Source organism: Streptococcus sp. FDAARGOS_520, assembly GCF_003812685.1.
GTDB classification, from domain to species: domain Bacteria; phylum Bacillota; class Bacilli; order Lactobacillales; family Streptococcaceae; genus Streptococcus; species Streptococcus agalactiae.
In genome coordinates this window covers 1,981,716-2,097,058 of record NZ_CP033810.1, presented here as the reverse complement: position 1 = coordinate 2,097,058, position 115,343 = coordinate 1,981,716, and the positions used below count along the sequence as shown (strand labels likewise).

At 34.7% G+C, this 115,343-nt stretch carries 110 protein-coding genes, 7 pseudogenes and 1 riboswitch (2 of these 118 cut by a window edge); of the genes and pseudogenes, 97 read left to right on the top strand and 20 right to left on the bottom strand.

Translation table 11 applies throughout. From position 1 onward, the window contains the following. From EGX96_RS11045 to EGX96_RS11035, 3 genes and pseudogenes are all read right to left on the bottom strand, one after another. Window positions 1–118, bottom strand: a pseudogene (locus EGX96_RS11045) (DUF3278 domain-containing protein); it reaches 416 nt to the left of the window's first position. A gap of 99 nt (window positions 119–217) precedes the next feature. Next, the gene (locus EGX96_RS11040) at window positions 218–457 is read right to left on the bottom strand and encodes a helix-turn-helix transcriptional regulator (protein ID WP_001869992.1); all 240 of its coding nucleotides are present in this window, start codon (window positions 455–457) and stop codon (window positions 218–220) included. 154 nt (window positions 458–611) lie between these two features. Next, entirely contained in the window at window positions 612–1,895 is a 1,284-nt protein-coding gene (locus EGX96_RS11035) for a hypothetical protein (RefSeq protein ID WP_000061219.1), read from the bottom strand. 478 nt (window positions 1,896–2,373) lie between these two features. Here EGX96_RS11035 and EGX96_RS11030 point away from each other — a divergent pair, with 478 nt between their 5' ends. The 4 genes and pseudogenes from EGX96_RS11030 to EGX96_RS11010 all read left to right on the top strand — a co-directional run bounded on the left by EGX96_RS11030 (window position 2,374) and on the right by EGX96_RS11010 (window position 7,315). After that, window positions 2,374–3,060 (top strand): hypothetical protein, encoded by a 687-nt coding sequence (locus EGX96_RS11030; RefSeq protein ID WP_000714062.1) that lies wholly within the window; start codon window positions 2,374–2,376, stop codon window positions 3,058–3,060. A 107-nt stretch (window positions 3,061–3,167) separates the two neighbouring features. Further along, complete coding sequence (locus tag EGX96_RS11025) at window positions 3,168–4,175, top strand: YeiH family protein (protein ID WP_000897651.1); 1,008 nt, start codon at window positions 3,168–3,170, stop codon at window positions 4,173–4,175. Between the two features lie 73 nt (window positions 4,176–4,248). Then, window positions 4,249–5,625, top strand: a complete 1,377-nt coding sequence (locus EGX96_RS11020) for an NAD-dependent succinate-semialdehyde dehydrogenase (RefSeq protein ID WP_000323645.1) — start codon at window positions 4,249–4,251, stop codon at window positions 5,623–5,625. Between the two features lie 142 nt (window positions 5,626–5,767). Then, a pseudogene (locus EGX96_RS11010) lies at window positions 5,768–7,315 on the top strand (BCCT family transporter). A gap of 22 nt (window positions 7,316–7,337) precedes the next feature. On the opposite strand, the gene EGX96_RS11005 reads toward EGX96_RS11010, so the two are convergent. After that, on the bottom strand, window positions 7,338–8,225 hold the full coding sequence (locus EGX96_RS11005; protein WP_000951503.1) for a polysaccharide deacetylase family protein: 888 nt from the start codon (window positions 8,223–8,225) through the stop codon (window positions 7,338–7,340). Window positions 8,226–8,401: 176 nt separating this feature from the next. Between EGX96_RS11005 and EGX96_RS11000 the strand changes: the two genes are divergently transcribed. From EGX96_RS11000 to EGX96_RS10935, 14 genes are all read left to right on the top strand, one after another. Beyond that, window positions 8,402–9,685, top strand: coding sequence for a homoserine dehydrogenase (locus EGX96_RS11000; protein WP_000152823.1), 1,284 nt, complete (start codon window positions 8,402–8,404; stop codon window positions 9,683–9,685). A 1-nt stretch (window position 9,686) separates the two neighbouring features. Beyond that, window positions 9,687–10,553, top strand: coding sequence for a homoserine kinase (thrB, locus tag EGX96_RS10995; RefSeq protein ID WP_001220331.1), 867 nt, complete (start codon window positions 9,687–9,689; stop codon window positions 10,551–10,553). Beyond that, the gene (rarD, locus tag EGX96_RS10990; RefSeq protein WP_001224293.1) at window positions 10,540–11,427 is read left to right on the top strand and encodes an EamA family transporter RarD; all 888 of its coding nucleotides are present in this window, start codon (window positions 10,540–10,542) and stop codon (window positions 11,425–11,427) included. Before thrB ends, rarD begins: the two co-directional genes overlap by 14 nt. 1 nt (window position 11,428) lies before the next feature. Further along, window positions 11,429–12,691 carry a bifunctional folylpolyglutamate synthase/dihydrofolate synthase gene (locus EGX96_RS10985; RefSeq protein WP_000222112.1) on the top strand — a complete coding sequence of 421 codons (1,263 nt, stop codon included), beginning with the start codon at window positions 11,429–11,431 and terminating at the stop codon, window positions 12,689–12,691. Window positions 12,692–12,709: 18 nt separating this feature from the next. Beyond that, on the top strand, window positions 12,710–13,273 hold the full coding sequence (folE, locus tag EGX96_RS10980) for a GTP cyclohydrolase I FolE (RefSeq protein ID WP_000184390.1): 564 nt from the start codon (window positions 12,710–12,712) through the stop codon (window positions 13,271–13,273). 3 nt (window positions 13,274–13,276) lie between these two features. Next, a complete protein-coding gene (gene folP, locus EGX96_RS10975; RefSeq protein ID WP_000690157.1) occupies window positions 13,277–14,080 on the top strand; it encodes a dihydropteroate synthase in 804 nt (267 codons plus the stop codon). 1 nt (window position 14,081) lies between these two features. Beyond that, entirely contained in the window at window positions 14,082–14,444 is a 363-nt protein-coding gene (folB, locus tag EGX96_RS10970) for a dihydroneopterin aldolase (RefSeq protein WP_000358072.1), read from the top strand. Further along, a complete protein-coding gene (folK, locus tag EGX96_RS10965; RefSeq protein ID WP_000214500.1) occupies window positions 14,441–14,929 on the top strand; it encodes a 2-amino-4-hydroxy-6-hydroxymethyldihydropteridine diphosphokinase in 489 nt (162 codons plus the stop codon). Before folB ends, folK begins: the two co-directional genes overlap by 4 nt. A 143-nt stretch (window positions 14,930–15,072) precedes the next feature. Next, on the top strand, window positions 15,073–15,975 hold the full coding sequence (gene murB, locus EGX96_RS10960; protein ID WP_000598027.1) for a UDP-N-acetylmuramate dehydrogenase: 903 nt from the start codon (window positions 15,073–15,075) through the stop codon (window positions 15,973–15,975). A 48-nt stretch (window positions 15,976–16,023) separates the two neighbouring features. Next, window positions 16,024–17,178 (top strand): ABC transporter ATP-binding protein, encoded by a 1,155-nt coding sequence (locus EGX96_RS10955; protein ID WP_000184098.1) that lies wholly within the window; start codon window positions 16,024–16,026, stop codon window positions 17,176–17,178. Continuing rightward, window positions 17,162–17,956: an ABC transporter permease gene (locus tag EGX96_RS10950; RefSeq protein ID WP_000753812.1), complete on the top strand. Its 795-nt coding sequence runs from the start codon at window positions 17,162–17,164 to the stop codon at window positions 17,954–17,956. The genes EGX96_RS10955 and EGX96_RS10950 overlap by 17 nt, the downstream gene beginning before the upstream one ends. Further along, a complete protein-coding gene (locus EGX96_RS10945) occupies window positions 17,953–18,729 on the top strand; it encodes an ABC transporter permease (RefSeq protein ID WP_000712712.1) in 777 nt (258 codons plus the stop codon). Before EGX96_RS10950 ends, EGX96_RS10945 begins: the two co-directional genes overlap by 4 nt. After that, window positions 18,722–19,795, top strand: coding sequence for an ABC transporter substrate-binding protein (locus EGX96_RS10940; RefSeq protein ID WP_001255365.1), 1,074 nt, complete (start codon window positions 18,722–18,724; stop codon window positions 19,793–19,795). The genes EGX96_RS10945 and EGX96_RS10940 overlap by 8 nt, the downstream gene beginning before the upstream one ends. A gap of 108 nt (window positions 19,796–19,903) precedes the next feature. Then, a complete protein-coding gene (locus tag EGX96_RS10935) occupies window positions 19,904–21,436 on the top strand; it encodes a ClC family H(+)/Cl(-) exchange transporter (protein ID WP_000427431.1) in 1,533 nt (510 codons plus the stop codon). 56 nt (window positions 21,437–21,492) lie between these two features. Here the strand turns inward: EGX96_RS10935 and EGX96_RS10930 are convergent, their stop codons facing one another. After that, window positions 21,493–22,422, bottom strand: a complete 930-nt coding sequence (locus EGX96_RS10930; protein ID WP_001086430.1) for a helix-turn-helix transcriptional regulator — start codon at window positions 22,420–22,422, stop codon at window positions 21,493–21,495. Window positions 22,423–22,683: 261 nt separating this feature from the next. Between EGX96_RS10930 and EGX96_RS11350 the strand changes: the two are divergent. From EGX96_RS11350 to radC, 6 genes and pseudogenes are all read left to right on the top strand, one after another. Next, window positions 22,684–22,864, top strand: a pseudogene (locus EGX96_RS11350) (hypothetical protein); the annotation flags it as partial. Between the two features lie 182 nt (window positions 22,865–23,046). Further along, on the top strand, window positions 23,047–23,868 hold the full coding sequence (locus EGX96_RS10920) for a Cof-type HAD-IIB family hydrolase (protein WP_000598505.1): 822 nt from the start codon (window positions 23,047–23,049) through the stop codon (window positions 23,866–23,868). 100 nt (window positions 23,869–23,968) lie between these two features. Then, complete coding sequence (locus EGX96_RS10915) at window positions 23,969–24,583, top strand: SGNH/GDSL hydrolase family protein (RefSeq protein ID WP_000895131.1); 615 nt, start codon at window positions 23,969–23,971, stop codon at window positions 24,581–24,583. Window positions 24,584–24,742: 159 nt separating this feature from the next. After that, window positions 24,743–26,182 (top strand): 6-phospho-beta-glucosidase, encoded by a 1,440-nt coding sequence (locus tag EGX96_RS10910; RefSeq protein ID WP_000989485.1) that lies wholly within the window; start codon window positions 24,743–24,745, stop codon window positions 26,180–26,182. A gap of 90 nt (window positions 26,183–26,272) precedes the next feature. Then, window positions 26,273–27,406 carry an AI-2E family transporter gene (locus EGX96_RS10905; RefSeq protein ID WP_000667241.1) on the top strand — a complete coding sequence of 378 codons (1,134 nt, stop codon included), beginning with the start codon at window positions 26,273–26,275 and terminating at the stop codon, window positions 27,404–27,406. Window positions 27,407–27,501: 95 nt separating this feature from the next. Continuing rightward, entirely contained in the window at window positions 27,502–28,182 is a 681-nt protein-coding gene (gene radC / locus EGX96_RS10900) for a RadC family protein (protein WP_000274752.1), read from the top strand. A gap of 12 nt (window positions 28,183–28,194) precedes the next feature. On the opposite strand, the gene EGX96_RS10895 is transcribed toward radC, so the two are convergent. The 5 genes from EGX96_RS10895 to EGX96_RS10875 form a co-directional block, all read right to left on the bottom strand. After that, the gene (locus EGX96_RS10895; protein WP_000605176.1) at window positions 28,195–28,833 is read right to left on the bottom strand and encodes a redox-sensing transcriptional repressor Rex; all 639 of its coding nucleotides are present in this window, start codon (window positions 28,831–28,833) and stop codon (window positions 28,195–28,197) included. 154 nt (window positions 28,834–28,987) lie between these two features. Continuing rightward, window positions 28,988–29,335, bottom strand: coding sequence for a DUF1831 domain-containing protein (locus EGX96_RS10890; protein WP_000863502.1), 348 nt, complete (start codon window positions 29,333–29,335; stop codon window positions 28,988–28,990). 1 nt (window position 29,336) lies between these two features. Next, window positions 29,337–30,452: a cysteine desulfurase family protein gene (locus EGX96_RS10885; RefSeq protein WP_000639603.1), complete on the bottom strand. Its 1,116-nt coding sequence runs from the start codon at window positions 30,450–30,452 to the stop codon at window positions 29,337–29,339. 3 nt (window positions 30,453–30,455) lie between these two features. Then, entirely contained in the window at window positions 30,456–31,430 is a 975-nt protein-coding gene (locus EGX96_RS10880; RefSeq protein ID WP_000840698.1) for a ribose-phosphate diphosphokinase, read from the bottom strand. 176 nt (window positions 31,431–31,606) lie between these two features. After that, window positions 31,607–32,179 carry a CYTH domain-containing protein gene (locus EGX96_RS10875; RefSeq protein WP_000149079.1) on the bottom strand — a complete coding sequence of 191 codons (573 nt, stop codon included), beginning with the start codon at window positions 32,177–32,179 and terminating at the stop codon, window positions 31,607–31,609. A gap of 109 nt (window positions 32,180–32,288) precedes the next feature. On the opposite strand from EGX96_RS10875, the gene EGX96_RS10870 reads away from it, so the two are divergent. From EGX96_RS10870 to EGX96_RS10845, 6 genes are all read left to right on the top strand, one after another. Continuing rightward, window positions 32,289–32,960: a GTP pyrophosphokinase gene (locus EGX96_RS10870; RefSeq protein WP_000061341.1), complete on the top strand. Its 672-nt coding sequence runs from the start codon at window positions 32,289–32,291 to the stop codon at window positions 32,958–32,960. Continuing rightward, window positions 32,935–33,771, top strand: a complete 837-nt coding sequence (locus tag EGX96_RS10865; protein WP_000192906.1) for an NAD kinase — start codon at window positions 32,935–32,937, stop codon at window positions 33,769–33,771. Before EGX96_RS10870 ends, EGX96_RS10865 begins: the two co-directional genes overlap by 26 nt. Continuing rightward, on the top strand, window positions 33,768–34,652 hold the full coding sequence (locus EGX96_RS10860; RefSeq protein ID WP_000667471.1) for an RluA family pseudouridine synthase: 885 nt from the start codon (window positions 33,768–33,770) through the stop codon (window positions 34,650–34,652). The genes EGX96_RS10865 and EGX96_RS10860 overlap by 4 nt, the downstream gene beginning before the upstream one ends. Before the next feature lie 25 nt (window positions 34,653–34,677). Continuing rightward, complete coding sequence (gene pta, locus EGX96_RS10855) at window positions 34,678–35,670, top strand: phosphate acetyltransferase (protein WP_001257100.1); 993 nt, start codon at window positions 34,678–34,680, stop codon at window positions 35,668–35,670. 61 nt (window positions 35,671–35,731) lie between these two features. Then, window positions 35,732–36,493 carry an SDR family oxidoreductase gene (locus EGX96_RS10850; protein ID WP_000625601.1) on the top strand — a complete coding sequence of 254 codons (762 nt, stop codon included), beginning with the start codon at window positions 35,732–35,734 and terminating at the stop codon, window positions 36,491–36,493. 134 nt (window positions 36,494–36,627) lie between these two features. Beyond that, complete coding sequence (locus EGX96_RS10845; protein WP_001164947.1) at window positions 36,628–38,628, top strand: KUP/HAK/KT family potassium transporter; 2,001 nt, start codon at window positions 36,628–36,630, stop codon at window positions 38,626–38,628. A gap of 70 nt (window positions 38,629–38,698) precedes the next feature. On the opposite strand, the gene EGX96_RS10840 is transcribed toward EGX96_RS10845, so the two are convergent. Further along, on the bottom strand, window positions 38,699–39,370 hold the full coding sequence (locus tag EGX96_RS10840) for a hypothetical protein (protein WP_000853102.1): 672 nt from the start codon (window positions 39,368–39,370) through the stop codon (window positions 38,699–38,701). A 291-nt stretch (window positions 39,371–39,661) separates the two neighbouring features. Here EGX96_RS10840 and EGX96_RS10835 point away from each other — a divergent pair, with 291 nt between their 5' ends. The 4 genes from EGX96_RS10835 to EGX96_RS10820 all read left to right on the top strand — a co-directional run bounded on the left by EGX96_RS10835 (window position 39,662) and on the right by EGX96_RS10820 (window position 44,298). After that, a complete protein-coding gene (locus tag EGX96_RS10835; protein WP_000162146.1) occupies window positions 39,662–41,002 on the top strand; it encodes an MFS transporter in 1,341 nt (446 codons plus the stop codon). Window positions 41,003–41,204: 202 nt separating this feature from the next. Next, a complete protein-coding gene (guaC, locus tag EGX96_RS10830; protein ID WP_000481327.1) occupies window positions 41,205–42,188 on the top strand; it encodes a GMP reductase in 984 nt (327 codons plus the stop codon). Window positions 42,189–42,243: 55 nt separating this feature from the next. After that, window positions 42,244–42,339: riboswitch (purine riboswitch) on the top strand. A 103-nt stretch (window positions 42,340–42,442) separates the two neighbouring features. Then, window positions 42,443–43,024: a xanthine phosphoribosyltransferase gene (locus EGX96_RS10825; RefSeq protein WP_000770389.1), complete on the top strand. Its 582-nt coding sequence runs from the start codon at window positions 42,443–42,445 to the stop codon at window positions 43,022–43,024. Further along, window positions 43,024–44,298 (top strand): nucleobase:cation symporter-2 family protein, encoded by a 1,275-nt coding sequence (locus tag EGX96_RS10820; protein WP_000671140.1) that lies wholly within the window; start codon window positions 43,024–43,026, stop codon window positions 44,296–44,298. The genes EGX96_RS10825 and EGX96_RS10820 overlap by 1 nt, the downstream gene beginning before the upstream one ends. Before the next feature lie 98 nt (window positions 44,299–44,396). Here the strand turns inward: EGX96_RS10820 and EGX96_RS10815 are convergent, their stop codons facing one another. The 5 genes from EGX96_RS10815 to EGX96_RS10790 all read right to left on the bottom strand — a co-directional run bounded on the left by EGX96_RS10815 (window position 44,397) and on the right by EGX96_RS10790 (window position 48,432). Then, window positions 44,397–45,185: a formate/nitrite transporter family protein gene (locus EGX96_RS10815; RefSeq protein ID WP_000051847.1), complete on the bottom strand. Its 789-nt coding sequence runs from the start codon at window positions 45,183–45,185 to the stop codon at window positions 44,397–44,399. Window positions 45,186–45,283: 98 nt separating this feature from the next. Next, a complete protein-coding gene (locus EGX96_RS10810; protein ID WP_000673645.1) occupies window positions 45,284–46,519 on the bottom strand; it encodes an NAD(P)H-dependent oxidoreductase in 1,236 nt (411 codons plus the stop codon). A 23-nt stretch (window positions 46,520–46,542) separates the two neighbouring features. Continuing rightward, window positions 46,543–47,145 (bottom strand): NADPH-dependent FMN reductase, encoded by a 603-nt coding sequence (locus EGX96_RS10805; protein WP_000766628.1) that lies wholly within the window; start codon window positions 47,143–47,145, stop codon window positions 46,543–46,545. A 17-nt stretch (window positions 47,146–47,162) separates the two neighbouring features. Continuing rightward, complete coding sequence (locus EGX96_RS10800) at window positions 47,163–48,101, bottom strand: FAD:protein FMN transferase (protein WP_001177176.1); 939 nt, start codon at window positions 48,099–48,101, stop codon at window positions 47,163–47,165. Window positions 48,102–48,249: 148 nt separating this feature from the next. Beyond that, window positions 48,250–48,432 (bottom strand): 4-oxalocrotonate tautomerase, encoded by a 183-nt coding sequence (locus tag EGX96_RS10790; RefSeq protein WP_001117229.1) that lies wholly within the window; start codon window positions 48,430–48,432, stop codon window positions 48,250–48,252. A 137-nt stretch (window positions 48,433–48,569) separates the two neighbouring features. Here EGX96_RS10790 and EGX96_RS10785 point away from each other — a divergent pair, with 137 nt between their 5' ends. From EGX96_RS10785 to EGX96_RS10740, 10 genes are all read left to right on the top strand, one after another. Continuing rightward, entirely contained in the window at window positions 48,570–49,139 is a 570-nt protein-coding gene (locus EGX96_RS10785) for a thymidine kinase (protein WP_000068112.1), read from the top strand. A gap of 34 nt (window positions 49,140–49,173) precedes the next feature. Continuing rightward, window positions 49,174–50,253: a peptide chain release factor 1 gene (gene prfA, locus EGX96_RS10780; RefSeq protein ID WP_001028826.1), complete on the top strand. Its 1,080-nt coding sequence runs from the start codon at window positions 49,174–49,176 to the stop codon at window positions 50,251–50,253. After that, on the top strand, window positions 50,253–51,083 hold the full coding sequence (gene prmC / locus EGX96_RS10775) for a peptide chain release factor N(5)-glutamine methyltransferase (protein WP_001104948.1): 831 nt from the start codon (window positions 50,253–50,255) through the stop codon (window positions 51,081–51,083). Before prfA ends, prmC begins: the two co-directional genes overlap by 1 nt. Then, complete coding sequence (locus tag EGX96_RS10770) at window positions 51,076–51,672, top strand: L-threonylcarbamoyladenylate synthase (protein WP_000998735.1); 597 nt, start codon at window positions 51,076–51,078, stop codon at window positions 51,670–51,672. Before prmC ends, EGX96_RS10770 begins: the two co-directional genes overlap by 8 nt. 91 nt (window positions 51,673–51,763) lie before the next feature. Then, entirely contained in the window at window positions 51,764–53,020 is a 1,257-nt protein-coding gene (gene glyA, locus EGX96_RS10765; protein WP_000575545.1) for a serine hydroxymethyltransferase, read from the top strand. A gap of 4 nt (window positions 53,021–53,024) precedes the next feature. Continuing rightward, window positions 53,025–54,002, top strand: coding sequence for a nucleoid-associated protein (locus tag EGX96_RS10760; protein WP_000968655.1), 978 nt, complete (start codon window positions 53,025–53,027; stop codon window positions 54,000–54,002). A gap of 1 nt (window position 54,003) precedes the next feature. Next, complete coding sequence (locus tag EGX96_RS10755) at window positions 54,004–54,606, top strand: lysozyme family protein (protein WP_000472259.1); 603 nt, start codon at window positions 54,004–54,006, stop codon at window positions 54,604–54,606. 11 nt (window positions 54,607–54,617) lie between these two features. After that, window positions 54,618–56,339, top strand: a complete 1,722-nt coding sequence (locus EGX96_RS10750; RefSeq protein ID WP_000826946.1) for an ABC transporter ATP-binding protein — start codon at window positions 54,618–54,620, stop codon at window positions 56,337–56,339. Next, the gene (locus tag EGX96_RS10745; RefSeq protein ID WP_000647638.1) at window positions 56,340–58,073 is read left to right on the top strand and encodes an ABC transporter ATP-binding protein; all 1,734 of its coding nucleotides are present in this window, start codon (window positions 56,340–56,342) and stop codon (window positions 58,071–58,073) included. Between the two features lie 13 nt (window positions 58,074–58,086). Next, window positions 58,087–58,326 carry a hypothetical protein gene (locus EGX96_RS10740; RefSeq protein WP_000746858.1) on the top strand — a complete coding sequence of 80 codons (240 nt, stop codon included), beginning with the start codon at window positions 58,087–58,089 and terminating at the stop codon, window positions 58,324–58,326. A gap of 23 nt (window positions 58,327–58,349) precedes the next feature. Here EGX96_RS10740 and EGX96_RS10735 read toward each other — a convergent pair whose 3' ends face one another. The 4 genes from EGX96_RS10735 to coaB form a co-directional block, all read right to left on the bottom strand. After that, window positions 58,350–60,068, bottom strand: coding sequence for a phospho-sugar mutase (locus tag EGX96_RS10735; protein WP_000222543.1), 1,719 nt, complete (start codon window positions 60,066–60,068; stop codon window positions 58,350–58,352). 109 nt (window positions 60,069–60,177) lie between these two features. Beyond that, entirely contained in the window at window positions 60,178–60,750 is a 573-nt protein-coding gene (locus EGX96_RS10730) for an ECF transporter S component (protein ID WP_000728786.1), read from the bottom strand. 45 nt (window positions 60,751–60,795) lie between these two features. After that, window positions 60,796–61,338, bottom strand: a complete 543-nt coding sequence (coaC, locus tag EGX96_RS10725; protein ID WP_000595814.1) for a phosphopantothenoylcysteine decarboxylase — start codon at window positions 61,336–61,338, stop codon at window positions 60,796–60,798. Next, complete coding sequence (gene coaB / locus EGX96_RS10720; protein WP_032456578.1) at window positions 61,331–62,017, bottom strand: phosphopantothenate--cysteine ligase; 687 nt, start codon at window positions 62,015–62,017, stop codon at window positions 61,331–61,333. Before coaB ends, coaC begins: the two co-directional genes overlap by 8 nt. A gap of 153 nt (window positions 62,018–62,170) precedes the next feature. Here coaB and EGX96_RS10715 point away from each other — a divergent pair, with 153 nt between their 5' ends. From EGX96_RS10715 to EGX96_RS10440, 53 genes and pseudogenes are all read left to right on the top strand, one after another. Next, entirely contained in the window at window positions 62,171–63,007 is an 837-nt protein-coding gene (locus EGX96_RS10715; RefSeq protein WP_000455156.1) for a lipoate--protein ligase family protein, read from the top strand. Then, window positions 63,000–64,199 carry an NADH-dependent flavin oxidoreductase gene (locus tag EGX96_RS10710; protein WP_001067079.1) on the top strand — a complete coding sequence of 400 codons (1,200 nt, stop codon included), beginning with the start codon at window positions 63,000–63,002 and terminating at the stop codon, window positions 64,197–64,199. The genes EGX96_RS10715 and EGX96_RS10710 overlap by 8 nt, the downstream gene beginning before the upstream one ends. Next, window positions 64,196–65,182 (top strand): MsnO8 family LLM class oxidoreductase, encoded by a 987-nt coding sequence (locus tag EGX96_RS10705; RefSeq protein WP_000778223.1) that lies wholly within the window; start codon window positions 64,196–64,198, stop codon window positions 65,180–65,182. The genes EGX96_RS10710 and EGX96_RS10705 overlap by 4 nt, the downstream gene beginning before the upstream one ends. A gap of 28 nt (window positions 65,183–65,210) precedes the next feature. After that, complete coding sequence (locus tag EGX96_RS10700; RefSeq protein WP_000717327.1) at window positions 65,211–65,543, top strand: glycine cleavage system protein H; 333 nt, start codon at window positions 65,211–65,213, stop codon at window positions 65,541–65,543. Next, on the top strand, window positions 65,536–66,354 hold the full coding sequence (locus EGX96_RS10695) for a protein-ADP-ribose hydrolase (RefSeq protein ID WP_001133610.1): 819 nt from the start codon (window positions 65,536–65,538) through the stop codon (window positions 66,352–66,354). The genes EGX96_RS10700 and EGX96_RS10695 overlap by 8 nt, the downstream gene beginning before the upstream one ends. Then, window positions 66,323–67,201 (top strand): SIR2 family NAD-dependent protein deacylase, encoded by an 879-nt coding sequence (locus EGX96_RS10690; RefSeq protein ID WP_000219401.1) that lies wholly within the window; start codon window positions 66,323–66,325, stop codon window positions 67,199–67,201. Before EGX96_RS10695 ends, EGX96_RS10690 begins: the two co-directional genes overlap by 32 nt. Before the next feature lie 26 nt (window positions 67,202–67,227). Then, window positions 67,228–68,247, top strand: coding sequence for a lipoate--protein ligase (locus tag EGX96_RS10685; RefSeq protein WP_000280832.1), 1,020 nt, complete (start codon window positions 67,228–67,230; stop codon window positions 68,245–68,247). 88 nt (window positions 68,248–68,335) lie between these two features. Beyond that, on the top strand, window positions 68,336–70,006 hold the full coding sequence (locus EGX96_RS10680; protein ID WP_000845314.1) for a formate--tetrahydrofolate ligase: 1,671 nt from the start codon (window positions 68,336–68,338) through the stop codon (window positions 70,004–70,006). A 118-nt stretch (window positions 70,007–70,124) separates the two neighbouring features. After that, entirely contained in the window at window positions 70,125–71,720 is a 1,596-nt protein-coding gene (gene cls / locus EGX96_RS10675; RefSeq protein ID WP_001882869.1) for a cardiolipin synthase, read from the top strand. Window positions 71,721–72,435: 715 nt separating this feature from the next. Next, a pseudogene (gene fbsA / locus EGX96_RS10665) lies at window positions 72,436–72,780 on the top strand (fibrinogen-binding adhesin FbsA); the annotation flags it as partial. A gap of 208 nt (window positions 72,781–72,988) precedes the next feature. Continuing rightward, on the top strand, window positions 72,989–74,065 hold the full coding sequence (locus tag EGX96_RS10660) for an aspartate-semialdehyde dehydrogenase (RefSeq protein ID WP_000542446.1): 1,077 nt from the start codon (window positions 72,989–72,991) through the stop codon (window positions 74,063–74,065). Between the two features lie 169 nt (window positions 74,066–74,234). Then, complete coding sequence (locus EGX96_RS10655) at window positions 74,235–74,573, top strand: ATP cone domain-containing protein (RefSeq protein WP_001165747.1); 339 nt, start codon at window positions 74,235–74,237, stop codon at window positions 74,571–74,573. A gap of 130 nt (window positions 74,574–74,703) precedes the next feature. Further along, window positions 74,704–76,245, top strand: a complete 1,542-nt coding sequence (locus EGX96_RS10650; protein ID WP_000025414.1) for an ABC-F family ATP-binding cassette domain-containing protein — start codon at window positions 74,704–74,706, stop codon at window positions 76,243–76,245. Between the two features lie 39 nt (window positions 76,246–76,284). After that, window positions 76,285–77,517 (top strand): threonine/serine ThrE exporter family protein, encoded by a 1,233-nt coding sequence (locus tag EGX96_RS10645; protein ID WP_001178657.1) that lies wholly within the window; start codon window positions 76,285–76,287, stop codon window positions 77,515–77,517. 212 nt (window positions 77,518–77,729) lie between these two features. Then, a complete protein-coding gene (pyrF, locus tag EGX96_RS10640) occupies window positions 77,730–78,437 on the top strand; it encodes an orotidine-5'-phosphate decarboxylase (RefSeq protein ID WP_000890185.1) in 708 nt (235 codons plus the stop codon). Window positions 78,438–78,449: 12 nt separating this feature from the next. After that, window positions 78,450–79,079, top strand: coding sequence for an orotate phosphoribosyltransferase (pyrE, locus tag EGX96_RS10635; protein WP_000362328.1), 630 nt, complete (start codon window positions 78,450–78,452; stop codon window positions 79,077–79,079). A gap of 11 nt (window positions 79,080–79,090) precedes the next feature. Next, on the top strand, window positions 79,091–80,383 hold the full coding sequence (locus EGX96_RS10630; RefSeq protein WP_000275479.1) for a dihydroorotase: 1,293 nt from the start codon (window positions 79,091–79,093) through the stop codon (window positions 80,381–80,383). Window positions 80,384–80,547: 164 nt separating this feature from the next. Further along, entirely contained in the window at window positions 80,548–81,471 is a 924-nt protein-coding gene (locus tag EGX96_RS10625; protein ID WP_001016478.1) for an aspartate carbamoyltransferase catalytic subunit, read from the top strand. 13 nt (window positions 81,472–81,484) lie between these two features. After that, the gene (locus EGX96_RS10620) at window positions 81,485–82,561 is read left to right on the top strand and encodes a carbamoyl phosphate synthase small subunit (protein WP_000826109.1); all 1,077 of its coding nucleotides are present in this window, start codon (window positions 81,485–81,487) and stop codon (window positions 82,559–82,561) included. Between the two features lie 30 nt (window positions 82,562–82,591). Then, on the top strand, window positions 82,592–85,774 hold the full coding sequence (carB, locus tag EGX96_RS10615; RefSeq protein ID WP_001126466.1) for a carbamoyl-phosphate synthase large subunit: 3,183 nt from the start codon (window positions 82,592–82,594) through the stop codon (window positions 85,772–85,774). A 126-nt stretch (window positions 85,775–85,900) separates the two neighbouring features. After that, window positions 85,901–86,224, top strand: a complete 324-nt coding sequence (locus tag EGX96_RS10610) for a hypothetical protein (protein ID WP_000921241.1) — start codon at window positions 85,901–85,903, stop codon at window positions 86,222–86,224. Continuing rightward, window positions 86,221–87,003, top strand: coding sequence for a lipase family protein (locus EGX96_RS10605; protein WP_000611754.1), 783 nt, complete (start codon window positions 86,221–86,223; stop codon window positions 87,001–87,003). The genes EGX96_RS10610 and EGX96_RS10605 overlap by 4 nt, the downstream gene beginning before the upstream one ends. 116 nt (window positions 87,004–87,119) lie before the next feature. After that, on the top strand, window positions 87,120–87,410 hold the full coding sequence (locus tag EGX96_RS10600; RefSeq protein ID WP_000057251.1) for a WXG100 family type VII secretion target: 291 nt from the start codon (window positions 87,120–87,122) through the stop codon (window positions 87,408–87,410). An 81-nt stretch (window positions 87,411–87,491) separates the two neighbouring features. Continuing rightward, a complete protein-coding gene (gene esaA / locus EGX96_RS10595) occupies window positions 87,492–90,503 on the top strand; it encodes a type VII secretion protein EsaA (protein WP_000828094.1) in 3,012 nt (1,003 codons plus the stop codon). A gap of 8 nt (window positions 90,504–90,511) precedes the next feature. Beyond that, window positions 90,512–90,985: a type VII secretion protein EssA gene (gene essA, locus EGX96_RS10590; RefSeq protein ID WP_000769477.1), complete on the top strand. Its 474-nt coding sequence runs from the start codon at window positions 90,512–90,514 to the stop codon at window positions 90,983–90,985. After that, a complete protein-coding gene (locus EGX96_RS10585) occupies window positions 90,969–91,211 on the top strand; it encodes an EsaB/YukD family protein (protein WP_001091721.1) in 243 nt (80 codons plus the stop codon). The genes essA and EGX96_RS10585 overlap by 17 nt, the downstream gene beginning before the upstream one ends. Then, on the top strand, window positions 91,211–92,485 hold the full coding sequence (gene essB / locus EGX96_RS10580; protein WP_000447054.1) for a type VII secretion protein EssB: 1,275 nt from the start codon (window positions 91,211–91,213) through the stop codon (window positions 92,483–92,485). The genes EGX96_RS10585 and essB overlap by 1 nt, the downstream gene beginning before the upstream one ends. A 6-nt stretch (window positions 92,486–92,491) precedes the next feature. Continuing rightward, window positions 92,492–92,995: pseudogene (locus EGX96_RS11300) on the top strand (cell division protein FtsK). Next, window positions 92,970–96,899: a type VII secretion protein EssC gene (gene essC, locus EGX96_RS10570; RefSeq protein ID WP_001902381.1), complete on the top strand. Its 3,930-nt coding sequence runs from the start codon at window positions 92,970–92,972 to the stop codon at window positions 96,897–96,899. The pseudogene EGX96_RS11300 and the gene essC overlap by 26 nt, the downstream one beginning before the upstream one ends. A 13-nt stretch (window positions 96,900–96,912) precedes the next feature. Continuing rightward, on the top strand, window positions 96,913–97,263 hold the full coding sequence (locus EGX96_RS10565) for a TIGR04197 family type VII secretion effector (protein ID WP_001063013.1): 351 nt from the start codon (window positions 96,913–96,915) through the stop codon (window positions 97,261–97,263). Between the two features lie 11 nt (window positions 97,264–97,274). Beyond that, a complete protein-coding gene (locus tag EGX96_RS10560) occupies window positions 97,275–97,637 on the top strand; it encodes a hypothetical protein (protein ID WP_000140207.1) in 363 nt (120 codons plus the stop codon). A 2-nt stretch (window positions 97,638–97,639) separates the two neighbouring features. After that, window positions 97,640–98,554 carry a hypothetical protein gene (locus tag EGX96_RS10555; protein WP_000241584.1) on the top strand — a complete coding sequence of 305 codons (915 nt, stop codon included), beginning with the start codon at window positions 97,640–97,642 and terminating at the stop codon, window positions 98,552–98,554. Between the two features lie 128 nt (window positions 98,555–98,682). Next, complete coding sequence (locus EGX96_RS11145) at window positions 98,683–98,988, top strand: hypothetical protein (protein WP_000847738.1); 306 nt, start codon at window positions 98,683–98,685, stop codon at window positions 98,986–98,988. 13 nt (window positions 98,989–99,001) lie between these two features. Further along, window positions 99,002–99,592 (top strand): hypothetical protein, encoded by a 591-nt coding sequence (locus EGX96_RS10550; RefSeq protein WP_000581833.1) that lies wholly within the window; start codon window positions 99,002–99,004, stop codon window positions 99,590–99,592. A 20-nt stretch (window positions 99,593–99,612) separates the two neighbouring features. Continuing rightward, window positions 99,613–99,867 (top strand): DUF4176 domain-containing protein, encoded by a 255-nt coding sequence (locus EGX96_RS10545; RefSeq protein ID WP_000357796.1) that lies wholly within the window; start codon window positions 99,613–99,615, stop codon window positions 99,865–99,867. Between the two features lie 126 nt (window positions 99,868–99,993). After that, on the top strand, window positions 99,994–100,422 hold the full coding sequence (locus tag EGX96_RS10540; protein ID WP_000710899.1) for a hypothetical protein: 429 nt from the start codon (window positions 99,994–99,996) through the stop codon (window positions 100,420–100,422). Window positions 100,423–100,655: 233 nt separating this feature from the next. After that, window positions 100,656–101,490, top strand: a pseudogene (locus EGX96_RS11345) (CHAP domain-containing protein); the annotation flags it as partial. Between the two features lie 394 nt (window positions 101,491–101,884). After that, the gene (locus EGX96_RS10525) at window positions 101,885–102,334 is read left to right on the top strand and encodes a hypothetical protein (RefSeq protein WP_001866151.1); all 450 of its coding nucleotides are present in this window, start codon (window positions 101,885–101,887) and stop codon (window positions 102,332–102,334) included. A gap of 4 nt (window positions 102,335–102,338) precedes the next feature. Continuing rightward, window positions 102,339–102,899 (top strand): hypothetical protein, encoded by a 561-nt coding sequence (locus EGX96_RS10520; protein ID WP_001866154.1) that lies wholly within the window; start codon window positions 102,339–102,341, stop codon window positions 102,897–102,899. A 154-nt stretch (window positions 102,900–103,053) separates the two neighbouring features. Then, window positions 103,054–103,587 (top strand): hypothetical protein, encoded by a 534-nt coding sequence (locus EGX96_RS10510; RefSeq protein WP_000526054.1) that lies wholly within the window; start codon window positions 103,054–103,056, stop codon window positions 103,585–103,587. A gap of 347 nt (window positions 103,588–103,934) precedes the next feature. After that, a complete protein-coding gene (locus EGX96_RS10500; RefSeq protein WP_001057649.1) occupies window positions 103,935–104,258 on the top strand; it encodes a hypothetical protein in 324 nt (107 codons plus the stop codon). Between the two features lie 389 nt (window positions 104,259–104,647). Next, a complete protein-coding gene (locus EGX96_RS10495) occupies window positions 104,648–105,025 on the top strand; it encodes a hypothetical protein (protein ID WP_000479582.1) in 378 nt (125 codons plus the stop codon). Between the two features lie 239 nt (window positions 105,026–105,264). Continuing rightward, a pseudogene (locus EGX96_RS10490) lies at window positions 105,265–105,423 on the top strand (DUF4176 domain-containing protein); the annotation flags it as partial. Between the two features lie 401 nt (window positions 105,424–105,824). After that, window positions 105,825–105,947, top strand: coding sequence for a lipoprotein (locus EGX96_RS10485; RefSeq protein WP_000472358.1), 123 nt, complete (start codon window positions 105,825–105,827; stop codon window positions 105,945–105,947). Window positions 105,948–106,482: 535 nt separating this feature from the next. Further along, window positions 106,483–108,222, top strand: a complete 1,740-nt coding sequence (locus tag EGX96_RS10480) for a sensor histidine kinase (protein ID WP_000171904.1) — start codon at window positions 106,483–106,485, stop codon at window positions 108,220–108,222. Between the two features lie 11 nt (window positions 108,223–108,233). Continuing rightward, window positions 108,234–108,968, top strand: coding sequence for a response regulator transcription factor LtdR (ltdR, locus tag EGX96_RS10475; protein WP_000866959.1), 735 nt, complete (start codon window positions 108,234–108,236; stop codon window positions 108,966–108,968). Window positions 108,969–109,123: 155 nt separating this feature from the next. Then, window positions 109,124–110,608, top strand: coding sequence for a carbon starvation CstA family protein (locus EGX96_RS10470; RefSeq protein WP_000256021.1), 1,485 nt, complete (start codon window positions 109,124–109,126; stop codon window positions 110,606–110,608). 200 nt (window positions 110,609–110,808) lie between these two features. Then, entirely contained in the window at window positions 110,809–111,381 is a 573-nt protein-coding gene (locus EGX96_RS10465) for a L,D-transpeptidase (RefSeq protein WP_001231800.1), read from the top strand. 275 nt (window positions 111,382–111,656) lie between these two features. Then, the gene (ylqF, locus tag EGX96_RS10460; RefSeq protein ID WP_000201281.1) at window positions 111,657–112,508 is read left to right on the top strand and encodes a ribosome biogenesis GTPase YlqF; all 852 of its coding nucleotides are present in this window, start codon (window positions 111,657–111,659) and stop codon (window positions 112,506–112,508) included. Then, on the top strand, window positions 112,495–113,256 hold the full coding sequence (locus EGX96_RS10455; RefSeq protein ID WP_000201088.1) for a ribonuclease HII: 762 nt from the start codon (window positions 112,495–112,497) through the stop codon (window positions 113,254–113,256). Before ylqF ends, EGX96_RS10455 begins: the two co-directional genes overlap by 14 nt. 20 nt (window positions 113,257–113,276) lie before the next feature. Then, the gene (locus EGX96_RS10450; RefSeq protein ID WP_000136508.1) at window positions 113,277–113,867 is read left to right on the top strand and encodes a sugar O-acetyltransferase; all 591 of its coding nucleotides are present in this window, start codon (window positions 113,277–113,279) and stop codon (window positions 113,865–113,867) included. A gap of 197 nt (window positions 113,868–114,064) precedes the next feature. Continuing rightward, entirely contained in the window at window positions 114,065–115,027 is a 963-nt protein-coding gene (locus tag EGX96_RS10445) for an ABC transporter permease (RefSeq protein WP_000735588.1), read from the top strand. Further along, window positions 115,024–115,343, top strand: the 5' end (the start) of a protein-coding gene (locus EGX96_RS10440) for an iron chelate uptake ABC transporter family permease subunit (protein ID WP_000588576.1). The gene runs 655 nt beyond the window's last position; only the first 320 of its 975 coding nucleotides appear in the window; the start codon lies at window positions 115,024–115,026; the stop codon falls past the right edge of the window. The genes EGX96_RS10445 and EGX96_RS10440 overlap by 4 nt, the downstream gene beginning before the upstream one ends.

Genomic DNA, 115,343 nt, shown 5'->3' with positions numbered 1-115,343 from the left:
TTGCAAATAATAGATTTCCAAGGTAATTGATTTTTTGTTCTCTGTATTCATCGAATGGGCCATTAATACCATATAGGGATTTTATTAATTTTATCCCCAAATTTTTCTTTTCTTTCATAATATTCTCCTATCCTTGAACTATTTAATAAAGTTTGAGATTGAAATAATAACACGACCTAACCTCCCGAGTTTTCATAGATTTAGAGAGTCTAATCTGTTATAGATGTCTACTATCCCAAAAAAGAGTATTGAGGTCTGTTTGTAGGCATTCCGCTAGTCTTATACAAAGATCTAGCGAAGGATTGTATTTATTATTTTCAATAAGGTTTATTGTTTGTCTGGCGACACCAACTGATTTTGCTAAAGCTAATTGAGATATGCTAGCTTTAATTCTGTATTCTCTAAGACGATTCACGATTATTAGCTCCTTTAGTAAAGAATTTAAGAAGAGTGTCATATATAGATGACATTTTAAGTATATATCATTTTTCGAAGAGTGTCAATTATATGTGACAAATAAATATAAAAAACTTGTTTCCAGTCAAAATGGAAACAAGTTTAATGATTTTAATCAGTATAAGATAATGAGAGATTAACCCTATCGGTTATAACTATTTTTCTAAATAGCTATAGTTGTATTTAGAGTCAGTATTTTCGCAAGCAAATTGTTTGTTTGGATAACAAGCTGCTTGTGGTTTATTACCCAAAAATTCAGTTGAATCTTCTTCAGTATAGATGTTAGGCTGATTTTCAAGTGATCCTGAAGCGCCTGAGTGATAATCCCAATCAACAGGTCTTGCATCATAAGAAATTACGGGAGCGTTCTCTTTAGAATAAGGTGTTTCTGAAAGGTAAACAGTATATTCTTGTTCAGCTGTTTTTTTCATATTTTGAATAAAATATCTTTCTCCTGATTTTGTAGTTGGGATAAGATTTTCTTCAAAGAGTCTGTTATAGACATGGGAGACAGTTGCCAATTGATAACCAGTTAATGTGTGGTTAAATAGCGGTTGTTCAGTTTTGGCATCAACCATTTTAATCGAAATGGTTGATTCTGTACGTGCTAAACTTTTAGCATTTTTAGAAACATAGTAGCGTTCTGTAATGATGTCAGATTCTACTTCAGCTGATGAGCGACTTAATAGTGGACGGATATTCCCGATTTGGTAGTAAATATTTTCCTCATTAAAGTCATAATTGAAAATCAATTTATCAATTTGAAGGTTTTGTCGTACATTCGTGCTAATACGATGTTGAAGTTTGTAACCTTCTTTATCTAAACGAGAGTTTAAAAAAGCTTCGTAAGCAGACTTAGAAAGTGCATAGTCTGTGATATAATCTCCAACACGATAACCGTTAAGTTCCGAATCAGCAGTGTGTAGATTTGTGTATTCATCTAAAACTTTTCCAGAAGATTCTTCAACAAAGTAAATACGGTGTGATATAGCGACTGGAGTCCCCCATCGAACTTCATGTGTTTCTGTTACGATAGGAGTAACAGTACAAGTTACTGGAACGTCAATCCAAAATTTGTTTGGACCGTCTTTAGGTACAGTAACACCGTCGTTATCAATTGCTATTTCTTCTGTCTTGCCATCATCTAATTGACGCTTCAGATAAGCACTTTCCTTAAACTCGATGTTGCTGTATTGAACGTTTTTACTTTCTCCTCCAACACTAGAGTTTAAATTTCGAGCAATATAATCTAGAATTTCTTCTTTACTTAAAGTTTGTCCCATCTTTACATTGACTTCGATGTAATGCGGTAAAATGCTATTTCCGTTTTGATCAGTACCTGTAACATTTACAATAATGTGAGGATTTGGGTTTTCTACGTATTGGCGGTCACTAGGACCAGCAATAGCGTGGGCTTTTTCAGTGTAATAAAGACTCATCGATAGTACGAGCGTGCAAACTCCAATCGATAGTATATGTTTAAATGTTTTCCTAGACATTCATAAATCCTTTCATTTTAAACAATAAATTGTTTAGTTATCCTAAAATAAAGCAGTGAATGATAGGAATTAATCTCTACGACACTAAGTTATACTGATATAAAAATCAATAAATATAGAAATGTATATATTAATTTAAAATCTATATTTATTTTATATTACCATAAAAAAGCGACAAATAATATAATAATTCGGAAAAATATTTAAATATACAAATGAAAACCTTTACAGAGATTAATTGTCTTATAATTATTATATAGTAAAATTAAATGTTTTAGATTATGTCATTTTTACAAATAATAGGTTTCATTAAAATGTATAAAATTACAAACTTTTATATAATTATTTTACTATTTTAATTGAAGGAGTTGTGATATTATGTTATGATTAATGTAGTTTATCATAAGGAGTTTTTATCATGAAAAAGTTTTTAAAAGTTTTTTTAACTGTACTAGTACTTATTCTAATTGTAGGTGCAGGCGGTCTCTATTTCTGGAATAATCGTCAGTCACTAGAGGGGAAATGGCGTACAGTTTCTTTAGAGAAGCAAGTTGAGAAAGAAATAGAACAACAACTTGGAAGTCAGGTAGCGGATATGGGGATTAGTGCAGCTGATTTGGTTAAGGGCGCTAATATGCATATGAACGTCAAAAACGATGAGGCAAAGATAACAGTCACTGCTCAAATTGATGAGGTAAAATTCCATCAAGCTATAAAAACTTTTATTGATAAAGCTCTTGAAAAACAATTAAAAGATCAAGGTTTGACTTACAATGATTTAAGTGAAGCAGGTAAAAAGATTTTTGATGAAACAAAAATCACTGACAAACAAATTGACCAACAAATTGATAGAAGTTTCCAAAGTGCTGCACAAGCTGTCGGAGGAAAATATAATACTAATACTGGTGAAATGACATTGCCAGTTATGGATGGTAAAGTACATCGCTTAACAAGTGTTATTAAAGTATCGCATATCAATAAAAAGGCAAATGCGTTCTATGGTAATATTGTGAAAAATGGTGAAAAAACAGCCTATAAAAAAGAGGGCTCAAAATTGATTTTAGGTAACGAAAAATCATATCCATTTATGAAAGTAACTAAATAATTGTGAATTAGTAATGAAAGAGGATCAGAGCATATTCTGGTCCTCTTTCGGTTTTCCTGCCACGTTTTAAAGCTTGTGATATAATAGTCAATGTGAGGAGGACTATCATGTTATTTAAGGAAAAAATTCCTGGACTAATATTATGCTTTATTATTGCTATACCATCTTGGTTGCTTGGGCTTTATCTCCCTTTAATAGGAGCACCAGTCTTTGCTATCTTGATTGGAATAATTGTTGGATCCTTTTATCAAAATCGACAATTGTTTAATAAGGGTATTGCTTTTACGTCTAAATATATTTTACAAACAGCAGTTGTCTTATTGGGTTTTGGACTAAACCTCATGCAAGTGATGAAAGTTGGTATATCATCGTTACCCATCATTATTATGACGATTTCCATTTCATTGATTATTGCTTATGTTTTGCAAAAGTTATTTAAGTTAGATAAAACGATTGCTACTTTAATAGGTGTTGGTTCATCTATTTGTGGTGGATCCGCAATTGCAGCGACTGCACCAGTTATTAATGCTAAAGATGATGAAGTAGCACAAGCTATTTCGGTTATTTTTTTATTCAATATCTTAGCGGCTTTAATTTTTCCAACGCTGGGGAATTTTATTGGTCTCTCTGATCACGGTTTTGCATTATTTGCAGGGACTGCTGTCAATGATACCTCGTCAGTTACAGCAACTGCTACTGCATGGGATGCTATCAATCACAGCAATACTTTGGGCGGAGCTACTATTGTTAAATTGACACGAACATTAGCCATCATTCCAATTACGATTGTATTATCTATTTATCATATGAAACAAACGCAGAAAGAACAATCTGTAAGTGTTACTAAGATATTTCCGAAGTTTGTGCTTTATTTTATCTTAGCTTCTTTGCTAACAACGATAGTTGCTTCATTAGGTTTTTCGTTACGTATCTTTGAGCCACTTAAGGTTTTATCTAAATTTTTTATTGTTATGGCAATGGGGGCAATTGGTATAAATACTAATGTCAGCAAACTAATTAAAACTGGAGGAAAATCAATTCTTTTAGGTGCAGCGTGTTGGTTAGGCATTATTATAGTTAGTTTAACAATGCAAGCTATCCTTGGAACTTGGTGATCTTGTCTAAAGCTAAATATTTGTAATCGATTTCATAAATGTTATAATGAGGATATCAAAAGGAGGGAACATTATGGCATATAAAACAATTTATCCGTACACTAACGAAGTATTGCATGAATTCGATAATATCAGTGACAGTGATCTCGAACAGTCATTAGACATAGCGCATGCCCTCTACAAGACATGGCGCAAAGAAGATAATGTTGAAGAACGCCAAAATCAATTGCATAAAGTAGCAGATTTATTACGTAAGGACCGTGATAAGTACGCTGAAGTTATGACTAAAGATATGGGAAAACTTTTCACTGAAGCACAAGGAGAAGTGGACTTGTGTGCAGACATAGCTGACTATTATGCTGATAATGGGCAAAAGTTTTTAAAACCTGTTCCGTTAGAAAGTCCAAATGGAGAGGCTTACTATTTGAAACAAGCTGTCGGTGTTTTACTTGCTGTCGAGCCATGGAATTTCCCATTTTATCAGATTATGCGTGTATTTGCCCCTAACTTTATAGTGGGTAATACTATGCTTTTAAAACATGCTTCTATTTGTCCTGCATCAGCTCAAGCATTTGAGGATTTAGTCCGAGAAGCAGGAGCTCCAGAAGGAGCGTTTAAAAATATTTTTGCTTCGCATGATCAAGTTTCAAACCTTATATCAGATCCTCGTGTTGCAGGTGTGTGTTTAACTGGTTCTGAGCGTGGTGGGGCATCAATAGCAGCTGAGGCTGGTAAAAATTTGAAAAAATCGTCTATGGAATTAGGTGGGAACGATGCTTTTCTTATTTTAGATGATGCTGATTTTGATTTACTTAGTAAAACAATATTCTTTGCGCGTTTATATAATGCAGGTCAAGTATGTACATCTTCAAAACGTTTCATTGTTATGGCTGATAAGTATGACGAATTTGTAAATATGGTAGTTGAGACCTTTAAGTCTGCTAAATGGGGTGACCCAATGGATTCGGAAACAACCTTGGCTCCACTGTCATCTGCAGGTGCAAAGGATGATGTTTTAAAACAAATTAAATTGGCGGTAGACCACGGTGCTGAGGTAGTTTTTGGAAATGACACTATAGATCATCCAGGAAACTTCGTCATGCCAACTGTTTTAACGAATATCACTAAAGCAAATCCAATCTATAATCAAGAAATTTTCGGCCCCGTAGCCTCTATCTATAAAGTGGATACTGAAGAAGAAGCTATTGCTTTAGCTAATGATTCTAGTTATGGTTTAGGAAGTACTGTTTTCTCTTCTGATCCAGAACATGCTAAAAAAGTGGCGGCTCAGATTGAAACAGGGATGACATTTATTAATTCAGGGTGGACATCATTACCGGAATTACCGTTTGGAGGTATTAAAAATTCAGGATATGGTCGTGAATTGAGCCAACTTGGATTTGATGCCTTTGTCAACGAACATTTGGTATTTACACCAAATAGTGATTAATCACTAAGTCAAACACAAGAACCAGATAATGTTATCTGGTTCTTTTTTGTTGAGGAGACAAGGAGAGGTCTTGATACAGGTGATTAAAATGAGAGGAGTATTTATTAAAGTATGCTATACTATTTTAGTATAGGAGGAAATTTTGAGTAAAAAACATATTACGCCTGTGTTTACAGGTTCACTAATTGTATCGCTTATTTTAGTCTTATTAGGAATTATTGTTCCTCGTGGTTTTCAATCTTGGACACAAATCTTGCGTGAACAGGTATCTACCAATTTCGGTTGGTTGTACTTGTTGTTAGTTACTTCAATTCTTGCTTTGTGTGTCTTTTTTATTATGAGTCCTCTTGGACAAATACGTTTAGGGCGACCTCATTCACGTCCTGAATATTCAACTGTATCATGGATAGCAATGATGTTTTCAGCAGGTATGGGGATTGGTTTGGTCTTCTACGGAGCAGCTGAACCCTCATCGCATTTTGCTATTTCGACACCTGGCGCACCTAAGGAATCGCAAACAGCATTAGCTGATGCATTTCGTTTTACATTTTTTCACTGGGGGATACATGCTTGGGCAGTATATGCATTGGTTGCTTTGGCTCTAGCTTATTTTGGATTTCGAAAGCAAGAGAAATACCTCTTGTCTGTCACTTTAAAGCCTCTTTTCGGTGATAAGACAGATGGTTGACTAGGAAAAATTGTTGATATCACCACAGTTGTTGCTACAGTTATTGGAGTTGCTACGACACTTGGATTTGGAGCTGCTCAAATCAACGGAGGGTTAAGTTTTTTATTGGGTGTTCCCAATAATGCATTTGTTCAAATTGTTATTATCCTTATTACAACAGCTTTATTTGTTATGTCAGCTTTATCAGGTTTAGGAAAAGGTGTTAAAATTTTATCGAACTTAAATTTGATTTTAGCGGTAGCCCTCTTAGCTTTAGTTATTGTATTGGGACCAACGGTTCGTATTTTTGATACCCTAACAGAGTCTTTAGGCTCTTATTTACAAAATTTCTTTGGAATGAGCTTTCGTGCAGCTGCTTTTGACAATACTAAACGTTCTTGGATTGATAATTGGACGATTTTTTATTGGGCGTGGTGGATTTCCTGGTCTCCTTTTGTTGGAGTTTTCATCGCTCGTATTTCTAAAGGGCGTAGCATTCGGGAGTTTTTAACGGTAGTTCTTTTAATACCGACATTATTGAGTTTTGTATGGTTTGCAGCATTTGGCACATTATCAACTCAGGTACAACAACTGGGTATTAATTTGACAAAGTTTGCAACAGAGGAAGTATTGTTTGCTACTTTTAATCACTACACTTTAGGTTGGCTTTTATCCACTATTGCTATCATTTTAATTTTTTCATTTTTTATTACATCAGCAGATTCTGCAACGTACGTTTTGGCTATGTTGACAGAAGATGGTAATTTAAATCCAAAAAATCGAACTAAAGTAATTTGGGGGCTAGTGTTGGCAGTGATTGCTATTGTCTTACTCTTGTCTGGTGGTCTGTTAGCGCTGCAGAACGTTTTAATTATTGTCGCTCTGCCATTTTCATTCGTAATGATTTTGATGATGCTAGCGCTATTAGTGGAGCTTTTCCATGAGAAAAAAGAAATGGGCTTATCGATTTCTCCAGATCGTTATCCACGTAAAAATGAACCATTTAAATCTTATGAAGAATAAAAAGAAGCCAGAAGGCTTCTTTTTATTGGTTAATCGTTTTGATCAAATCATCATCGCTAGTAGTTGGTAAGATACGAACTCGATTAAGAGAAAGCAAACCGTTATCTTTTGTTGCAACTCCTTCGTTTGTTGTAAGCCCTAGTTTATAATATTGACTAGCAATATCCAAAGTTGTAGGATTGTAGCGTCCTGATGGATAAGCAATCGCAAGAGTATCTTGAGAGAGTTTTTGATCTAAAAACAGTTTTGATAGTGTCATTTCTTGGGTTTGTAGTTCTGGAGTTAAGAGAGAAAGATTGGGGTGAGTAACCGTATGTCCTTGGAATGACATGCCGTTTTGCTTCATTTCTAGCATTTGTTGAACGTTGAGGTTAGATTCTCGTCCTTCTTGAACAAAGCCAGTGATGATATTATTAGTGGCTTTAACCTTGTACTTTTTGAGTATAGGGTATGCCTTAGTGTAGAAATCGGCATTTCCATCATCAAAAGTAATCCAAATGACTTTTTTTTCAGGTAAAGCATTTTCGTTTAGTGCACGATATGCCTCGTTAGGGGCTAAGAAGTAATATCCTTCCTTTTTGAGACGTTTTATATGACTTTCAAAAATGTCAGGTGCCACAATTAAGTTAGCACTGGCGGCTTCAGAAGGGTCCATAACATGAACAGCATGGTACATTAAAATGGGTATTTTAACAGGAGTCTTTTGCTTAACCCATTTCTTTTTTTTGATAGATGTGACAATTTTTCGATGACTAGAGGCGTTCGTTTTTGTTTTTATTTCTTGCTTTGAACGATTGTTGAAGAATAGAAATATGCCGATTAAAGCTATTAACAAAAAAAAGACAGAAGCAATAGCTAACCATGGGGAACGTTTTCGTGGTTTACGATGACTAGTAGGTGTGTGTGCCATTTATTTCTCCTTAACTTTTAAAGTACTTTTATTGTATCATCTTTTCTGAAATAATATTCTCTTTTTAAGAACTTTCATAGGACAAGACGCGTTTACCCTATAAAAAATATTGGTAATTTGTTATAATATAGCCAATGTTTGTCTTGAAGTTAGAGACAATTTCTAAGGAGAAATTCATGACTATTAAAATAGCTTTATTAGGTTTTGGAACGGTTGCTAAGGGTATTCCATATTTGCTAAAAGAAAATCAACATAAGCTACTTTCTTTAGAAGGCGAAGATATTGTGATTGATAAAGTATTAGTAAGAGATAATGAAAGCCGCCAGCGTTTCATCAATCAGGGATTTACTTATAACTTTGTGACAGAGATAAATACTATTCTTCAAGATCCACAAATTGATATTGTAGTGGAATTAATGGGGGGAATTGAGCCAGCTAAAACTTATTTGAGTCAAGCATTAGGATTTGGTAAACATATTGTGACAGCCAATAAAGATCTCATTGCTTTACACGGAAAAGAGTTGATGGATTTAGCAGACGCTAGAGGTCTAGCTTTATTCTATGAGGGAGCAGTTGCTGGAGGCATTCCTATTTTAAGGACCCTATCGCATTCGTTTGCCTCAGATAAAATGACACGTTTATTAGGAATTCTCAACGGTACCTCCAACTTCATGTTAACAAAAATGTTTGAAGAGGGATGGTCTTATGAACAAGCTCTAAAAAAGGCACAAGAGTTAGGTTATGCCGAAAGTGATCCTACAAATGATGTTGAAGGTATTGATACTGCCTACAAAGCCACTATCTTAAGTCAATTTGGATTTGGTATGCCTATTGATTTTGATGATGTTAATTATAAGGGGATTTCTAGTATTCGCTCAGAGGACGTTGAAGTAGCTCAGGAGATGGGCTTTGCCATTAAGTTGGTAGCTGATCTTCGTGAAACTCCAACTGGTATAAGTGTAGACGTTTCTCCGACACTAATTTCTCAAGAGCATCCCTTAGCTGCAGTTAATCATGTGATGAATGCAGTATTCATTGAATCAATAGGGATTGGTCAGTCTCTTTTTTATGGACCAGGTGCGGGACAAAATCCAACAGCAACCTCTGTTTTAGCCGATATCATCGATATTAGTCGTAGTATTCGATCACAGATAAAAATTAAGCCTATGAATACTTATCATTGTCCGTGTAGGTTGTCAATGCAGTCTGATATCTTCAATGAGTACTATCTAGCTATTTCTTTGAGAAATGCTGAAGATAGTGATACACTTGGAAGGTACTTTGAGCAAGAAAATATAGGTTTGAAAAATGTTATTGAAAAAGCATTGGATGATAAACAACAAGAAATCTATGTATTAACAGATGAAGTTAGCCAAGAGAAAATAACTCAATTTATTGAGGAGTTTCCTGAGAGTGGTGTCATTCAGTTAATCAATGTTTTCAAAGTAATAGGAGGGTGAAATGAGGATAATTGTACCTGCAACTAGTGCGAATATTGGTCCAGGCTTTGATTCAATAGGAGTTGCGTTATCAAAGTATTTAAGCATTGAAGTATTAGAAGAAAGTACAGAGTGGTTAGTTGAACACAATTTAGTAAATATTCCAAAAGATCATACTAACCTCCTTATTCAAACAGCTTTGCATGTTAAGTCGGATTTGGCACCACACCGCTTAAAAATGTTTTCAGATATTCCTTTGGCCAGAGGTTTAGGTTCTTCTTCCTCTGTAATTGTTGCAGGAATAGAATTAGCCAATCAATTAGGAAATTTGGCTCTTTCTCAAAAGGAAAAATTAGAGATAGCTACCCGATTAGAAGGACATCCTGATAATGTAGCACCGGCCATTTTTGGTGATTTAGTTATTTCATCAATAGTGAAAAATGATATTAAAAGTTTGGAAGTGATGTTTCCAGATAGTTCCTTTATCGCTTTTATTCCAAATTATGAATTAAAAACAAGTGATAGTCGAAATGTACTACCTCAAAAATTGAGTTATGAGGATGCAGTTGCTTCAAGCAGCGTCGCTAATGTGATGGTTGCGTCGTTGTTGAAAGGTGATTTGGTAACTGCTGGATGGGCTATAGAAAGGGACCTCTTTCATGAAAGATATCGTCAACCTTTGGTGAAGGAATTTGGAGTTATAAAACAAATCAGCACTCAAAACGGTGCGTATGCTACTTATTTGTCTGGAGCAGGACCGACGGTAATGGTTCTGTGTTCGAAAGAAAAAGAACAACCAATTGTCACAGAGTTAAGTAAATTATGTTTAGATGGACAGATTCAAGTACTTAATATTGAGCGAAAAGGAGTGAGAGTTGAGAAAAGATAATTTAGGAATTATCCTTGGCTTGTCAGCCTATGTTTTATGGGGGCTTTTATCTCTTTATTGGAAATTATTATCTGGAATTGAAGCATATAGTACGTTTGCTTATAGGATTATATTCACTGTTTTAACTATGCTTATTTATATGCTCGTTTCGGGTAGAAAAACAGTCTATTTAAAAGACTTAAAAGGCTTAGTTAATAATAAAAAGTCATTTTGGACAATGTTTGTAGCCAGTATTTTAATTTCAATTAATTGGTTGGTCTATATTTTTGCAGTCACGCATGGTCACGCTACTGAGGCAAGTCTTGGTTATTATATGATGCCGATTATTTCAATTTTGTTGTCGGTCCTTGTTTTACGTGAACACCTGGCAAGAGTAGTTAGCCTTGCAATTTTGATTGCAATCATGGGAGTTGGAATTTTAGTTTATCAAACTGGTCATTTTCCTTTAATTTCACTAACTCTAGCGCTTTCTTTTGGTTTTTATGGGTTATTAAAAAAATCAATTTCTTTATCTAGCGATTTTTCGATGCTGGTAGAAAGTAGTTTTATTGCTCCGTTTGCACTCATTTATATAGTGTTTTTCGCCAAAGATTTTTTAACTGATTATAATATATTACAATTAGTTTTACTCTCACTTTCAGGAATCATTACAGCAGTTCCTCTTTTATTATTTGCAGAAGCCATTAAGAGGGCTCCTCTAAATATTATCGGTTTTATCCAATACATCAATCCAACCATCCAATTATTGCTAGCATTGTTTATTTTTAAAGAAACTATCGTTAGTGGGGAGGTAATAGGTTTTATTTTTATCTGGCTTGCTATTTTAGTTTTTAGTATTGGACAAGTACATACGATGTTAAAGAAAGGTAAATAAGATGACTTATCAAGAAGCGCTAGAATGGATTCATAGCAAATTAGCTTTTGGTATTAAACCAGGTTTGGAACGTATGAGATGGATGCTAGAGCAGTTAGGAAACCCTCAAAACAACCTATCTGCCATTCATGTTGTTGGAACGAATGGTAAAGGATCAACAACTAGTTATTTACAACATATTTTTACAAATTCTGGTTATCAAGTTGGAACATTTACATCACCATATATTGTTGACTTTAGAGAGCGTATTAGCATTGATGGTCAAATGATTCCAGAGTCTGATTTTATCAAACTTGTTGAAACTGTTCGTCCAGTTGTTGAACGGTTGCACCTTGAGACCAACCTAGAACCAGCTACAGAATTTGAAGTTATAACAGTTTTGATGTTCTATTATTTTGGCAATAGCTGTCCAGTTGATATCGTCATTATTGAGGCTGGAATGGGCGGTTATTATGATTCTACCAACATGTTCAAGGCTTTAGCGGTTACTTGTCCGTCAATTGGATTAGATCATCAGGAGGTTTTAGGACGAACTTATGTAGATATAGCTGAACAAAAAGTAGGTGTTTTAAAAAAAGGAGTTCCATTCGTATATGCTAATGATCGTCAGGATGTTGAAGAAGTCTTTCAAATAAAAGCCAAGGAAACCCACAGCCAGACTTATCGTTTACACAATGACTTTTATATAAAAGAAGAGGAAAATTATTTTAACTATATAGGTCCTCAAGCAAATATTGATCATATTCAGTTGCAAATGCCGGGACATCACCAAGTTTCCAATGCTAGCATAGCTATAACTACCAGTTTATTATTAAGAGACAAATATCCAAAGTTAACCCTACAGACCATTAAAGATGGGCTTGAAATGACAAAATGGGTAGGCCGTACAGAATTAATCTTTCCAAATGTAATGATTGATGGCGCTCATAATAATGAAAGTGTCGATGCTCTCGTTCAAGTTATAAAAAAATATCAGCAGAAAAACGTGCATATTCTATTTGCTGCAATTAATACTAAACCGATAGAGAGTATGTTAGAATCATTGTCTAGTATCGCTCCGGTTTCGGTTACTAGCTTTGATTACCCTAAATCAATAAACTTAGACAAATATCCTAAAGCGTACACTAGAGTTAGTGATTGGAAGAAATGGCTACATGATATAAATCTGACATCAGATAAAGATTTCTATGTGATTACTGGCTCCCTTTATTTTATTTCTCAAGTTCGTCAGGAACTACTATTAATCAAAACTACAACAACTTAAAAAGGATAGGATAAATTAATGACCAATCAAGAAAAAATGGAAAAAGCTATTTATCAATTTTTAGAGGCTTTAGGAGAAAATCCTGATCGAGAAGGATTGAAAGATACACCGAAGCGTGTGGCAAAAATGTATATAGAAATGTTCTCAGGACTTAATCAAGATCCAAAGGAGCAATTCACTGCAGTCTTTTCTGAAAATCATGAAGAGGTTGTGATTGTCAAGGATATTCCATTCTATTCCATGTGTGAACATCATTTGGTTCCTTTTTATGGTAAAGCTCATATTGCTTATTTACCAAACGATGGACGTGTTACTGGACTTAGTAAGCTTGCACGTGCATTTGAAGTGGCGAGTAAGCGTCCTCAACTTCAGGAACGTTTAACAGCACAAGTTGCACAAGCTTTAGAGGATGCTTTAGCGCCTAAAGGTATTTTTGTTATGATAGAAGCAGAGCATATGTGCATGACAATGCGTGGCATTAAAAAACCAGGAAGTAAGACGATTACAACGGTAGCTCGTGGTTTATACAAGGACGATCGATATGAAAGACAAGAAATTCTATCGCTAATACAAAAAGGATAAAAGATGAAAATAGGACAATATGATATTACAGGTAAAGCTTGTATCATGGGGATTTTAAATGTAACGCCTGATTCCTTCTCAGATGGTGGTTCTTATACCACAATTGATTCAGCTTTAAATCAAGTTGGTGAGATGCTTGAACAAGGGGTGGCAATTGTAGATATTGGGGGAGAATCAACGCGGCCAGGTGCAGTATTTGTGACTGCTGAAGAAGAAATTAAACGTGTAGTTCCAATGATTAAAGCTATTAGAGAGGTCTACCCTGATCTTTTGTTATCAATAGATACTTATAAAACAGAGGTAGCTCAAGCAGCCCTTGATGCAGGTGTACATATTTTAAATGACGTTTGGTCAGGTTTATATGATGGTAAAATGCTATCTTTAGCAGCAGAACGAAATGTTCCAATTATTTTGATGCATAACCAGGAAGAAGCTGTTTATCAAGATATCAAAAAAGAAGTTTGTGAATTCTTACTTGAAAGAGCAGAGCGTGCTTTAGAAGCAGGTGTTTCAAAGGATAATATTTGGATAGATCCTGGCTTTGGTTTTGCTAAAACAGAGGAGCAAAATTTAGAGCTATTAAAAGGTTTGGAACAAGTGTGTGATTTAGGTTATCCTGTGTTATTTGGGATCTCTCGAAAACGTACTGTTAATTATCTTCTAGGTGGTAATAGGGAAGTAACTGAACGTGATATGGGGACTGCTGCTTTATCGGCATGGGCAATAGCAAAGGGGTGTCAGATTGTACGTGTTCACAATGTTGAAGTAAATAAGGACATTGTGACAGTAATTAGTCAGTTGGTGTAATATGGATAAGATTTATTTAAATAAATGTCGGTTTTATGGTTATCATGGTGCTTTTTCGGAAGAACAAACATTGGGGCAAGTTTTTCAAGTTGATGCTGTTCTATCACTTGATTTAGCAAAAGCATCACAAACTGATGATTTAATTGATACGGTTCATTATGGTGAAGTTTTTGACTGTATTAAAAATCATGTTGAAAACGAACAGTATCAATTAATAGAGAAATTAGCAGGTGTTATTGTTGAAGATATTTTCTTACAGTTTCATCCAGTACAAGCTATTACATTAAAGATTACAAAAGACAATCCACCAATTAATGGGCACTATGAATCAGTTGGAATTGAATTGGAGCGCAAGCGAGTATGACAACCGTTTACTTGAGTTTAGGTAGTAATATTGGTGATAGAGAAACTTTTCTGAAGCAGGCTCTCTTTTCAATTGATCATTTGCAAAAGACAAAAGTCGCGCAAATTTCCGCTATTTATGAAACAGCTGCTTGGGGGAATACTAACCAAGAAGATTTTTTTAATATATGTTGTCAGGTAGAGACAGACTTAGCACCTTTTGAATTATTGGATTATTGTCAAGAAATTGAAAAACGCTTAAAGCGCGTGAGACATGAGCACTGGGGTCCAAGGACAATAGATATTGATATCTTACTTTTTGGTAATCAAGTGATTAACCAAGAAGATTTAGTAGTACCCCATCCGTATATGACGAAGCGAGCATTTGTTCTAGTTCCGTTACTCGAAATAGCACCTCAACTAAGTTTACCTAATGGTTCTAAGCTAGAAGACTATCTCGAAAAATTGAATTTAGGAGAAGTTCATTATTTAAAACCAGTCGAATAGTCAGTTAGGATTTTAAAATTAAAATACACAGAAATTGTGATAATGTATCGTCAACAACCTATATTTTTGGTATAATAGAAATCGGTTTTATGCCGATTTTTTGTGTCTATAAAACACAATAAAACAGAATTGAGATAAAGGTTATGATTAAAACAATACAAAAAGAATTAGAAGGTCTCGATATTCGCTTTGATGAGCCTTTAAAGAAATATACTTATACTAAAGTAGGAGGACCTGCTGATTATCTTGCATTCCCAAGGAATCGCCTTGAACTATCGCGTATTGTTAAGTTTGCTAACAGTCAAAATATTCCTTGGATGGTTTTAGGAAATGCGAGTAATATTATCGTTAGAGATGGTGGTATCCGTGGTTTTGTTATCATGTTTGATAAACTGTCAACTGTTACAGTCAACGGTTATGTTATTGAAGCAGAAGCAGGAGCTAATCTCATTGAAACAACTCGTATTGCACGTTATCATAGTTTAACTGGCTTTGAGTTTGCTTGCGGAATTCCTGGAAGTGTAGGTGGAGCAGTCTTTATGAATGCTGGCGCTTACGGTGGTGAAATTGCTCATATTTTATTGTCTGCACAAGTTTTGACACCACAGGGTGAACTCAAAACGATTGAAGCTAGGAATATGCAATTTGGTTATCGTCATTCTGTCATTCAAGAGAGTGGAGATATTGTTATATCAGCTAAGTTTGCCTTAAAACCAGGAGATCATCTCATGATTACTCAGGAAATGGATCGTTTAACCTATCTCCGTGAGCTGAAACAACCTTTAGAATACCCTTCTTGTGGTTCTGTGTTCAAACGTCCTCCAGGACATTTTGCAGGGCAACTCATTAGCGAAGCACATCTTAAAGGTCAACGTATTGGTGGAGTAGAGGTTAGTCAAAAACATGCTGGTTTTATGGTTAACATTGCAGAAGGTTCAGCTCAAGATTATGAAAATCTTATTGAACATGTTATTAACACCGTTGAATCAACTTCAGGTGTCCATTTGGAACCAGAAGTTCGTATTATCGGTGAGTCGCTATTATAAAGTAGTTTAGTACTTACTTTAGTCAGAAAAATGGAGGATTTATGAGAATTGACTAACCCAATCATTGCATTTAAAAATGTATCAAAGGTATTCGAAGACAGCAACACGGTTGTCTTAAAAGATATTAATTTTGAACTTGAAGAAGGTAAATTTTACACCTTATTAGGGGCCTCAGGAAGTGGTAAATCAACTATCTTAAATATTATTGCAGGTTTGCTAGAGGCGAGTACAGGCGATATTTACTTAGATGGGAAACGCATCAATGATGTTCCCACTAATAAACGGGATGTTCATACCGTTTTCCAAAACTATGCTTTGTTTCCACATATGACGGTTTTTGAAAACGTTGCTTTTCCATTAAAGTTGAAAAAAATGGATAAGAAAGAAATTCAAAAACGTGTTCAAGAAACTCTAAAAATGGTTCGTTTAGAAGGGTTTGAAAAGCGAGCTATTCAAAAATTATCAGGAGGACAACGCCAGCGTGTTGCGATAGCGCGTGCTATCATCAATCAACCTAAAGTAGTCTTACTAGATGAACCCTTATCAGCATTGGATTTGAAATTGCGTACAGAGATGCAATATGAATTGCGCGAACTGCAACAACGTTTAGGAATTACCTTTGTTTTTGTCACACATGATCAAGAAGAAGCGTTGGCAATGAGTGATTGGATTTTCGTCATGAATGAAGGTGAAATTGTTCAATCAGGAACACCAGTAGATATCTACGATGAACCTATCAATCATTTTGTAGCAACTTTTATAGGTGAATCAAATATCTTATCTGGCAAGATGATTGAGGATTATTTGGTTGAATTTAACGGTAAGCGCTTTGAGGCTGTTGATGGCGGTATGCGCCCTAATGAATCAGTCCAAGTAGTTATTCGTCCAGAAGATCTTCAAATTACCCTACCCGATGAAGGAAAACTTCAAGTTAAAGTGGACACACAACTTTTTCGAGGTGTCCACTATGAAATTATTGCTTATGATGATTTAGGTAATGAATGGATGATTCATTCAACTCGTAAAGCTATTGAGGGTGAAGTTATTGGGTTAGATTTCACTCCAGAAGATATACATATTATGCGTCTTAATGAAACAGAAGAAGAATTTGATGCGCGCATTGAAGAATATGTAGACACTGACGATCATGAAGATGGTTTAATCAATGCTATCGAGGAGGAGAGAAATGAAGAAAACCTCTAGTCTATTTTCAATTCCTTATATGGCTTGGTTATTCTTATTTGTATTAGCACCTGTTGCTTTGATTGCTTGGAACTCGTTCTTTGATATTAATGGGCACTTTACTTTAGCTAATTACCAGACGTTTTTTAGCTCAGGAACCTATCTTAAAATGAGCTTTAACTCGGTCCTATATGCAGGCATCGTTAGTTTCATAACGCTTTTGATTAGCTATCCAGCTGCTTATTTGCTTACAAAATTAAAACACAAGCAATTATGGCTAATGCTAGTTATTTTGCCAACATGGATTAATCTTTTGTTAAAAGCCTATGCTTTTATGGGGATATTTGGTCAACAAGGGGGAATTAACGCCTTCTTAACCTTTATAGGTATCGGCCCAAAACAGATTCTATTTACAGATTTTTCATTTCTTTTTGTAGCAGCTTACATTGAATTACCGTTTATGTTATTACCCATTTTTAATGCCTTGGATGATATTGATCAAAATCTCATTTATGCAAGTGATGACTTGGGTGCAAATGCATGGCAAACTTTTCAGAAGGTTATATTTCCTCTATCTCTGAATGGTGTAAGAGCAGGTGTACAATCTGTCTTTATTCCTAGTTTAAGTCTCTTTATGCTTACGCGTCTTATTGGTGGTAATCGAGTTATTACTTTAGGGACAGCCATAGAACAACATTTTTTAATCACACAAAATAAAGGTATGGGCTCAACCATAGGGGTTATTTTAATTTTAGTGATGGTTGCTATTATGTGGTTAACAAAGGAGAGGAAAGCATGAAAAAATTCGCAAATATCTATTTAGCACTTGTTTTTATTATCCTTTATATTCCTATTATTTATTTGATTTTTTATTCTTTCAATAAAGGTGGGGATATGAATTCTTTTACTGGATTCACCTTTAGTCACTATGGAGAACTGTTTCAGGATAGCCGCTTAATGCTAATTTTAGTGCAAACATTCTTTTTGGCTTTTCTTAGCGCCTTATTAGCTACAATTATTGGTACCTTTGGAGCTATTTGGATTTATCAGGTAAGACGTAGACATCAAACCTCTATTTTATCGCTTAATAATATCCTTTTAGTAGCACCAGATGTTATGATTGGTGCAAGTTTTCTCTTAGTATTTACTGTTATTGGTTTACAGTTAGGTTTCACTTCTGTATTATTGAGCCATGTTGCATTCTCTATTCCTATTGTTGTTTTAATGGTCTTACCTCGTTTAAAAGAAATGAATGATGATATGATTAATGCTTCCTATGATTTAGGAGCTTCAACTTGGCAAATGCTTAAAGAAGTTATGTTACCCTATTTGTCGTCGGGTATTATTTCAGGTTTCTTTATGGCTTTCACTTACTCGCTAGATGATTTTGCGGTTACTTTCTTTGTTACAGGTAATGGCTTTTCAACGCTTTCAGTAGAAATCTATTCACGCGCACGTCGCGGTATATCATTGGAAATTAATGCCTTGTCAACTATTGTCTTTTTATTTAGTATTTTATTGGTAATTGGTTATTACTATATTTCGAAAGAGAAGGGAGAAAAGAATGCGTAGAGTTTATTCCTTTTTAGGCGGTATTATTCTTGTTATCCTGATCCTCTTTGGTTTAACCACTTACTTAGAAAAGAAGAGTAGTTCAACACCTAACTCAGATAAGTTAGTTATTTATAACTGGGGAGACTATATTGATCCAGCCTTATTAAAAAAATTTACAAAAGAAACTGGAATTGAAGTACAATACGAAACGTTTGACTCTAATGAGGCTATGCACACCAAAATTAAGCAGGGTGGGACGACATATGATATTGCTGTACCTAGTGATTATATGATTGACAAAATGATAAAAGAAAACCTTCTGGTTAAACTTGATCATTCAAAGATAGCTAATTGGGATGCTATTGGAGCTAGGTTTAAAAATTTGAGTTTCGATCCTAAAAATAAATATTCGATTCCTTATTTTTGGGGAACTGTTGGGATTGTTTATAATGATCAATTAGTTAAAACTCCTCCTAAACATTGGGATGATTTATGGCGTCCAGAGTTTCGAAATAAAATCATGCTAGTTGATAGTGCACGTGAGGTTATTGGAGTTGGTTTAAATTCCTTGGGATATGGATTGAATACAAAGAACATATCAGAATTAAAAGCCGCTTCTAAAAAGTTAGATGCTCTAACACCAAACGTTAAGGCTATTGTTGCTGATGAGATGAAAGGCTATATGATTCAGGGAGATGCAGCGATTGGTGTTACATTCTCTGGAGAAGCACGAGAAATGCTTGATGGGAACAAGCATTTGCATTACGTTGTTCCTAGTGAAGGATCGAACCTTTGGTTTGATAATATTGTAATCCCCAAAACAGTAAAGCATCGCAAAGAAGCTTATGCCTTTATTAATTTCATGATGGAACCTAAAAATGCGGCACAAAATGCAGAATATATTGGTTATGCGACCCCTAATCTCAAAGCAAAAGCGCTGTTACCAGCAGATATCAAAAATGATAAAGCATTTTATCCTCCTGATAAAACAATTGATCATTTAGAAGTTTATAATAACTTGGGTCAAAAATGGCTTGGTATTTATAATGATTTGTACTTACAATTTAAAATGTATCGTAAGTAATCTATTAACTAAAAGTACTTCTCTGATGAGAGGTATTTTTAGTTACCAAGAGTTCCTAGAAAGTTTGTGATATTTTTGTTAAAATAATTGTAAGAAAAGGAGGAAAATATGGAAAATCATAAAAATGAATTTCAGTTTTCACTTGAATCAATTCTGGGATTTGTTTGGAGAGGAATAGTAGTAGGCTTAATATCAGGATTTGTTGTCAGCATATTTCGATTAGCGATTGAAAAAATTTTTTTAGTTGTTATGGAACTTTATAAAAGTGCCCATTATCAACCAATTATTTTATTGAGCATTACGGTTACTAGTATTATCGCTGCAGTGATAATAGGTTTTTTTATCAAATCTGATCCTGATATTAAAGGTTCAGGTATCCCGCATGTTGAAGGTGAACTTAAAGGAATGCTATCGCCAGACTGGTTTAGTATTGTATGGAAGAAATTCATTGCGGGTATTTTAGCTATTTCTTCGGGACTTATGCTTGGTCGCGAAGGTCCCAGTATTCAGTTAGGAGCTATGACAGGTAAGGGAATTGCACAGTATCTCAATGCTAGTCGAATGGAAAAACGTGTTTTAATTGCTAGTGGTGCAGCAGCAGGTCTTTCAGCAGCCTTCAATGCTCCTATTGCAGGCCTTTTATTTGTAGTTGAAGAAATTTACCATCATTTTTCTCGCTTAGTTTGGATAACAGCTTTGGTAGCAAGTTTAGTGGCAAACTTTGTCTCACTTAATATCTTTGGTTTAACCCCAGTTTTAGCTTTACCATCAGAATTACCATCTTTAAATCTCAACTTTTATTGGATTTTTTTACTCATGGGTCTCTTTTTGGGTATCTTAGGCTTTATCTATGAGTGGGTAATTTTGAGATTTCATGTGATCTATGATTATTTAGGTAAACTATTTCATCTACCATCTCACCTATATGGTATATTAGCGGTAATTTTTATTCTTCCTATTGGTTACTATTTCCCACAATTATTGGGGGGTGGAAATGGCTTAATTGTATCACTGCCTAGGAGTAATCTTAGTCTGATGATGTTAGGATTATTTTTCCTCATTCGTTTTTTATGGAGTATGTTGAGTTACAGTAGTGGCTTGCCAGGAGGAATTTTTTTACCAATTCTAGCTTTAGGATCTTTAGCAGGTGCTTTTTTTGCAGTAGGTATGCAGTACTTTGGTATAATATCTCATCAGCAGATATCTTTATTTGTTGTTTTAGGAATGGCGGGCTATTTTGGTGCAATCTCAAAAGCACCACTAACAGCTATGATTTTGGTTACAGAAATGGTTGGCGATTTAAAACAATTAATGGCTATTGGAATTGTAACAATGGTATCTTATATTGTCATGGATTTATTAAAGGGAGAACCTATTTATGAAGCGATGTTGGCTAAAATGACCTTCAATCCAAAAGATAAAGTAATGACACCTACATTGATTGAATTAACTGTTTCAGATAAAATATCAGGAAAGTATGTCCGAGATTTAGAATTACCAGAAAATGTGCTAATAACGACTCAAATTCATCATAAGACATCGGCTGTAGTATCAGGAAATACTATCTTGAATGCTGGTGACACCATTTTTTTAGTTGTGAATGAATCGGAAATTAAAGAAGTACGTGAGCAGCTGATGTAAACTAATTAACGCTTAAATAATAAAAAATAGAAACTAGTCATGGATTTAACTAGTTTCTATTTTTTTGTATTTATATTTCTATAGACAAGCGTACTACCGTCTTTTTTGTTGGTAAATTGTTTGCGGTACTGGCGAGGAGTTGTATGATAATAGCGTTTAAATTGGCGATTAAAATTTGATAGATTATTAAAACCAACGCTGTTGGCAATATCAATAATGGCCGTAGTGGAGTTAATAAGATGCTCACTAGCTTTATTAAGACGAACTTGTATGATAAATTCTGTACAGGATGTTCCAGTATGCTGTTTAAATACGGTCATAAAATGTGTCTTACTATACCCCATATAATCAGCTAAAAATTCAATGGTAAGATTTTGCTGGTAATTATTATTAATATAATCAATCAGATCACGAATTCTCTCGTTTTTTCTGTAGGTATCATCAGTATGTTTTTTAATGACATATTGATGATAATAGAGTAAATACAAGAGTTCGTTTAATTTAGCTTTTAGGAGTAGCTCAAAATGTCGATTTTCTTCTTTTGAAATATTAAAAATATCAAACAAACAATTTTTGATATCATTATATCCTGTCATACTAGGTTTGATACATTGAATAAACTTAAAAGAGCTAGTCTGCAACGGTTGTAAATAACGAAGGCTAACTTGGTCTACAATAGAATATCCTATTAAATCTAAGTGAAATTTAATGCTATCTGTGATATGCTCTTTATTTTCAATCGGATGAATAGAATGCATACCATTTGGACGGATCAAGATAATATCACCAGATTGGCTATTAAAAAAATCATAATCGATGTGATAACGTGCGGTCCCCTCGTGGACATATGAAATTTCAAGTTCCGGATGCCAGTGAAATAAAATGTCAGGGTAACCATTTCTAACCTCAGTATGCATGTGTTCATAGGGTAATAAATGCCGGTTATCTTCTAAATTATGTGATAGTAAATTATCAAGTGAGTTCATCATTTTTCTTTCTAAAATCGTAGGATAGTATTATTATAACAGAAAACTATCAAAAAATGGGTTTCGTAGGATAGTATTATTTTTTGAAAGGATAGTGTAAGTTTTGTATAGGAACATGACATATAATATAAGTCATAGAGAAAACGCTTTAAAATTTTTGCTTAGAGTGTTTCTAATAACTTCAAAATCCTTACAGGGTCGTTTAATCTCCTTATCTCATGTAAGGATTTTTTGTTGTATTAATATGACCAAATTTATTAATATACTCAATTATTTATTTTTTCAAAACAGAATAACTATGTGAAAAAAAATAATGTTAGGTCTCTCAAAAACACGTATAGCAATTTCGAATCTCAAATATTTTATTATGACTATTGTAATAGTTACGAATCTATTATTCAACTCAACAATAAGAAAACTCTTCAGTAAATCATTATGTTAAACAAGCTCTGATAGTATGGAGATAAGTATAGGTAAAAGTCGATTTAATCTCTGAAACAAAATTTAACTTAATTAATAGAACCGTTGACGTATCAGGTATCAAATCTTTTTGGTTTATATGTGATATAATGAAAGAACATATTGAGATATTTGGCACCCTCTTGAAAGGCAAAGGTTACTTGTATGATTAAAGTAATAGCAACAGATATGGATGGAACTTTTCTACGCTCAGATAAAACTTATGATAAAGCACGGTTTTCTTCTTTATTAACGTTGATGGAGAAGTATGATATTAAATTTGTAGCTGCTAGTGGTAATTTATACGATCAATTGTTGTTAAACTTTTTGGAATACCCTAATCGTATCGCCTACGTCGCTGAAAATGGTGGTCGTGTCATTGACCAAGATGGCACATTACTAAAAGAAACTTATTTATCTAATGATACAGTTGCAGCTGTTTTATCCTATTTATATCAGAACTATCCTGAGACACTCATCAGCTTATCTGGTGAAAAACGTTCATACCTTGAGCGAAGAACTCCTATTAATAGGCGGACTGAATTAGAATACTATATGCCTAATTTTATCTATAAAGACCATTTGCTGCCCTTAGATGATGACCGATATTTTCAAATGACACTTTGGGTAAATGAAAATCTTGTTTCTGAGATGTTGTTAGATATTAGTGAACACTTTAAAAATCATCATATCAGATTGACCTCTAGTGGTTTTGGTTGTATCGATGTCTTACCAGCTGATGTCAATAAAGCGGACGGTATCGCTATTCTCCTTGAAAAGTGGGGATTGAAACAGGATCAAGTGATGGTTTTTGGTGATGGGGGCAATGATGTGGAAATGTTGAGAGCAGCAAATATTTCTTACGCTATGTCAAATGCGCCAGAAGAAATTAAAGCTATTGCTAAATATCAAACAGTTAGTAACGATCAAGATGGTGTGTTAGAAACGATAGAGAACTTTCTTCACAAGATGAGTGATAATGAATAGAACCACGTAGCTTTTCACGAAGCATACTATTCAATTCTCAGGTGAAATTTTGTTATAATACAAGAAAGCCTAGAGAAATATTTAAGAATGAAGGAGAACGATGTTAGAAGTTATTGACAAAGCTTTAAGAGATTATCAAATGAAACGAGAACAGTTTTTTGAGATTAACAATCAGACAGTACAAGAAGGTGCCATTGTTTTCACAGGAGATTCTATCGTTGAGTTTTTTCCTTTAAAAAAACATTTAGGACGTGACTATCCTTTAGTTAATAGAGGAGTAGCAGGATCAGATACTTATTGGCTTTTAGAAAACTTGAGAACCCAAGTATGGGAACTATTACCATCCAAAGTATTTATTTTAATTGGAACAAATGATATTGGTTTAGGGCATTCACAGTCAGAAATCATAGCTAATATCACGGATATAATTGCAGAAATTCGTGCGGAATCTTATATGACAGAGATTAATATACTGAGTGTTTTACCTGTTAGTGAAGAAGATGACTATATAGAGCGTGTCAAGGTAAGAAATAATCAAGCAATAAAAGCTTTAAACAAAACCTTATCAGTAATTTCTGGCATTAATTATATTGAATTGTATGATTTATTAGTTGACGAAAAAGGTCAGCTTGCTAGCAGTTTTACAAAAGATGGTTTGCACCTAACAGATCAAGCCTATGCTAAAATTTCTGAAACGATAAAACCCCACCTTTAAAAGTGTTTAGATACTATTTTTAAGTATTTAAATACACAGAATTAGTGAAAAGACCTTCTAAGTAGAAAGTTCATGTCACGGATAGTACCAGTATTTGGCGAATCAATGTCAGTAACTGGTCTTTTTTAATATTATGATAAGAAAAAACAAGAGGGGTAAATGATGGTAAAACAAGTATTTCCAAAAGGTTTTTTATGGGGCGGGGCAACTGCTGCCAATCAATGTGAAGGAGCTTACAATGTTGATGGACGTGGCCTAGCAAATGTAGATGTTGTTCCTACTGGAGAAGATCGATTTGCAATTATTTCAGGACAAAAGAAAATGTTTGATTTTGAGGAAGGATACTTTTATCCAGCAAAAGAATCAATAGATTTTTATCATCATTATAAAGAAGACCTTGCATTACTTGCAGAAATGGGTTTCAAAACCTATCGTATGTCAATAGCATGGACGCGTATTTTTCCAAAGGGTGATGAGCTATATCCAAATGAAGCTGGTCTTCGGTTTTATGAAAATATTTTTAAAGAGTGTCGTAAGTATGGTATTGAACCTTTGGTAACCATCACACATTTTGACTGTCCTATCTACCTTATTAAACATTACGGTGGGTGGCGGAGCCGTAAAATGATTGGTTTTTATGAGCGCCTTGTACGAGCTTTATTTACTCGTTTTAAGGGGTTAGTTAAATATTGGTTGACCTTTAACGAAATCAATATGATTTTACACGCTCCTTTTATGGGCGCTGGCTTATATTTTGAAGATGGTGAAAATCAAGAGCAAATTAAATATCAAGCAGCTCACCATGAGTTAGTGGCTTCGGCTATTGCAGTAAAAATTGCTCATGAAGTTGATCCAAATAATCAAATCGGATGTATGTTAGCTGCAGGTCAATACTATCCAAATACGTGTCATCCACAAGATTATTGGGCTTCGATGCAAAAAAATAGAGAAAATTATTTTTTTATTGATGTGCAAACGCGTGGCAAATACCCTAATTATGCTAAAAAATATTTTGAGCATTTAGGTATTTCAATTCAAATGACAGCAGAAGATCTTGCTTTGTTAAGAGACTATACGGTTGATTTTATTTCATTTTCTTACTATTCAAGCCGAGTAGCTTCAGGTAATCCAACTGTCAGTGAACAGGTTCAAGAAAATATTTTCGCATCTCTTAAGAATCCTTACTTGAAATCTTCTGAATGGGGATGGCAAATTGATCCGCTTGGATTACGCATTACCTTAAATGCTATCTGGGATCGTTATCAAAAACCGATGTTTATTGTTGAAAATGGACTTGGAGCAGTAGATATTCCTGATGAGAATGGTTACGTAGAAGATGATTATCGTATTGATTACCTCCGTCAGCACATTGCTGCAATGAGAGATGCTATATATGTAGATGGTGTTAATCTAATTGGCTATACTACATGGGGATGTATTGATTTAGTATCTGCAGGAACTGGTGAAATGGAAAAACGCTATGGTTTCATTTATGTTGATCGCAATAATAAAGGAGAGGGAACACTCAAGCGTTACAAGAAAAAATCGTTTTATTGGTACAAGAAGGTTATTGCAAGTAATGGCAGTCAAATAGAATAAAGAGCAGACTAATAACTGTTAACTCTCTTTTTCTCATTCATAAAATAGTGTATAATAATTGAAAGAAATTAAGATTAATAAGGAGATTTCATGAAATTTGAAAAACGGCAGGTCTATTATGTTGTCATAACATTTGCTATTTGCTATGCTATACAGGCTTATTGGGGAGCTGTTTCTAATATTTTAACTACGCTTCATAAGGCAATATTTCCTTTTTTGATGGGAGCTGGAATTGCCTATATTATTAATATTGTAATGTCAGTCTATGAGCGATTATATATAAAGCTTTTTAAAGGATCTAGACTATTAATGGCAATCAAGCGTAGTGTTTCTATGATTTTATCCTATGCAACTTTTATTGGTTTAATTGTCTGGCTATTTTCAATTGTCATTCCAGATTTGATTTCTAGTTTGAGTTCTTTATTGGTTATTGATACCGGAGCACTTGCTAAATTGGTTAATAATCTCAATGAAAATAAACAAATTTCTGAGGCTTTAAATTATATGGGAACAGATAAAGACTTAGTTTCTACTTTAAGTGGTTATAGCCAGCAGATTTTGAAGCAAGTTTTATCTGTTTTAACAAATTTACTAACCTCAGTTTCCTCTATTGCGGCAACACTTCTGAATGTTTTTGTTAGTTTTATTTTTTCAATTTACGTTTTGGCAAACAAGGAGCAGTTGGGACGTCAATTTAATTTGTTAATTGATACCTATTTAGGTTCAACAGGCAAAACATTCCATTACGTTCGTCATATCCTTCATCAACGTTTCCATGGTTTTTTTGTAAGCCAAACTTTAGAAGCTATGATTTTAGGAAGTTTGACGGTTATTGGTATGTTGATTTTCCAATTTCCTTATGCTTTAACAGTTGGGGTTTTAGTTGCTTTTACAGCTCTAATACCGGTTGTGGGAGCCTACATTGGTGTTACAATCGGTTTCATCTTAATTGCTACTGAATCGCTTACTGAAGCATTCTTGTTTGTTCTTTTCTTGATCCTTTTACAACAATTTGAGGGAAATGTCATTTATCCGAAAGTTGTCGGTGGATCGATTGGACTGCCTTCTATGTGGGTTTTAACGGCTATTACTATCGGAGGTGCTTTATGGGGGATCTTAGGCATGTTACTTGCTGTTCCTGTTGCAGCTACTATCTATCAGATTGTAAAAGATCATATTATCAAGCGACAAACGCTTAGAAATCGTGCACGAACCTATCGTTAAATAAAAAATACTTAGATTTTTCATCTAAGTATTTTTTATTGATTTAAAACATGAGTTTTTGATTGGTTTACGAATATTATGACTGGAGGTGTTTTATGTACCATATTGAATTAAAAAAGGAAGCTTTACTACCAAGAGAACGCCTAGTTGATTTAGGCGCAGATAGATTGAGTAATCAGGAGTTATTAGCCATTCTCTTACGTACAGGTATTAAAGAAAAACCTGTTCTTGAAATTTCAACGCAAATTTTAGAAAACATAAGCAGTTTAGCAGATTTTGGTCAATTATCCTTACAGGAGTTGCAATCCATTAAAGGAATCGGTCAGGTTAAATCCGTCGAAATAAAAGCTATGCTAGAACTAGCAAAACGGATTCACAAAGCTGAATATGATCGTAAAGAGCAAATTTTAAGTAGTGAACAATTAGCGAGGAAAATGATGCTCGAATTAGGGGATAAAAAACAAGAACATTTAGTAGCTATTTATATGGATACACAAAATCGTATTATCGAACAGAGAACTATTTTTATTGGTACTGTACGTCGTTCAGTAGCAGAGCCAAGAGAAATTCTACATTATGCTTGTAAAAACATGGCAACTTCTTTGATTATTATACATAATCATCCCTCAGGTTCTCCAAATCCCAGTGAAAGTGATTTAAGTTTCACTAAAAAAATAAAACGATCATGTGATCATCTGGGAATTGTCTGCCTAGATCACATCATCGTTGGAAAAAATAAATATTATAGTTTTCGAGAAGAAGCAGATATTTTATAAATAATGAACTATTTATCGCTGCTGGTTCATGAAATAAAGTAAAGTTTGTAATTCGCTTGTTAAATCTACATACTGAACAATGATATCTTTTGGTAATGTTAAATGAACTGGAGAAAAACTCAAGATGCCTTTTATACCTGCTTTGACTAAGATGTCAGCAACTTCTTGGGCTTCTGTACTAGGTACTGTTAGGATAGCAGTTTCAATATCACTATCTATTAAATGGTCATTGATAGTCGAAATACCGTAGACAGGAATGCCATCCTCGGTTGTTTTACCAACTAAATCATTGCTATCTAAATCAAAAGCCATTGAAATTTGCATTTTATTGCGATCGTGGAAACGATAATGCAAGAGAGCTCTACCGATATTTCCACACCCCACCAGCATAACATTTGTTGTAGAATGATCGTTCAATATTTCTGCAAAGAAGTTCATAAGTTTTTTGACATCATAACCAAAACCACGGCGTCCTAGTTCACCAAAATAAGAAAAATCACGTCGAACAGTAGCAGAATCGATACCTAGGGCATCTGCAATTTGTTTGGAACTAGCTTTTTCGATGCCATCAGTATTAAAACGTTTAAAAATACGGTAGTACAGTGATAAACGTTTAGCAGTTGCTTTAGGAATAGACTTATCCATAATCACAAAATTATCTCCTTGTTAAAAATTTTATTATTCGATTTAGAATCAGTTATATAACTTAATTCTTCACATCTCTATTGTACAAAAAGATTGTGAAAGTGACAACAAAATGGTTCGCAAAAAGACCACTAAAATGTTAAAAATAGTGGTCGGTAAATTATTTTGCAGTTTTCGTAAAGATATTACGCTCAACGAGGCTGTCCATTAAGAAATAAAATTTGTCTTGAAGAATTTTATGATCGGTAGATTTAAAGATATTTACTATTCTAAGGCCAGATTTATCAGTAATTAAGAGCTTAAAACCAGAAAGTTCTTTATTGATTGTAATCTTTAGAGGAAAGCCATCGCCAGAATTAGGTACTGTTTCTAGGAGACGCTCTAATTCATAATTACCTAAGCGATTTTGAGTGAATGTAGTATCGCGTAAGGTATATTTTTTAATGTTCGGGCTGATAGTGTAAATGTAATTGCAGTCTGGAAGATTTATTTCTTTTTCAAATGCCATATTAATCTCCTATAATTTTTCTTAAGGTTTTAGCTAATTCAAGAATTTCTTCTTGGGTATTTAGTTCTGAAAAACTAATACGTATTGATTCATTTAGACGTGGTGAGTTGGCTCCATACAAGCTTGTTAAGACATGACTAGGTTCGACTGTTCCTGCAGTACATGCAGAACCTGTTGAAACTGCGAATCCAGCTAAATCTAACTGTGTCAATAACAAGCCATTATTCTGTCTAGGAAAACCTATATTAAGTACATGAGGTAAGCAGTCTTGACCGTTATTAAGATAGAAGTCAAGGTCTGAAATAGCATCTAAAAAGGTCGTTCTCAGCTGACTAATGTGAGTCCAATTTTTAAGGGTGTTAGTCGTAGCATCAGTAAGAGCTTGAGACATTCCAGCAATACCAATTATATTTTCAGTTGAAGCACGCCTTTTTTCCTCTTGGTCTCCACCATGAAGTAGACTATCAAAGTGATGGGGAGCACAGTAAAGTATCCCAACACCTTTTGGACCGTGAAATTTATGGGCAGAAGCAGCTAAAAAGTCAATTCCTAAAGAATGAGGATCAAGTTCCATTTTGCTAAAGACTTGAACGGCATCAACGTGAAAAACAGCTTGGTGGTTCCTGAGAAGCTGACCAATCTCTTGAATTGGTAAAAAGTCCCCGGTTTCATTATTAGCAAACATGAGAGATACCATAATAGTATCATCTCGTAAAGCTTCTTGAACGTCTTTTGCAGTAATTTGTCCATGGTTTGGTTTTAAGTAAGTAATATCAAAACCAAATCGCTCTGATAAGTAAGTCATAGTATGTAGGACTGAATGATGTTCAATTTCAGAGGTAATAATATGTTTACCTTTTAGCTGATTTGCAAGAGCATACCCTTTGATAGCTGTATTGTTGCTCTCAGTTCCCCCAGAAGTGAAAATAATTTCACGTGAATTAACATTTAGATATTCAGCAATAATTTGTCGACATTCACGTAAAAGTTGATTTGCTTGACGCCCAAAGGTATGTATACTAGATGGATTACCATAGTTACTTGTCATGACATTGGTCATTTTCTCAATAACAGATGGGGTTAGAGCGGTAGTAGCAGCATTGTCTAAATAAATCATCAATTAATCCTTCTTATCTGAACGATATGAAAATAATGGACTTAAAGGTTTTCTTTCATGGATACGGATAATAGCGTCTGCAATGAGATGGCTAGCGGTCAGATATTTAATATTGCTAGGAATACGCTCTTTAGATAAAACAGAGTCTGTTACGATAATTTCTCTAATTGGTGCAGACTCTAAAATATCAGCTGCGCCGCCAGCAAAAAGCCCATGACTAGCAACAGCATAAATCTCAGTTGCTCCACCACGTTCTAAAATTTTTGCAGCTTCGGCAAAGGTTTTTCCTGTATTTAAAATATCATCAATAATAATAGCTTTCTTACCTTCTACCTCACCAATAATATAGCCTTCTTCACGTTCAGAATCATCTTGTGCATAATCAATGATAGCAATTGGAGAGTCAAGGTATTCTGCCAAACTACGAGCACGCTTGATTCCAGAATTTTTAGGACTAACAACGACGACATCTTCACCAGAGAGACCGAGTTGATTATAGTGTTCAGCAAATAGTGGGACAGTAAAAAGATTGTCAACTGGGATATCGAAGAACCCTTGTACTTGCACTGCATGTAAGTCGAGGGTAAGAACTCGATCAACTCCAGCTTTAACTAACATATTAGCGACCAATTTTGCAGTAATAGGTTCACGAGATGCAGCGATGCGGTCCTGACGAGAGTATCCAAAATAAGGGACTACGATGTTAACAGTATTAGCACTTGCACGTTTGCAAGCGTCAATCATAATGAGTAATTCCCAGAGATTATCATTGACTGGGAAGCTTGTAGATTGGATGATATAGATATCGTCACCGCGCACCGTTTCCTCAATATTAATCATAATTTCGCCATCAGAGAATTGACGTGATGACATCTTACCCAAAGGAATTCCTGAAGCTTGGGAAATTTTTTCAGCAATTTCTCTATTAGCGGTTAATGAGAAAAGTTTGATTTGTTTATCGGCGTATTGTTCTGCCATGAGATAGATGACTCCTTTAGATTGATACTAATAGTTTACCAAAAAAATAGAAAAAATTCACGATAAGAAACATGAAAATGCTTGCAATAACAATGTTGAGGAGAGATAGTATGAGATTTTAAGTTCTTGCTTAAATGAGAATTATAAAAGAGATTGGAAAATCCAATCTCTCAACGTTAGTTATTTTTTAAAGTAGCAGAGAATCTAGCCACCTTACTTTTGGCGTATTTAAAATTAATATTATTTTCTTTTAAAAACTGGTCGAAATCTCTTTTCCCTTGTTTAGGTTGTTTGACTTCTAACTCAAGTTCATAATCTTTAATATCAGCATATATATTGCTGTCTAGAGCCATTAAGCCGATTGAAGTTTCCATCTCTCGTCTTGTTGTTGTAAGTTGTCCAAAGACAGCTAATTTGGTTGGATCAACTCCCTTTTCAAGGATTAAAGAAGCAATCTCAGTATCTTCAGGGAACTGGCCATTTTTAACGATATATTTAGCTTCTTCTAAAGTAAGGTCATGATTGTGCTCTAAATTTCCTACTTCTCTAGGGATTTTTAGTGTTAGTTCGGCACGGTTAGGTAACGTTCTAATGCGAAGTGACATTCGGTGTGCTTTCATTTCAAATGTTTCTGTGTCAAAATAGTAATTGGTTTGAGTAATAGGTTGAACATGAGAAAATAAGCTTGTTAGACGATTAAATTCGTCTTTATTCAATAGAGTTTTGTATTCAATTTCTAGGTGTGTCATCTTATCACTTCCTTTTCCTAAATATGGTATAATATTAATTGTTGTGTTAATTTTATAGAAAAAAAGTTTATTTTACAAGAGAGTACATTAAATATTTTGGAGGATTAGAATGTCAATGGATTGGGAAACATTTCTAGACCCTTATATTCAAACGGTTGGTGAATTAAAAATAAAGCTTCGTGGTATTCGTAAACAATTTAGAAAGCAAAATCGTCACTCTCCAATAGAATTTGTTACTGGACGCGTAAAGTCGGTTGAAAGTATTCAAGAAAAGATGGTTTTACGTGGTATTTCAGAAGAAAATATTGCTCAGGACTTGCAAGATATTGCAGGTCTTCGTATCATGGTACAATTTGTAGATGACGTTGATGAAGTCCTTGCCTTATTGAGAAAACGTCATGACATGACAGTGGTTCAGGAGCGAGACTATATTACCCATATGAAATCTAGTGGATATCGTTCATATCATGTCGTTGTAGAGTATCCTGTAGACACAATAGATGGACAAAAGAAAGTTTTAGCAGAAATACAAATTAGAACTCTGGCTATGAATTTTTGGGCAACCATCGAACATTCATTAAATTACAAGTATCAGGGGGACTTCCCTGAAGAAATTAAACAAAGACTGGAGAAAACAGCAAAAATCGCTTTAGAATTGGATGAAGAAATGCGTAAGATTCGCGAAGATATTCGTGAAGCACAGCTTTTATTTGATCCTTTAAATCGAAAATTGAGCGATGGTGTAGGAAATAGTGATGACACAGATGAATTTTACAGATAGAGCAACACGTGTTGCTATAATTGCTAACGGAAAATATCAAAGCAAGCGTGTAGCCTCAAAGCTCTTTGCTGCTTTTAAACATGATCCTGATTTTTATTTATCAAAAAAGGATCCTGATATTGTCATTTCTATTGGTGGAGATGGTATGCTTTTGTCAGCCTTCCATATGTACGAAAAACAACTGGATAAAGTAAGGTTTGTCGGTGTTCATACAGGACATTTAGGGTTTTATACAGACTATCGAGATTTTGAAGTTGACACATTAATTAATAATTTGAAAAATGATGAAGGTGAACAAATCTCCTATCCCATTTTGAAAGTAACTATTACCCTTGAAGATGGTCGAGTTATTCGTGCGCGTGCTTTAAATGAGTCTACTATTAAGCGTATTGAAAAAACAATGGTAGCGGATGTTGTTATTAATCAAGTGGTATTTGAAAGGTTTAGGGGAGATGGCATTTTAGTTTCTACACCAACCGGTAGTACTGCTTACAATAAATCACTAGGGGGGGCAGTACTCCACCCAACGATAGAAGCCTTGCAACTAACAGAAATTTCTAGTCTTAATAATCGCGTCTATCGTACCTTGGGGTCATCGGTTATCATCCCCAAAAAAGATGCTATAGAGATAGTTCCTAAACGAGTTGGTGTCTATACAATTTCTATAGATAACAAAACGGTCCATTACAAAAATGTTACCAAAATAGAATATAGTATTGACGAAAAAAGTATTAACTTTGTTTCAACTCCAAGTCACACTAGCTTTTGGGAACGTGTTAACGATGCTTTTATCGGAGAACCTGAACATTGAAATTTGAATACATAGCAGAAGAAAGGTGCAAAGTTAAAACACTTTTGAAAAGTCATGATGTTTCAAGGGGGTTATTAGCAAAGATTAAGTACAGAGGTGGTAAGATTTTTGTCAATGGTGAAGAGCAGAACGCTATTTTCTTATTAGAGATTGGCGATGTTGTTACGATAGATATTCCTGACGAGCCTTCTCACGAAACTTTGGAACCAGTACCTCACGATTTAGATATTGTTTATGAGGATGATCATTTTTTGATTTTAAATAAACCTTTTGGTTTCGCTAGTATTCCTAGCTCTATTCATTCAAATACAATTGCTAATTTTATAAAACACTATTATGTGTCTAATAACTATGCCAATCAGCAGGTCCATATTGTGACCCGGTTGGATCGAGATACAAGTGGATTAATGTTATTCGCCAAGCATGGTTATGCCCATGCTCGTCTAGATAAACAACTTCAGGCTAAAGCAATTGAAAAAAGGTATTATGCATTAGTATCAGGGAGTGGTGATTTAGCAGATAGTGGTGATATTATAGCTCCTATTGCACGAGATGTTGATAGTATTATTACGAGGCGAGTCCATGAATCAGGCAAATATGCACATACTAGTTATCAAGTAGTTGCTCGTTATGGTGATGTTAGATTAGTGGATATCAAATTACATACAGGGCGTACTCATCAAATTAGAGTTCACTTTGCTCATATCGGCTTTCCTCTTTTGGGAGATGATTTGTACGGAGGACGTATGGATCTAGGAATAAACAGGCAAGCATTGCATTGTCATTCTTTGTCTTTTTACGACCCTTTTATGGGAAAAATAAATAAACAGACGCTAGACTTGACAGATGACTTTGACAGCGTTATCATGGAATTACATTAATTTAGAAATAGAAGGTTTTATATATATGCGTTCCTTATTTGGTGGTTTAAGAGAAAAAGTTGCAAGTGATTATGTTAAGATTGTTTTCCCTGAGGGAAGCGATGAACGTGTATTACGTGCAGCAGCTCGTTTGAAATTTGAAGGTCTTGTGGATCCTGTTATTTTAGGTAAGGCTGACGAAGTTCACGATTCTTTGGCAAGACTTGGTTTTGTTGATCAAGATTATAGCGTTATTGACCCTGAACAATACGAAAAATTTGAAGAGATGAAAGAAGCTTTTGTTGAGATTCGTAAAGGCAAAGCTACTATGGAAGATGCAGATCGTCTTTTGAAGGATGTTAACTATTTTGGGGTTATGTTAGTAAAACTTGGTTTGGCAGATGGTATGGTATCAGGGGCCATTCATTCAACAGCTGATACTGTACGTCCTGCTCTTCAAATTATTAAAACAAAACCAGGAATTTCACGCACTTCAGGTGTATTCTTGATGAACCGTGAAAGTACACAAGAACGTTATATTTTTGCTGACTGTGCTATTAACATTGATCCTAATGCACAAGAGCTAGCAGAAATTGCAGTAAATACTGCGGATACAGCCAAAATATTTGATATTAATCCCAAGATTGCTATGCTTAGTTTTTCAACAAAAGGAAGTGCAAAAGCGCCTCAAGCTGAAAAAGTTCAAGAAGCAGCTAAAATTGCCAAAGATTTATCTCCCGAATTAGCTGTTGATGGAGAATTACAATTTGATGCAGCTTTTGTTCCGGAAACTGCAGAAATTAAAGCTCCTAATAGTGATGTTGCTGGAAAAGCAAATGTTTTTATTTTCCCAGACCTTCAATCAGGAAATATTGGCTATAAAATTGCACAACGTTTGGGTATGTTTGAAGCAATCGGACCGATCTTACAAGGATTGAATGCTCCAGTAAATGATTTATCACGTGGATCAAGTGCTGAAGATATTTACAAACTTGCTATCATTACAGCTGCTCAAGCTATTGATGAGAAATCAAAATAAGTTATAAAACGAGAAGGATTTTTCCTAGCTCGTTTTTCTATATACTAGAGGAGGAGTATTTATGATATCACGTAAAGTTGCGCTTGTGACGGGGGCATCTGCTGGTTTTGGTGCAGCTATTGTTACTAAATTAGTTTCAGATGGTTATAGCGTTATTGGTTGTGCTCGTCGAATGGATAAATTAAAATGCCTTGGAGAAAAGTTTTCAGAGGGTTACTTTTATCCACTTCAAATGGATATTACAAGTAGAGAATCGGTTGACAAAGCTTTAGAAAGTCTGCCTAAAAATTTGCAATCAATTGATTTGTTGGTTAATAATGCAGGTTTAGCACTTGGATTGGATAAATCATATGAAGCTGATTTTGAAGATTGGATGACTATGATTAATACTAACGTTGTAGGATTAATTTACTTGACACGATGCATTTTACCGAAAATGGTAGAAGTTAATAGAGGGTTAATTATCAATTTGGGATCAACCGCAGGAACAATTCCTTATCCAGGAGCTAATGTCTATGGCGCATCAAAAGCTTTTGTAAAACAATTTTCTCTCAACTTGCGTGCCGATTTAGCTGGAACTAAAATCAGAGTTACTAACCTAGAACCCGGTTTATGTGAAGGGACAGAATTTTCAACTGTACGTTTCAAAGGAGATCATAAAAGAGTTGAAAAACTTTATGAAGGTGCGCATGCAATTCAAGCAGAGGATATTGCTAATACCGTGTCATGGGTTGCTAGCCAACCAGAACACATTAATATTAATCGCATAGAAATAATGCCAGTCAGTCAAACTTATGGACCTCAACCTGTTTATCGTTATTAAAATAGTAAAGACCAGGAAACGCTTTAATAATTTCTGGTCTTTTTATAGATAAGTGTTGTTTTTTTAACTTAATCTGCTATAATGAGTTCAGCCATTTTTTTGACTAATATTATTTAATCGGAGGGTTGGCAGAAATGCAACATGTCAATCATTCTTCTTTTGATAAAGCATCAAAAGCAGGATTTATTATTGCTTTAGGCATTGTTTATGGAGATATTGGTACAAGCCCACTCTATACGATGCAATCATTGGTTGAAAACCAAGGTGGTATTTCTAGTGTCACAGAATCGTTTATCTTAGGTTCTATATCTTTAATCATATGGACCTTGACACTTATTACAACTATCAAGTATGTGCTTGTAGCTTTAAAGGCGGATAATCACCACGAAGGTGGTATTTTTTCTTTATATACCCTTGTTAGAAAAATGACACCTTGGTTAATTGTTCCGGCTGTTATTGGAGGTGCAACCTTGTTGTCAGATGGAGCTTTGACGCCAGCTGTAACCGTAACTTCAGCCGTTGAAGGATTAAAAGTAGTTCCTAGTTTGCAGCATATTTTCCAGAATCAGAGTAATGTTATTTTTGCGACCTTGTTTATTTTACTGTTACTTTTTGCCATCCAAAGGTTTGGAACGGGTGTTATTGGGAAATTATTTGGGCCAATTATGTTTATATGGTTTGCCTTTTTAGGTATTAGCGGTCTCCTTAATAGTTTTGCCCATCCAGAAGTTTTCAAAGCAATTAATCCATACTACGGTTTGAAATTGTTATTTAGTCCAGAGAATCATAAAGGTATTTTTATTTTAGGATCTATTTTCCTGGCGACAACGGGGGCAGAAGCACTATACTCTGACTTAGGTCATGTTGGGCGTGGAAATATACATGTTTCATGGCCGTTCGTTAAGGTTGCCATTATACTTTCTTATTGTGGGCAAGGGGCATGGATTTTAGCTAATAAGAACGCAGGAAATGAATTGAATCCCTTTTTTGCTAGTATTCCTTCGCAATTTACAATGCATGTCGTTATTTTAGCTACTTTGGCAGCTATCATCGCTTCACAGGCACTGATTTCTGGATCATTTACCTTAGTTTCTGAAGCTATGCGACTAAAAATATTCCCACAATTTCGTTCAACTTATCCTGGTGACAATATTGGTCAAACCTACATACCTGTTATTAATTGGTTCTTATTTGCCATTACAACCTCTATTGTTTTGCTTTTTAAGACTTCAGCGCACATGGAAGCAGCATATGGATTAGCGATAACAATTACGATGCTAATGACAACTATTTTACTGTCTTTCTTTTTAATTCAAAAAGGAGTAAAAAGAGGTTTAGTCTTATTGATGATGATTTTCTTTGGTATTTTAGAGGGAATCTTCTTCCTTGCTTCAGCTGTTAAATTTATGCATGGAGGCTATGTTGTTGTTATTATAGCAGTAGCAATTATATTCATCATGACTATCTGGTATAAAGGTAGTAAAATTGTTTCGCGTTATGTTAAGTTGTTGGATTTAAAAGATTACATCGGACAATTAGATAAACTTAGACATGATCATCGTTATCCGATTTATCATACTAACGTTGTTTATTTGACAAATCGTATGGAGGGAGACATGATTGATAAGTCTATCATGTATTCTATCCTTGATAAGCGCCCTAAAAAAGCACAAGTTTATTGGTTTGTAAACATTAAGGTCACTGATGAACCTTATACAGCTGACTATAAAGTTGACATGATGGGAACCGACTTCATTGTGAAGGTAGAACTTTACCTTGGATTTAAGATGCGTCAGACTGTGTCACGCTATCTTCGTACGATTGTAGAAGAATTACTTGAAAGTGGACGTCTGCCTAAACAAGGAAAGACATACAGCGTTAGACCTGATAGTAAAGTAGGAGATTTTAGGTTTATTGTCCTTGATGAACGTTTTTCAAGCAGTCAAAACCTAAAACCTGGTGAACGATTTGTTATGCTAATGAAATCATCTGTAAAGCATTGGACAGCAACACCAATACGATGGTTTGGTCTACAATTTTCCGAAGTTACAACAGAAGTAGTTCCTTTGATTTTTACAGCTAATCGAGGTCTACCAATTAAAGAAAAAATTGAACTTACAACAACTGGAGATTGATTAATAAAAGGCGCTGGAATTAAACCAGTGCCTTTTAGTTATTAGTTTTCTTTTTAGAGTGACGAGTGGATTATAGTTCAAAATCATCGTTAGAGATAGAAGCACCAGACGTGACATCAGACCATCCAACGATAGCTTGACCGGATTCTTTTAAATACCCCTCTAATAGTGGTTTAATATTATGGACATGTTCAATATAACCAACTAGTTGCCCACTATCATTTTCTAAGCGTTTATAAGATTGTACTAGAATATAATCTTGTGATGCGCCAGGTAAGAGTAAATGTAGCTCTTTCGCTTTTTTCTCTATTAGACTGTTTTGAACCCATTTGTCTATAGGATATTCTTCTTCAGGATAAATATCAAAAGGATCTTCAGGTTTATGGTTCGAATAAATTGTTTGACCGTCCTTATTATGCAATCTAAAACGATATGGGAGATGGTTAAATAAGTCAAAATTTAGCATATAGTGAAACTCGGTCATTGTTTTGGAGAGTTCCGAGAACGTTTTAATATCGTTAGCCTCTGTTTTTGAGTTAGTCTGACTAATCGCTAAGTAGTTGGAGTCAATTACCAGATGAGGTATGCTAGTTTCTATATCATGGAATGCAAAGCTACCGTCAAAATCTGCATGATTGAGAGTTGAAATATCTGTAATGATTTGAATAGAAAACAAATAATTAAAGTAAGTCTTTAACGTAATAAAGAAATTATTTTCAGATTCATTTGAGGCAAAAGCCACTATTTTCTTGGGTATTAGCATATGAACATGATAACGGTATTAAGAGTAAATTGCAATTGTTATGTTCTCTGAAGTGGTGATTGATGGGTAGAGAATAGATAAGAAAGTGAAGGCATTAATATTCAAAAAACTCTTTGTTTTTCTTAGCTTTATTTGATATAATAAGAACTGTTGATTGTCCTTTGACAACTAATATAAACAATTTAATTTTAATTCTAATGAATTAAATGGAGCACCTTGATTTAGCGGGGTGCTCTATTTTATGATAATAATCAAAGTAAGGAGATTTTAATGACTAAAAAGGGATGGCGTATTATGCCTGCCATAATTACAACGGCTATATTAGGTTTTTCAGGGATTCTTATTGAAACATCTATGAATGTCACTTTTCCGCTTTTGATGAAAGAATTTGGGGTTAACCCCGCTGTTATTCAATGGGTGACAACAGGAAATTTGTTAGCTGTTGCTGTGACTGTGCCTTTGTCAGCATTTATGATTAAAAATTTATCAGAGAGACAAATTTTTACATTGGCAAATGTGCTTTTTTTATCTGGTGTTTTAATTGATAGCTTTGCCCCTAATTTAGCTATATTGTTAGTAGGGAGAGTCTTGCAAGGTGTTGGGACAGGATTAGCCCTCCCTTTATTGTTTCATATCATTCTTACACAAATCCCGATGGAGCGTAGAGGACTAATGATGGGAGTAGCTGCTATGGTCACACTTTTAGCACCGGCAGTTGGACCTACTTATGGTGGTGTCATTTCAGGAATGTTAGGATGGAAGATGATTTTTATGCTTCTGGCACCAATACTTATCATATCTACCTTTATAGGTTTGGCTTCTATTCCCAAACGTCAAGTAAGAATTAATGATAAACTCAATTTTCCTGCCTTTGTCAGTTTAGGTATTGGCTTGGCAACCCTTCTTTTAGCTATTGAAAAGATGTCTATTTTTTACTTATTAGTAGCTATTGTTAGTTTTGTTATTTTTTACTATTTAAATAAACAGCTAGAATTTTTGAATTTGAATGTTTTTAAAGATAAAGATTTCTCAATCTTATTGTATGGCGTCCTGGCTTTTCAAATGATTCCTCTAGCACTTTCGTTCTTATTACCTAACCTCTTGCAACTTGTTTTACATCAAACTTCAACCAAAGCTGGTTTGTTTATGTTTCCAGGTGCAATAGCAGTAGTTTTTTTATCCCCTTTTGCAGGTTATCTCCTGGATAAAATTGGTGCATTTAAGCCAATTATGATAGGTATCTCCCTTTCTTTGATAGGTTTAATTGGTACAGCTATATTCATTCCTGCGAAGTTTGTTGTAGTACTTTTAGCCTTTGATATTCTTACTAAAATTGGTATGGGGATTGGAGCAAGTAATATGGTTACGACAGCTTTAACAAAACTAAAGCCAGCACAGTCAGCGGATGGTAATAGTATCTTAAATACACTACAACAATTTGCGGGAGCTTTTGCAACCGCAGTAGCCTCACAAATTTTTACCATCGGACAAGTAGCTATTCCGAAAAATGGAGCTATAATCGGTAGTCAATTTGCAGTTCTATTCGTTATCATTGTTGTTATCTTAGCTATTGTAGGATTAACTTATCTTCGAAAAAGAAAAGCAATATAATAAATGTAAAATCCTATAGAGTACTGCTCTATAGGATTTTACATTTATTTTGAAAAAACGAACATTATTCAAATAAATTGATCAAAAATTGACTAAAAATAAATAAAGTCTATAATTTAAAAAGGAAAGGTATGTTTTTACCTAGCGATGCTTTGTTATACAAAGTTATAGGAAGGTCATTTTACTCATTAGGAGAACCATTATGTTTAACGATATTCCTGTTTTTGATTATGAAGATATTCAATTAATACCAAACAAGTGTATTATATCTAGCCGCTCACAAGCTGACACAAGTGTCAAACTTGGAAACTATACCTTTAAACTTCCAGTAATCCCTGCTAATATGCAGACTATTATTGATGAAGAGGTAGCTGAAACATTAGCGTGTGAAGGTTATTTTTATATTATGCACCGTTTTAATGAAGAAGAAAGAAAACCTTTTATCAAGCGTATGCATGATAAAGGTTTAATTGCATCGATTTCGGTTGGGGTCAAAGACTATGAATATGACTTCGTGACAAGTCTGAAAGAAGATGCTCCTGAGTTTATCACTATTGATATTGCACATGGCCATTCTAACAGTGTTATAGAGATGATCCAACACATTAAACAAGAGCTTCCAGAAACTTTCGTTATTGCTGGAAATGTAGGAACGCCTGAAGCTGTTAGAGAATTGGAAAATGCAGGTGCAGATGCAACTAAAGTTGGTATTGGACCTGGTAAAGTTTGTATTACTAAAGTCAAGACAGGTTTTGGTACTGGAGGTTGGCAATTAGCTGCCTTACGTTGGTGTTCTAAAGCTGCTCGCAAGCCAATTATTGCTGATGGTGGTATTCGAACACATGGGGATATTGCAAAATCTATCCGCTTTGGTGCTAGTATGGTAATGATTGGTTCGCTGTTTGCTGGTCACCTTGAAAGTCCTGGAAAACTTGTGGAAGTAGATGGACAGCAATTTAAAGAATACTATGGCTCAGCTTCTGAATATCAAAAGGGAGAACATAAAAATGTTGAAGGTAAGAAAATTCTATTACCTGTTAAAGGGCGACTAGAGGATACTTTGACAGAAATGCAACAAGATTTGCAAAGTTCTATTTCTTACGCAGGAGGAAAAGAATTGGATAGCTTGAGACACGTTGATTACGTTATTGTTAAAAATTCTATTTGGAATGGTGATTCCATTTAAATTAAATCTTGAAATCTTAATTAAAAATGTTACAATAGTTATCTATCATACATAACAATTAAATATATGATTTACTTATTTATGCTGAGGATTGGCTTAGCGTCTCTACAAGACACCGTAATGTCTAACAATAAGTAAGCTAATAAATAGCTTGCCTGTTGGTTCATGTTAATGAAGCGATAAATTAGAGGAGATTTGTGTCCTCTGATTGAGGTAAGTTATTTTTTTATTTTCTAAAGAGTGAAGGGGTTATTATGAAGTTATTGGAAGAACGTATTCTTAAAGATGGTGATGTTTTAGGTGAGAACATTTTAAAGGTTGATTCTTTTTTGACTCATCAGGTAGATTTTGAGTTAATGCAGGAAATAGGTAAAGTTTTTGCTGATAAATATAAAGAAGCCGGCATTACGAAGGTTGTTACGATTGAAGCATCTGGAATTGCACCAGCAGTGTACGCAGCTCAAGCATTGGGCGTACCAATGATATTTGCTAAAAAAGCTAAGAACATTACTATGACTGAAGGTATCTTAACTGCTGAAGTGTATTCTTTTACAAAGCAAGTTACGAGTCAAGTTTCTATTGTGAGTCGCTTTTTATCTAACGATGATACTGTACTCATCATTGATGACTTTTTAGCAAACGGTCAAGCGGCTAAAGGATTACTTGAAATTATTGGTCAAGCTGGAGCTAAGGTTGCTGGTATCGGAATCGTTATTGAAAAATCTTTCCAAGATGGGCGTGATTTGTTAGAAAAAACAGGTGTTCCAGTTACTTCTCTTGCTCGTATTAAAGCGTTTGAAAATGGTCGAGTTGTTTTTGCGGAGGCTGATGCTTAATGAAATTTAATGAGCAAAGTAACTCGCAAGCAGCACTTCTAGGCTTGCAACACCTGTTAGCTATGTATGCAGGATCCATTCTTGTACCTATCATGATTGCTAGTGCTCTTGGTTATAATGCTGAGCAACTAACTTATCTTATTGCGACAGATATTTTTATGTGTGGGATTGCCACCTTATTACAATTACAATTAAGTAAGCACTTTGGAGTGGGTCTTCCAGTTGTATTAGGGTGTGCCTTTCAGTCTGTAGCTCCTTTATCAATTATTGGTGCACAACAAGGTTCCGGCTATATGTTTGGAGCTTTAATTGCTTCAGGAATATATGTCGTTTTAGTTGCTGGCATTTTTTCTAAAGTTGCAAATTTCTTTCCTCCAATTGTAACAGGATCAGTTATTACTACAATTGGTTTGACATTAATACCAGTTGCGATGGGAAATATGGGTGATAATGCAAAAGAACCGAGCTTACAATCTTTAACTTTATCACTGGTAACGATTGGTGTTGTTTTATTAATTAATATTTTCGCAAAAGGCTTTTTGAAGTCAATTTCAATCCTTATTGGACTCATATCAGGTACAATTCTTGCAGCATTTATGGGCTTAGTTGATGCTTCTGTGGTAGCAGAAGCACCACTTGTACATATTCCGAAGCCATTTTATTTTGGAGCTCCTAGATTTGAATTTACTTCTATTTTAATGATGTGTATTATTGCAACAGTTTCTATGGTAGAATCAACAGGTGTTTACCTTGCGCTTTCAGATATTACAAACGATAAATTAGACAGTAAGAGACTTCGTAATGGTTACCGTTCAGAAGGATTGGCAGTATTACTTGGCGGCTTATTTAATACCTTTCCATATACCGGTTTTTCTCAAAATGTGGGACTGGTACAGATATCTGGGATACGTACGCGTAAGCCGATATATTTTACAGCTCTCTTCTTAGTTATACTTGGCTTGTTACCTAAATTTGGCGCAATGGCTCAAATGATTCCAAGTCCAGTTCTTGGTGGTGCTATGTTAGTTTTATTTGGTATGGTAGCACTTCAAGGGATGAAAATGCTTAATCAGGTTGATTTTGAGCATAATGAGCATAACTTTATCATTGCAGCCGTATCAATTGCAGCAGGAGTAGGTTTTAATGGGACAAATCTCTTCATTAGTCTTCCTAATACTTTACAAATGTTTTTGACAAATGGTATTGTTATCTCAACCCTGACAGCTGTTGTTTTAAATATCATTTTGAATGGATTGCCTAAAAAATTAATATGATACTTTTCTTTATTTATCAAAAAAGTTAATTTTTAGTTATTGATTTCATGATGAGAATATAAAAGAAAAACTGAGTAATAAATTACTCAGTTTTTCTTTTATTCATGGTGAGAAGTTTTTGTTTTATTTAACCAAGCATAGGCTAGGCCGATGAAAACGCCCCCTCCTATCCAGTTACCAAAAAATACAAGTGTCCATTGGCGGATAACGTTTAGAAGAGTAAAATCTTTAATATGTTCGATATGGCTAAAAGCAGCTAACATAAAGGATGCAAAATTAGCAATTAAGTGTTCGTTTGATAGAAAAACAAACATAAAAATAGCAGATAAAATAACCGTCATTTTTGCCGATTCTTCTTTTAATAACATGTAAGCAAGGATAGCTAAATTCACAAACATATTAGCAATAATACCTTCTAGGAAAGCTCCTGAACTAGGTTTTCCTAACTTTTTAGCAACGACATGCCCTAAAAAGCTATCATTTGTTAAATGCTGGAATGAGTACGATTGATTAAACAACCAAGCTAATATACAAGCACCAACGAGGTTGAAAAAAGTACAATAAATTAAAATTGTTATGGCTTTTTTCCAAGAGATATTTTTATTATAGGCTCCTGCAGTGAGATAAAGCATATTAGATGTCGCCAATTCACCATTAAATATTAAAACATAAATAAGTCCAAAACTAAAGATGAAAGCAAATACAAAACCTGATAGAGCAGGAGAAATTTTACCAATAGTATCAGCTGCGACGATACCGGCAGCAGTACTCATTGTCAAATAAGCCCCTGCTAGCATTGATCTCAAGGCGTAGCGTCCTAAACTCTCTTTATAAAGCGCTTCCTTTTTAGCGCAATTGTAAGCAATTTTTTCTTGAAAAAGTGACATAGTATATTCCTTTTATGTGATTTTATTAACTTGATTAAATCTTAAAAAGGAGGATCTTGATATCTTTTTAAGGTATCAGATCCTCAAAAGCGAGGAGATTAATGTTCAGAGGCACCAGAAGTGGCATCTGTGGCTTGATCAACGGGAGCATCCTCTGTGCTAGTTGAAGCGCTAGAAGTAGCGTCAACTGCTGAAGCTCCAGGAGCAGCAGTAGTTCCACCGACCAAACGTTGTCCAGTAGTTTGGAGGTACCAATCTAACCACGGTTTAAAGTTAAAGATAATTTCATTAATACCAGCATAAGATCCGTCTGGGTAGTACATAGCTTGATAGTTGTGAGTATTGATAACTTCTGGAGGTGTACCAGGAACGACTGTACGTACATATTCTTGATTTCCATTACGAAGAGTACCGATAACCCATTCAACATTTTTCATTCGTGCCGGTGGTAAACTACCATGAACTGTGGCCATACGGTTTCCTACTTGTTCACGAACACGTTTTCCTAACATTGTATCTGGATCTGGATGATTATTATTGTAATATAGAAATTGATTATTATCATCTGCATATGTTAGCTCAAATGGCATAGCATTTAAAAACATATTAAGTTGGTTAACAGTAAGTAAACCATTGTCTAGTTTAACGTAAGCATCCCCTTCAACGGCGTTAACTTTCTCGGCTGCCTTGTCTAACCAATCAGGATCATCTGGATCGATACCAGTAATGGTTGTATCGATTTGTCCCTGACAGTAGAGGTCTTCAGATTCAATAGCTTTAGGTTTTCTCAATGATGATACAACTCCTACATATTTGATAAAATTATCAAGACAAGTTTCTAAAAATTGAACAGTCCCAGGATTGATAATGTTTCCATTATCATCAAAGGCTTCTTTAGCTTTTCCTAATAAGAATTCATTTCCTGGAAGTGTGTAAGCATTAACGCCAGGAGCATCAAGGATTTTACGAAGGTGTATTTGAGCACGTGATGTGCCTTGATCATAATATGAAGCACCGACAATCATAACAGGTTTATTTTCGAGTGGATGCACAGCAAATGAGAGCCACTCAAGCACACTTTTAAGAGCGGCCGTAATAGTATGATTATGTTCAGGAGTGGCAATAATAACGCCATCAGCTCGTGTGATCTTATTATTAAGAAGACGAAGTTGGAAACTTTCTTCCCAATTTTGGACTTGATTAAACATTGGAATATCATCGATTTCAAGGACTTCCAATTCAAATTTGGTTTTAAAATTCTTGCGAATAAATTCAAGCAACATACGATTATATGATTGCTCTGCATTTGAGCCAACAATACCTACAAATTTCATCTTAGTTATTCCCTTCTATACTCTTATAAACTTTCCCAGTCAAAATTTTCTGCTTCTTTTTGAAGTAAATCACGAGCATTTGATAATTTACCAGTAATCTTAACAAAAAGACGAAAATCATCAAAGATAGCATCTAGCTTCTGACTTGTTTCGATATCGTGTAGGTTGCCATCTTTATCAAAGGCTTGGAGAGAGTGTGATAACAAGAATTCGTCAGGTAAAACACTTGCTTTTAGTTCAGGAGCGTTAAGTATTTGACGTAATTGTAATTGTGCACGTGATGATCCAAGTGTTCCATATGAAGCACCAGTAATCATAACGGGTTTGTTGAGAAGTGGGTAAATACCATATGATAGCCAAGCTAAAACACTCATTAAGGCCGAAGGTATAGAATGATCATATTCTGGCGTACCAATAATAACACCATCAGCTTCTTCAATTTTAGCAGCAATATCTAAAATTACTTGGGGAACATTTTTATCAGCAGGTTTATTAAATAACGGAAGGTCTTTAACTTCGATGAGTTCAATTTCTGCTTTGTCAGCAAAGTGTTGTTGCATGTATTGTAATAATTGACGATTTGTTGATTTATTTGAGTTAGTTCCAACGATGCCAATAAGTTTCATATTAGAAATCCTCTTTCTTAATGATAAAATAGTTGAAAATGATGTTTTAAGCCATCAGATAAATAGATACGATCATCTTTAGTGATGATAATGCCTTCAATGTAGGAAACAGCGTTTAAAATATCAAGAGCCTCTTTAATGGATAAGCCAAACAACCTTGTGGTCCAGATTTCACAGTCGACGGATTGTTTAGAAACAATAGAAATGCTAGCCATCTCTGTTTGTATCGGATAACCAGTCTGTCGATCAAAAATATGATGGTATTCCTTATCGTCAATAATTAGACGGCGTTCATAAGTACCTGAGGTTACAACAGATTGGTTTTTAATTTTGACAGCTCCAATATTTTGTCCCCGTTTCTTTTTCGGATGTTGAATACCGATAACCCAATACCCTTCTGAACGATTAGGATTATCTCCGTGAACTAAAACGTTTCCGCCTAAGTTAATGATAGCAGAATCAATCATCTCATTTTTGAGATAGATTATAATTTTGTCAGCGATATATCCTTTTGCAAGTGCACCCAAATCAATTTTCATTCCTATCTGATTTAAAAAAACAGATTGATTTTTTGAATCTAGAAGTATATGAGTTGGGTCAGATAAAATCATAGCTTCTGATATTTCACTAGGGCTAGGTAGTTTAGCATCTGAAAATCCAATTCTCCAAGTTTGCACTAAAGGACCAATAGCAATATTTAGGTTACCAGGCCTAGCTAAGCTGTGCTCTTTCCCAATTGTGATTAATTCAAAGAGGTCTGGATGTACTTGAATAGGCTTGATACCAGCGTTATTATTTATAGCCATTAACTCTGAATTAAAGTCATTTGCACTAAAGCGATTTTTGTAGAGCTCCAAGAGTTCTATGACCTCTTGGATTTGTTTTTGAGCATTTTTAGAATTAATTTGAATATCGATAGTCGTTCCCATGAGTCTTAAACTATGAGAAAGTTGCAAATTTTCCACCCCCAAAGCAATATATTCTAATGATACCGTTTTCTAACTTGAAAATCAATACTTATTTTCAAATATTTTCAATTTGTCAAGAAATATGCTTGCAAAGACTATCAAAAGAGGTTACCTGGGTAACCTCTTTTACTATTTCTTATTTTTTCTTAAGTTCACCTTGAGGATAGTAGGTTCCTTCAGGCATATCGTTGATAAAAACATGGATATTTTCTTTAGGTGCTTTTGCAATGCGTGATACTACTTCAGTAACCTCGCGAGCTAATTCATTTTTTTGTTCTTGTGAGCGTCCCTCAAACAAGTCAATTTTTACAAATGGCATAATGTTACTCCTTTATGTTATTGGGCATCATTGTAACATAATGTTGTGAAAAAGTACACACTGTTTTCAATGGCTGGGAAAACTTCAGCCTTTGTGGTAAAATAGGTAGAATACTATAGAAAGTAGGATTTTCCGCTTTGGCTCAACTCTATTATAAATATGGGACAATGAATTCTGGTAAAACCATTGAAATTTTAAAAGTTGCTCATAACTATGAAGAACAAGGAAAACCTGTGGTTATTATGACAAGCTCCTTGGATACTCGAGATGAATTTGGAGTCGTTTCAAGTCGTATTGGAATGCGTCGTGAAGCAGTTCCAATTTCAGATGATATGGACATTTTCTCCTATATTCAGAATTTACCACAAAAGCCTTATTGTATTTTAATTGATGAATGTCAATTTTTGAGTAAGAAAAACGTCTACGATTTAGCTAGAGTAGTAGATGACTTAGATGTACCAGTCATGGCTTTTGGTTTGAAAAATGATTTCCAAAACAATCTTTTTGAAGGTTCAAAACATTTGCTATTATTGGCCGATAAGATTGATGAAATCAAAACAATTTGCCAATACTGTAGTAAGAAAGCAACCATGGTTTTAAGGACAGAAAACGGAAAACCTGTCTATGAAGGTGATCAGATACAAATTGGTGGTAATGAAACATATATCCCAGTTTGTCGAAAACATTATTTTAATCCAGATATTTAAAAGATAATCGGTTTTAAAGGAGATACAAAGAAAAATGAATATTTATGATCAATTGCAGGCAGTTGAAGATCGTTATGAAGAGTTAGGTGAGTTACTTAGTGATCCAGATGTTGTTTCAGATACAAAGCGATTTATGGAATTATCACGTGAAGAAGCTAATACTCGAGAAACTGTCACAGCTTATAGAGAATATAAGCAAGTCATTCAAAATATTTCAGATGCTGAAGAAATGATCAAGGATGCTTCTGGTGATGCTGAATTGGAAGAAATGGCTAAAGAAGAACTTAAAGAATCAAAAGCAGCTAAAGAAGAGTATGAAGAAAGATTAAAAATCCTTCTATTACCTAAAGATCCTAACGATGATAAAAACATTATTTTAGAAATTCGTGGTGCTGCTGGTGGCGATGAAGCAGCGCTTTTTGCTGGTGATCTTTTAACAATGTATCAAAAATATGCTGAAACTCAAGGATGGCGTTTTGAAGTTATGGAATCATCCGTTAATGGTGTTGGTGGTATTAAAGAAGTGGTTGCTATGGTTTCTGGTCAGTCAGTTTATTCTAAGCTTAAATATGAATCAGGAGCTCATCGTGTTCAACGTGTCCCGGTGACAGAGAGTCAGGGTCGTGTTCATACTTCAACTGCAACTGTTTTGGTAATGCCAGAAGTTGAAGAAGTAGAATACGAAATTGATCAAAAAGACCTTCGCGTCGATATTTACCACGCGTCTGGTGCTGGTGGTCAGAACGTCAATAAAGTTGCTACTGCAGTTCGTATGGTACACATTCCTACAGGAATCAAAGTTGAAATGCAAGAAGAACGTACTCAGCAAAAAAACCGTGATAAAGCGATGAAAATCATTCGTGCTCGTGTTGCTGACCATTTTGCGCAAATTGCTCAAGATGAACAAGATGCTGAACGTAAATCAACAGTTGGTACTGGTGATCGTTCAGAACGTATTCGCACTTATAATTTCCCACAAAATCGTGTAACAGATCATCGTATTGGTTTGACACTTCAAAAATTAGATACTATTTTATCTGGAAAAATGGATGAAGTTATTGATGCACTTGTTATGTATGATCAGACTCAAAAGTTAGAAGCCTTAAATAAATAATGAATTATGCGCAGTTAATCAAGCATTACGGACAGTTATTAGAAGCTTGTGGTGAAGAAGTCGAAAATTTTATTTATGTATTAAAAGACCTAAAACAATGGTCAACAACTGATTACCTTTTAAATCAAAATAGTAGTGTGAGTGATACTGATCAGCAATTAATGGAAAATATTTTTCAACAGCTTAAAAAACATAGATCACCGCAGTATATTACAGGTAAAGCTTACTTTAGAGACCTTATTTTCTTTGTTGATGAACGAGTTTTAATTCCGAGGCCTGAAACAGAGGAGTTGGTTGATCTAATCTTATCAGAGAATAAAGTAGAAGATTGTTCTGTTTTAGATATTGGTACAGGTAGTGGAGCAATTGCCATTTCTCTAAAAAAAGAACGCCCCTCTTGGGATGTTCTAGCTAGTGACATTTCTGTATCTGCATTAGACTTGGCAAAGGAAAATGCTAATAATTGTGATGCGGAAGTGACTTTTATAGAATCAGATGTCTTTAGTAACATTTCAGGTAAATTTGATATTATTGTGTCTAATCCTCCCTATATTTCTTACAATGACAAAGACGAGGTGGGGAAGAATGTGCTAGCTTCAGAGCCTCATAGTGCCCTTTTTGCAGACGAAGAAGGATTAGCTATTTATCGTAAAATCATTGAAAACTCAAGAGAATATTTGCAACCTAGAGGTAAATTATATTTTGAAATAGGTTACAAACAAGGTGATGATTTACGAAGTTTATTGAAAAGATATTTTCCAAACAATCGTTGCAGAGTTTTGAAAGATATATTTGGTAAAGATAGAATGGTGGTATTAGATAATGAATGATTTGGGACAGATTTTAGAGGATCATGGCGCAGTTATTATGCCAACAGAAACAGTCTACGGAATTTTTGCCAAAGCTTTGAGTGAAGAAGCTGTGAACCACGTCTATGAGCTTAAAAAAAGGCCTCGTGATAAGGCTATGAACTTAAATATATGTGATTTTGAGACTATTTTAAAATATTCTAAAAATCAACCGACCTATTTAAAGCAATTGTACGATGCTTTTTTACCAGGACCGCTAACCATTATTTTGGAAGCTTCACAAGAAGTTCCGCATTGGATCAATTCTGGGTTATTAAGCGTAGGATTTCGGATGCCTAAGCACCCTGTAACCCTTGATATGATTGCTAACCATGGTCCACTGATTGGTCCTTCTGCTAATATTTCTGGATGTGATAGTGGTCGTGTGTTCTCAGAAATTCAAAAACAGTTTAATCATCAAGTTTTAGGTATTGAAGATGATAAAGCATTGACAGGTGTGGATTCTACTATTATTGATTTGTCTGGTGATAGAGTTAAGATTTTAAGGCAAGGTGCAATCACGCAAGAGGTACTAACGGCTACGATACCTGAATTAATTTTTGAAAATTAATTTAATCATCTTGCAACTAATAGTAAAAATGTGATAAATATAATGATTGAAACCATTATTTAAAAGTTATAACGAGCTTAAGGAGTAAAAAATGATTTTTGATAAAGACAATTTTAAAGAATTTGACCAAGAACTTTGGCAGGCTATTCATGATGAGGAAATTCGCCAACAAAATAATATTGAATTAATTGCATCAGAAAACGTTGTTTCAAAAGCTGTTATGGCAGCACAAGGTTCTGTTTTGACAAATAAATATGCCGAAGGGTATCCTAGTCATCGTTATTATGGAGGAACAGATTGTGTTGATGTAGTTGAAAGTTTAGCTATAGAACGAGCTAAGACGTTATTTAATGCTGAGTTTGCTAATGTTCAACCACATTCTGGTAGTCAGGCTAATGCAGCAGCTTACATGGCTTTAATCGAGCCGGGAGATACTGTCTTAGGGATGGACTTAGCAGCAGGTGGGCACTTAACACATGGCGCTTCAGTTAGCTTCTCAGGAAAAACTTATCATTTTGTTTCTTATTCTGTTGATCCTAAGACGGAGATGCTAGACTATGATAACATTTTGAAAATAGCACAGGAAACGCAGCCTAAATTAATTGTTGCAGGGGCATCGGCTTATTCTCGCATTATTGATTTTGAAAAATTTCGTCAAATAGCAGACGCAGTAGATGCTTACTTAATGGTTGATATGGCTCACATTGCAGGTTTAGTTGCTTCTGGTCATCACCCTAGTCCTATTCCTTATGCTCATGTAACGACAACGACAACACATAAGACTCTACGTGGACCTAGAGGTGGTTTGATTTTAACCAATGATGAAGCAATTGCTAAAAAAATTAATTCTGCAGTCTTTCCAGGACTCCAAGGTGGACCATTAGAACATGTAATTGCTGCAAAAGCTGTAGCTTTGAAAGAAGCCCTAGATCCTTCCTTTAAAATATACGGTGAGGATATTATTAAAAATGCTCAAGCCATGGCTAAAGTTTTTAAGGAAGATGATGACTTTCATTTGATTTCTGATGGTACTGATAATCATTTGTTCTTAGTAGACGTCACAAAAGTTATTGAGAATGGCAAAAAGGCACAAAATGTTCTTGAAGAAGTCAATATCACTCTTAACAAGAACTCTATACCGTTTGAGCGACTATCACCATTTAAAACATCAGGTATTCGAATTGGTACTCCAGCAATTACTAGTCGAGGAATGGGAGTTGAAGAATCTCGAAGAATCGCTGAATTAATGATTAAGGCACTCAAAAATCATGAAAATCAAGATATCCTCACAGAAGTTCGTCAAGAAATTAAATCATTAACGGACGCTTTCCCCTTGTATGAGAATTAATGTTATGATGGATTTTTATATCAAACAGATTATTATACATCAGTTTTCTCCTAACGACACAGAGTTAGTGCTATCAGATACTCCGTTAACCCTAACTCCAAGGATTGATGACTACTTTCGTAAAAAATTAAGTAAAGTTTTTTCTGATGAAGCTAAGCGTGGCTATTTTGGAGAGGATAATGTATTTATGAGTCATTTACAAGATGATTTATATGTTTCTTCCTGTCAAATTGCGCAACTTTGGAAAGAAGAGTTTGTCATATCGGAAGATCAAAAAACGAATGACTTAGTTTTTATTCAATTTGACAAGGATGGAATGGAACATTTTGCTTTTCTTCGAATCTCATTAAAGGAACAATTTGCTCATGTTTCTGAAAATCAAGAGCAGCCAATTACAATAACACAGAATAACCTTCCAAGTGCTGCTCAAACTCCAGATGAAGCTTTGGTTGTTAACAAGTCATCAAAGCAATACTATTTAATTGAAAAGCGTATCAAACACAATGGTTCATTTGCTAATTATTTTTCTGAAAATTTATTACAAGTACAACCAGAACAGTCGGTTAAAAAATCTATCAAAATGGTTGAACAGACTGCTCAAAAAATTGCTGAAAATTTCAACAAAGATGATTTTTCTTTCCAATCAAAAATGAAATCGGCTATTTATAAGAATTTAGAAGAAGAGCAAGAATTGTCTCCAGAAAAATTAGCAGATCAATTATTTGATGATAATTTAACAGCCAGGCTGACTTTTGTTGATGAATTGAAAGATGCAATACCTGGACCTGTTCAAGTAAGTGATATTGATCATTCCCGTCAAATTAAGAAGTTAGAGAATCAGAAGCTATCTCTTTCAAATGGTATTGAATTGATTGTACCCAACAATGTCTACCAAGATGCCGAATCAGTTGAATTTATCCAAAACCCTGATGGTACATACTCAATACTAATCAAAAACATACAGGATATTCAAAATAAATAATATGTTTAAATTTTTAAAACGTTTGATAGCATTAATTATTATTATTTTCATTGGGTACCGTCTGGTTATCATCCATGAAAATGTTAAAAAAGTGCTTCAATATCATGATTTAGTGCAGAATACTCTTGCAGAGAATGGTTCAGAGGCTAATGTGCACTTAGTATTATCTATGATTTATACTGAAACTAAGGGAGATGCTATAGATGTGATGCAATCAAGTGAAAGTATCAGTGGAACTACGAACAGTATTACGGATAGCCACACCAGTATTAAACATGGCGTCACTCTGTTGTCACAAAATATAAGTCAAGCTAAAAAAGCTAAGGTTGATGTATGGACTGCTGTCCAAGCATACAATTTTGGTTCTTCTTATATTGATTATGTAGCGGATCATGGGGGTGAAAATTCCATTGAGTTGGCCAAAAATTACTCTAAAAATGTTGTAGCTCCCAGCCTAGGAAATTATAACGGGGACACTTACTTTTACTATCATCCTCTCGCCTTAATTTCAGGAGGGAAGCTCTATAAAAATGGTGGTAATATTTACTACTCACGTGAAGTTCAATTCAACCTTTATTTGATAAAAATAATGGAGTTGTTTTAAGAAGGGTAAGTATGAAAAGACTAACTTATTATTTTAAGGGGTATATCAAAGAAACTATCTTTGGACCCCTTTTCAAATTATTAGAAGCCTCTTTTGAACTTTTGGTACCAATCGTTATTGCAAAAATGATTGACGAGACCATTCCACGAGGGGATAGAAGTAGTTTACTGTTGCAAATTGGATTGATTTTCTTTTTGGCTGCGGTGGGTGTTGTAGTAGCGATAACTGCTCAATATTATTCTTCAAAAGCCGCAGTTGGTTATACGAGACAATTGACAGAGGATCTCTACCAAAAAGTCATGTCACTGGGGAAAAAAGACAGAGATGAATTGGGAACTGCTAGTTTGATTACTCGTTTGACTGCTGATACATTTCAAATCCAAACTGGTTTAAATCAATTTTTACGTTTATTTTTGAGGGCTCCGATTATTGTTTTTGGTGCCATAATTATGGCTTTTTCCATTAGCCCCTCATTGACTATTTGGTTCTTGGTAATGGTTGTCACGTTATTTATCATTGTTTTTGTAATGTCTCGACTATTAAATCCTATTTACCTTAAAATCAGAACTTCAACCGATTATTTGGTAAAGTTGACTAGGCAACAACTTCAAGGTGTACGAGTTATCCGTGCCTTTAATCAAGTAGATAGAGAGAGTGAAGCATTTAATGATATCAATTATCATTATACGAATTTACAATTAAAAGCAGGTAGGCTTTCTAGTTTAGTAACGCCTCTAACATTTCTAGTTGTTAATATCACTTTGGTTGTGATTATTTGGCGTGGTAATTTAAATATAGCTAATCATCTTTTATCACAAGGAATGTTGGTTGCTTTAATTAATTACTTATTGCAAATTCTTGTTGAATTGTTAAAAATGACAATGTTGGTGACATCACTGAACCAAAGTTATATCAGTGCTAAGCGAATTATAGCCGTTTTTGAAAGACCGTCTGAAATAATTGATGACAAACTTGAGCCAAAATATTCGAATAAGGCTTTAGAAGTACAAGAAATGGCATTTTCTTATCCAAATTCTTCTGAAAAAGCTTTATCTGATATTACTTTTTCTATGAATGTAGGAGAAACTTTAGGGATAATTGGTGGAACTGGCTCTGGGAAATCAACCTTGGTTAATTTACTGCTTCATATTTATAAAGTGCAAGAAGGGGATATTGATATATATCATCAGGGAAAAAGTCCAGATACAATTTCAAATTGGCGTACCCTGGTAAGAGTTGTTCCTCAAAATGCTCAGTTGTTTAAAGGAACTATTCGTTCTAACCTTTCTTTGGGACTTGGTAAAGTTAGTGAGGAAAAACTTTGGACTGCTTTAGAAATAGCACAAGCTAGTGATTTTGTAAAAGAAAAAGATGGTCAACTTGATGCCCCTGTAGAGAGTTTTGGTAGAAATTTCTCTGGTGGTCAAAGGCAAAGGTTGACGATTGCAAGAGCTTTAGTTCAAGATAAGATACCATTTTTGATTTTAGACGATGCAACATCTGCATTGGATTATTTAACAGAAGCTCGTTTATTTAAAGCCATAACTAAACATTTCAACCAAACTAATCTTATTATTGTATCACAGAGAATTAATAGTATACAAAATGCAGATAGAATCTTACTCCTTGATAAGGGGAAACAAGTTGGTTTTGATAATCATCAATCTTTATTAGCTCATAACAAAGTTTATAAGTCCATTTACCATTCACAAAATTTTAAGGAGGAGGAGTAAATGAAAGCAAGTCATCCTAAAAAGATACAAAAAAAGCTTGTTCAAGATCTTCTTTCTAAAAAAAGCTTAGTAGGAATGGCATTATTAGGGACGGTTGTACAAGTTTGCCTCACTGTTTATTTGCCTGTTCTAATTGGACAAGCGGTAGACGTTGTATTATCGCCTCATTCTATGATATTATTGTTACCTATAATGTGGAAGATGATTGCAGTCATTTTAGCAAATGCTATTATTCAATGGATTAATCCTCTGCTCTATAACCGCTTAATTTTTCATTATGTTGCTTCTTTAAGAAAGGCTGTAATGGAAAAGTTGAATCTATTGCCTATAGCTTACCTTGATAAACGTGGCATAGGTGACTTGATTAGTCGTGTGACTACCGATACGGAGCAATTATCAAATGGTTTATTAATGGTTTTTAACCAGTTCTTTGTTGGTTTATTAACTATTCTAGTTACTATTTTTAGTATGGCAAAGATTGATTTATTAATGCTTTTTTTGGTATTATTTCTGACGCCTTTATCACTCTTTCTAGCCCGCTTTATTGCTAAAAAGAGTTATCACTTATATCAAAATCAAACGGCATCACGAGGACGACAAACTCAATTCATTGAAGAGATGGTGAGTCAAGAAAGCCTTATTCAAGCATTCAGTGCGCAAGAAGAAAGTAGTAATCATTTTAGGACTATTAATCAAGAGTATGCTAACTTTTCTCAATCAGCAATTTTTTATTCTTCAACTGTCAATCCATCAACCCGATTTATCAATAGTTTGATTTATGGCTTCTTAGCTGGGATTGGTGCCCTTCGTATTATGTCAGGGGCTTTTAGTGTTGGTCAATTAATCACTTTCTTAAATTATGTCAATCAATATACTAAGCCATTTAATGACATCTCTTCCGTCCTGTCTGAGATGCAAAGTGCTCTGGCTTGTGCAGAACGCCTTTACTCTATTTTAGAAGAATCGTCACCAAATATAACAGGGACAGAAAAACTTGATTCATCAACGGTCAAGGGTCAAATCGATTTTAAAAATGTTGTTTTTGGTTATAATAAATCAAAACCACTATTGAATGGTATTAATTTACACATTCCAGCAGGAGCTAAGGTCGCTATTGTAGGACCAACAGGTGCTGGGAAGTCTACTTTAATCAATTTATTAATGCGTTTCTATGAAGTTGACGGGGGAAATATCCTTTTAGATGGTAAGCCTATTACTGATTATGAGCCATCACAATTAAGGCAAGAAATTGGAATGGTATTACAAGAAACGTGGTTAAAAAGTGCTACGATTCACGATAACATTGCATATGCCAATCCTAAAGCTAGCCGTGACGAAGTGATAGAGGCTGCAAAAGCAGCTAATGCAGATTTCTTTATCAAACAATTACCGAATGGATATGATACGTATTTAGAAGATGCTGGAGACTCGTTATCACAGGGGCAATGTCAGCTATTGACAATTGCTCGTATTTTTCTTAAATTACCTAGAATATTGATATTAGATGAGGCAACATCGTCTATAGATACTCGTACTGAAGTTCTTGTTCAAGAAGCATTCCAAATGTTGATGAAGGGGAGAACAAGCTTTATTATTGCACATCGCTTATCTACCATTCAAACAGCAGATATTATTTTAGTTATGGTATCTGGTGAAATTGTAGAAGTGGGTAACCACTCTGAATTAATAGCTCAAAAAGGTATTTATTATCAAATGCAAAATGCACAAAAGTAGTAAGAGGAATTATATGAAAAAAAGGCTTCAACTATTATTACTGATATTTATTTCTGCAGTTTCATGGTTTATCAGTAACCAACTAGCAACTAAGAATACGGTATTATCTGTTTTAATAGGTTTAGTTGCAGTTATTGGGATAACGTGGTTAATTGTAAGTCTGCTCTATTATTTGATCGTGAAGTTAATTGCAGTTATATTTCATATAATTGAAAATAATAGAACATCGTTAGATAGATATAAAAAAAGCTAGGAGTAAGTTCCTAGCTTTTTTTATTAATTTACAAATGTTGTAATCTCTTTTTCAATATTGGCGATTTTTGTTTCTGCATCTGCTAAATCATTACCGACCGTAGCAATATAGAACTTGATTTTTGGTTCAGTTCCTGAAGGGCGAACTGCAATCCATGAATCATCAGCTAACGTGTACTTCAAAACATTACTTGGAGGAGTTGTTAAGTTAGATATTATTCCATCATTTTTAGTAGCGGTTTGTTTTTGGAAATCTTCTAATAATACAATATCAGTATTGTTAAATTGTTTTGGACCATTTTCACGGAATTTGTCCATAATCTTCTTAATTTCAGCAGCTCCATCCACTCCTGAAAGTGTTACTGAAATCGTTTTTTCAGCAAAATAACCATATTCTTTGTAAATTTCATCAATACCATCTGCAAGTGTTAAACCACGCGAACGGTAATAAGCTGCAATCTCAGCAACCAAAAGAACTGCTTGAATAGCGTCTTTATCACGGACAAATGGTTTAATAAGATATCCGAAGCTTTCTTCAAAACCAAACATATAGGTGTGGTTATGTTTTTCTTCAAACTCTTGAATTTTCTCAGCGATGAATTTAAATCCAGTTAAAACGTTAAACATTGTAGCGCCATAACTTTCGGCAATTTTTGTTACTAATTCTGTTGATACGATTGATTTAGCGAGAGCAGCATTTTCTGGAAGTGTTCCTGCTGTTTTATGAGCTTCCAGGATGTATTTCGCAATAATCGCTCCAATTTGATTTCCAGAAAGGTTTTTATAAGAACCATCTGGTTGGCGAATTTCAACGCCTAGGCGGTCTGCATCAGGATCAGTAGCTACTAAGACATCTGCATCAACTTCTCGTCCGAGTTCTTCAGCAAGAGCAAAGGCAGCTTGGCTTTCAGGGTTAGGAGATTTGACAGTAGAAAAGTCTGGATCTGCCTTAGCTTGTGATTCTACTACAACAACAGATTCAAAACCGGCTTGAGCAAGGGCACGGCGTGTCAACATCTCACCAGTTCCGTGGAGAGGAGTATAGACAATTTTCATGTCTTTTCCAAAGTTATTGATTAAATCTTGATTGATATTAACATCTTTAACCTCTCTAAGATATTCAATATCAACATCTTCACCGATAACTTGAATAAGACCCGCTGATTTGCTTTCATCTAAATCAGCAAGTTCAACTGCAAATGGATTTTCAATAGCACGGATAAAGTCTGTTAGTGCATCAGCATCAGCTGGTGGTAGTTGACCTCCGTCTTGTCCGTAGACTTTATAACCATTGAAAGGTGCTGGATTGTGGCTTGCAGTAACCATAATACCAGCATAGGCATTTAAATGGCGAACAGCAAAAGAGAGTTCTGGTGTTGGACGAAGAGCTTCAAATACGTAAGATTTAATTCCATGCTGTGCCAAGACCTGTGCAGACTCAAAAGCAAATTCTGGAGAGAAGTGGCGCGAATCATAAGCGATAGCTACACCACGTTTTTTAGCTTCCTCTCCCTTAGTTTCGATTAATTTTGCCAATCCTTCGGTTGCTTGACGGACAACATAAATATTAATACGATTTGTACCAGCACCAATATAACCACGCATACCAGCAGTACCAAATTCTAAGTTTGTGTAAAAAGCATCTTCTTTTGTTTTTTCATCCATTGATAGTAATTCTTGACGAAGATAGTCAGGAAGCTGCTCAAAATCTAACCATTTTTGAAAATTTTCTGTGTAAGTCATTGAAATACTCCTTCAATATTTATAAACGCTTTCATTATAACATGTTTTTTTCAATATGACTATAAAATATAAGTAAGAAAAGCCAGGAAGATTTCTTCCTGGCCAGTTTTTAATGTTTAATATTGAGAATACGAGGAACAGTTAGATATACAATGATAGCTGCAATGACCATCTCAGCTAATGAATTAGATGAAATAATCCCAGCGAGCATTAGCTTGATATTCCCATTATAAGTACTTGAAAAAAAGATAAAAATTCCAGATAAAACAAATACTGTGTTTGTTAGAGAGCCTATAGCACCTGAGATAGCCAAACCAAAGCGGTTGTGTAGTAATTTGTAAACGAAATAAGGAATAATCCCGATTAGAATACGTGGTACAAGTGCAATAATTAGCGAATAAAAATTACCATTTTCAACAAAAGGTGAGAAGAGGTAACTCGTTGGTAATAGAACAATGCTGCTGTTAGCTACGCTGATCCCACCCATTAAGGCGCCTAGAGTTGCACCAATACGAGGTCCATAGGCTATAGATGCAATAATAACTGGGATATGCATCAAAGTAGGTTTAATGGGGACTAACCAAAAACTAAAAATAAATGATGACAAAAAATGAATGACAAGCATAATAGCAAAAAAGATTGCAATTATAGCAATGTTAGAGGATTTGTTTTTCTTTTTCATTATAACTCCTTAAATTAAACTAGAAATAGTATACAAATTTACAGCCTAATTTGCAACTTCTTGTATACATTTAAGTATAGTAGAGATATCAGCTAGGGCTCCTTGACCGGTATCACCACAGGCAAGCAAACTAATACGAGGTTCAATTTCCTGATAACCTATTTTTTTCAAAATATCAATGTTACGTTGGGTGATTGTATTATGATACATCTTTGTATTCATTGCTGGTGCGATAAGTTTTGGAGTTTCATCAGGCATAGCAAGAGCAACGCTTGTTACGATGTTATCAGCGAAGCCATATGCTAGATGAGCAATAGTATTAGCAGAGGCAGGTGCAACGATAAATAAATCTGTGCGTTTTGCTAATTCGATATGGTTGATGATTTTTGGGTTATGCTCATCCATAACATCTAAATGAATAGGATTTTTTGATAATACTTGCAGAGTTAACGGTGTAATAAATTCTGTGGCAGCTTGTGTCATTATGATATGAACATCATAGCCAATTTTAGTTAATTGACTTGTAAGGTCTGCTGCTTTATAGGCCGAAATTGAACCGGTGACGGCTAGTGTAATACGTTTAATCATATTTTTTTACCTTTTCGTAAATTAATTGAGCAATGTCTTCTTTGGTGGTAGCTTTATACACATTATCATGATCAAGTAGGTAGGCTATGTGATGTTTTGAGGTAATATCAATGAGGTCATTAGCTAAAATAAACGTAGCTTTATTTTTGATTAAGCTATGACGAGCAACTTTAAAAAGATTTTCTTTAGTAACGTTCACAAGTAGTTTAAAACCTACTAGAATAATTTGAGGATTCCATTTTTTTACAAGGCTGATAACTTTTGGTGTTTTTTTGAGAAAAAGGACTTGATATTCTGATTCAGATGATATTTTCCCTTCGTGGTTATCTTTGCGCAAAAAAGTATCTAAATCATCGCTTGATTTAACCTTTTCGAAATCAGCCATGTAGACGGGGGTATAGTCAGACACTGCCATGCTATGAATTAAAATATCATGCTCTTTCACTAATGGCTTCAAGGTTTTTATTAATGAGTCAACGTCCTCAATCTCAAATATGGATAAGTTGGTAGCAGATTCTGGTTTGATTGCATTTTTAGTAGTCACGAGTGTCACCTGATGTCCTTCTCGTAAATATTTTTCTGCAATTATTTTTCCTAAAGCTCCTGTTGCGTGATTCGTGATACTCCTAACGGTATCAATTTTCTCGGTAGTTCCACCTGATGTAATCAAAATTTTCATAGCCATATTGTACATAAAAAAATGCTTTTCGTAAATAAAAGATATATTTCTTCTTGATAGTAATGGAATTTGAGGGAAACTTACTGGAAAATTTCAAGCGATTGCGATAAAATAAATCTTGCAGAGTTTTCTAGAGAAAGGAGGTCAGATTTATTGGAATGGCAAGATCTAGCGCAGTTACCTGTATCTATTTTTAAAGACTATGTTACAGATGCTCAAGACGCGGAAAAACCTTTTATATGGACAGAAGTATTTTTAAGGGAGATTAATCGCTCAAATCAAGAAATTATTTTGCATATTTGGCCGATGACTAAGACAGTCATTCTGGGGATGTTAGATCGAGAATTACCACATTTAGAATTAGCTAAAAAAGAAATCATCAGTCGTGGCTATGAACCAGTTGTTCGGAATTTTGGTGGTCTCGCAGTTGTAGCTGATGAAGGAATTTTAAATTTTTCATTGATTATTCCAGATGTTTTTGAGAGAAAATTGTCTATCTCAGATGGGTATCTTATAATGGTCGATTTTATTAGAAGTATATTTTCAGATTTTTATCAACCTATTGAGCACTTTGAAGTAGAGACCTCCTATTGTCCTGGTAAGTTTGATCTTAGTATAAATGGCAAAAAATTTGCTGGCTTGGCTCAGCGCCGTATAAAGAATGGTATTGCGGTATCGATTTACCTTAGCGTTTGTGGCGATCAAAAAGAGCGGAGTCGAATGATTTCAGATTTTTATAAGATTGGTCTAGGTGATACGGGTAGTCCAATTGCTTATCCAAATGTAGATCCTGAAATTATGGCTAATCTATCTGATCTATTAGATTGTCCTATGACAGTAGAAGATGTTATTGATCGTATGTTGATTAGCCTTAAACAAGTAGGTTTTAATGATCGTTTACTGATGATTAGGCCCGATTTAGTTGCAGAGTTTGATAGATTTCAGGCTAAGTCTATGGCTAATAAGGGGACGGTGAGCAGAGATGAATAATGTCCAAGGTAATTTATTTCGTCCATTAATACTTCCCAATGGATTGAGCTTAGAAAATCGTTTTGTTCTATCACCTATGGTAACTAATTCTTCTACATCAGAAGGTTTTGTAACTGATGACGACATAGCATATGCTGTTCGTCGTGCTAAATCCGCTCCATTACAAATTACTGGAGCAGCATATGTTACAGAATATGGTCAGTTATTTGAATATGGTTTTAGCGTTTCAAAGGATGAGGACATTCCTGGTTTGACTAAATTGGCTAAAGCAATGAAGTCTAAGGGAGCGAAAGCTGTTTTGCAGCTGACGCATGCTGGACGTTTCTCAAGTCACACTTTGGCAAGACACGGATATGTATATGGTCCCAGCCCTATGCAATTGCAATCGCCATACCCACATCAGGTTAAAGAACTAACACACAAAGATATACTAATGATTATCGATGAATATGTCCAGGCTACAAGACGAGCTATACAAGCTGGATTTGATGGTGTTGAAATATCTTCTGCACAACGATTACTAATTCAAACTTTTTTCTCAACCTTCTCAAATCAAAGAAAAGATGAGTATGGTCCTCAAACTTTGACTAATCGCTGTCGTTTAGGCTTAGAAGTTTTTAAAGCGGTACAAAAAGTTATCAGAGAAGAAGCAGAGTCAGATTTTATCCTTGGTTTTAGAGCGACGCCTGAAGAAACTCGCGGTTCACAAATTGGATATAGCATTGAAGAGTTTATGGAATTTCTTGAAAAAATTTTAGCGATTGCTCAGGTAGATTATCTTGCTATTGCAAGCTGGGGGCATGATGTCTTTAGAAATACTATACGTTCTGAGGGAGTTTACAAAGGGCAGCTGGTTAATCAAGTTATATTTGAACATTTTGGTGATAGAGTTCCAATTATGGCAACTGGAGGTATTAATAGTGCTTCAAAGGTGTTTGAAGCCTTACAACATGCTCATATGGTAGGAGCTTCCACGCCCTTAGTAGTTGATCCGGAATTTTTACAAAAAATAAAAGCTAAGCGTTCTGATCAGATTAATTTAAGGATTAAAGTGAGTGATTTAGAAGGTTTGGCGATTCCAAAAGCCTCCTTTAAAGATATTGTTCCTTTGATGGATTATGGAGAATCTTTACCAAAGGAAGCTCGAGAAGTTTTTAGAGAACTTCGAAGCAATTATAGGGAGGAAAGATGAAATTAAGTGTCCTTGATTATGGGCTTATTGATTATGGAAAAACTGCAAGTGATGCAATACAAGAAACGATTCTTTTATCACAAGAGGCGGAGCGACTAGGATATCATCAATTTTGGGTGGCTGAACATCACGGTGTTAAGGCATTCAGTATTAGCAATCCAGAATTAATGATAATGCATTTGGCTAACCAGACTAAATCTATCAAAATTGGCTCTGGAGGTATAATGCCTCTGCACTATAGTAGTTTTAAACTCGCGGAGACTCTCAAGACATTAGAGACATGTCATCCGAATCGAGTAAGTATTGGTTTAGGAAATTCACTAGGGACAGTTAAAGTTTCAAATGCACTTCGTAGCTTACATAAAGCACATGATTACGAAGAGGTACTGGAGGAATTGAAGTCATGGCTTATTGATGAATCATCCAGTAAGGAACCATTAGTTCAACCGACTCTTTCTAGCTTCCCAGACTTATATGTGTTGGGGAGTGGTCAAAAATCAGCTTATTTAGCGGCTAAACTTGGCTTAGGCTTTACCTTCGGTGTTTTTCCTTTTATGGACAAAGACCCATTGACAGAAGCTAAAAAGCTTTCATCTCTTTATTATCATCAGTTTGAAGAATATTATCCTAATAAGTCTCCTAATTTGATGGTAGCTGCATTTGTAGTTATAGCTGATACTTCAGAAGAAGCTGAAAACATAGCAAAGACTTTAGATATCTGGATGCTAGGAAATAAAGACTTCAATGAATTTGCAACATTTCCTACTATTGAAGAAGCTAATCATTACCAATTGACTCCTGAACAAAAAGCAAAAATTAAATCAAATCGCCACCGTATGATTGTAGGTGATCCAAAACAAGTTAAAGACAGCCTTGACGCTTTAGTTAATGCTAGTCAAGCAGAAGAACTACTTTTGATTCCTCTTGTTCCAGGACTTGATCAACGAATCAAATCCTTAAAATTATTATCACAGTTATATTAATCACGTTTTCTCAGAAAGGAAAATACTCATGAAAAAAATTGCGAACTACTTATTAATTGAAAAAAATGAAGAACGTTATACTATCAGCTTAACTCCCGAACTTCAAGATGACTTGGGAACTGTTGGATATGTAGAATTCACAGATGATACAAATTTAGAAGTTGATGATGTTATTTTAAATATTGAAGCTTCAAAGACGGTTATGGCAATTTTATCTCCTCTTACAGGTAAAGTTGTTAAAGTTAATACAGCTGCAAGTCAAGAACCAACTTTGTTAAATTCTGAAAAAGCTGACGAAAATTGGTTGGTTGTGTTAACAGACGTTGATTATGCTGCTTTTGAAGCTTTAGAAAATGCCTAATCAAAAACAACTATTGCTAGCCATGATTGAGTATCTTCGGTCAGAAAAATTAACAGACGTTGATGACTTGAGGACCACCGATTTGCAAACGGTTTGGCGTGCTCTAGTTAATCAACAAGATCCTCAAAACATTAGTCAAGAGTACCTGTCTTTAGAAGATAGGTATTTGTCACATTGGTGGAATACTCAAAAAGTAAAAACGATAGACGTCTGTCATCAAACGGTATATTCAAATGTATTTACCTACCATGGGGATATTTGCTTATTACAAGTGGATGCTATTGTTAATGCAGCAAATGGTAAGTTGTTAGGTTGTTTTATTCCTAATCACCATTGTATTGACAATCATATTCATACGTTTGCAGGTTCACGATTACGTTTAGCATGTCATCAATTGATGACACAACAAGGACGAATGGAAGCCGTAGGACAAGCTAAACTTACCGAATCCTATCATCTTCCTTGTAAGTATGTTATTCATACAGTCGGACCTTACGTAAAAGTTGATCAAAAGCCATCTCGTATAAGAGAGGATTTATTAAAGTCTTCTTATAAATCCTGCTTACAGTTGGCAGTTCGAGCTAATCTTAAAACAATTGTCTTCCCTTGTATATCAACGGGAGAATTTGGTTTTCCTAATCAAAGAGCTGCTGAATTGGCTGTTCAAGCGATATTAGAGTGGCAACGCGAAAATCAGCACAAACTCTATATTATTTTCAATACATTCACACCTAAAGACCAAGAGATTTATCAAAAATTATTATTAAAAGAGGAAATAGATGACAGTGTGGAAGACTCTAGAAAAAACTAATCATTCTCAATCAGAAATACTAAGTCAGTTAATAGAAGAATCAGATGCTATTGTAGTTGGTATTGGTGCAGGCATGTCTGCAGCGGATGGATTCACCTATATTGGCCCCAGATTTGAAGAAGCTTTTCCGGATTTTATTGCTAAATATCAACTATTAGATATGTTGCAAGCAAGTCTTTATGACTTTGAAGATTGGGAAGAATATTGGGCCTTCCAAAGTCGTTTTGTGGCACTTAATTATTTAGATCAACCGGTAGGACAAGCTTATCTTGATTTAAAGGATATTTTAGCGAAAAAAGAATATCATATTATTACAACTAATGCTGATAATGCCTTCGCTGTGGCTGATTATAATTTAGAAAAAGTTTTTCATATTCAAGGTGAATATGGCTTATGGCAGTGTAGTCAACATTGTCATCAACAAACTTATCGAAATGATCAGGCAATTCGTCAAATGATTGCACAACAAAAGGATATGAAGATTCCTAGTAACTTAATCCCCAAATGCCCAAAGTGTGATCAACCGTTTGAAATTAATAAACGTAACGAAGAAAAAGGTATGGTGGAAGATGCTGACTTTCATGCTCAACGACAACGTTATGAAAATTTCTTATCACAACATCAAAATGACAAAGTTCTTTATCTAGAGATTGGAGTTGGACATACCACGCCACAATTTATTAAGCATCCGTTTTGGCGATTCGTCTCTTTAAATGAAAACTCTTTATTTGTTACTCTTAATCACAAGCATTATCGCATTCCTCAAAAGATTCGCTCAAGGAGTGTGCAACTGACACAGCATATCGCTGAATTAATTGCTGAAGCGAAAAAAGAAATTATTGGATAACTAAATTGCTATAAAAGGAGACCTAAATGTATCTTATTGAACCAATTAGAAATGGTAAGCGTATCACAGACGGTGCGATTGCACTTGCCATGCAAGTTTATATTTTACAAAATGTTTTTTTAGATGATGATATTTTATTTCCATACTATTGTGATCCTAAAGTTGAAATCGGAAAATTTCAGAATGCAGTTATAGAGACTAATCAAGAATATTTGAAAGAACATGATATTCCTGTTGTTCGTCGAGATACTGGTGGAGGGGCTGTTTACGTTGACTCAGGTGCTGTAAATATTTGCTATCTAATGAAAGATCATGGACAATTTGGTGATTTCAAACGAGCTTATGAGCCAGCTATTAAGGCCCTAAAAACTTTAGGTGCTTCTAGTGTTGAAATGAGGGGACGAAATGACTTAGTTATTGATGGTAAAAAAGTATCAGGTGCAGCAATGACGATAGTAAACGGTCGTATTTACGGTGGTTACTCTCTTTTATTAGATGTTGATTTTGATGCTATGGAAAAAGTGTTAAATCCTAATCGGAAAAAAATTGAATCTAAAGGGATAAAATCTGTCCGAAGTCGAGTAGGAGATATTCGTAGCCACTTGTCAGAAGATTATCGTCATATCACAACCGATCAATTTAAAGATTTAATGGTTTGTCAATTATTACATATTGATCATATTGATCAGGCAAAACGCTATCATCTAACCGAAAAAGATTGGGCTGCGATTGACGCTCTAGCTGATGAAAAATATAAGAATTGGGATTGGAATTATGGTAACTCACCACAGTATTCGTATCACAGAGATGCTCGTTTTCCGTCAGGAACTTACGATTTTCACTTAGAAATTGAGAAAGGTATTATTACGAATTGCCGTATTTATGGTGACTTTTTCAGTTCTAAAGATATTTCAGATATTGAAAACCTTCTCATTGGTTGCCCTATGAAAGAAGAATTAGTCTTGGAAAAATTAAGTACTGTATCACTAGAAGATTATTTTGGTCAGACTAGCCCAGAAGAAATAAAAGCAGTTTTATTTCCATAAGACGAACATTTTAAATTTTTTTTGCAAAAAAATATGTTTTTATAGGGAATATTGCTATACTATTTTTATTATTTAGAAGGAGAATATCATGAAAACAGATATTGAAATAGCGCAAAGCGTCGCCCTAAAGCCTATTGCTGAGATTGTTGAGCAAGTAGGAATTGGTTTTGATGATATAGAATTGTATGGTAAATACAAAGCAAAATTATCTTTTGATAAGATTGAAGCTGTAAGATCTCAAAAAGTAGGAAAGTTAATTTTAGTAACTGCTATTAATCCGACACCAGCAGGTGAGGGAAAATCCACTATGAGCATTGGATTAGCTGATGCTTTAAATAAAATTGGTAAAAAAACGATGATTGCGCTTCGCGAACCTTCTTTAGGTCCTGTAATGGGTATTAAAGGAGGAGCTGCTGGAGGTGGATACGCACAAGTACTACCAATGGAAGATATTAATTTGCATTTTACTGGTGATATGCACGCAATCACAACTGCTAATAATGCTTTATCAGCTCTACTTGATAATCATATTCATCAAGGCAATGAATTAGATATTGACCAACGTCGAGTGATTTGGAAGCGTGTAGTTGATCTTAACGATCGTGCTCTTCGTCAGGTGATCGTTGGCTTAGGAAGCCCTGTCAATGGGATACCACGTGAAGATGGCTTTGATATTACTGTTGCTTCTGAAATAATGGCTATTCTATGTTTAGCTACTGACCTATCAGATTTAAAGAAACGCCTGTCAAATATTGTTGTGGCTTACTCAAGGGACCGTAAACCAATCTATGTTAAAGATTTGAAGATTGAAGGAGCTCTCACACTTATCCTAAAAGATGCTATCAAACCTAATTTGGTTCAAACCATTTATGGGACACCGGCTCTTGTCCATGGGGGACCATTTGCTAATATTGCACATGGATGTAATTCTGTCTTAGCGACTTCAACAGCTCTACGCTTAGCAGATTACGTTGTTACTGAAGCTGGTTTTGGAGCAGACTTGGGCGCTGAAAAGTTTCTTGATATAAAAACGCCAAACCTTCCGACTTCTCCCGATGCGATTGTTATTGTTGCTACATTGCGTGCATTGAAAATGCATGGAGGTGTTTCAAAAGAAGATCTTTCACAAGAGAACGTCAAAGCAGTTAAAAGAGGTTTTACAAATCTCGAGCGTCACGTTAACAATATGCGTCAATATGGTGTTCCGGTAGTTGTAGCTATCAATCAGTTTACTGCAGATACAGAAAGTGAAATTGCAACTCTTAAAACCTTATGTAGTAATATTGATGTGGCAGTTGAATTAGCAAGTGTGTGGGAAGATGGAGCAGACGGTGGCCTTGAACTTGCACAGACTGTTGCTAATGTGATTGAAACACAATCATCCAATTACAAACGCTTATATAATGATGAAGACACTATTGAAGAAAAAATTAAAAAAATTGTTACTAAAATATATGGTGGTAATAAAGTTCATTTTGGACCTAAGGCACAAATACAATTAAAAGAGTTTAGTGACAATGGCTGGGACAAGATGCCTATTTGTATGGCAAAGACACAATATAGCTTTTCTGATAATCCAAATTTACTTGGTGCTCCAACTGACTTTGATATAACTGTTCGTGAATTTGTTCCAAAAACAGGAGCTGGTTTTATAGTTGCTCTTACTGGAGACGTATTGACAATGCCTGGTTTACCTAAAAAACCTGCAGCTCTCAATATGGATGTTTTAGAAGACGGTACAGCCATTGGATTATTTTAAATAATAAAGAGGTAGGGCTTGTGATGCTAGCCTCTTTTTATTGGGGATTAGATTTTAACTAGAGATAATTTAGAATAATAGAATGCTATTCAAGTGACAGTATGCTATAATAAAATGATTGATTTGGAGGGGGGAAAAACTTATCAGTAATAAAGTCAAAATTGTTCGTTTACTTAATAAGAGTAAGAAAAGTTTACTAAGGGGTATATTTAGTCGAACAACCGTTATCGCTATTTTATTGATTTTACAATTATTGTTTTTACTAGCCTCTTACTCATGGCTAGAGCAGTATCGTGTTTGGTTAGCAACCGTTGAGCATATCTTAACAATTGGAGCGGTCTTATATTTAGTTAATAGTGAAATGGATGCTTTGTCCCGAGTAACTTGGTTAATATTGGTAATGATTGCCCCTTTACTAGGGGCGATGTTCCTAATGTACACCAAATTTGACTGGGGTTATCGTGGTTTGAAACAAAGATTGGAGACATTGATTGATGAGAGTCAGATTTATCTAGAGGATGATCCTGAAACTTTGAATCAGCTTAAGTCAAGTACATCCACAACATATCATTTGGTTCAATATTTTGAAAAAGCACATGGAAATTTCCCAGTTTATCGAAATACTGATGTGACATTTCTACCAACGGGAGAAGCATTCTTTGAAAAAATGAAAGAAGAACTACTAAAAGCTAAAAAGTATATCTTTTTAGAATTCTTTATCATTGACGAAGGAATAATGTGGGGAGAAATACTTAGTATTTTAGAACAAAAGGTGGAAGAAGGTGTTGAAGTCCGTATCTTATATGATGGTATGATAGAAATTACAAAATTATCCTTTGATTATACGAAACGACTTGAGAAAATAGGAATAAAAGCAAAAGCATTTTCTCCGATTTCTCCTTTTATTTCAACTTATTATAACTATCGTGACCATCGAAAAATTGTTGTTATTGATGGAGTAGTAGGCATGACTGGTGGTGTAAACTTAGCCGATGAGTATATTAATCACATTGAGTTATTTGGGCATTGGAAAGATTCAGGTATTATGTTAAAGGGGAAAGCAGTGGATAGTTTCCTCCTACTTTTCTTACAGATGTGGTCCATTACTGAGAAAAAAATGTTAGTAGCGCCTTACCTCGGTGTACACGATGATTTAGTTGAAAATGAAGGCTATGTTATTCCTTATGGAGATTCTCCTTTAGACACTGATAAAGTAGGGGAAAATGTTTATATAGATATTCTTAATCATGCTAGAGAATATGTTTACATCATGACACCTTATTTAATATTAGACAGTGAATTGGAACATGCCATTCAGTTTGCTGCGGAACGTGGTGTAGATGTACGTATTATTATGCCGGGTATCCCAGATAAGCCAATCCCTTATGCTCTTGCTAAAACTTACTATCAAGCTTTAACAAAATCAGGTGTTAAAATATATGAATACACCCTTGGATTTGTTCATTCAAAAATATTCCTTAGTGATAATACAAAGGCTGTTGTAGGTACGATAAATCTTGATTACCGTAGCCTGTATCACCATTTTGAATGTGCTGTTTATCTTTATAAGGTAGATGCAATCCAAGACATTTATCGAGATTATATGGATACATTAAATAAATCAAGGTTAGTTAGCTTGAAAGATATAAATAATATTCCAAAATTCCAAAAAGTAATTGGCATAGTGACAAAAACTATTGCTCCCCTGCTTTAGAAATAATTTATTTTTAATTTAATATTAAAAGTAAACTGAAGAATCTAGTTATATTTAAAAAGTAAAGGTTGCATTTTAACTAAATTATGTTAAACTACTGTTATGCGATGAGTCGATATGTGGTTTTACCACTATTGCGCAGGGAGATTATAAACGCAGGAGCGGATCTTGATAAGTTGTGTGAACCTTCTTGTCACACTTGAAAAGGTGCCCTTAGCTTACTACTACTTGTAATTTCTTACAAATTGTGGTAAGTAGCTGAAAAGCAAAAAAGAAAGAACCAGTTTGGTTCTTTCTTTTTTGCATAAATAAGTCACAATTTCCTTCTTAAAATTATGTCTTTACTTAACTTTAATTGAATATGCTACCATCACATTCTTTGTAAAATTTTTAAATAATCTAGTTTCTGATGGTTTAGATGAAGTATTAAAAATATACTATTACCTCATTGTAAATCTTAATGTTAGTATGACTATCTATCATGCTTTATAATATTAAAGGAAAATTTAAAAATATCATGTTTTAGATATCAACTATTTAATTTTAAACATACAAATTAATAATAAATTGCAACTAAATAATAAATTATCTTGACATAACTTATAAAATGTTTTAATATATAATCTAAATAAAAGTAATAATAAAATGACTTTTAAAATTTAAAAAAAGTAAGGAGAAAATTAATTGTTCAATAAAATAGGTTTTAGAACTTGGAAATCAAAGTCAGGGCAATGTTTTAGAGCGTCGTCAACGCGATGTTGAGAACAAGAGCCAAGTAGGTCAACTTATAGGGAAAAATCCACTTCTTTCAAAGTCAATTATATCTAGAGAAAATAATCACTCTAGTCAAGGTGACTCTAACAAACAGTCATTCTCTAAAAAAGTATCTCAGGTTACTAATGTAGCTAATAGACCGATGTTAACTAATAATTCTAGAACAATTTCAGTGATAAATAAATTACCTAAAACAGGTGATGATCAAAATGTCATTTTTAAACTTGTAGGTTTTGGTTTAATTTTGTTAACAAGTCGCTGCGGTTTGAGACGCAATGAAAATTAAGTATAATCAATCATTTAGTAACTATATATAATGATATATGCAATCAATAAAAAGGAATCGGATACGAGATTCCTTTTTATAATTAGGTTGGTTAGGGTGACTTTTTTCATTTGGCTATTCTTGAAAGTTTATAAAAATGTAGTATAATAGTCACATTAAAATGTTTGGAAAATATTGATGAACAACATCAACAAATAGAGGTCATTATATGGGATATACCGTTGCTATCGTAGGTGCTACAGGTGCCGTAGGAACACAAATGATTCGTCAATTAGAACAATCGAATTTACCAATAGAACAAGTGAAACTTTTATCATCAAGTCGCTCAGCAGGTAAAATTTTACATTTTAAAGATGAGGCTATACGTGTTGAAGAGACAACAAAAGAATCATTTTACGATGTTGATATTGCCTTGTTTTCAGCTGGTGGATCTATTTCAGCAAAGTTCGCTCCTTATGCAGTAAAGTCTGGAGCAGTTGTAGTAGATAACACGTCATATTTTCGTCAGAATCCTGATGTTCCACTAGTTGTTCCTGAAGTAAATGCTCATGCCATGATTGGTCATAATGGTATCATAGCTTGCCCCAATTGTTCTACTATTCAAATGATGATTGCTTTAGAGCCCATTCGTCAAAAATGGGGGATAGAGCGTGTTATAGTTTCCACCTATCAAGCTGTTTCGGGTTCAGGTGCACGTGCTGTTGAAGAAACTAAGGAACAGTTGAGACAAGTTTTAAATGATAACCTTTCACCTGATCAATTAATTGCAACAGTCTTGCCATGTTCTAGCGATCAAAAACATTATCCTATCGCATTCAATGCATTACCTCAAATTGATATTTTTACTGATAATGATTATACGTACGAAGAAATGAAAATGACTTTGGAGACAAAGAAAATTATGGAAGATGCTACTATTAAGGTTTCAGCTACCTGCGTCCGTATTCCCGTTTTATCGGGGCATTCTGAGTCCATTTATATTGAGACGAAAGAATTAGCCTCAATCTCTGAAATTAAAAAGGCTATTGCAAATTTTCCTGGTGCCGTCCTACAAGACCTTCCATCTCAGCAAATTTACCCTCAAGCGATTAATGCTGTAGGCCATAGGGAGACCTTTGTTGGTCGTATTCGAAAAGACCTTGATCAAGAAAATGGTGTTCATATGTGGGTAGTTTCAGATAATCTACTGAAGGGGGCAGCTTGGAATTCTGTTCAAATTGCAGAAACATTGCATAAGAATGGGCTGGTTAAACCAGCAAAAGAGTTAAAATTTGAATTAATATAGAAGAATATGACATTGCTTAATACTTATGCTGACTGCTAGTGATATTGATTTTTCGTCAATATCAGGTAAAACACTTGACAAATTATGAAAACATTTGCATAATGAAATTAACAAATGAAAATGATTGCAAATCGTTTTAACATTGTTTCCACATTAAGGAGGGGCTCTTATGCAAATCATCAAACGTGATGGACAGATTGTTGAATTTGATCCTGAAAAAATCTACCAAGCTATCTTGAAAGCTGCTCAAACAGTTTATGTGCTTGATGAGTCACTTCGTCAAGACCTTGCTCAAGTGACTAAAAAAGTAATCTTAGATTTAGAGGATGCTCAGGTTGAACGACCAACGATCAATATGATTCAGTCTTTGGTTGAAAATCGTTTATTGGATGCAGGATACATTCATACTGCTGAACACTATATTTCATACCGTTTGCAACGTGATTTAGAGCGAAATGGCTATGATGATCAAATCACTGTTCATTTACACTTTGAAAAAATTAAGTAAGGTTTGACTTTTAAGTTTAAACTCTCTATACTTGTATATGGAACTTACTATGTAATGTACTAATTTAAAAACTTGTAGAGTGTCTCTATGAGTTTTTTAATAACCTCTATTATCAATCAAAGGATTTTAAATGAGTATTTTAGAAGTAAAAAACTTAAGTCACGGTTTTGGTGATCGTGCTATTTTTGAGAATGTTTCTTTTCGCCTTTTAAAAGGTGAACATATAGGACTTATTGGTGCTAATGGTGAAGGAAAATCAACATTCATGTCAATTGTCACAGGTCATCTTCAACCTGATGAAGGAAAAATTGAATGGTCAAAATATGTAACTGCTGGTTACCTTGATCAACATACTGTATTAGAAGAAGGTCAAACAGTTCGTGATGTTTTGCGAACAGCATTTGATGAACTTTTTAAAACAGAGGCACGTATCAATGATATATATATATCCATGGCAGATGATGGCGCAGATGTAGATAGCCTTATGGAAGAAGTTGGAGAACTACAAGATCGTTTAGAATCACGTGATTTTTATACACTTGATGCTAAAATTGATGAAGTTGCACGGGCATTAGGAGTTATGGATTTTGGTATGGATTCTGAAGTTACTGAATTATCTGGTGGTCAAAGGACAAAGGTTCTTTTAGCAAAACTGTTATTAGAAAAGCCAGACATCCTCCTGCTTGATGAGCCTACAAACTACCTTGATGCTGAACACATTGATTGGTTAAAACGCTATTTACAAAATTATGAAAATGCTTTTGTTTTAATCTCACACGATATTCCATTTTTGAACGATGTTATCAATATTGTCTATCATGTTGAAAATCAAGATTTAGTAAGATATTCCGGTGATTATACTAATTTTGAATCAGTCTATGCAATGAAAAAGGCTCAATTAGAAGCAGCCTATGAACGTCAACAAAAGGAAATAGCTGATTTACAAGATTTTGTTAATCGTAATAAAGCACGCGTCGCAACACGTAATATGGCAATGTCTCGTCAAAAGAAACTAGACAAAATGGATATTATTGAGTTACAAGCAGAGAAACCAAAGCCAAGTTTCGAATTTAAAGAATCTCGCACACCAGGACGTTTTATTTTCCAAGCTAAAGATCTTCAAATTGGATATGATCGTGCTTTAACAAAACCTCTAAACCTAACATTTGAACGTAATCAAAAAATAGCTATTGTTGGAGCAAATGGGATAGGAAAAACAACATTACTTAAGAGTTTACTAGGTATTATCCCCCCTATTTCTGGTAATGTTGAACGAGGTGATTTTATTGATTTAGGTTATTTTGAACAAGAAGTACCCGGAGGAAATCGCCAAACTCCACTCGAAGCAGTATGGGATGCTTTTCCTGCTTTGAACCAAGCAGAGGTTAGGGCAGCTCTTGCTCGTTGTGGTTTAACTTCAAAGCATATTGAAAGTCAGATTCAGGTGTTATCTGGTGGGGAGCAATCAAAGGTCAGATTTTGCTTATTAATGAATCGCGAAAATAATGTCCTTGTACTTGACGAACCAACCAATCATTTAGATGTAGATGCTAAAGATGAGTTAAAACGTGCTTTAAAAGCTTATAAGGGATCAATCTTGATGGTATGTCATGAACCGGACTTTTATGAAGGATGGATGGATGATGTTTGGGACTTTAACCAACTTAGTTAAGTGGCTAAGGTAATAAAGTAGAAGGCAGGGCCAAATAAGATGCAAAATGATATGAGCGTTGTTCTTAGAGCAGGTAAATTACTGATTGAAAGCGGAGCAGAAGTCTATCGTGTCGAAGACACAATGAAGCATTTTGCTAAGGCTCTTCAGATAGAAAATTTTGAAGCTTATGTGGTTAGTAGCAGTATTATCGCTTCCGGGATTAACCGCTATGGTAAACAAGAAGCTAAAGTATGCAATACAGATGGTGTAACAGCAAATTTAGGTAGACTTGAAGCTGTTAATAACCTTTCTAGGCAAATTGCTAAACAAGACTTAGTATCTCCAGAAGAAATTGTAAAGCAGTTAGACTTAATTGAACATCAAAAAGATTATAGTTTACTTGTTACTTTAATTTCTTATTTTTGTGGAGCGGGTAGTTTTTCTTTAGCCTTAGGTAGTTCCTTATTAGATTCATTTTCCGCTGCTGTAACAGGCTTAATTTTAGGATATTTTCTGAATTTGATGGAAAGTCGTATACATACAGGATTTCTTTTGACCATTCTAGGTAGTTCTGTAGTGGCTTTAAGTGCTAATTTATTATATTTTTCAGGATTAGGTGAGCATCGTAGCATTATTATATTAGGGGCACTAATGGTTATGGTGCCAGGGGCTGCCTTTGTTAATTCGGTGAGAGAATTTTCACAGAATAATTTTTCAACAGGTTTAGCTTTGATTATGTCTGCTTTACTCATTTGTATTTCTATATCAGCAGGTGTGGCTATTACAATTGAAATTATTCCGTTTGCAGAACAAATGACAGGTTCTTTTTCTGGTGTTCCTAATACCATCCTTGAGATTATCATCAGAACACTAATGGCCGGTTTAGGGACGATAGCCTTCTCTATTCTCTACCATGTTCCAAAACGTTATTTCCTTGACTTAGGTATACTAGGAGCAATATCTTGGATGCTCTACCTGATCTTATGGCAACAATTTCACATGGATGCTATAGCCGTATTTTTTCCAGGGCTTTTCATCACTTATTTTTCACGGCTATTAGCTGCTAAACGTAAGTGTCCTGCCACTGTCTTTTTAGCGACAAGTATGTTTCCTCTTATTCCAGGACTTAGCTTCTATAGAGCTGTTTACTTTTTATTGACGGGAGCAGATGCCGTAGCAATGGAATATTTTAGATCCTGTTTTGTAACAGCTTTTACAATTGCTATAGCAATCAGTATTGTACAGCAGATTCCTCTATCGTTCTTTATTAGACGTAAAATGATAAAATAATTTAGTATTTATTTGACAAAATGATTGTAAACTTGTAGAATACCTACAAATGTATCTTTAAGTGAGTCCAGAGAGGCGAACAAGGTCACCATCATAAGTCAAATAGCGAGTGCTTTTTCGCTAACTTTTTATGAAACCTTGCCCTCAGGCAAGGTTTTTTGTGTCATACTGGTACATTTCCAACAATTATTATTTCTATAGAGAGGAATTATATGTTAGAAAAATGCCCTATCCCTATCATTGCCTTAGATTTTTCTGATTTGGCTTCTGTAACAACTTTTTTAGAACATTTTCCAAAAGAAGAATTGCTTTTTGTCAAAATAGGAATGGAGCTTTATTATTCCGAAGGTCCCTCAATTATTAGATATATTAAATCCTTAGGACATCGCATTTTTTTGGATTTAAAATTACATGATATCCCTAATACAGTTCGATCATCTATGTCTGTCTTAGCCAAATTAGGCATTGATATGACTAATGTGCATGCTGCAGGAGGAGTCGAAATGATGAAAGCAGCTAGAGAAGGTTTGGGGGAGGGTCCAATACTATTAGCAGTGACACAATTAACCTCGACTTCACAAGAACAAATGCAGGTGGATCAACATATTAACTTAAGTGTAGTTGATTCGGTTTGCCATTATGCTCAAAAAGCTCAAGAAGCAGGCTTAGATGGAGTAGTCGCATCGGCTCAAGAGGTAAAGCAAATCAAGAAACAGACTAACGAACATTTCATTTGCTTAACGCCTGGTATCAGACCTCCACAAACCAATCAGTTAGATGATCAAAAAAGAACGATGACTCCTGAGCAAGCACGTATAGTTGGGGCTGATTATATCGTTGTGGGAAGACCTATAACGAAAGCAGAAAATCCATATCAAGCATATCTAGAGATAAAAGAAGAATGGAATCGTATTAAATAAAGGAGTACTGAGATGGATTTAGCAAGACAGATTGCCATGGAACTATTAGATATTCAAGCTGTTTACTTAAGACCCCAACAACCCTTTACTTGGGCTTCGGGGGTCAAATCGCCAATTTACACTGATAATCGTGTAACCTTATCGTATCCTGAGACAAGGACACTGATTGAAAATGGTTTTGTTAAACAAATACAGAAACATTTCCCAAACGTTGATATCATAGCAGGGACAGCGACTGCAGGCATACCACATGGCGCTATTATAGCTGATAAGATGAACTTGCCCTTTGCCTATATACGATCGAAGGCAAAGGATCATGGTGTGGGGAATCAAATCGAGGGACGTGTTTACTCAGGCCAAAAAATGGTTATCATTGAAGATTTGATTTCAACAGGAGGATCTGTTTTAGAGGCTGTTACGGCTGCGCAGAGTCAAGGTATTGAGGTTTTAGGGGTAGTAGCGATATTTACATATCAATTAGCTAAGGCTGAACAAGCATTTCGTGAAGCTGATATTCCTTTGGTGACTTTGACGGATTACAATCAATTAATTAAAGTTGCTAAAGTTAATGGATATATTACAGCTGACCAACTGGTATTACTGAAAAAATTTAAAGAAGATCAAATGAATTGGCAAAGTTAGAGAGGACAGATATGTATATCATTAAAAACGGATTGATTATCGACCCTCAAAGTGGTTTTAATCAAGTATCAGACATGCTGATTGATCAAGGAAAAATTAAACAAATATCGAAAGAAATTGATATTAAAGGCATTCCAATCATTGATGCAAGCAATAAAATTGTAGCTCCAGGATTAGTCGATATTCATGTACATTTTCGTGAGCCTGGACAGACACATAAAGAAAATATCCATACAGGGGCCCTATCAGCTGCAGTAGGTGGTTTTACGACAGTTCTTATGATGGCCAATACTAACCCAACGATTTCTAGCCCAGAAATTGTAAAACAAGTTAAGGAGAGTGCAGCAAAAGAAGCAATTAAGATTGAAACAGTTGCTACAATTACTAAATCTCTGAATGGTAAAGATTTAGTTAATTTCGAAGAACTATTAGAGGCTGGAGTTGCTGGATTCTCAGACGATGGTATTCCTTTGACAGATACTAAGGTTTTGCAAGAAGCTATGAACTTAGCTAGAAAACATGATGTTGTCCTATCGTTACATGAAGAAGATCCATCGTTAAATGGTGTCCTTGGTATCAACGAACATATTGCTCAGAAAATTTATCATGTCTGTGGAGCTAGTGGTCTTGCTGAATATTCAATGATTGCGCGAGATGCTATGATTGCTTACCAAACACAGGCGAAAGTCCATATCCAGCATTTGTCAAGTTCAGAATCAGTAGAAGTAGTTGATTTTGCGCAGAAGCTTGGTGCTAACTTAACAGCAGAAGTAACCCCCCAACATTTTTCAAAGACAGAGAACTTACTTTTAACTAAGGGTGCTAATGCAAAATTAAACCCACCACTGCGACTTGAAAAGGATAGACAAGCCCTCATTGATGGACTTAAAAGTGGTGTTATTTCAATTATTGCAAGTGACCACGCTCCCCATCATATTATGGAGAAAGCAGCAGATAATATTAGTCAAGCGCCCTCTGGTATGACTGGCTTAGAGACATCATTAGCCTTAGGGATTACTTATTTAGTATCTACTAAAGAACTCTCAATGATTGACTTTTTGGCAAAAATGACATGTAATCCTGCACAGTTATATGGATTTGATGCAGGTTATCTCAGAGAAGGTGGACCTGCAGATATCGTTATTTTTGATCAAGCTGAAGAGAGAATAATAAAGGCAGAATTTGCCTCCAAATCCAGCAACTCTCCTTTTATCGGTGATAAATTGAAGGGAGTTATTCACTACACAATTTGCAATGGTGAAATAGTCTATCAAAAAGATAGCCACGCAGCGACATTGGTATAGGTAAAACATTTCTTATTAATATCCTTTAAGGTATTGTCCAGAGAGGCAAACAAGGAATTGCGTTAACAAATAGTAAGTTAGTTCCCTATCTAGCTTACTATTTTGCAGAGCCTCCTTGTTTTAGGAGGCTTTTTTCTAGCTAAAATTTATAGAAAGAAATTATCATGAATCATCAAACACAAACACTTTCATTAGAACATTTTGTCAGTTTAGAAGAATTATCAAATCAAGAAGTTATGTCTTTGATAAAGAGAAGTATCGAAGTTAAAGAAAATCCTAGCAACATTGGTTTTGATAAAGATTACTATGTGTCAAATCTCTTTTTTGAGAATTCAACAAGAACACATAAGTCATTTGAAATGGCAGAACTCAAATTAGGATTAAAAACAATTGAATTTAATGCTGATACAAGTTCTGTTAATAAAGGAGAAACCCTTTATGACACTATCTTAACAATGAGTGCTCTAAGATTGGACGTTTGTGTCATTAGGCATCCTGATATTGACTATTATAAAGAATTGATTGCTAGTCCGAACATTCATTCAGCTATTGTCAATGGGGGTGATGGCTCAGGCCAACATCCAAGCCAATCACTTTTGGATTTGGTAACTATTTACGAAGAATTTGGATACTTCAAAGGGCTAAAAATTGCGATTGTAGGAGATTTAACTCACTCACGGGTAGCTAAATCTAACATGCAAGTGCTAAAACGATTAGGAGCTGAAATTTTCTTTTCTGGACCCAAAGAATGGTATAGTAGTCAATTCGATGAATATGGGCAATATTTACCAATAGATCAGTTAGTTGATCAAATTGATGTCCTTATGCTTTTACGTGTTCAACACGAACGTCATGATGGTAAAGGGGTGTTTTCAAAAGAAAGCTATCATCAACAATTTGGTCTTACAAAAGAACGCTATAAACATTTAAGGGATACAGCAATTATTATGCACCCAGCACCCGTCAATAGGGATGTAGAGATTGCTAGCGATTTGGTAGAAGCAGATAAGGCTCGAATAGTGAAACAGATGAGTAATGGCGTCTATGCAAGGATAGCTATCTTAGAAGCAGTGCTCAATAGCAGATAATAAAGGAGATAAAATGAAGCGTCTATTATTACTGGAAGATGGTAGTGTGTTTGAGGGTGAGGCTTTCGGAGCGGATGTAGAAACAAGTGGTGAAATCGTTTTTAGTACAGGAATGACAGGGTATCAAGAATCTATAACAGATCAATCTTACAACGGTCAAATTATTACTTTTACTTATCCTCTTATTGGAAATTATGGGATAAATCGAGACGATTACGAATCTATTAGACCAACATGTAAGGGAGTAGTTATTTATGAATGGGCAGAGTATCCAAGTAACTGGCGTCAACAGATGACACTTGATGAATTTTTAAAATTAAAAGGAATACCTGGAATTTCAGGTATAGATACTCGAGCATTAACAAAAATTATTCGAAAACATGGAACAATGAAAGCTTGTTTAATAAACGAGGGAAATTCTATTCATGAAGCACTAGAAAACCTTCAAAAAAGTGTTCTTTTAAATGATCAAATTGAACAAGTATCAACCAAATTAGCTTATGCTTCGCCTGGAGTTGGCAAAAATATTGTATTAGTTGACTTTGGTTTAAAACATTCTATTCTAAGAGAACTGTCACAACGTCAATGTCATATTACAGTCGTTCCTCATACTACGACAGCGCAAGAAATCTTAAATCTCAATCCAGATGGAGTACTCTTATCTAACGGCCCTGGGAACCCAGAACAATTACCGAATGCTTTACAAATGATCCAAGAAATTCAAGGTAAAATTCCAATTTTTGGTATTTGTATGGGACATCAACTATTTGCTAAAGCTAATGGTGCAAAGACTTATAAAATGACTTTTGGTCATCGAGGTTTTAATCATGCTGTTCGTCATTTGCAAACAGGACAGGTTGATTTTACAAGTCAAAATCATGGTTATGCTGTCTCGAGAGAAGATTTCCCTGAGGCTCTCTTCATTACACATGAAGAGATTAATGATAAAACTGTCGAAGGTGTTCGACATAAATACTATCCTGCCTTTTCAGTGCAGTTTCACCCAGATGCAGCACCAGGGCCGCATGATACATCTTATCTTTTTGATGAATTTATTAATATGATTGATGATTTCCAGCAAAAAAGCTAGCTTTAAAATATAGAATTAGAGGAGTTTGATATGCCAAAGCGCACAGACATACGTAAAATTATGGTTATCGGTTCTGGCCCGATTGTGATTGGACAAGCAGCAGAGTTTGACTATTCTGGTACACAAGCCTGTCTCTCTTTAAAAGAGGAGGGATACCAAGTTGTTTTGGTCAATTCGAATCCAGCTACTATCATGACAGATAAAGATATTGCTGATAAAGTTTATATTGAACCTATTACCTTGGAGTTTGTCACAAGAATTCTCAGGAAGGAAAGACCTGATGCTCTCCTTCCAACTCTTGGAGGTCAAACTGGATTGAATATGGCTATGGCTCTATCAAAAAATGGTATCCTAGAAGAATTGAATGTTGAACTATTAGGGACCAAATTATCAGCCATTGATAAAGCTGAAGATCGTGATTTATTTAAACAGTTGATGGAAGAACTCAATCAACCTATTCCAGAATCTGAGATTGTTAATTCGGTAGAAGAAGCTATTCAATTTGCAGAGCAAATCGGGTATCCATTAATTGTTCGTCCTGCCTTTACTTTAGGAGGTACAGGTGGAGGCATGTGCGATAATCAAGAACAATTGGTTGACATCACGACGAAGGGGTTAAAGTTATCGCCTGTGACACAGTGCCTTATTGAACGTTCAATTGCTGGCTTTAAAGAGATTGAATACGAAGTTATGCGTGATGCAGCAGATAACGCTCTTGTTGTTTGTAATATGGAGAATTTTGATCCTGTTGGTATCCATACAGGGGACTCTATAGTTTTTGCACCCGCACAAACGTTATCTGATGTGGAAAATCAGTTATTACGAGATGCGAGTTTAGATATTATAAGAGCTTTGAAAATTGAAGGAGGATGCAATGTTCAACTAGCCCTTGATCCGAATAGTTTTAAATACTATGTCATTGAAGTTAATCCAAGAGTATCAAGATCTTCTGCTTTAGCTTCAAAAGCTACTGGATATCCAATTGCTAAATTAGCAGCTAAGATAGCTGTTGGTTTGACACTAGATGAGGTAATTAATCCTATTACAAAAACGACTTACGCTATGTTTGAACCTGCTTTAGATTACGTAGTCGCAAAAATGCCGAGATTTCCTTTTGATAAATTTGAAAGTGGCGATAGAAAATTGGGAACACAGATGAAAGCTACAGGCGAAGTCATGGCAATAGGACGGAATATAGAAGAATCTTTGTTGAAAGCTTGTCGTTCACTAGAAATAGGTGTCGATCACATTAAAATAGCAGATTTAGATAATGTATCAGATGATGTTTTATTAGAAAAAATAAGAAAGGCAGAAGATGATCGCTTATTTTATCTAGCAGAAGCTTTACGTAGACATTATAGTATTGAAAAATTAGCAAGTTTGACTAGCATTGATTCTTTCTTCCTTGATAAGTTAAGAGTGATTGTAGAGTTAGAAGATCTATTATCTAAAAACAGACTGGATATCAATATTCTCAAAAAGGTTAAAAATAAAGGTTTTTCAGATAAAGCTATAGCGAGTTTATGGCAAATAAACGAAGATCAAGTTCGTAACATGCGAAAAGAAGCAGGAATTCTTCCAGTTTATAAGATGGTTGATACATGTGCGTCTGAGTTTGATTCAGCAACGCCCTACTTTTATTCGACTTATGCCGTAGAAAACGAGTCATTGATATCAGATAAAGCCTCTATTTTGGTTTTAGGATCGGGCCCAATCCGAATTGGACAGGGAGTTGAATTTGATTATGCAACGGTTCATTCTGTTAAAGCCATCAGAGAGTCTGGTTTTGAAGCGATTATCATGAACTCTAATCCAGAGACGGTCTCAACGGATTTCTCTATTTCAGATAAGCTTTACTTTGAACCTTTGACTTTTGAAGATGTTATGAATGTTATTGACTTAGAAAAACCTGAAGGGGTCATCTTACAATTCGGTGGTCAGACTGCTATTAATCTAGCAAAAGATTTAAACAAGGCAGGGGTTAAAATACTAGGCACACAATTAGAAGATTTGGATCGTGCTGAAAATAGAAAACAATTTGAAGCCACTTTACAAGCTCTAAATATCCCTCAACCACCAGGTTTTACCGCCACTACGGAGGAAGAGGCAGTTAATGCAGCGCAAAAGATTGGTTATCCCGTGTTGGTTAGACCATCATATGTTCTTGGTGGACGAGCTATGAAGATAGTTGAAAACGAAGAAGATTTACGTCATTATATGACAACCGCGGTAAAGGCAAGCCCAGATCATCCAGTGCTTATAGATGCATACCTTATAGGTAAAGAATGTGAGGTTGATGCTATATCCGATGGTCAGAATATACTGATTCCTGGAATAATGGAACATATAGAGCGATCTGGTGTTCATTCAGGAGATTCCATGGCTGTATATCCTCCTCAAACATTGTCTGAGACCATTATCGAAACTATTGTAGATTATACAAAACGCTTAGCAATTGGATTAAACTGTATCGGTATGATGAATATTCAGTTTGTAATCAAGGATCAGAAAGTATATGTTATTGAAGTTAATCCTCGTGCTAGTAGAACACTTCCATTCTTATCAAAAGTAACTCACATTCCTATGGCCCAAGTAGCAACAAAAGTTATCTTAGGAGATAAACTCTGCAATTTTACATATGGTTATGATCTCTATCCAGCTTCAGATATGGTCCACATTAAAGCCCCTGTCTTTAGTTTTACCAAACTTGCTAAAGTAGATAGTTTATTAGGTCCTGAAATGAAATCAACAGGCGAAGTGATGGGATCAGATATTAATCTTCAGAAAGCCTTGTATAAAGCCTTTGAAGCAGCATATCTCCATATGCCAGACTATGGTAACATTGTTTTTACAGTAGATGATACAGATAAAGAAGAAGCTTTAGAACTTGCAAAAGTCTATCAAAGTATTGGTTATCGTATTTATGCTACCCAAGGGACTGCAATTTATTTTGATGCTAATGGTTTAGAGACAGTTTTAGTAGGTAAGTTAGGAGAGAACGATCGAAATCATATTCCTGATTTAATTAAAAATGGTAAGATTCAAGCAGTTATCAACACAGTTGGACAAAATAACATTGATAACCATGATGCTCTCATCATCAGACGTTCTGCAATTGAACAAGGAGTTCCTCTATTTACATCTTTAGATACTGCACATGCAATGTTCAAAGTTCTTGAAAGCAGAGCATTTACATTAAAAGTACTAGATTAATCAAACGATCAAGGTAAAATTAACTTCCAGCAAAACAGAATCGGACTAGATTAAATATAGCTTGTTCTGTTTTTATAAAAAAAGCCTAATTGTGATAAAATAGGGAACAAACTTAAGGAGTTAATTATGTTAAAAACACGAACACATATTAATGAATTAGAAACAAAAATCGCCCTTGATTTAGTACACAGATATCTAGGTATTCAACAACTTGTTTTTTCAAAGTGGAGGCATTCTTTAGAAACTGGTTCATGGTCTTCTATTATAACAATAAATGGCGTTAATATTATCAATTACATTGTTGATGATATTAGTGACAGTAATAGTATTTCAGGTATTATTTGTCATCCTAAAAGTTTTCATCTCAGACCTAGAGAAAAAAAGGAACCTATTCAGTCTATTGATGAGTTAGATATCACCTGGTCTTTGAATAGAGAGGAAAATGAATGATTCCAGATAGTAGTTTTAAAGTGCTATCAGATATGGCATATAATATTGAAAAATCCAAAGCAGAAAGTAATGGACACCTTCAAATTATAGAAGGTAGTCAAATTATTGATTTCCATCAAAAACGCTCTTTTATGGTATTAGAGGTTAATGATGATATCAATAATGGTATGCAGGCTATGGCATGTCAGTCTTTGGATGAAAGTAATCATATTGTTATAGCATATTCAGGAACGAACGCTTTTAATAAGAAAGATATCTTAACAGATATCGATTCAGTTGTATTGGGGAAGAACAATAAATTGCTAACTTGTCCTTCAAGTATTACCCTGAGAGAGGATGGCATTTCTCTGCCTTGTAAAAATCCAAGTCAAATTACAACATCTAAACTATTTGCACAAAAAATTAAGATGAACTATCCTGATGCAACCCTCTGGTTAACAGGCCATTCTCTAGGTGGTTATTTGGCCATGATTGTGGCTTCAGAAATGAGATTATCAGCGCGTGTTTTTAATTCCCCTAGTCCCATTAACAATATGTCTGAAGCAGCCACATCCTATGTAATTTCACATCCAGAGAAGTATCATAGTTACCGTATTAATAAAGATTACATTGGTAATTTTGGTATTAATAGTTCAGATGATAAATTAGGTATTTCTAAAAGAGTCAATGCTAAGAAGCAACATGGTTTTTATAAAAAGATTTTCTTTCACGAATTGACACGATTTCGATTAAATCAACAAGGACAGATTGTTGATATAGATGAAAATAAACAGGATTAAACAATAACATTAAAAATAATTTTAAATAATGCAGTAAATTTGAATATATTTTAAAAAATATGTTGTAATAATTATGCAGTTGTTGCAAAAGTGTTTATAGAAAAAGGAGAAAATTTATGGCACAAATTAAATTAACACCAGAAGAACTTCGCTCATCAGCACAAAAGTACACAGCTGGTTCTCAACAAGTAACAGAAGTTCTTAATTTGCTTACTCAAGAGCAAGCAGTTATTGACGAAAATTGGGATGGATCTACTTTTGATTCTTTTGAAGCACAATTCAATGAATTATCTCCAAAAATTACAGAATTTGCTCAATTACTCGAAGATATTAACCAGCAATTATTAAAAGTTGCAGATATCATTGAGCAGACGGATGCAGATATTGCTTCTCAAATTAGTGGATAGTATCGTATCATAGTCTATAAGTGAATAGGAAGGCAAAGCCTTCCTATTTTGTTGAAAATAAAATATATTTTAGGAAGAATTATGAAAAGAAATAACTTTAGAATACTTTGGTATATTATAGCTGTTGCTCTCTTTTTAGTAGCTATTGCTGGCCTTAATCTTAAGCTTCAAGGCGATCATGCAAAAGAGAATAAAACAACACAGTCAGCTACTAACACTAAACTAAATATAGCATTAGTCAACGAAGATCAAAATGTATCTAATGGTAAAGAAAGTTATAATTTAGGAGCTAGTTATATTAAGTCTATCGAACGTGATAATAGTCAAAATTGGTCAGTTGTTAGTCGAGGTACTGCTCAAAATGGATTAGACAAAGGTGATTATCAATTAATGGTTATCATCCCTAATAACTTTTCTCAAAAACTTCTTGATGTCAATAAAGCAAATGCAGAGCAAACAACTATCTCTTATAAGGTTAATGCCAAGGGGAATTTAGCATTAGAGAAAAAGGCAACTGAAAAAGAGAAAGATATTGTTTCAGAGTTAAATAGCCACTTAGTAAATATGTACATGGCAAGTATTTTAAGTAACTTATATACAGCTCAAGAAAATGTACAGGCCATGGTAAATGTTCAGTCAGGTAATATCTCAAATTACCAAAAAAATCTTTTAGATTCTGCAACTAATTTCCAAAATATCTTTCCAGCCCTCGTTAACCAGTCTAGTAGTTCCATTACTGCTAACGAATCACTGAAAAAATCTTTAGAAGCTTCTGATAACATGTTTAATGATTTGGTGACAACCCAGACAAATACTGGAAAAGATTTATCAAGCTTAATAGAACAGCGCCATCAAGATAGCATTTCGTATGAAGCGTTTTCGACCTCATTACTAGAAATGAATAACGAGTTATTAGAGAAGCAATTATCTGATATTATCACACAAGCACAAAAAGACCAAGAAACATTATCATCACAACTCAATAGTATTATGGGTGATGATAACAATCATAATCATAAAGAAAACTCATCAGCTTATCTAAATGTTGCAAGGCAAAAAATCCAAGAACTATCTGAAGCACTCAAGTCACAAGATAACATTGCTAAAGATCAAAGTGAACAACTAGATAAAATTGTTAGAGAGGGACTAGCAAGTTACTTTGCTAAGAATAATAAAGATAATATTACTTTATTAGAATTATTGAAGAGTCATTCTACTAATGAGAAGACTTTGAAAGATTTTAAAGCTAAGGTAGCAGATTTCACAAATTCTCTCATTTCAAGCATTCCTTCACTAAACCTTTCGGAGTTGCACTTAACCCAAGAAGAAGAAAAAGCCATTCAGTTTACATCTTCTGATTCGGAAATCATTAAAAAAGTAAGCAACGAAAGAACTCTGTATTTAAATACTAATTTATTGAATCGTCTTTTTGAAGCTAGGAAAAATAGAGATGAAGCTAAAAATAAAGTTAATCAATTAAAATTGTCATCTAGTTCTACTCGAACTGGTGAGCAGATAGTTTCTGTTGAATCAAATAATCCAGATTACAGGGTAGATACCTGGACGGTTAATGGTAAGCAAACAAGAACCTTGGACCCCAGCCAAAACAATAATATTATTATCAATAGCAGTTATCAAAGGGAATCATCTAACTCTAGTATTACGAAACCAAGCTATACAATCACTATCGGGAATCAGAAACAAATTGTACAAAATGATGACGGTAAAATCCAACGGTCTTACTTTGAGGCAGAGGCAACGTATCAACGAACTCTACAAGAAGTAAATGATGCATATAACACCACTCACGGATTAGTAGCTAAATACTACATTATTTCTGATGGCGAAGAACCGCAAAATTTATTTGATCAATTTTTAAATCAAAGTGTTAACGATACGATGGTTGATCTGGTCAAAAATGGTATAACTAAGTATTTGATGGATGAAAACACTGCTGATGCGCAACAGAAAGTTAAAGATGTCATGGAGGAAGTTGAAAATAGTCAAGATGGATTGGCGGATCAAATGGCAAAAGTAACTGAGACAAATGTACGACTAACAGATGCAATCAAAAAACAGCTTGAAACCCTTCAATCAATTAACATGAAGGTCCAAAACATCACACAGGATCAATCTAAAGTAAACGACTCACAGAAAACAACTGATCAACAATTATCTGATTTGAAGAACCAGCTAGATGGGCTAATGACCTCTGCAGCGGGCGTAAAAGATATGTCCAAATCTAATAGTCAAGAGGCGGACCAAGTTAATCAAATATTCACATCATTCAATAAAGATGTTCAAGATGCTAAAAATTCGGGCAACAAACTTTCGACGGATGCAACCGATTTAATGGCTAACTTCCAAAAAGAATTGGCCAATAATGGTGATTTCGTAGCTTCTTTCTCTAAAGTTTTTAATACTGCTTATAAAAATGGAGTGCCAAATGATATTCTCCTTAATTTCTTATCACGACCTGTCGCTGAATCAGCGTCTGCAGTTAGGGCAACTGAAAATACTTATCGCCCATTCACTTGGATACTATTATTAGAAGTTGTTAGCCTATTTACAGCATATATCTTTGCGACTCAAAACCTTATTAAGAAATTGACAGATAGGTATAATGTCAACCGCTGGCTTCAAACAGACTTTTTAAATGTCATTGTCATTTCAGGCCTCTCTCTTGTTATTGGTTTAGCACTGGGAGTTATCTCAAGCAGAAGTCTTCATGTCATGCCTGAATATGTACCATCTTGGTTCCTAGTTATGACTCTGTTTAGTTTTTTATTAATTCATAGTCAGTATTTCTTTATTAAAAATTTTAAAGCAGTTGGTATGGGTTTAGCTTTGTTTATGATTATTAGTTTTGTGTATCTATCAAATGCCGTAGGCACAGTAGCGACTGTTAGTGGACTTCCAAAATTACTAAAAGCTATTAATCCACTATCTATCCTTGAAAATCAATTATCATCTTATTTTGATAATGTGACAACTGGATTTATTTTCCTTATCTTAGTACTTCTTGTGGATGTTGCTTTTATTATCATGAATATTTTTATCACCTTAAATTTTGAAGCTAAAGTAAAAGAGTGAGGTTGTTGATGAAGTTGAAACGATTTTTAGCCTGTCTACTAATATTATCCTGTATGAGTCAAACATCAGTATTTTCTGATGGGTTAAAGAATAATGATATTCATTTTGATACAAAACGTTTAGAATCAGATTCACAAAAAAATTCTGGTTTTCAAACTGAATTAACTAAAGATTTATTTAAAAAAGAAGACCTTAAAAAATTGGATAAAAACCGTCAATCTAAAGTCTCACTCCAGAAAAAGCAGTCTAAGCAACTGTTTCAATATTCAAATAAAGGACAATCTGATAGGAAAAAACGTATCAAACAATTATTTTCTGAAGAAAGTAATCAATTTAAATTTGTTACAAGAACAGAAGAACCGACTGTTTCGGCTGATATTGGTCATATAATTATATACCTGGTTCTCATTAGTTTGGTACTAATATTAGCTTCTATAATGACTTTTAAAATAAAGGACAAAAAGGATGAATACACATATTAACATTACTCTAGATATGGGGGAAACCTCAAAAGATTTACGTATCCCTTTGAAAATTAGCGTTAAGCAATTAGTAATGGAATTAGATAGTATTTTTAGCCGTACTGAAAGGCGTACCAAATATCAACTAAGAGTTATAAATAAAGGTATTTTATTGGGAGAGAACGATATATTAGCGCACCATCCAGTAACAACTGGTGATCGTATAAGGATAGAGGAGTTTTATTAATGGAAACAGATTCGTTTGTATTTGAAGAACAAGACTTTCAATTTGAAAAAGGACCAGATTTTTGGCAGTTATCTCTTAAGCGTTCAAAAGTAGGAACTCAAAATCTGCTACAACTGCAATTGTTAGAAATTCACCATTCTTTGTTGATGCCTATGACAACTGCAATTGATGCAGATACCATTCAATTTCAATTCCAGACAGAAGCGCACGCTCTATTTTTTGAAAGCTTTAAAAAAGAAACTTTATCTGAAAAATTACGATTAGCCTTGAATGTCTTGGATTTAGATAAGGCTTTGTCTTTGTCAGTAAATTTCATTTTGCATCCCTCTAATCTATTTTTAACAAAAAATGCAACTGCTAAAATAGCTTATCGTAGCCTTCCTGGGATTATGAGACCTGAGAAATTTGGTCCAGAAGAGTTTTTATATCAATTCAAATGTTTTGTCTTTGCATTATTGACGCAACATGACTATATAGAGTTGTATAATGGTGCTATTTCTGTTATTGAAGTATCAGATTTCCTAAAAAGCATTTATCATGCAGAAACTATTCAGGCTGTTAGAGACATCATTACTATTGATTATGAGCAGCAAGTAGAAGTAGAAACTCATACGTTAGCAAAAGTATCAAGGGCAAAATATAAGCTTTATAAATACATAAGTGTTTGGCTAGGAGCTTTATCTACAATACTCTTGATTCCGCTAGTATATCTGGTTTTTATTCACAATCCATTCAAAGAAAAAATGTTGGCAGCGGATACTTCATTTATTAAAGTTGATTATAATCAAGTGATTAATCGACTAGAACATGTAAAAGTAAGTAAGTTACCTTATACACAGAAGTACGAGTTGGCCTATTCCTATATTAATGGAATGTCATTTTCTGAAGAACAGCGTGAAGTTATTTTAAACAATGTTACGCTCAAGACTGATGAGCTCTATCTTGATTATTGGATTAATATTGGCCGTGGTTTAGATGATGATGCTATTGATGCTGCCAAACGTTTAGACGATTCTGACCTTGTTATTTATGCTATTGTTCAGAAAATGGATCAGGTTAGAAAAGACAATAGTTTATCTGGTAAAGATCGTGAACAAAAACTTTCTGAGCTACAAACAGACTATGATAAATATTGGAAAGACCGTAAGACAGCCTTAACAGATGAGGAATCCAAATCGAAAAATAGCAATAATCATTCGACAAATTCCAACAAAGAGTCATCTGAATCATCAAGTACTACAGCAAGTACATCTTCTAAAACTAAAAGTAGGTAGGTGGATATGTTAGTTATTTGTTATTATCAATCACTCCGCTACGAATTTAATATTGAAGAGGAGAAATCCTTTCTAATATCATCAAACGGCAAGTCGCCAATACCAGTATCAGATTTAGAAAATGACATCACGCTAAAAAATATACAAGGTCAATTGGTATATATTATTGACTAAAAAGAAAAAGAGTTAACTAATGGTGTAGAGATTTCAGGAATTGTCTTCTATTTAGCGAATAATCAAAAAGAAATTTATACTCCCTTAGATTACGAAGATATATTAATCGGTGATAAAGAAGGGTATCGTGTCCGTTTTAAAGAAGGAGCCCCTAATTTATTACTGAAAAAAATAGAAAGTAATTGGCAGCTTAATTTATTTGAAGGTGATATTTATCTGAATAATCATCTTCAAAAAGTAGTGCAGCAGTTACCTTTAAGTTTAGGTGATGAGATTAGCTTCCAAGGAACAATTGTTAAGCTTTTCCCAGATGAAATTCAAATCTGGGGGGGCTGATTATGAAACATCATTAACTAAGAAAGTTATGTCAGCTTATCAATTTTACGAAGGCTATCCTGATTTTCACCGCTCACCTCGTATTATTTATCGTTCCAGTGAAGATAAAATTACAGTTAATGCGCCTGGTAATGAACCTAATAAGTCTAAAGATGAACTGTTAAAATTAATTGTTCCTCCTCTAGTGATGATTGGAGTCAGCATTCTTATTTCTATTTTTCGTCCTCGTGGTATCTATATCATTGCAACAATGTCAATGGCTCTAGTGACGATGATTTTCTCTATCACTGGTTACTTTAAAAATCGTAAACAGTATAAGCAGGACTTACAAGAACGCATTGATTCCTATCATGACTATTTATCTGATAAGTCAATTGAACTTCAGAAGTTAGCTAAAGAGCAAAAGCGTGGGCAACACTATCATTACCCAACGATTGAAGGTTTACAGGAAATGGCTGATACTTATCACCATCGTATTTATGAAAAGACACCACTTCATTTTGACTTCTTGTATTATCGCCTAGGTTTGGGAGAAGTACCAACGAGCTATAATATTCATTATTCTCAACCAGAACGTTCTGGGAAAAAAGATCCTTTAGAGAACGAAGGCTATAACCTCTACTTTAACAATCGTTATATTAAAAATATGCCGATTGTTGCGAATTTATCACATGGACCAGTTGGCTATATAGGACCACGAGGTTTAGTATTGGAGCAACTCCAATTGATGGTTAATCAATTAGCTTTTTTCCATTCTTACCATGATGTTCAATTTATTACTATTGTTCCAGAGGAAGAGATGGATAAGTGGTCTTGGATGCGTTGGTTGCCACATGAAACCTTACAAGATGTCAATGTTCGTGGCTTTGTTTATAATCAAAGAAGCCGTGATCAAGTGCTCAACAGTCTTAACCAAATTTTAAAATTACGTCGCACACAACGCGAAGATAAATCTGCCAAAGAAGGGACTTTATTTTCTCCGCATTATGTCGTTATTGTAACTGATGAAAAGTTAATTTTAGATCACGTCATCATGGAATTCTTTACGGAAGATCCTACAGAATTGGGATGTTCTCTCATCTTTGTTCAAGATGTTATGAGTTCACTTTCAGAAAATATCAAAACCATTATTAATATTAAAGACCGTAATACTGGTCAGTTAGTTATAGAAGAAGGAGAGCTTAAAGAAACAGATTTTGAATTAGATCATTTCTTAGAGGATTATGACAAGGAAAATATTTCACGTCGCCTAGCTCCGTTAAATCACCTACAAAATCTTAAATCTTCAATACCAGAAGCAGTTACTTTTATGGAAATGTATCAAGCAGAAGAATTTGAAGATTTGCATGTTCAAGAGCGTTGGATAAGCCATGCTCCGTATAAAAGCTCAGCTGTTCCACTTGGCTTACGTGGTCAGGATGATATTGTTTATCTAAACCTACATGAAAAAGCTCATGGTCCTCATGGATTAGTTGCAGGAACAACGGGATCAGGGAAGTCAGAAATTATACAGTCCTATATCCTTTCTTTAGCTGTTAATTTCCATCCACACGATGTAGCTTTCCTTCTCATAGACTACAAAGGTGGGGGGATGGCAAACCTCTTTAAGGACCTGCCACACTTACTTGGCACCATCACCAACTTAGATGGTGCCCAATCGATGCGTGCTTTGGTTTCTATTAATGCTGAATTGAAACGTCGTCAACGTTTATTTGCTAAAGCTGATGTTAATCATATTAACCAGTATCAGAAGAAATACAAACTTGGAGAAGTTTCAGAACCAATGCCTCATCTCTTCTTAATCTCCGATGAGTTTGCCGAATTGAAATCCAACCAACCTGAGTTTATGAAAGAGCTTGTCTCAACAGCGCGAATTGGGCGTTCCCTAGGGATTCACTTAATCCTAGCGACCCAAAAACCATCTGGTGTGGTAGATGACCAAATCTGGTCAAACTCACGCTTCAAACTAGCTCTTAAAGTAGCAGACCGCGGCGACTCCATGGAAATGCTCCATACTCCAGATGCCGCCGAGATTACACAAGCAGGACGTGCCTACCTCCAAGTTGGTAATAATGAAGTCTATGAACTCTTCCAATCAGCATGGTCAGGAGCAGATTACCAACCTGAAAAAGACGACCAAGGGATTGAAGACCATACCATTTATTCCATCAACGACCTTGGCCAATACGAAATCCTAAATGATGATCTTTCAGGCTTAGACCAAGCCGAAAATATTAAAGAAGTACCTACGGAATTAGATGCTATCGTTGAAAACATTCAAGCTTTAACCAAAGAAATGGGCATCTCAGACTTACCTCAACCGTGGCTACCGCCTCTAAGCAATCAGATTGCAGTAACCGATCTCCGTAAGGAGGGATCAGTAGACCTCTGGAGCAAGGCCCCATCTTACAAAGCTGTTCTTGGCTTTATGGATATACCAAGCCAACAAGCACAAGAAGTGGCTTACCACGATTTTGAAGACGATGGGCATTTGTCAATTTTTGCAGGACCAAGTATGGGGAAATCCACAGCCCTTCAAACTGTAACAATGGACTTAGCACGTCATAATAGTCCAGAATTTTTAAACCTTTACCTCTTTGATTTTGGTACCAATGGCCTCTTACCTCTAAGACGTTTGCCACATGTAGCAGATTTCTTTACCATTGATGATGACGAAAAAATAGCCAAGTTTATTGCCCGTATCAAAGTTGAAATGTCTGATCGTAAAAAAGCCCTCAGTCGCTACAATGTCGCGACAGCAAAACTTTACCGTCAGGTATCTGGGGAAACCATGCCTCAAATCCTGATTGTTATTGACAGTTATGAAGGGCTACGGGAAGCTCAAACACCGACTAACTTAGAAGCTTGTTTCCAAAATATTTCGCGTGATGGGTCGTCACTTGGCATTTCCTTAGTTATCTCAGCTGGTCGTACGGCAGCTTTGAGGTCGTCCTTAATGGCAAACCTTAAAGAACGTATCGCTCTTAAATTAACAGATGACTCTGAATCACGGACACTTGTCGGTCGTCACCAACACATCATGGAAGATATTCCAGGACGTGGATTAATCAAACGTGATGACATTGAAGTGTTACAAGTGGCTCTCTCAACAGAAGGCACTGAAACCTTTGACATCATCAATAACATCCAAAACGAATCTGACGCCATGAACAGCAAATGGACTGGACCAAGACCAAAAGCAATACCAATTGTTCCCGAAGAATTAACCTTTGACGACTTTATGGCTACAGATAGTGTTCAAGCTGACCTATCAGCTAATCGTTTACCATTTGGGCTTGAAATGGTTGACGTTGAAAGTTATAGTTTAGCACTTAATCGCTTTAAGCATATGCTTTACATGTCTGATTCTGACGAGTCACTCGAAGCAGTTGGTTCCCATATCATCAAGGTCTTGCTTAACGTCCCAAATTACCATAACATGATCATCGATTCGCTTGGCGAATATGAAAGCTATCAAGGTCAGGTACGTACTTATGTGGGTTCTGATATGATTGAAGATATGGCGGATCAGTTGATCTATGAGTTGCAGCAACGTGAAAGCCAATCTGAGATAGCTGAATGGTTTATCATGATTCCAGATTTTGAAAGCTTTGTGGCTAAGAGCAATATGAAGCTTGAACAGGTTCAGGCATTGCTTGACAATGGACCACGCTATGGTTTACATCTGATTCTTGGATCAAGCTATAACTATGTTGGGACTAAGATCGATGCTGTGCCTAAATACGTTCGCACAACGACCCAGTATGTGCTGGCTGGCATGAGGCTCATGGATCAAACCTTCCTTGAAAAAGTGTATAATAGTAAGGAAATCCGTCCAAACAAAGACGAAGCCTACATTCACGATAGAAAAACCTATCAAAAATTAAAACTCACCATAGACTAAGAAAGGAGACCAAATGGCAAAAATACAAAGTGATGCCTCCGTCGCATCCACCTGTGCAACTGCAATACAATCAGGAGCCAGTGGAATCACAGCAGTAGGAGCTCCAACTAAGGATTCAAACAGTGATTATAGTGGTAATAGCGATGCTTCAACTTACATCGATGGAGAGGCAAGTAGTAGTAGCCAAATTGCTGAAAAAATAAATGAGTTCATAGCTCTCATTCATTCTACGGTGAATGAGTTTGAAGCTATTGACCAAAAAATTAGCCAAGAGATTGCGGCAAATACTAAATATACAATGCCTAGTAATGACAGCTCTGTTATATCAAATCCGGATTTTAAGCCTAAATATGGTTTGTTTTAATAGGTGATGTTATGACTGAACGAACATTCGAAGATATTGAACTTGACTTAAAGTTATTCCAAATAAAGCTTGATAATGCTGAGAATAGTAAAAGGCTCTTACAAAAATTGAAAAACGACGTCATGGAGTTACAAATAGAGTTACTAGAATCATTAAAACTCGGTGATGCCTATTTAACAGAATCAGAAGAATTAGAAGAGAATAATGACTTTATTCTAACGGTAAATAGTGAAACACTAAGTTTAGAAGAATCCTATGACAATAGGATAAACTTAGTTTCTAAAGAGATTATGGATTATGAAAATGCATTAGATAAGTTGTATTATGAAAAACAGAGTTTGATGCAAAAAAGTAATGAAAGAAAAGGAGGTTAAAAATGGTAAAAGTTAGTGTAAGTTCTGTAGGAACTCAAGCATCAACAGTAGCTATTTCTATGTTTAGTCGTGTATCGGCTTTAAATGATGCAATAACAAAACTATCATCTTTTGCAGAGGCTGCAACTCTTCAAGGGACTGCTTATTCAAATGCAAAAAGCTATGCTACTGGAACGTTAACTCCGATGCTTCAAGGAATGATTCTTTTCTCTGAAACATTGAGTGAGAAATGTACAGAATTACAAACCTTATATGTCTCAATTTGTGGTGATGAGGATTTAGACTCTGTCGTTTTAGAATCAAAATTAGCAAGTGATAGGGCATCATTAAAGATTGCTGAAGCACTTTTAGAGCATCTTAACGATGATCCAGAACCTTCCAAATCTGCCATAAGTTCTACAAAAAGTAATATTAAAAAATTAAAAAAACGTATAAAATCTAATCAAAAGAAATTAGACAACCTTAATGAATTTAACGCCCATTCAGCAACAGTATTTGCGGACATTTCTAATGCACAGTCAACTGTTAACCAAGCACTAGCGGCTGTTTCAACAGGATTTTCTGGATATAATAGTAAAACCGGAGCTTTTGGAAAACCAACATCCGGACAGATGGAATGGACAAAGACAGTTAAGAAGAATTGGAAAGAGCGAGAAGACGCCAAAGCTGAAGAACTGAAAAGTAAAAAGGCTGAAGAAAGTAAGAAAGCTTCAAAAATTGAAAATACTACTAAAAAAAGTAATGTTTCAGTTGATAAAAAGAAATTAATAAAAGCGGCTAATGAAGCGTATAAATTAGGAGAAATTAAAAAAGATACCTATGAATCAATTATCAGTGGTTTAAGTAATGCATCGGCTGCCTTACTTAAAGAGGTAGCTAAATCAAAATTGACTGACACAGCTCGGCTATTGATGTAAATCCTTCTTACGCTAACTTCATTAGAGGCTCGAGCCAATTTGTAAAATATGGAGCGCCTGTACTTGGGGCTGCAATTGACTTTGGAGCAGCTCAAGTAAAAGGTGGAGAAGATGTAGAAGATGCAACTATGAAGACAGGAGCACCCGTAATAATTGGTAGTGCTGCAAAAGTTGTAGGAACGGCTGCGGGTACCGCAACAGCTGGACTATTAATTTCAACAGGTGTACTTGCACCGCCTGCTCCTGTTGTTGGTTCTGCTGTGGACTTTGGTGCTACAGCAGTAATAGGTGTAGGTGGATCGATGGTGTTCGATTATGTTTATGATAATAAAGATGAAATAAATCATATTATAAAAAGAGCATCGAAGGATACAATTAACAATGTTAGTGATTTTTTTGAATTAATGTATGATTCAACAGGTAGTATAAATTGAGAAGGAATTTATTTTGATACATAGAGAGAAATCATATGCAGAAATATATCATGACGGAAATCAAGGTTATTATTATAATTTTGATACAAAAATTTTTTACATTAAAAGTTTTGAAACGCCTAATTATCAAAAAGAAAATTTAGAAAATATTAAAAAATATTCTAGTATTATTACGTTTCTTGTTCTCATACTCATTCCTATTAATAATTGGTATAGAACAATAGCTAATTTAAAGTTGAATTTAATTCTTGCAATAATGTTTATCGTAATTGCACTAGTAGTAGTTAACAAATTAAACAATATAGTTTCGAAACAAAAGAGAAATATCGATAATATTAGTTACGAGAAAATGGAATTTGACAAAGAAAAAATAGCAAATATAATTGTTTCTGCTGAAGAATTGTCGAATAAACTGTTATTTTTATTAGTAATTTCATTATTTATATCCCTACTCCTAATAATGTTATATTTTAAATACTCAGTATTGATATTTTTTCCTATAGCACTTATGTTACTAATATTATCAAGATTGTTATTAGAAAATATTGATTTTTTTGAAAGAAAAAATGCAATAAATGAAATAAAAAAGCAATATAATTTTTAATTGTAAAAATAGAAGAAAAAATGGATAAAATACATACTCTAGGAAGTGTCATTGAATTAAAAAATGATAGTCAGAAAGTCATGATTACATCAAGATTTCCGTTATATGACAATGAAGGTCAATTGGGATATTTTGATTATTCTGGATGTATTTTCCCAATTAGTATAGTTGGAAATGAAACTTATTTTTTCAATTTGGAAGATATAGATAAAGTCTTGTTTGAAGGTTACTATGATGAAAATGAAGAGGAGATGCAAAAAATATTTTTGAAATAAATAAAAGATATCAAATACCCTCACTTTTCAGTAGACGTTTTAAAATAGTCATCTGAAGAATAAAAGAAAAGTAATTTTTAATATTAAATTCTTTAAACACTCTATAAACTATTAAGGAAAAACGTTTTGAAAAAAGATAAATATATTGCATTGTGTTTGTTGTGTGCAATTGCCACGTCAAACTTATCGGCTGTTACGGTTTTTGCTCAGGATGCACAAACTATTTTGACGCAAGCTACGACTGTAACTGATCAAACAAGTGAAAAAGCTGGAGAAAATTCATCAGCTGAGGCGACAAGCGCTTCTGAGTCAGTTTCATCAGAAGCGACGACAGTGGTACCTGAGGCAAGTCTGCCTTCAACTGATCTCCATGCCCAACCAGCAGATAGCAAAACAGCTCCTACTGAGACTGTAATTGAGGGACAAACAGAAACTAATCCGACGACTAGTCCAGATAAACAGTTCCTTCAACAAGTGATTCCAAAGGAGAAACACAGGCTGGGACGCAAACAGATACAAGCAAACCCGAAACTCCAGCTCCTAGTCAGTCTGTAACACCAGTGGTGCCAAGCCAACCTCAAGTGACAGCAACACCTCAGAAATCTGAAGTTGTGACACCAGCCATTACGAGTGGCATTGATTTGCCAGATGTTGCCATACCTACGGCAATGGCTAGCGCAGCTTATGTCAAACACTGGATAGGCAATGATGCTTATACACACAATCTATTGTCTCACCGTTACGGCATTACTGCCGCACAGCTTGATGGATTCTTACAGTCGACAGGTATCACATACGATAGCAGTCGCATCGACGGTCAAAAAATCTTAGACCGAGAGAAATCATCTGGTCTGGATGCGCGTGCAATCATTGCCATTGCTATCGCAGAAAGTTCGCTTGGTACACAAGGCGTTGCCACAGCACCAGGTGCTAATATGTTTGGTTTTGGGGCAGTTGACAACAATACAACTAACGCTCAAAACTTTAGTGATGACAAGGCTGTCATTAAAATGACGCAGGAAACCATCATCCAAAACCAAAACACCAGCTTTGCCATTCAAGACCAAAAAGCACAATTCTTGTCAACTGGCAACTTGAATGTAGCGGCTCGAGGTGGGGTTTACTTCACGGATGCTAGCGGTTCTGGTAAACGTCGTGCGGCCATTATGGAGAGCATTGACAAGTGGATTGACGCGCATGGCGGAATTTCTGAGATTTCAAAGGAACTGCTCAACACGTCGTCCGTCGCTATGATGGCAGTCCCAACGAGTTACTCTGTTTCAAGAGCTAATCAAGCGGGCAACTATGTGGCAGGCACTTACCCTTGGGGCCAAAGAACTTGGCTACCAGTTTGGACCATTTATGGGTAATGGTGGCGATTGGAAAAATAAGCCGGGCTATCAAACCACACACGAGGCAAAAACAGGCTACGCCATCTCATTTAGCCCCGGCCAAGCTGGTGCTGATAGAACTTACGGCCACGTGGCCATCGTCGAAGACGTTAAGGAAGACGGATCTATCCCGATCTCCGAATCAAATGTCCTAGGACTTGGCACCATCTCCTACCGCACCTTCAGTGCAGCAGAAGCAGCACAATTGACTTATGTAGTTGGGGAGAAGTAGATAATTATTCTTTGAAAAACAAAAGGTTCTTAGCTTGTCAAAATCTAAGACCCTTTTATCTTTCATAAGAACTTTAAAATCAACAGATTTTTATCACCAAATGGACTGGACCGAGACCAATAGCCATTCCAATTGTTCCAGAAACACTTACCTTTGAGGAGTTTAAAGCATATGAGGATGTTAAAAAAGCAAGTGAGACTAATCAGATTTCACTTGGTATTAGCTTAAAAGAAGTTGATAATTGTAGCATTCCACTTTCGAAATTCAAACAGTTACTTTTTACTTCTGACAATCCAGATAATTTGTCTAACTTGATGCGCTTCTTAGTTAAATCTGTTTCATTGATTAAAGATAGTAAGTTTATCTTTTAGACACTGCTTCTGATTATGATGATTTGACAGAACAACAAATTGAATATATCAATAATCGAAGTGAAATAGCAGGGCATTTAGAAGCTATTGTTTCAGAAATCTATTTAATAGAAGAATCTGGTAAAATAGAATCATGGTTTGTTACTATTCCTGATATGAATAGTTTTGTGGCAGAAACAAATATGGATAGAGAACAGATTTTATTCTTACTTGACTCGGCTCACAAATATCATATTTATTTCTTATTTGGTGGTTTAGCATCATACCTTATGACTAATATCTCAGATGTTCCAAAAGCTATTAGAACACAGGCACAGTATGTTCTCTTAGGAATGAGAGTTATGGATCAGTCAGTATTACCGAAATCATATAATTCAAAAGAACCTTATTTGAAACCAGATATGATTTATATTCATGATAGAAGACAAGAAAGAATGCTTAAAATCACTCAAGAAATAGAAATGGAGCATTGAGCATATGAAAAAACAAAAACTATTACTGCTTATTGGAGGCTTATTAATAATGATAATGATGACAGCATGTAAGGATTCAAAAATCCCAGAAAACCGCACAAAGGAAGAGTACCAAGCTGAACAAAATTTTAAACCGTTTTTTGAGTTTTTAGCACAAAAAGATAAAGATTTGAGCAAAATACAAAAATACTTACTATTAGTATCGGATTCAGGTGATGCATTAGATTTAGAATATTTCTATAGTATTCAAGATTTAAAAAAAAATAAGGATTTAGGGAAGTTTGAAACAAGAAAAAGTCAAATAGAAAAGCCGGGTGGCTATAATGAGTTAGAAAATAAAGAGGTCCCATTTGAATATTTTAAAAATAATATAGTTTATCCAAAAGGAAAACCGAATATTACATTTGATGACTTTATTATCGGAGCAATGGATACTAAAGAATTAAAAGAATTAAAAGAATTAAAAAAATTAAAAGTAAAAAGTTATTTATTAAAACATCCGGAAACTGAGTTGAAAGATATAACATATGAATTGCCGGCACAGTCGAAGCTTATTAAAAAATGAGAGATAAATTTAAAATATCTGATATTAAGGAAGCAGATATTACTTTTACAAAAAGTGGAAAAAATAATTTTGACTATACACTAAGGATAAAAACTAAAAACAAGAGATACTATTTGGGTGAGACCTATAGTTTTAGAAAATAAACGGAGAAGTTATGGGAAATGATAATGTAACTATAAAACTAGAACATCGGGTTAAAACATCAGCAGATTTATCAGATTATGTATACAAATATGAGAGGGCTTATACAGATGCTTTAAATAATGGTGATGACATAAAAGAAGCAAGTGAAAGTACTAAAAAAGAGTTAAATCAACTAATTGATAGAACTGATTTAACTTATAGTGACGGTATGTATGACAAAGAGACTGGTATTGCAGCTATTGCTGTAAAAGATAAAAATACTGGTGAGACTTATATAGCTTATGCGGGTACTAATAAGGATGCTGATGGGGCAACCGACTTTATTTCAGATGCAAATATCGGTGCTAATAACTCTGCTTATTTAAAACGATTAGGAGACAAAGCTACTAGCTTTTATGATCGTGTTCAAAGTAATGGCGATAATATTACTGTCACAACAGGTCATTCTTATGGTGACTTTCTCGCTTCTAGAGTGGCAATTGAGCTAATTCCATTCTTTATTAACTTTAGAAAAGTTAATGATTCATTTCACTTTTGTTATTAGCTTGTGATCACTTATAAAGTGACAGCTAGTTCATGAAATCTCTTAGGAGTTTTCTGGCATTAAAGGTAACCTATGATTTAAAAAATATCTCATGGAATTCAATGCGGAATCCTCAACAGTCTTTTGTGGACTAACAGAAGTTCAGGATGTCGTTTCGGCAGGCCTTAACTATTCTCAGAAGGTTTTGGAAATTTCAATGGTACATTTGATACCTCAGGTAAGGGATTAGAATGGACAAAAACAATTCAAACAGGTATGAAAAAACGAGAAGAAGATGCTAAACAGTTGAGAAAAAAGCTTTAGAAGATTCAAATAAGCTCAGAAAAATTGCGTCAAAAGGAGTTACTTTGAATAATGCAGCAATAAAATCCCTTAAAAATGAAGTCCTTGAATTAAATCCCAAAAATGCTTTTAAAGGATGGGGAAAATTAGGAAGAATTGCTAAAGCTGGTAAAGTATTAGGTTGGACTGGGAAAATAGTCAATATAGAAACTAATGCCAAAAAAGACTTTTTTGATGATAAGACTTCTACACTAGATCAAAAAATCAAAAACTTTGCTATAGATTCAGGTGTAGATGCATTGTCCGGTGCAGCAATAGGAACTTTGGTAGGAGGACCTGTGGGAACCGTTGTTGGAGCAGTGCAGGGCTGGCATTTGATTTTGCTTTGAATTTTAAAGTTAAGGAGTTGGGTAATGAATCAATTACAGGTTTTGCTAAAAAAGGATTAAAAGATTTATTTGGAGGGTAAAATTTTTGAAACAGAGCAACCATAGATATCATGGACCGTTAATTGAGTTTGAAATAGAATATTCATATATTAAAATTTTTCCATGGATTGGACTATTTATATCTTGCATAGGGTTATATGCAAGTAATTTTGGTGATCCTTTAGGTTTTATAAAATTCATATTTTCTGTATGCATTTTTGTTAATTTGGTCTCAATAATTATTTCGCTTTTTTTTAAAAAATATCTAATTTTTTAAAAAAATTTCTTATATTTTATTATCATTAGTATTCCTAACACTTATTATAGGTTTTGATTTTATAGGCTTGGCAATGTTTTTAAATAATAGAAATTTTGGACATGTTCAATCAATTTATTATACTGAGATGGCAAAAATGTATATTATGATAATGTTAATTATTTTTATTGTATTTTCTGGAATATATTATTTCTATTATTTACCAAAAAATCAGGGGAAAAAATGGAAATTTAATCAGTGGAAATTACAAAAAGGAAAAAAGGAACAATTAAAAATTAATTATGGAATTATTTTTGGTTTAGTGATGCTTTCTCCAGTCTTTCTTGTAGGTAGTATTGAAAATATTTTTGGTTTGATTGGAGGTGTATTATTTACGGCAACTTTTCCAGCTCTGATTGTCGATTCCCTTTATGCAGCATATTATATTCATAAGCATCCCGAATATGAGTGATAAATTAATTAATTTAAGGTAGGAGCAATAAATATCTAGAAAAAATGAAGTAGGTAGAATAGTCTCTACGCTTGCTGAGAGTGTTTTTGTAGTAATCATAACAGCTCCAATTTGTACCAGTAGTAGCAGTTGTTATAGGTACTTTGGCCATTGTGGAGTAAAAGCACTCTATGAAAATGTTAAAGATGTAAGAAATTTTGTGGAGCCATTTCATGAGCAAATATTATTGATCAAGATGATATTTTGATTATCTGGCAGGATTTTTCCAGAGAGCTCAATTTAGAACAAGTATATTATTTCAATGAGGAAGATATTGATGAAGTAATTTTTGGAGGTACCATGACGAAGAGCAAGAAAGAGTAGCTCGTGTCATTGAAAATTGGAAAAATATTTTTTGATTTTTTATCGTTATGTTTTATAAATACTCTGGTGATATTGATTTTTTTAACAGATAATAGAATTCATATTCAGTTTCTAATACCAAAACCTATGCCATGCTTCAAGCGCGATGATACCATTAATTGATGGAATGACCCTCTGTAGGATTTAAAGTACTTTGTTTAACTATTGATACGAAGGAGTGGGAAGAAAGAATCAGTCTAGAAAAAGTAGAAGAAGTTTTTTTTGTGAAATCAAAAATAGCTAATCCTGAATATCATACAAATAATATGAATTTAAAAATCTTGATTCTTACATTGATATGTATACCATAACTATATTGCATTGAGTTGGTTGTTTGCGATAGCAACGTCAAGACAGCAATAAAATTGAAAAAATCAATAAGATAAGAGGAAAAGTGATGTTTAAAGGATTTAAAAAATTGATTATTATTATGGGAGGGATAAGCTTAATGATGATTTTAACAGCATGTGACTTAGTAAAAAAAATCACCAATGGGTTCAAGAACATTGAAAATACTTAGAAGCTGGATCAAAAGTTATCAAAGAAGTCAGCCAAAACATTCAACCAGTTATTTCTGATCTGAATAGCTATCTCAATGGAGCGGCAAGTGCTTTTGAGCAATCGGATTCGAGTGCAGCTACTCATATTAAAAATAACACCATCGCCCAATTTTAAAAAGCAGTACCAAATCGTGTGAGAAATTACCAGGCTAATTGTGAGTGAGAATCTATTGTTCTCACTTTTTTATTATCAAAACGCTTAAATTCTTTACTTAGACCTCACCTACACACTTCAGATAATGGGTGTTACATATTAATTAATAAATATGTAAAAAATAATATTTGATATGCTATAATAATAATATATTTGATTAATCAAAATTTTTTAGTGAAAGTATCTATCATCCTTAAGTAGTTGTTTTCATAATAGTTGTTGATGGATATCCCCTTAATTGTCTTGAGAATACTTGATAGAGAGACATTTTAAATGAGTAATGAAATGAATCATTTTATACCTATGTTATAACGGACTAATTAATACTTTGGAGAGATTTAATGACACTCTTTTTAATTATGATGGAGCGAGCGGGGTTAATCATATTATTAGCCTATGCCTTTGTGCATATCCCCTTTATAAAACAAACTTTGAAGCAACCCGAATTAAAAAAACACCAGTATATTCTGCTTATCTTATTTAGCTTATTTGCTATTATTTCTAATTTTACAGGGGTAGAAATTCAGTCAGATTTATCTATCATTCCACAAACTCTTAATCATATAGCAGATCAATCATCGGTTGCCAATACACGTGTTTTAACCATTGGTGTATCAGGTCTAATCGGTGGCCCCATAGTCGGTATTATAGTTGGTCTCTTATCTGTATTCGTTAGGTATTTGCAAGGAGGATTAGCCCCTCATATTTATGTCATTTCTTCCTTACTAATTGGTTTATGCTCTGGATTATCAGGCAATTATCTTCGTAAAAATTATAATAAAATTCGTGTTTTAGATGCAATGGTTGTTGGTTTCGGTATGGAAATTCTACAAATGATCTGTATCCTCATTTTTAGTGTTGACTTTAATCAGGCGCTTCGCTTAGTATCTTTTATCAGCATGCCAATGATTTTAAGTAATACTTTAGGTTTAGGTATATTTATATCCATTATTTCATCTACTCAAAAATTAGAAGAACATGCTAAAGCATTTCAAACCCATCAAGTACTTGAATTAGCAAATTTAACCCTTCCTTACCTTAGAAAGGGACTGACAACAGAATCTTGTCAACCAGTAGCTGAAATTATTCATAAACATATGGATGTGAGTGCTGTTAGCCTGACTAGTCAATCAGCCATTTTAGCCTATGTAGGAGATGGAGCTGACCATCATCTTCCTAATACTCAAATATTAACAAAGCTTGCTAAAAGAGCAATAGATACTGGTAAAGTTAGTGTCGCAACTGATAAAAGTGAAATCGAATGCGACCATAAGAATTGCCCACTTAGTTCAGCAATTGTTATTCCATTACACATCCACGATGTTATAGTGGGTACTTTGAAATTATATTTTTCAGACGCACAACATATGACTTACGTTGACCGTCAATTAGCTGAAGGATTAGGCAATATCTTTTCCACTCAGTTAGCTTTGGGACAAGCTGAGGAAGCAACAAGGTTACTACAGGATGCGGAAATGAAGTCTCTCCAAGCGCAGGTTAATCCGCATTTTCTTTTTAATGCACTTAATACTATTTATGGTTTAATTCGCATGGATAGCGAAAAAGCAAGAAAGCTCGTCCAAGATTTTAGCAAGGTTATTCGTGCTAATCTTCAACGGGCAAAGCAAAATTTAATTCCTCTTCATGATGAATTGGAACAGGTTAACGCCTATTTAGCCCTTGAAGAAGCAAGATTTCCCAACATGGTGGCCTTTAATTTAGACAACCAAACAAATTCAGATGACAACTTAATGATTCCTCCCTTTACATTGCAGGTCTTGATTGAAAACTCTTATAAACACGCTTTTAAGCATGTTAATAAAAATAACCAGCTAAAGGTTACTATTGCAAGAAATAATGATAGGCTTCATATCATTGTCCAAGACAATGGTATTGGGATTCCAAAAGAAAAATTAATAACGCTTGGAAAAAAAACTCAAATTTCAAAACAAGGTTCTGGTACAGCTATTGAGAATCTCGTTCGTCGCTTGAATATTATTTATGATGGACAAGCAAGTTTAAAATTTGAATCAAATGATTCAGGAACTTGTGCTATTGTTAATATCCCCATTAAAAATTAGAAAGGTATTGTATGAAAGTTTTAGTAGTTGATGATGAACCAGTTGCACGTAACGAATTAATTTACCTTCTTAATAAGTATGATTCTAACCTCGTTATAGCAGAGGCGCATGATATGGCTACTGCATTAGCTATTTTACTTAGAGAAACTTTTGATGTAGCACTGTTAGATATCCATCTCAGAGATGATTCTGGGTTGCAATTAGCAGAGTATATCAATAAAATGCCCAAACCACCATTATTGATATTTGCGACTGCTTATGATCAATATGCTATTCAGGCTTTTGAGCATGATGCGCGTGATTATTTGTTAAAACCCTATGATTTTGATAGGCTAAAGCAAGCTATGGATAGAGTAAAAGGAGCGCTAAGTACATCTACAATTATAGAGAGCGTAACTTCCGGTCCTCTCTTCAAGCAACAGTATCCATTGACAGTAGAAGATCGAATCTATCTGGTGTCGGCGGATGATATCCTTTTGATTGAAGCTATGCAAGGAAAACTGATTATACAAACACCTGATAAAAATTATGAAATTGATGGCTCTCTACAACAATGGCAAGATAAACTACCATCATCTCAATTTGTACGGGTACATCGCTCTTACATTGTGAACATTAATGCTATTAAAACGATTGAACCTTGGTTTAACCAAACACTTCAGTTACACCTTTGTAATAAAATAACAGTTCCTGTTAGCAGAGCAAATGTAAAACCCCTAAAACAAATGTTAGGCATATCTACCTAACTAATGAAAAGTTATTCATCATAAAACTTAGACTATTCATTTCTAAAAAACAACCATTCATCTTGAAAATAGGAAATTTCAATTTTTCAATGCTATACTAAAGTCATGAAAACGCTTAATAAAATTAAGCAAAAAAATTTTTAGGAGGCAGTGATATGGTAACATTTTTAGGAGGGGTAGCCCTTTTAATTGTTGGTTATTTCACGTACGGTAGATACATTGAAAAGAATTTTCAAATTGATGAAAATCGCCAAACACCTGCAGAAGCATTAAGGGATGGATATGATTTTGTTCCTATGCCAAAATGGAAGAATGGGATGATTGAGTTATTGAACATCGCAGGAACCGGACCTATCTTTGGACCTATTTTAGGAGCACTCTATGGTCCAGTTGCTTATATCTGGATAGTCTTAGGATGTATTTTTGCAGGGGCTGTTCATGATTATATGATTGGAATGATTTCTCTTAGAAATAATGGTGCATATCTTCCTGAATTAGCTAGTCGCTATCTTGGAAAGTCAATGAAGCATGTGATCAACATTTTTTCAATGCTATTACTTATTTTAGTTGCAACCGTATTTGTGGTAACTCCAGCTAATCTTATCCTAAGTATTTTACCAGCTGGGACACTATCTTTACCTTGGATAATCGGTCTTATTTTCGTTTATTACCTTATTTCTACAGTCTTACCTATTGATAAAGCACTTGGTAAAGTTTATCCTGTATTCTGCGTCATCTTAATGGTTAGTACGGCAGCAGTTGGCTTCCGTTTATTAACTGGTGGCTTTGATATGCCAAACTTAACTTTTGAAACCTTTAAAAATATGCATCCAGCTGGGCTTGGGATATTCCCTGCTTTATTCTTTACCATTTCATGTGGAGCCATCTCTGGTTTCCATGCTACCCAAGCACCTATGGTCTCAAGAACAACTGTTAATGAGAGAGAAGGGCGTTTCACTTTCTACGGCATGATGATTGCAGAAGGAGTAATTGCGATGATTTGGGCAGGTGCTTCAATGAGCTTGTTCAAAGGTCAAAATCTCTATGAAATGATTGCTGCTGGGACACCTTCTGCAGTTGTCAATCAAGTAATGTTAATGTTACTCGGTAGTGTAATTGGAACTATCGCTATCATTGGTGTTATTGTTCTCCCTGTTTCATCTGGTTTATCAGCTTTCCGTAGCTTACGTACTATCGTTGCTGATTATATCCATGTCAAACAAGATACTCTTCCAAAAATCTTTGCTGTAACTATCCCATTATATGTTATTTCATTTGTCCTTACACACGTTGATTTTAATCTCCTATGGCGTTACTTTAACTGGGCAAATCAAGTAACTGCTGTTATTGGTTTATTAGTTGCTACAAGATATCTCATCCTAAAAAGACGAAATTATTGGGTAACATTTGTACCAGCTATGTTCATGTTGTATGCAGTAGTTGTTTATATTTTATCTCAACCAATTGGATTTAATATGGGCTTAGGCATCTTAACTTATTCACTTGCTTTAGTGTTAACAGGTATTCTTGTTGGACTTTTCTGGAAATCTGGTCAAAAACAATTAAAAACTGTTCATCCTGAAGCATTCCTGTTTAACGATCATAGACCAATTAATTATTACAGTAGTTTAGATTCTTAATATTATTTTGAAGCCATGTTATTAAGACTTACAGTTATCACAATAACCTCGAATGAAGTATCATTCGAGGTTATTTTTCTACTAAAAATTCCAGTAAATATTTCTGTTTGATTACAAATGTTACAAAAATATTTGACAACCTTCTTTCAGAAACTTATAATAGATTTGTCCATAACAGAGCAAAAGAGAGAGGATAGTACATGAGAAAACGTTCAATTTTGCCAATATTAGCTGTCTTATTTGTTTTCATGAGTATCTTTAGCGTATATTCTATTTTTCGTGGTGATAAAGCCAAAGAAAAAGCAAGTGTCATAAAACAAGCATCTCAAACAAGTCAAACTTCAAAAAAAGAGGTCTTACAAAAGAAGACTTATCCAAATCTAAATAAATATTCAAATCTAGAAATTCATGTTTCATCTACGAGGCAAACAATGACAATAACCTCGAATGACAAGGTCATCTTTAAAACGATTGTTTCAACAGGAGCAAAAGAGAGCCCTACCCCAAAAGGAACTTTTGTCATAGAACCGGAACGAGGAGATTTTTTCTATAACGCCTCATCAAAAGAAGGAGCCTATTATTGGGTCTCCTTTAAAGAACATGGTATTTATCTCTTTCATAGCGTTCCGACTGATCAACAAGGAAATGAGATTCCAGAAGAAGCAAAGCAATTAGGAAAAGCCGCCTCACATGGCTGTGTGCGTATGTCAAGGGCGGATGCAAAATGGTTCTATGAAAATATTCCTCAAGGAACGACTGTTACCATCAAATAGTCTTAATGTGGTAAAAATCATGTTATTAAAAGCTCGGAGTAAACTTCCAGAGCTTTTTCGTATATCCCTTAAACTCAATTAGTAAACGAAACCTATCAGCGGAATAAATGTATAAAGTATTTCGATATCATTAAAAAAATGATAGAATAATAGTGTTAATCGAATATTTTATCGACCTTTATATGCGGTTGAAAAAGAATAAAACTAAAAAATTAGACCTCTAACAAATAGATGTAGACTTTTAAGGTAGTCTATACATAAGGAGAATTTATTTCATGGCTACTATTCAATGGTTCCCAGGACACATGTCCAAAGCTCGCCGTCAAGTTCAAGAAAATATTAAGCATGTTGATTTTGTTACAATTTTAGTGGATGCAAGGTTACCTCTTTCTAGTCAAAATCCAATGCTAACCAAAATCGTCGGAGACAAACCCAAACTAATGATCCTCAATAAAGCTGATCTAGCAGATCCTATTCGAACTAAAGAATGGAGAGATTTTTATGAATCTCAAGGTTTAAAGACATTAGCTATTAATTCTAAAGAACAATCAACAGTTAAAAAAGTAACCGACATCGCTAAAATATTAATGTCCGATAAAATTGCTAAGCTACGGGGACGTGGTATTCAAAAAGAGACACTTCGTACGATGATTATTGGAATTCCGAATGCAGGTAAATCGACTCTAATGAATCGCCTAGCAGGTAAAAAAATTGCAGTGGTTGGTAATAAACCAGGTGTCACAAAAGGTCAGCAATGGCTCAAATCTAATAAGGAACTGGAAATTTTGGACACTCCTGGTATCTTGTGGCCCAAATTTGAAGATGAATTAGTTGGATTAAAGCTAGCATTAACAGGGGCAATCAAAGATCAATTATTGCCTATGGATGAGGTAACAATATTTGGATTGAATTACTTTAAAACCTATTATCCTGATCGTCTCAAAGAGCGTTTTAAAAGCATTAATTTAGAGGATGAAGCTCCTGAAATCATCATGGCCTTAACACAAAAATTAGGTTATCGTGACGATTACGATCGCTTTTATAATTTATTTGTCAAAGAAGTTCGCGATGGTAAATTAGGACGCTATACGTTAGATATCGTCGGAGAACATGATGGCAACAATTAAAGAAATCAAAGCAATTTTAGAGACTATTGTTGATTTAAAAGACAAACGTTGGCAAGAATATCAAACAGATTCACGCGCAGGTGTTCAAAAAGCAATCCTTCAACGAAAAAAAAATATTCAGTCAGATTTAGACGAAGAAGCGCGCTTAGAACAAATGTTGGTCTACGAAAAAAAACTTTACATTGAACATATAAACCTTATTGCAGGAATCGATGAAGTAGGTAGAGGTCCTTTAGCGGGACCAGTAGTAGCTGCTGCTGTTATTCTTCCACCAAACTGTAAAATAAAACATCTCAATGACTCCAAAAAAATTCCAAAGAAAAAGCATCAAGAAATCTATCAAAATATTTTAGATCAAGCGTTAGCAGTTGGTATTGGTATTCAAGACAGCCAATGTATTGATGATATCAACATTTATGAAGCTACAAAACATGCTATGATTGATGCAGTTTCTCATTTATCTGTGGCTCCTGAACATCTTTTAATTGATGCTATGGTTTTAGATCTATCAATTCCACAAACTAAAATTATCAAAGGTGATGCTAATTCACTCTCTATTGCAGCAGCTTCAATCGTAGCTAAAGTGACCAGAGATAAAATAATGTCTGATTATGATAGCACATATCCTGGATATGCATTTTCTAAAAATGCTGGCTATGGTACTAAAGAGCATTTAGAAGGTTTGCAAAAATACGGTATTACTCCGATACATCGTAAAAGTTTTGAACCTATAAAATCAATGTTGTAAATAATACGGAAGAGGAAAAGATGACCGAAAAAGAAAAAATGTTAGCAGGACAATATTATCGTCCATCAGCACCTGAACTACGCAAGGATAGAGAAGTTGCACTAAAAAATATGCAAGCCTTTAACAATGAAGATAATAGTAGCAAACGTAACGTCATTTTACAAAAATGGTTTGGTGCTACTGGGAAGAGTATCCATATGGAACAACGTTTTGTCTGCGATTATGGTTGTAATATTTATGTTGGTGAAAACTTCTACGCCAATTTTAACCAAACTTTCTTAGATGTTTGTGAAATTCGTATTGGCGATAACTGTATGTTTGGCCCAAACTGTCAACTCCTCACCCCACTCCATCCTCTAGATCCAATAGAAAGAAATTCAGGATTAGAATACGGTGCCCCAATCCAAATCGGGAATAATGTCTGGCTAGGTGGAGGAGTGACTATTTTACCAGGTGTTGTATTAGGAGATAATGTCGTCGTTGGCGCTGGAAGTGTCGTTACGAAATCATTTGAAAATAACGTTGTTATAGCAGGAAACCCTGCTAAGATAATCAAAAAAATTAGCTTAAAATTAGAAAAAACCTTTAATTATAACGAAGGTTTTTTCTAATTTCAAAAATAGGTAAAGTAAATATTCTGCTAATTTAATCTATCTTATTTATAATGATTTTAAATAGAAAAACCTTGATATAATAATGTTTTCTTAAGTATAAAATTCTTTAAAAAGTAGATATTTTTCCAAAAAATTATGTTATTATAGTTTTGTGCTCATTTTTGAACACTTTATCTTTCATTTTAAGGAGTTTTATGAAAAAGCTATTAACCACTCCTGTAATGGGTTGTACTTTGGTTATACTTTCTCTAACGTCCCTATTTGTTGGTGTGAAATCTATCCCACTGGAGCAAATAACACACCTTGATCAATCACAGGTAGATATTTTTTTAACGAGTCGCTTACCAAGAACCATTAGTATCCTAATATCTGGTGCAAGTTTGTCAGTCTGTGGCCTGCTGATGCAACAACTAACCCAAAACAAGTTCGTTTCACCGACAACTTCAGGGACTATGGATTGGGCGAAATTAGGAGTAGTTGTTACGCTGATTTTCTTTAAAAATACCTCTATTTTTATTCAACTATGTATAGCTTCAGGTTTTGCCATTTTAGGATCGCTTCTTTTTGTAACCATTTTAAAAATGATTACTTTTAAGGATAATATTTTTATACCTCTTATCGGACTGATGCTTGGACAAATTGTAGCAGCAGCAACAGTATTTTTAGGAACACATTTTCAAGTACTACAATCTGTCAACAGTTGGCTTCAAGGTAATTTTTCCATCATGACTAGCCATCGCTACGAAATTCTTTACTTAGCATTGCCATGTTTGTTTTTAGTATATTTTTTTGCTCATCAGTTTACCATTGTTGGGCTTGGAGAAAGCTTCGCTAAGAATTTAGGGGTTGCTTATGAAAAGATGATTTACTTTGGTTTAGTTTTGGTTTCAATTATGACATCCCTAGTCATTATTATCGTAGGAGCTTTACCTTTCTTAGGTTTAATCGTACCTAATCTAATTAGCATAACTAAAGGAGATCATATGTCCTCAACTATCTTAGAGACATCGCTTTTAGGGGCTTGTATCGTCATGATATGTGATCTTTTTGGTCGCTTAGTTATTTTTCCTTATGAAGTCTCAATAGGAGTTACGCTAGGAGTATTAGGTAGTGCCTTTTTCCTGATTTCAATTATAAGAAATGAGGGAAAATCATGATTAAGGATTTAGAGATACCAAAATTACTTATTTTACTGATACTACTAATTGCTGCTATTATTTTGTTTTTAATTTATGGTATTCCAACTGACGCAAATGAATTTTTGATTATCTATATCCTAAAAACACGTTATCAAAAACTGATTGCATTAATTTTGGTTGGTATCTGCATTGGTAGTTCTAGTCTTATTTTTCAAACTCTAACCAATAACCGACTTTTAACTCCGTCCATTATTGGTTTAGATAGCTTATATATCCTTATCCAAACAGGATTAATGTATTTAATCGGAGCTCAGCGTGTCATAAAATTTTCATC

What these genes read in the sequence shown, in the direction of transcription:
- EGX96_RS11145 (WP_000847738.1), top strand. Translation starts at nt 98,683, where the DNA reads ATGAAGACAGGAGCACCCGTAATAATTGGTAGTGCTGCAAAAGTTGTA.
- EGX96_RS11005 (WP_000951503.1), bottom strand. Translation starts at nt 8,225, where the DNA reads ATGGCACACACACCTACTAGTCATCGTAAACCACGAAAACGTTCCCCA.
- EGX96_RS10465 (WP_001231800.1), top strand. Translation starts at nt 110,809, where the DNA reads ATGAGAAAACGTTCAATTTTGCCAATATTAGCTGTCTTATTTGTTTTC.
- EGX96_RS10905 (WP_000667241.1), top strand. Translation starts at nt 26,273, where the DNA reads ATGAAATTTGAAAAACGGCAGGTCTATTATGTTGTCATAACATTTGCT.
- EGX96_RS11020 (WP_000323645.1), top strand. Translation starts at nt 4,249, where the DNA reads ATGGCATATAAAACAATTTATCCGTACACTAACGAAGTATTGCATGAA.
- EGX96_RS10660 (WP_000542446.1), top strand. Translation starts at nt 72,989, where the DNA reads ATGGGATATACCGTTGCTATCGTAGGTGCTACAGGTGCCGTAGGAACA.
- EGX96_RS10455 (WP_000201088.1), top strand. Translation starts at nt 112,495, where the DNA reads ATGGCAACAATTAAAGAAATCAAAGCAATTTTAGAGACTATTGTTGAT.
- EGX96_RS10565 (WP_001063013.1), top strand. Translation starts at nt 96,913, where the DNA reads ATGGCAAAAATACAAAGTGATGCCTCCGTCGCATCCACCTGTGCAACT.
- coaB (WP_032456578.1), bottom strand. Translation starts at nt 62,017, where the DNA reads ATGAAAATTTTGATTACATCAGGTGGAACTACCGAGAAAATTGATACC.
- EGX96_RS10510 (WP_000526054.1), top strand. Translation starts at nt 103,054, where the DNA reads ATGGGAAATGATAATGTAACTATAAAACTAGAACATCGGGTTAAAACA.
- EGX96_RS10735 (WP_000222543.1), bottom strand. Translation starts at nt 60,068, where the DNA reads ATGACTTACACAGAAAATTTTCAAAAATGGTTAGATTTTGAGCAGCTT.
- EGX96_RS10605 (WP_000611754.1), top strand. Translation starts at nt 86,221, where the DNA reads ATGATTCCAGATAGTAGTTTTAAAGTGCTATCAGATATGGCATATAAT.
- EGX96_RS10650 (WP_000025414.1), top strand. Translation starts at nt 74,704, where the DNA reads ATGAGTATTTTAGAAGTAAAAAACTTAAGTCACGGTTTTGGTGATCGT.
- prfA (WP_001028826.1), top strand. Translation starts at nt 49,174, where the DNA reads ATGAATATTTATGATCAATTGCAGGCAGTTGAAGATCGTTATGAAGAG.
- pyrE (WP_000362328.1), top strand. Translation starts at nt 78,450, where the DNA reads ATGGATTTAGCAAGACAGATTGCCATGGAACTATTAGATATTCAAGCT.
- EGX96_RS10740 (WP_000746858.1), top strand. Translation starts at nt 58,087, where the DNA reads ATGAAAAAAAGGCTTCAACTATTATTACTGATATTTATTTCTGCAGTT.
- folE (WP_000184390.1), top strand. Translation starts at nt 12,710, where the DNA reads ATGACCAATCAAGAAAAAATGGAAAAAGCTATTTATCAATTTTTAGAG.
- folP (WP_000690157.1), top strand. Translation starts at nt 13,277, where the DNA reads ATGAAAATAGGACAATATGATATTACAGGTAAAGCTTGTATCATGGGG.
- pta (WP_001257100.1), top strand. Translation starts at nt 34,678, where the DNA reads ATGCGTTCCTTATTTGGTGGTTTAAGAGAAAAAGTTGCAAGTGATTAT.
- EGX96_RS10480 (WP_000171904.1), top strand. Translation starts at nt 106,483, where the DNA reads ATGACACTCTTTTTAATTATGATGGAGCGAGCGGGGTTAATCATATTA.
- EGX96_RS10620 (WP_000826109.1), top strand. Translation starts at nt 81,485, where the DNA reads ATGAAGCGTCTATTATTACTGGAAGATGGTAGTGTGTTTGAGGGTGAG.
- EGX96_RS10770 (WP_000998735.1), top strand. Translation starts at nt 51,076, where the DNA reads ATGAATGATTTGGGACAGATTTTAGAGGATCATGGCGCAGTTATTATG.
- EGX96_RS10870 (WP_000061341.1), top strand. Translation starts at nt 32,289, where the DNA reads ATGTCAATGGATTGGGAAACATTTCTAGACCCTTATATTCAAACGGTT.
- EGX96_RS10625 (WP_001016478.1), top strand. Translation starts at nt 80,548, where the DNA reads ATGAATCATCAAACACAAACACTTTCATTAGAACATTTTGTCAGTTTA.
- EGX96_RS10630 (WP_000275479.1), top strand. Translation starts at nt 79,091, where the DNA reads ATGTATATCATTAAAAACGGATTGATTATCGACCCTCAAAGTGGTTTT.
- EGX96_RS10915 (WP_000895131.1), top strand. Translation starts at nt 23,969, where the DNA reads ATGTTAGAAGTTATTGACAAAGCTTTAAGAGATTATCAAATGAAACGA.
- radC (WP_000274752.1), top strand. Translation starts at nt 27,502, where the DNA reads ATGTACCATATTGAATTAAAAAAGGAAGCTTTACTACCAAGAGAACGC.
- thrB (WP_001220331.1), top strand. Translation starts at nt 9,687, where the DNA reads ATGAGGATAATTGTACCTGCAACTAGTGCGAATATTGGTCCAGGCTTT.
- EGX96_RS10885 (WP_000639603.1), bottom strand. Translation starts at nt 30,452, where the DNA reads ATGATTTATTTAGACAATGCTGCTACTACCGCTCTAACCCCATCTGTT.
- EGX96_RS11040 (WP_001869992.1), bottom strand. Translation starts at nt 457, where the DNA reads ATGACACTCTTCTTAAATTCTTTACTAAAGGAGCTAATAATCGTGAAT.
- EGX96_RS10495 (WP_000479582.1), top strand. Translation starts at nt 104,648, where the DNA reads ATGTTTTTAAATAATAGAAATTTTGGACATGTTCAATCAATTTATTAT.
- EGX96_RS10810 (WP_000673645.1), bottom strand. Translation starts at nt 46,519, where the DNA reads ATGAAATTTGTAGGTATTGTTGGCTCAAATGCAGAGCAATCATATAAT.
- folB (WP_000358072.1), top strand. Translation starts at nt 14,082, where the DNA reads ATGGATAAGATTTATTTAAATAAATGTCGGTTTTATGGTTATCATGGT.
- EGX96_RS10445 (WP_000735588.1), top strand. Translation starts at nt 114,065, where the DNA reads ATGAAAAAGCTATTAACCACTCCTGTAATGGGTTGTACTTTGGTTATA.
- EGX96_RS10815 (WP_000051847.1), bottom strand. Translation starts at nt 45,185, where the DNA reads ATGTCACTTTTTCAAGAAAAAATTGCTTACAATTGCGCTAAAAAGGAA.
- folK (WP_000214500.1), top strand. Translation starts at nt 14,441, where the DNA reads ATGACAACCGTTTACTTGAGTTTAGGTAGTAATATTGGTGATAGAGAA.
- EGX96_RS10940 (WP_001255365.1), top strand. Translation starts at nt 18,722, where the DNA reads ATGCGTAGAGTTTATTCCTTTTTAGGCGGTATTATTCTTGTTATCCTG.
- EGX96_RS10555 (WP_000241584.1), top strand. Translation starts at nt 97,640, where the DNA reads ATGGTAAAAGTTAGTGTAAGTTCTGTAGGAACTCAAGCATCAACAGTA.
- ltdR (WP_000866959.1), top strand. Translation starts at nt 108,234, where the DNA reads ATGAAAGTTTTAGTAGTTGATGATGAACCAGTTGCACGTAACGAATTA.
- EGX96_RS10560 (WP_000140207.1), top strand. Translation starts at nt 97,275, where the DNA reads ATGACTGAACGAACATTCGAAGATATTGAACTTGACTTAAAGTTATTC.
- EGX96_RS10820 (WP_000671140.1), top strand. Translation starts at nt 43,024, where the DNA reads ATGAAATTTAATGAGCAAAGTAACTCGCAAGCAGCACTTCTAGGCTTG.
- essA (WP_000769477.1), top strand. Translation starts at nt 90,512, where the DNA reads ATGAAGTTGAAACGATTTTTAGCCTGTCTACTAATATTATCCTGTATG.
- coaC (WP_000595814.1), bottom strand. Translation starts at nt 61,338, where the DNA reads ATGATTAAACGTATTACACTAGCCGTCACCGGTTCAATTTCGGCCTAT.
- EGX96_RS10825 (WP_000770389.1), top strand. Translation starts at nt 42,443, where the DNA reads ATGAAGTTATTGGAAGAACGTATTCTTAAAGATGGTGATGTTTTAGGT.
- essB (WP_000447054.1), top strand. Translation starts at nt 91,211, where the DNA reads ATGGAAACAGATTCGTTTGTATTTGAAGAACAAGACTTTCAATTTGAA.
- EGX96_RS10850 (WP_000625601.1), top strand. Translation starts at nt 35,732, where the DNA reads ATGATATCACGTAAAGTTGCGCTTGTGACGGGGGCATCTGCTGGTTTT.
- prmC (WP_001104948.1), top strand. Translation starts at nt 50,253, where the DNA reads ATGAATTATGCGCAGTTAATCAAGCATTACGGACAGTTATTAGAAGCT.
- EGX96_RS10730 (WP_000728786.1), bottom strand. Translation starts at nt 60,750, where the DNA reads ATGAAAAAGAAAAACAAATCCTCTAACATTGCTATAATTGCAATCTTT.
- pyrF (WP_000890185.1), top strand. Translation starts at nt 77,730, where the DNA reads ATGTTAGAAAAATGCCCTATCCCTATCATTGCCTTAGATTTTTCTGAT.
- EGX96_RS10950 (WP_000753812.1), top strand. Translation starts at nt 17,162, where the DNA reads ATGAAGAAAACCTCTAGTCTATTTTCAATTCCTTATATGGCTTGGTTA.
- esaA (WP_000828094.1), top strand. Translation starts at nt 87,492, where the DNA reads ATGAAAAGAAATAACTTTAGAATACTTTGGTATATTATAGCTGTTGCT.
- EGX96_RS10485 (WP_000472358.1), top strand. Translation starts at nt 105,825, where the DNA reads ATGTTTAAAGGATTTAAAAAATTGATTATTATTATGGGAGGGATAAGC.
- EGX96_RS10805 (WP_000766628.1), bottom strand. Translation starts at nt 47,145, where the DNA reads ATGAAACTTATTGGCATCGTTGGAACTAACTCAAATAAATCAACAAAT.
- EGX96_RS11000 (WP_000152823.1), top strand. Translation starts at nt 8,402, where the DNA reads ATGACTATTAAAATAGCTTTATTAGGTTTTGGAACGGTTGCTAAGGGT.
- ylqF (WP_000201281.1), top strand. Translation starts at nt 111,657, where the DNA reads ATGGCTACTATTCAATGGTTCCCAGGACACATGTCCAAAGCTCGCCGT.
- EGX96_RS10910 (WP_000989485.1), top strand. Translation starts at nt 24,743, where the DNA reads ATGATGGTAAAACAAGTATTTCCAAAAGGTTTTTTATGGGGCGGGGCA.
- EGX96_RS10545 (WP_000357796.1), top strand. Translation starts at nt 99,613, where the DNA reads ATGGATAAAATACATACTCTAGGAAGTGTCATTGAATTAAAAAATGAT.
- EGX96_RS10685 (WP_000280832.1), top strand. Translation starts at nt 67,228, where the DNA reads ATGTATCTTATTGAACCAATTAGAAATGGTAAGCGTATCACAGACGGT.
- EGX96_RS10655 (WP_001165747.1), top strand. Translation starts at nt 74,235, where the DNA reads ATGCAAATCATCAAACGTGATGGACAGATTGTTGAATTTGATCCTGAA.
- EGX96_RS10610 (WP_000921241.1), top strand. Translation starts at nt 85,901, where the DNA reads ATGTTAAAAACACGAACACATATTAATGAATTAGAAACAAAAATCGCC.
- murB (WP_000598027.1), top strand. Translation starts at nt 15,073, where the DNA reads ATGATTAAAACAATACAAAAAGAATTAGAAGGTCTCGATATTCGCTTT.
- EGX96_RS10600 (WP_000057251.1), top strand. Translation starts at nt 87,120, where the DNA reads ATGGCACAAATTAAATTAACACCAGAAGAACTTCGCTCATCAGCACAA.
- EGX96_RS10920 (WP_000598505.1), top strand. Translation starts at nt 23,047, where the DNA reads ATGATTAAAGTAATAGCAACAGATATGGATGGAACTTTTCTACGCTCA.
- EGX96_RS10705 (WP_000778223.1), top strand. Translation starts at nt 64,196, where the DNA reads ATGAAATTAAGTGTCCTTGATTATGGGCTTATTGATTATGGAAAAACT.
- EGX96_RS10690 (WP_000219401.1), top strand. Translation starts at nt 66,323, where the DNA reads ATGACAGTGTGGAAGACTCTAGAAAAAACTAATCATTCTCAATCAGAA.
- EGX96_RS10835 (WP_000162146.1), top strand. Translation starts at nt 39,662, where the DNA reads ATGACTAAAAAGGGATGGCGTATTATGCCTGCCATAATTACAACGGCT.
- EGX96_RS10470 (WP_000256021.1), top strand. Translation starts at nt 109,124, where the DNA reads ATGGTAACATTTTTAGGAGGGGTAGCCCTTTTAATTGTTGGTTATTTC.
- glyA (WP_000575545.1), top strand. Translation starts at nt 51,764, where the DNA reads ATGATTTTTGATAAAGACAATTTTAAAGAATTTGACCAAGAACTTTGG.
- EGX96_RS10760 (WP_000968655.1), top strand. Translation starts at nt 53,025, where the DNA reads ATGATGGATTTTTATATCAAACAGATTATTATACATCAGTTTTCTCCT.
- EGX96_RS11025 (WP_000897651.1), top strand. Translation starts at nt 3,168, where the DNA reads ATGTTATTTAAGGAAAAAATTCCTGGACTAATATTATGCTTTATTATT.
- carB (WP_001126466.1), top strand. Translation starts at nt 82,592, where the DNA reads ATGCCAAAGCGCACAGACATACGTAAAATTATGGTTATCGGTTCTGGC.
- EGX96_RS10680 (WP_000845314.1), top strand. Translation starts at nt 68,336, where the DNA reads ATGAAAACAGATATTGAAATAGCGCAAAGCGTCGCCCTAAAGCCTATT.
- EGX96_RS10450 (WP_000136508.1), top strand. Translation starts at nt 113,277, where the DNA reads ATGACCGAAAAAGAAAAAATGTTAGCAGGACAATATTATCGTCCATCA.
- EGX96_RS10935 (WP_000427431.1), top strand. Translation starts at nt 19,904, where the DNA reads ATGGAAAATCATAAAAATGAATTTCAGTTTTCACTTGAATCAATTCTG.
- EGX96_RS10745 (WP_000647638.1), top strand. Translation starts at nt 56,340, where the DNA reads ATGAAAGCAAGTCATCCTAAAAAGATACAAAAAAAGCTTGTTCAAGAT.
- EGX96_RS10710 (WP_001067079.1), top strand. Translation starts at nt 63,000, where the DNA reads ATGAATAATGTCCAAGGTAATTTATTTCGTCCATTAATACTTCCCAAT.
- EGX96_RS10585 (WP_001091721.1), top strand. Translation starts at nt 90,969, where the DNA reads ATGAATACACATATTAACATTACTCTAGATATGGGGGAAACCTCAAAA.
- EGX96_RS10750 (WP_000826946.1), top strand. Translation starts at nt 54,618, where the DNA reads ATGAAAAGACTAACTTATTATTTTAAGGGGTATATCAAAGAAACTATC.
- EGX96_RS10890 (WP_000863502.1), bottom strand. Translation starts at nt 29,335, where the DNA reads ATGGCATTTGAAAAAGAAATAAATCTTCCAGACTGCAATTACATTTAC.
- EGX96_RS11035 (WP_000061219.1), bottom strand. Translation starts at nt 1,895, where the DNA reads ATGAGTCTTTATTACACTGAAAAAGCCCACGCTATTGCTGGTCCTAGT.
- EGX96_RS10930 (WP_001086430.1), bottom strand. Translation starts at nt 22,422, where the DNA reads ATGAACTCACTTGATAATTTACTATCACATAATTTAGAAGATAACCGG.
- guaC (WP_000481327.1), top strand. Translation starts at nt 41,205, where the DNA reads ATGTTTAACGATATTCCTGTTTTTGATTATGAAGATATTCAATTAATA.
- EGX96_RS10985 (WP_000222112.1), top strand. Translation starts at nt 11,429, where the DNA reads ATGACTTATCAAGAAGCGCTAGAATGGATTCATAGCAAATTAGCTTTT.
- EGX96_RS10790 (WP_001117229.1), bottom strand. Translation starts at nt 48,432, where the DNA reads ATGCCATTTGTAAAAATTGACTTGTTTGAGGGACGCTCACAAGAACAA.
- EGX96_RS11030 (WP_000714062.1), top strand. Translation starts at nt 2,374, where the DNA reads ATGAAAAAGTTTTTAAAAGTTTTTTTAACTGTACTAGTACTTATTCTA.
- EGX96_RS10845 (WP_001164947.1), top strand. Translation starts at nt 36,628, where the DNA reads ATGCAACATGTCAATCATTCTTCTTTTGATAAAGCATCAAAAGCAGGA.
- EGX96_RS10865 (WP_000192906.1), top strand. Translation starts at nt 32,935, where the DNA reads ATGACACAGATGAATTTTACAGATAGAGCAACACGTGTTGCTATAATT.
- EGX96_RS10875 (WP_000149079.1), bottom strand. Translation starts at nt 32,179, where the DNA reads ATGACACACCTAGAAATTGAATACAAAACTCTATTGAATAAAGACGAA.
- EGX96_RS10695 (WP_001133610.1), top strand. Translation starts at nt 65,536, where the DNA reads ATGCCTAATCAAAAACAACTATTGCTAGCCATGATTGAGTATCTTCGG.
- EGX96_RS10645 (WP_001178657.1), top strand. Translation starts at nt 76,285, where the DNA reads ATGCAAAATGATATGAGCGTTGTTCTTAGAGCAGGTAAATTACTGATT.
- EGX96_RS10755 (WP_000472259.1), top strand. Translation starts at nt 54,004, where the DNA reads ATGTTTAAATTTTTAAAACGTTTGATAGCATTAATTATTATTATTTTC.
- EGX96_RS10700 (WP_000717327.1), top strand. Translation starts at nt 65,211, where the DNA reads ATGAAAAAAATTGCGAACTACTTATTAATTGAAAAAAATGAAGAACGT.
- essC (WP_001902381.1), top strand. Translation starts at nt 92,970, where the DNA reads ATGAAATTCAAATCTGGGGGGGCTGATTATGAAACATCATTAACTAAG.
- EGX96_RS10880 (WP_000840698.1), bottom strand. Translation starts at nt 31,430, where the DNA reads ATGGCAGAACAATACGCCGATAAACAAATCAAACTTTTCTCATTAACC.
- EGX96_RS10945 (WP_000712712.1), top strand. Translation starts at nt 17,953, where the DNA reads ATGAAAAAATTCGCAAATATCTATTTAGCACTTGTTTTTATTATCCTT.
- EGX96_RS10520 (WP_001866154.1), top strand. Translation starts at nt 102,339, where the DNA reads ATGAAAAAACAAAAACTATTACTGCTTATTGGAGGCTTATTAATAATG.